This is a genomic window from Ruegeria sp. CDSA034 (genome assembly GCF_059612275.1).
In genome coordinates this window covers 57,095-143,155 of the sequence record NZ_JBXWQH010000012.1, presented here as the reverse complement: position 1 = coordinate 143,155, position 86,061 = coordinate 57,095, and the positions used below count along the sequence as shown (strand labels likewise).

Annotated in this window: 87 protein-coding genes, 1 pseudogene and 1 riboswitch (1 of these 89 running past the window's edge); of the genes and pseudogenes, 49 read left to right on the top strand and 39 right to left on the bottom strand. The window is 56.8% G+C overall.

Translation table 11 applies throughout. From position 1 onward, the window contains the following. A pseudogene (locus tag AC2FLJ_RS17870) lies at positions 1-210 on the bottom strand (hypothetical protein); the annotation flags it as partial. A gap of 54 nt (positions 211-264) precedes the next feature. Next, on the bottom strand, positions 265-978 hold the full coding sequence (locus tag AC2FLJ_RS17865) for a uroporphyrinogen-III synthase (RefSeq protein ID WP_109313847.1): 714 nt from the start codon (positions 976-978) through the stop codon (positions 265-267). A gap of 96 nt (positions 979-1,074) precedes the next feature. Between AC2FLJ_RS17865 and tsaD the strand changes: the two genes are divergently transcribed. The 4 genes from tsaD to AC2FLJ_RS17845 are packed head-to-tail and all read left to right on the top strand — an operon-like array spanning position 1,075 to position 3,824. Further along, positions 1,075-2,172 (top strand): tRNA (adenosine(37)-N6)-threonylcarbamoyltransferase complex transferase subunit TsaD, encoded by a 1,098-nt coding sequence (gene tsaD, locus AC2FLJ_RS17860; protein ID WP_496706993.1) that lies wholly within the window; start codon positions 1,075-1,077, stop codon positions 2,170-2,172. Further along, on the top strand, positions 2,169-3,131 hold the full coding sequence (locus AC2FLJ_RS17855) for an NAD(P)H-dependent glycerol-3-phosphate dehydrogenase (protein WP_496697637.1): 963 nt from the start codon (positions 2,169-2,171) through the stop codon (positions 3,129-3,131). The genes tsaD and AC2FLJ_RS17855 overlap by 4 nt, the downstream gene beginning before the upstream one ends. A 1-nt stretch (position 3,132) precedes the next feature. Further along, a complete protein-coding gene (locus AC2FLJ_RS17850) occupies positions 3,133-3,402 on the top strand; it encodes a YciI family protein (protein ID WP_058275177.1) in 270 nt (89 codons plus the stop codon). Then, positions 3,402-3,824: an EVE domain-containing protein gene (locus tag AC2FLJ_RS17845; protein ID WP_109313844.1), complete on the top strand. Its 423-nt coding sequence runs from the start codon at positions 3,402-3,404 to the stop codon at positions 3,822-3,824. Before AC2FLJ_RS17850 ends, AC2FLJ_RS17845 begins: the two co-directional genes overlap by 1 nt. A gap of 213 nt (positions 3,825-4,037) precedes the next feature. Here AC2FLJ_RS17845 and AC2FLJ_RS17840 read toward each other — a convergent pair whose 3' ends face one another. Beyond that, a complete protein-coding gene (locus AC2FLJ_RS17840) occupies positions 4,038-4,379 on the bottom strand; it encodes a DUF2853 family protein (RefSeq protein WP_282170561.1) in 342 nt (113 codons plus the stop codon). A 198-nt stretch (positions 4,380-4,577) separates the two neighbouring features. Here AC2FLJ_RS17840 and AC2FLJ_RS17835 point away from each other — a divergent pair, with 198 nt between their 5' ends. Then, entirely contained in the window at positions 4,578-5,225 is a 648-nt protein-coding gene (locus tag AC2FLJ_RS17835) for a DUF899 family protein (protein ID WP_058275174.1), read from the top strand. A gap of 17 nt (positions 5,226-5,242) precedes the next feature. Here the strand turns inward: AC2FLJ_RS17835 and AC2FLJ_RS17830 are convergent, their stop codons facing one another. The 3 genes from AC2FLJ_RS17830 to AC2FLJ_RS17820 form a co-directional block, all read right to left on the bottom strand. Next, positions 5,243-5,992, bottom strand: a complete 750-nt coding sequence (locus tag AC2FLJ_RS17830; protein ID WP_496706990.1) for an extensin-like domain-containing protein — start codon at positions 5,990-5,992, stop codon at positions 5,243-5,245. 14 nt (positions 5,993-6,006) lie between these two features. Beyond that, the gene (gene ahcY, locus AC2FLJ_RS17825) at positions 6,007-7,395 is read right to left on the bottom strand and encodes an adenosylhomocysteinase (protein WP_282170564.1); all 1,389 of its coding nucleotides are present in this window, start codon (positions 7,393-7,395) and stop codon (positions 6,007-6,009) included. Positions 7,396-7,498: 103 nt separating this feature from the next. Then, positions 7,499-7,813 (bottom strand): hypothetical protein, encoded by a 315-nt coding sequence (locus AC2FLJ_RS17820; RefSeq protein WP_282170565.1) that lies wholly within the window; start codon positions 7,811-7,813, stop codon positions 7,499-7,501. 204 nt (positions 7,814-8,017) lie between these two features. On the opposite strand from AC2FLJ_RS17820, the gene AC2FLJ_RS17815 reads away from it, so the two are divergent. Next, positions 8,018-8,611, top strand: a complete 594-nt coding sequence (locus AC2FLJ_RS17815; protein WP_282170566.1) for an HD domain-containing protein — start codon at positions 8,018-8,020, stop codon at positions 8,609-8,611. Here the strand turns inward: AC2FLJ_RS17815 and AC2FLJ_RS17810 are convergent. From AC2FLJ_RS17810 to AC2FLJ_RS17790, 5 genes are all read right to left on the bottom strand, one after another. Next, positions 8,608-8,979: a VOC family protein gene (locus AC2FLJ_RS17810; RefSeq protein ID WP_058275170.1), complete on the bottom strand. Its 372-nt coding sequence runs from the start codon at positions 8,977-8,979 to the stop codon at positions 8,608-8,610. The genes AC2FLJ_RS17815 and AC2FLJ_RS17810 overlap by 4 nt on opposite strands. Before the next feature lie 275 nt (positions 8,980-9,254). Then, positions 9,255-9,650 (bottom strand): DUF805 domain-containing protein, encoded by a 396-nt coding sequence (locus AC2FLJ_RS17805; protein WP_282170567.1) that lies wholly within the window; start codon positions 9,648-9,650, stop codon positions 9,255-9,257. Positions 9,651-9,742: 92 nt separating this feature from the next. Beyond that, entirely contained in the window at positions 9,743-10,237 is a 495-nt protein-coding gene (locus AC2FLJ_RS17800) for a lactoylglutathione lyase family protein (protein ID WP_058275168.1), read from the bottom strand. A gap of 139 nt (positions 10,238-10,376) precedes the next feature. Continuing rightward, the gene (locus tag AC2FLJ_RS17795; protein ID WP_058275167.1) at positions 10,377-10,931 is read right to left on the bottom strand and encodes an ActR/PrrA/RegA family redox response regulator transcription factor; all 555 of its coding nucleotides are present in this window, start codon (positions 10,929-10,931) and stop codon (positions 10,377-10,379) included. 86 nt (positions 10,932-11,017) lie between these two features. Further along, positions 11,018-11,638, bottom strand: a complete 621-nt coding sequence (locus AC2FLJ_RS17790) for an SCO family protein (protein ID WP_496697653.1) — start codon at positions 11,636-11,638, stop codon at positions 11,018-11,020. 92 nt (positions 11,639-11,730) lie between these two features. On the opposite strand from AC2FLJ_RS17790, the gene regB reads away from it, so the two are divergent. From regB to AC2FLJ_RS17740, 10 genes are all read left to right on the top strand, one after another. Beyond that, positions 11,731-13,128: a sensor histidine kinase RegB gene (gene regB, locus AC2FLJ_RS17785; RefSeq protein ID WP_496697628.1), complete on the top strand. Its 1,398-nt coding sequence runs from the start codon at positions 11,731-11,733 to the stop codon at positions 13,126-13,128. Between the two features lie 85 nt (positions 13,129-13,213). Next, entirely contained in the window at positions 13,214-14,722 is a 1,509-nt protein-coding gene (locus tag AC2FLJ_RS17780) for a PAS-domain containing protein (protein ID WP_496706987.1), read from the top strand. A gap of 41 nt (positions 14,723-14,763) precedes the next feature. Then, a complete protein-coding gene (gene tsaE / locus AC2FLJ_RS17775; RefSeq protein ID WP_496697624.1) occupies positions 14,764-15,237 on the top strand; it encodes a tRNA (adenosine(37)-N6)-threonylcarbamoyltransferase complex ATPase subunit type 1 TsaE in 474 nt (157 codons plus the stop codon). Continuing rightward, on the top strand, positions 15,234-16,238 hold the full coding sequence (locus tag AC2FLJ_RS17770) for an aminoglycoside phosphotransferase family protein (protein WP_496697622.1): 1,005 nt from the start codon (positions 15,234-15,236) through the stop codon (positions 16,236-16,238). The genes tsaE and AC2FLJ_RS17770 overlap by 4 nt, the downstream gene beginning before the upstream one ends. Continuing rightward, entirely contained in the window at positions 16,235-16,921 is a 687-nt protein-coding gene (locus AC2FLJ_RS17765; RefSeq protein ID WP_496697621.1) for a nucleotidyltransferase family protein, read from the top strand. The genes AC2FLJ_RS17770 and AC2FLJ_RS17765 overlap by 4 nt, the downstream gene beginning before the upstream one ends. After that, the gene (gene addB, locus AC2FLJ_RS17760) at positions 16,914-19,841 is read left to right on the top strand and encodes a double-strand break repair protein AddB (protein ID WP_496697619.1); all 2,928 of its coding nucleotides are present in this window, start codon (positions 16,914-16,916) and stop codon (positions 19,839-19,841) included. The genes AC2FLJ_RS17765 and addB overlap by 8 nt, the downstream gene beginning before the upstream one ends. Next, positions 19,838-23,197, top strand: coding sequence for a double-strand break repair helicase AddA (addA, locus tag AC2FLJ_RS17755; RefSeq protein ID WP_496697617.1), 3,360 nt, complete (start codon positions 19,838-19,840; stop codon positions 23,195-23,197). Before addB ends, addA begins: the two co-directional genes overlap by 4 nt. Before the next feature lie 59 nt (positions 23,198-23,256). Continuing rightward, positions 23,257-23,577 (top strand): thioredoxin, encoded by a 321-nt coding sequence (gene trxA, locus AC2FLJ_RS17750; RefSeq protein ID WP_058275159.1) that lies wholly within the window; start codon positions 23,257-23,259, stop codon positions 23,575-23,577. Positions 23,578-23,669: 92 nt separating this feature from the next. Continuing rightward, positions 23,670-24,020: a Lin0512 family protein gene (locus tag AC2FLJ_RS17745; protein ID WP_496697614.1), complete on the top strand. Its 351-nt coding sequence runs from the start codon at positions 23,670-23,672 to the stop codon at positions 24,018-24,020. After that, positions 24,017-24,379 carry a Lin0512 family protein gene (locus tag AC2FLJ_RS17740; RefSeq protein WP_282170575.1) on the top strand — a complete coding sequence of 121 codons (363 nt, stop codon included), beginning with the start codon at positions 24,017-24,019 and terminating at the stop codon, positions 24,377-24,379. The genes AC2FLJ_RS17745 and AC2FLJ_RS17740 overlap by 4 nt, the downstream gene beginning before the upstream one ends. A 61-nt stretch (positions 24,380-24,440) precedes the next feature. Here AC2FLJ_RS17740 and AC2FLJ_RS17735 read toward each other — a convergent pair whose 3' ends face one another. Further along, positions 24,441-24,635 carry a DUF1127 domain-containing protein gene (locus tag AC2FLJ_RS17735; protein ID WP_108860504.1) on the bottom strand — a complete coding sequence of 65 codons (195 nt, stop codon included), beginning with the start codon at positions 24,633-24,635 and terminating at the stop codon, positions 24,441-24,443. Between the two features lie 197 nt (positions 24,636-24,832). On the opposite strand from AC2FLJ_RS17735, the gene hslV reads away from it, so the two are divergent. After that, on the top strand, positions 24,833-25,384 hold the full coding sequence (gene hslV / locus AC2FLJ_RS17730; RefSeq protein WP_109313826.1) for an ATP-dependent protease subunit HslV: 552 nt from the start codon (positions 24,833-24,835) through the stop codon (positions 25,382-25,384). Here hslV and AC2FLJ_RS17725 read toward each other — a convergent pair. Continuing rightward, entirely contained in the window at positions 25,381-26,622 is a 1,242-nt protein-coding gene (locus AC2FLJ_RS17725; RefSeq protein WP_496706983.1) for an MFS transporter, read from the bottom strand. The genes hslV and AC2FLJ_RS17725 overlap by 4 nt on opposite strands. A gap of 116 nt (positions 26,623-26,738) precedes the next feature. Continuing rightward, on the bottom strand, positions 26,739-27,140 hold the full coding sequence (locus tag AC2FLJ_RS17720) for a DM13 domain-containing protein (protein WP_496706981.1): 402 nt from the start codon (positions 27,138-27,140) through the stop codon (positions 26,739-26,741). A 197-nt stretch (positions 27,141-27,337) separates the two neighbouring features. Here AC2FLJ_RS17720 and hslU point away from each other — a divergent pair, with 197 nt between their 5' ends. The 3 genes from hslU (at position 27,338) to AC2FLJ_RS17705 (ending at position 31,061) form a co-directional block, all read left to right on the top strand. Further along, positions 27,338-28,645, top strand: a complete 1,308-nt coding sequence (gene hslU / locus AC2FLJ_RS17715) for an ATP-dependent protease ATPase subunit HslU (protein WP_108860507.1) — start codon at positions 27,338-27,340, stop codon at positions 28,643-28,645. 98 nt (positions 28,646-28,743) lie between these two features. Further along, positions 28,744-29,844, top strand: coding sequence for an alpha/beta hydrolase (locus AC2FLJ_RS17710; protein WP_496706979.1), 1,101 nt, complete (start codon positions 28,744-28,746; stop codon positions 29,842-29,844). After that, a complete protein-coding gene (locus AC2FLJ_RS17705; protein WP_496706978.1) occupies positions 29,841-31,061 on the top strand; it encodes an MFS transporter in 1,221 nt (406 codons plus the stop codon). Before AC2FLJ_RS17710 ends, AC2FLJ_RS17705 begins: the two co-directional genes overlap by 4 nt. Here the strand turns inward: AC2FLJ_RS17705 and AC2FLJ_RS17700 are convergent. The 3 genes from AC2FLJ_RS17700 to AC2FLJ_RS17690 are packed head-to-tail and all read right to left on the bottom strand — an operon-like array spanning position 31,058 to position 33,335. After that, positions 31,058-31,645 carry a Smr/MutS family protein gene (locus tag AC2FLJ_RS17700; protein ID WP_496706976.1) on the bottom strand — a complete coding sequence of 196 codons (588 nt, stop codon included), beginning with the start codon at positions 31,643-31,645 and terminating at the stop codon, positions 31,058-31,060. The two genes, AC2FLJ_RS17705 and AC2FLJ_RS17700, sit on opposite strands and share 4 nt — an antisense overlap. Then, positions 31,645-32,679: a murein transglycosylase A gene (gene mltA / locus AC2FLJ_RS17695; RefSeq protein ID WP_496706974.1), complete on the bottom strand. Its 1,035-nt coding sequence runs from the start codon at positions 32,677-32,679 to the stop codon at positions 31,645-31,647. Before mltA ends, AC2FLJ_RS17700 begins: the two co-directional genes overlap by 1 nt. Beyond that, positions 32,676-33,335, bottom strand: coding sequence for a Tim44/TimA family putative adaptor protein (locus AC2FLJ_RS17690; protein ID WP_282119801.1), 660 nt, complete (start codon positions 33,333-33,335; stop codon positions 32,676-32,678). Before AC2FLJ_RS17690 ends, mltA begins: the two co-directional genes overlap by 4 nt. A 107-nt stretch (positions 33,336-33,442) precedes the next feature. Here AC2FLJ_RS17690 and AC2FLJ_RS17685 point away from each other — a divergent pair, with 107 nt between their 5' ends. Then, the gene (locus AC2FLJ_RS17685) at positions 33,443-33,943 is read left to right on the top strand and encodes an FxsA family protein (protein WP_108860513.1); all 501 of its coding nucleotides are present in this window, start codon (positions 33,443-33,445) and stop codon (positions 33,941-33,943) included. 54 nt (positions 33,944-33,997) lie between these two features. Further along, positions 33,998-34,495 carry a protein-export chaperone SecB gene (gene secB / locus AC2FLJ_RS17680; protein ID WP_058275145.1) on the top strand — a complete coding sequence of 166 codons (498 nt, stop codon included), beginning with the start codon at positions 33,998-34,000 and terminating at the stop codon, positions 34,493-34,495. A gap of 27 nt (positions 34,496-34,522) precedes the next feature. Here the strand turns inward: secB and dnaQ are convergent, their stop codons facing one another. From dnaQ to AC2FLJ_RS17660, 4 genes are read right to left on the bottom strand one after another with little or no spacing between them, the layout of a single operon-like run. Beyond that, a complete protein-coding gene (gene dnaQ / locus AC2FLJ_RS17675) occupies positions 34,523-35,245 on the bottom strand; it encodes a DNA polymerase III subunit epsilon (protein ID WP_108860514.1) in 723 nt (240 codons plus the stop codon). Further along, positions 35,238-35,831 carry a dephospho-CoA kinase gene (coaE, locus tag AC2FLJ_RS17670; protein ID WP_496697597.1) on the bottom strand — a complete coding sequence of 198 codons (594 nt, stop codon included), beginning with the start codon at positions 35,829-35,831 and terminating at the stop codon, positions 35,238-35,240. Before coaE ends, dnaQ begins: the two co-directional genes overlap by 8 nt. After that, positions 35,828-36,661, bottom strand: a complete 834-nt coding sequence (locus AC2FLJ_RS17665; protein ID WP_496697595.1) for a shikimate dehydrogenase — start codon at positions 36,659-36,661, stop codon at positions 35,828-35,830. Before AC2FLJ_RS17665 ends, coaE begins: the two co-directional genes overlap by 4 nt. After that, positions 36,658-37,257 (bottom strand): Maf family protein, encoded by a 600-nt coding sequence (locus AC2FLJ_RS17660; protein ID WP_496697593.1) that lies wholly within the window; start codon positions 37,255-37,257, stop codon positions 36,658-36,660. The genes AC2FLJ_RS17665 and AC2FLJ_RS17660 overlap by 4 nt, the downstream gene beginning before the upstream one ends. Positions 37,258-37,660: 403 nt before the next feature. Here AC2FLJ_RS17660 and AC2FLJ_RS17655 point away from each other — a divergent pair, with 403 nt between their 5' ends. From AC2FLJ_RS17655 to AC2FLJ_RS17625, 7 genes are all read left to right on the top strand, one after another. Further along, positions 37,661-38,110 carry a CopD family protein gene (locus AC2FLJ_RS17655; protein ID WP_282170586.1) on the top strand — a complete coding sequence of 150 codons (450 nt, stop codon included), beginning with the start codon at positions 37,661-37,663 and terminating at the stop codon, positions 38,108-38,110. 122 nt (positions 38,111-38,232) lie between these two features. After that, on the top strand, positions 38,233-39,504 hold the full coding sequence (gene rho, locus AC2FLJ_RS17650) for a transcription termination factor Rho (RefSeq protein WP_058275260.1): 1,272 nt from the start codon (positions 38,233-38,235) through the stop codon (positions 39,502-39,504). A gap of 30 nt (positions 39,505-39,534) precedes the next feature. After that, positions 39,535-40,821, top strand: a complete 1,287-nt coding sequence (gene mnmE, locus AC2FLJ_RS17645) for a tRNA uridine-5-carboxymethylaminomethyl(34) synthesis GTPase MnmE (RefSeq protein ID WP_496697591.1) — start codon at positions 39,535-39,537, stop codon at positions 40,819-40,821. Positions 40,822-40,833: 12 nt separating this feature from the next. Then, a complete protein-coding gene (gene mnmG / locus AC2FLJ_RS17640; RefSeq protein ID WP_496706970.1) occupies positions 40,834-42,702 on the top strand; it encodes a tRNA uridine-5-carboxymethylaminomethyl(34) synthesis enzyme MnmG in 1,869 nt (622 codons plus the stop codon). Next, positions 42,699-43,313, top strand: coding sequence for a 16S rRNA (guanine(527)-N(7))-methyltransferase RsmG (gene rsmG, locus AC2FLJ_RS17635; RefSeq protein WP_496697587.1), 615 nt, complete (start codon positions 42,699-42,701; stop codon positions 43,311-43,313). The genes mnmG and rsmG overlap by 4 nt, the downstream gene beginning before the upstream one ends. Continuing rightward, positions 43,306-44,109 carry a ParA family protein gene (locus AC2FLJ_RS17630; RefSeq protein ID WP_058279264.1) on the top strand — a complete coding sequence of 268 codons (804 nt, stop codon included), beginning with the start codon at positions 43,306-43,308 and terminating at the stop codon, positions 44,107-44,109. Before rsmG ends, AC2FLJ_RS17630 begins: the two co-directional genes overlap by 8 nt. A 20-nt stretch (positions 44,110-44,129) precedes the next feature. Beyond that, a complete protein-coding gene (locus tag AC2FLJ_RS17625; protein WP_058275136.1) occupies positions 44,130-45,026 on the top strand; it encodes a ParB/RepB/Spo0J family partition protein in 897 nt (298 codons plus the stop codon). On the opposite strand, the gene AC2FLJ_RS17620 is transcribed toward AC2FLJ_RS17625, so the two are convergent. From AC2FLJ_RS17620 to rph, 4 genes are read right to left on the bottom strand one after another with little or no spacing between them, the layout of a single operon-like run. Then, the gene (locus AC2FLJ_RS17620; RefSeq protein ID WP_496697584.1) at positions 45,016-45,369 is read right to left on the bottom strand and encodes a YbaN family protein; all 354 of its coding nucleotides are present in this window, start codon (positions 45,367-45,369) and stop codon (positions 45,016-45,018) included. The two genes, AC2FLJ_RS17625 and AC2FLJ_RS17620, sit on opposite strands and share 11 nt — an antisense overlap. 3 nt (positions 45,370-45,372) lie before the next feature. Then, positions 45,373-46,524 carry a radical SAM family heme chaperone HemW gene (gene hemW / locus AC2FLJ_RS17615; RefSeq protein WP_496706969.1) on the bottom strand — a complete coding sequence of 384 codons (1,152 nt, stop codon included), beginning with the start codon at positions 46,522-46,524 and terminating at the stop codon, positions 45,373-45,375. Beyond that, positions 46,517-47,131 carry an RdgB/HAM1 family non-canonical purine NTP pyrophosphatase gene (gene rdgB / locus AC2FLJ_RS17610; RefSeq protein WP_496697580.1) on the bottom strand — a complete coding sequence of 205 codons (615 nt, stop codon included), beginning with the start codon at positions 47,129-47,131 and terminating at the stop codon, positions 46,517-46,519. The genes hemW and rdgB overlap by 8 nt, the downstream gene beginning before the upstream one ends. After that, positions 47,128-47,841 (bottom strand): ribonuclease PH, encoded by a 714-nt coding sequence (gene rph, locus AC2FLJ_RS17605; RefSeq protein WP_058279370.1) that lies wholly within the window; start codon positions 47,839-47,841, stop codon positions 47,128-47,130. Before rph ends, rdgB begins: the two co-directional genes overlap by 4 nt. A gap of 112 nt (positions 47,842-47,953) precedes the next feature. Between rph and hrcA the strand changes: the two genes are divergently transcribed. Next, a complete protein-coding gene (hrcA, locus tag AC2FLJ_RS17600; RefSeq protein ID WP_496697577.1) occupies positions 47,954-49,018 on the top strand; it encodes a heat-inducible transcriptional repressor HrcA in 1,065 nt (354 codons plus the stop codon). A 10-nt stretch (positions 49,019-49,028) separates the two neighbouring features. After that, positions 49,029-49,592 carry a nucleotide exchange factor GrpE gene (locus tag AC2FLJ_RS17595; RefSeq protein WP_058275130.1) on the top strand — a complete coding sequence of 188 codons (564 nt, stop codon included), beginning with the start codon at positions 49,029-49,031 and terminating at the stop codon, positions 49,590-49,592. 58 nt (positions 49,593-49,650) lie between these two features. On the opposite strand, the gene mutS is transcribed toward AC2FLJ_RS17595, so the two are convergent. Beyond that, positions 49,651-52,266: a DNA mismatch repair protein MutS gene (gene mutS / locus AC2FLJ_RS17590; protein ID WP_496706997.1), complete on the bottom strand. Its 2,616-nt coding sequence runs from the start codon at positions 52,264-52,266 to the stop codon at positions 49,651-49,653. A 161-nt stretch (positions 52,267-52,427) separates the two neighbouring features. Between mutS and AC2FLJ_RS17585 the strand changes: the two genes are divergently transcribed. Next, the gene (locus tag AC2FLJ_RS17585) at positions 52,428-54,683 is read left to right on the top strand and encodes an NADP-dependent malic enzyme (RefSeq protein ID WP_282153636.1); all 2,256 of its coding nucleotides are present in this window, start codon (positions 52,428-52,430) and stop codon (positions 54,681-54,683) included. A gap of 3 nt (positions 54,684-54,686) precedes the next feature. Continuing rightward, on the top strand, positions 54,687-55,559 hold the full coding sequence (locus AC2FLJ_RS17580; RefSeq protein WP_496697574.1) for a ribokinase: 873 nt from the start codon (positions 54,687-54,689) through the stop codon (positions 55,557-55,559). Here AC2FLJ_RS17580 and msrA read toward each other — a convergent pair. From msrA to AC2FLJ_RS17565, 3 genes are all read right to left on the bottom strand, one after another. After that, positions 55,556-56,227 (bottom strand): peptide-methionine (S)-S-oxide reductase MsrA, encoded by a 672-nt coding sequence (msrA, locus tag AC2FLJ_RS17575; RefSeq protein WP_058279255.1) that lies wholly within the window; start codon positions 56,225-56,227, stop codon positions 55,556-55,558. The two genes, AC2FLJ_RS17580 and msrA, sit on opposite strands and share 4 nt — an antisense overlap. A 98-nt stretch (positions 56,228-56,325) precedes the next feature. Beyond that, a complete protein-coding gene (locus AC2FLJ_RS17570) occupies positions 56,326-56,607 on the bottom strand; it encodes an SCP2 sterol-binding domain-containing protein (RefSeq protein ID WP_282170595.1) in 282 nt (93 codons plus the stop codon). A gap of 148 nt (positions 56,608-56,755) precedes the next feature. After that, the gene (locus AC2FLJ_RS17565; RefSeq protein ID WP_472722508.1) at positions 56,756-57,982 is read right to left on the bottom strand and encodes an argininosuccinate synthase; all 1,227 of its coding nucleotides are present in this window, start codon (positions 57,980-57,982) and stop codon (positions 56,756-56,758) included. A gap of 177 nt (positions 57,983-58,159) precedes the next feature. Between AC2FLJ_RS17565 and AC2FLJ_RS17560 the strand changes: the two genes are divergently transcribed. Together AC2FLJ_RS17560 and ilvA are read left to right on the top strand one after the other, a co-directional pair. Further along, a complete protein-coding gene (locus AC2FLJ_RS17560) occupies positions 58,160-58,864 on the top strand; it encodes a hypothetical protein (protein ID WP_282170597.1) in 705 nt (234 codons plus the stop codon). 58 nt (positions 58,865-58,922) lie between these two features. Next, positions 58,923-60,149: a threonine ammonia-lyase IlvA gene (gene ilvA / locus AC2FLJ_RS17555; protein WP_496697568.1), complete on the top strand. Its 1,227-nt coding sequence runs from the start codon at positions 58,923-58,925 to the stop codon at positions 60,147-60,149. Between the two features lie 109 nt (positions 60,150-60,258). On the opposite strand, the gene AC2FLJ_RS17550 is transcribed toward ilvA, so the two are convergent. Then, on the bottom strand, positions 60,259-60,582 hold the full coding sequence (locus AC2FLJ_RS17550) for an Hpt domain-containing protein (RefSeq protein WP_496697566.1): 324 nt from the start codon (positions 60,580-60,582) through the stop codon (positions 60,259-60,261). Positions 60,583-60,733: 151 nt separating this feature from the next. On the opposite strand from AC2FLJ_RS17550, the gene AC2FLJ_RS17545 reads away from it, so the two are divergent. After that, entirely contained in the window at positions 60,734-62,005 is a 1,272-nt protein-coding gene (locus AC2FLJ_RS17545; RefSeq protein WP_496697564.1) for a PP2C family protein-serine/threonine phosphatase, read from the top strand. On the opposite strand, the gene AC2FLJ_RS17540 is transcribed toward AC2FLJ_RS17545, so the two are convergent. Further along, the gene (locus AC2FLJ_RS17540; protein ID WP_058275119.1) at positions 62,002-62,445 is read right to left on the bottom strand and encodes an NUDIX hydrolase; all 444 of its coding nucleotides are present in this window, start codon (positions 62,443-62,445) and stop codon (positions 62,002-62,004) included. The genes AC2FLJ_RS17545 and AC2FLJ_RS17540 overlap by 4 nt on opposite strands. A 76-nt stretch (positions 62,446-62,521) precedes the next feature. Here AC2FLJ_RS17540 and hslO point away from each other — a divergent pair, with 76 nt between their 5' ends. From hslO to AC2FLJ_RS17500, 8 genes are all read left to right on the top strand, one after another. Continuing rightward, entirely contained in the window at positions 62,522-63,499 is a 978-nt protein-coding gene (hslO, locus tag AC2FLJ_RS17535; protein WP_472722514.1) for an Hsp33 family molecular chaperone HslO, read from the top strand. Further along, a complete protein-coding gene (locus AC2FLJ_RS17530) occupies positions 63,483-64,088 on the top strand; it encodes a CoA pyrophosphatase (RefSeq protein WP_496697560.1) in 606 nt (201 codons plus the stop codon). The genes hslO and AC2FLJ_RS17530 overlap by 17 nt, the downstream gene beginning before the upstream one ends. After that, positions 64,085-65,239 (top strand): CCA tRNA nucleotidyltransferase, encoded by a 1,155-nt coding sequence (locus AC2FLJ_RS17525; protein ID WP_496697558.1) that lies wholly within the window; start codon positions 64,085-64,087, stop codon positions 65,237-65,239. Before AC2FLJ_RS17530 ends, AC2FLJ_RS17525 begins: the two co-directional genes overlap by 4 nt. A 190-nt stretch (positions 65,240-65,429) precedes the next feature. Further along, positions 65,430-67,268 (top strand): ABC transporter ATP-binding protein, encoded by a 1,839-nt coding sequence (locus AC2FLJ_RS17520; protein WP_496706966.1) that lies wholly within the window; start codon positions 65,430-65,432, stop codon positions 67,266-67,268. Continuing rightward, a complete protein-coding gene (locus tag AC2FLJ_RS17515; protein ID WP_496706964.1) occupies positions 67,265-69,097 on the top strand; it encodes an ABC transporter ATP-binding protein in 1,833 nt (610 codons plus the stop codon). Before AC2FLJ_RS17520 ends, AC2FLJ_RS17515 begins: the two co-directional genes overlap by 4 nt. Before the next feature lie 39 nt (positions 69,098-69,136). Beyond that, positions 69,137-70,360: a class I SAM-dependent RNA methyltransferase gene (locus tag AC2FLJ_RS17510; RefSeq protein WP_496706962.1), complete on the top strand. Its 1,224-nt coding sequence runs from the start codon at positions 69,137-69,139 to the stop codon at positions 70,358-70,360. A 21-nt stretch (positions 70,361-70,381) separates the two neighbouring features. After that, entirely contained in the window at positions 70,382-71,167 is a 786-nt protein-coding gene (locus AC2FLJ_RS17505) for an ion transporter (protein WP_472722519.1), read from the top strand. Between the two features lie 57 nt (positions 71,168-71,224). Beyond that, entirely contained in the window at positions 71,225-71,743 is a 519-nt protein-coding gene (locus tag AC2FLJ_RS17500) for a L,D-transpeptidase family protein (RefSeq protein WP_496697551.1), read from the top strand. Here AC2FLJ_RS17500 and AC2FLJ_RS17495 read toward each other — a convergent pair. From AC2FLJ_RS17495 to cysQ, 7 genes are all read right to left on the bottom strand, one after another. Further along, the gene (locus tag AC2FLJ_RS17495) at positions 71,727-73,172 is read right to left on the bottom strand and encodes a nodulation protein NodH (protein ID WP_496706960.1); all 1,446 of its coding nucleotides are present in this window, start codon (positions 73,170-73,172) and stop codon (positions 71,727-71,729) included. The genes AC2FLJ_RS17500 and AC2FLJ_RS17495 overlap by 17 nt on opposite strands. A 6-nt stretch (positions 73,173-73,178) precedes the next feature. Then, a complete protein-coding gene (locus AC2FLJ_RS17490) occupies positions 73,179-74,879 on the bottom strand; it encodes a DUF5927 domain-containing protein (RefSeq protein ID WP_496706959.1) in 1,701 nt (566 codons plus the stop codon). Continuing rightward, a complete protein-coding gene (locus tag AC2FLJ_RS17485) occupies positions 74,876-75,862 on the bottom strand; it encodes a glycosyltransferase family 2 protein (RefSeq protein ID WP_496706957.1) in 987 nt (328 codons plus the stop codon). The genes AC2FLJ_RS17490 and AC2FLJ_RS17485 overlap by 4 nt, the downstream gene beginning before the upstream one ends. Positions 75,863-76,009: 147 nt before the next feature. Beyond that, entirely contained in the window at positions 76,010-77,068 is a 1,059-nt protein-coding gene (locus tag AC2FLJ_RS17480) for a glycosyltransferase family 2 protein (protein ID WP_496706955.1), read from the bottom strand. A gap of 7 nt (positions 77,069-77,075) precedes the next feature. Continuing rightward, complete coding sequence (gene galE / locus AC2FLJ_RS17475) at positions 77,076-78,059, bottom strand: UDP-glucose 4-epimerase GalE (RefSeq protein ID WP_496706954.1); 984 nt, start codon at positions 78,057-78,059, stop codon at positions 77,076-77,078. A 68-nt stretch (positions 78,060-78,127) separates the two neighbouring features. Continuing rightward, positions 78,128-78,928, bottom strand: coding sequence for a 3-deoxy-manno-octulosonate cytidylyltransferase (locus AC2FLJ_RS17470; protein WP_496706953.1), 801 nt, complete (start codon positions 78,926-78,928; stop codon positions 78,128-78,130). Further along, positions 78,928-79,725 carry a 3'(2'),5'-bisphosphate nucleotidase CysQ gene (gene cysQ, locus AC2FLJ_RS17465; protein ID WP_496697539.1) on the bottom strand — a complete coding sequence of 266 codons (798 nt, stop codon included), beginning with the start codon at positions 79,723-79,725 and terminating at the stop codon, positions 78,928-78,930. The genes AC2FLJ_RS17470 and cysQ overlap by 1 nt, the downstream gene beginning before the upstream one ends. A gap of 123 nt (positions 79,726-79,848) precedes the next feature. Here cysQ and AC2FLJ_RS17460 point away from each other — a divergent pair, with 123 nt between their 5' ends. Continuing rightward, entirely contained in the window at positions 79,849-80,670 is an 822-nt protein-coding gene (locus AC2FLJ_RS17460) for an ABC transporter permease (protein ID WP_282170611.1), read from the top strand. Here AC2FLJ_RS17460 and AC2FLJ_RS17455 read toward each other — a convergent pair. Beyond that, positions 80,667-81,269, bottom strand: a complete 603-nt coding sequence (locus tag AC2FLJ_RS17455; RefSeq protein WP_496706951.1) for an alpha-ketoglutarate-dependent dioxygenase AlkB family protein — start codon at positions 81,267-81,269, stop codon at positions 80,667-80,669. The two genes, AC2FLJ_RS17460 and AC2FLJ_RS17455, sit on opposite strands and share 4 nt — an antisense overlap. Before the next feature lie 212 nt (positions 81,270-81,481). Between AC2FLJ_RS17455 and dnaK the strand changes: the two genes are divergently transcribed. The 4 genes from dnaK to AC2FLJ_RS17435 form a co-directional block, all read left to right on the top strand. Then, positions 81,482-83,392, top strand: a complete 1,911-nt coding sequence (gene dnaK / locus AC2FLJ_RS17450; RefSeq protein WP_496706950.1) for a molecular chaperone DnaK — start codon at positions 81,482-81,484, stop codon at positions 83,390-83,392. Between the two features lie 74 nt (positions 83,393-83,466). Next, positions 83,467-84,621 (top strand): molecular chaperone DnaJ, encoded by a 1,155-nt coding sequence (gene dnaJ / locus AC2FLJ_RS17445; protein ID WP_282119766.1) that lies wholly within the window; start codon positions 83,467-83,469, stop codon positions 84,619-84,621. 129 nt (positions 84,622-84,750) lie between these two features. Then, positions 84,751-84,856, top strand: a riboswitch (TPP riboswitch). Positions 84,857-84,901: 45 nt separating this feature from the next. Next, a complete protein-coding gene (gene thiD, locus AC2FLJ_RS17440; protein WP_496706949.1) occupies positions 84,902-85,705 on the top strand; it encodes a bifunctional hydroxymethylpyrimidine kinase/phosphomethylpyrimidine kinase in 804 nt (267 codons plus the stop codon). After that, positions 85,702-86,061: the 5' end (the start) of an FAD-dependent oxidoreductase gene (locus tag AC2FLJ_RS17435; protein ID WP_496706947.1), read on the top strand. The gene runs 618 nt beyond the window's last position; the window shows 360 of its 978 coding nt (coding positions 1-360); its start codon is at positions 85,702-85,704; its stop codon lies off the right edge, out of view. Before thiD ends, AC2FLJ_RS17435 begins: the two co-directional genes overlap by 4 nt.

The window sequence follows — 86,061 nt, the reverse complement described above, 5'->3', positions numbered from 1 at the left end:
TTCGGCTTCGGCTTCGGCTTCGGCTTCGGCTTCGGCTTCGGCTTCGGCTTCGGCTTCGGCTTCGGCTTCGGCTTCGGCTTCGGAAAGGGCCTCTTCTAGCGGCTCATCCGCGTCAACGACTGTCTCATCACGCTGCGAGGTGAATTCAACCGTTTCGTCCGACTTGGGGTCTTCCACCGGCTTTTGATCGGTTTTTTTCTTACGAGCCACCGCGACGTTCCCCTTATCGAATCCAATTTCATATGAATAACAGACCACTCTAAGTTAATCAGTGGTCTCTCCACGCTCAACCCGCATCGCGTGTTTGACAAGCTTTTTCACGGCTTTCCGCATTTTCTTGGGTGTCGGCTCTTTGGCGATCTTCAGGCGCTCATAGTCCAAGGAATAAAGGGGCTCGGCCGTGGCTTCGCTAATGGCAACCAGCCACAAGGGCGCGGTTCCGGTCCAGATTTCGGCAAATTGTCGCGCCGTTCGGGGCGAAAACAGCGGTGCGAGAACAGGTCTGTCACCGGATGTGGCCGCAGCCGCTTCGGATGTCAGCGGTAACAAACGCTGTTGATAAACAATCTGTTCGTGAACCGTCAGCCCCGATTCGGTCAGACGCCCGGCAACATTTCCCCGCGTATGTTCACCCCTGAGATGCAGCAACGGGCTTTCAGGCCGGTGTTTCAACAGGTAGGCCACCAGTTCTTCGGCGGTATTACCCACCATCAATGCATCCCATCCAGCCCCTTTGGCGGTTCCAGTGGTCGCCGGACCAACACAATAGGCGGGCAGATCGGGTTTAACGCCCAGCGACGCGGCGGCATTGACCGAGTTGGCCGAAGTAAAGATCAATCCGCGAATTCCGTCCGTTTCGACCGCAACTCTCAGGGGTCGGATTTCCAGAATCGGAGAATAGATGACATCCACCCGCGACCTGACGCGGTCCGACAGCTGTGCGACAAACCTTTCAGAGGCGGCGCGAGGGCGGGTCATCAACAAATACAATGGCGGGGCCTTCGGCCTTGGGATTGTTTGCGTCCGCGCAGGGTGATACCCCGCTTGGCAGTCATGATGCAACGGATCAGACCTATGGTGCAAACACTTACCGTTCTTGGATTGGAAAGCAGCTGTGATGACACGGCCGCCGCCGTTGTGCGCCAATCCGATGGTGCGGGTGCCGAGGTTCTGTCGTCTATTGTTCACGGTCAAACCGAGCTGCACAGCGCATTTGGCGGGGTCGTGCCCGAAATCGCAGCGCGGGCCCATGCCGAAAAACTGGATATTTGCGTGGTGCAGGCGTTAGAGGCTGCAGGACTGACACTGGCCGATATGGATGCGATCGCCGTCACTGCGGGTCCCGGCCTGATCGGCGGGGTCATGTCCGGCGTCATGTGCGCCAAAGGGCTGAGTGCCGCGACCGGGCTTCCCCTGATCGGCGTAAACCATCTGGCGGGTCATGCGCTGACGCCCCGATTAACGGATGGCATCGCCTTTCCCTACCTGATGCTGCTGGTTTCAGGCGGGCATTGCCAGTACCTTATCGCGCACGGGCCCGAGCAATTTACCCGCCTTGGCGGCACAATCGACGATGCCCCCGGCGAGGCGTTCGACAAAACCGCCCGCCTGCTGGGCCTGTCGCAACCCGGCGGTCCCTCTGTGGAGGCCGAAGCAGGTTCTGGCGATCCCAAGCGTTTCCGGTTTCCCCGACCTCTGCTGGATCGGCCGGGATGTGATCTCTCCTTTTCGGGGCTGAAAACCGCGTTGATGCGGATGCGGGATCAGATTGTTGCCGAAAAGGGCGGCCTGACCCGTCAGGACCGCGCTGATCTGTGTGCCGGATTTCAGCAAGCCATCGTCGATACTCTGGCCGAGAAAACCCGCCGTGCGATTGACAGGTATCTTGAGGAAAACCCTACAGAGCCGGTTATTGCCGTCGCAGGTGGTGTGGCCGCCAATACCGCCATTCGGTCCGCATTAGAGACTGTTTGCGCAGAAAAAGGCGCGCGCTTTACCGCACCACCACTCAACCTTTGCACCGACAATGCCGCCATGATCGCCTATGCCGGGATGGAACGGTTTCGCATGGGCGCACGCGACGGGCTGGACCTGACGGCCCGTCCACGCTGGCCGCTGGATAAAACCAGCCCCGCGATGCTGGGCGGCGGCAAGAAAGGCGCCAAGGCATGAGCGTTTCGGTTCTGGGATCTGGCGCATTCGGCACGAGCCTGGCCATTTCACTGGCCGGGAACGGGCCGGTTACGCTGTGGTCACGGGATCCGGATCAGGCCCGGCACATACAGACAGAACGTGAAAACACTCAGCGTTTGCCTGGCGTGGCTTTACCTGCTGATATCACGGTGACATCGAACATCGATCAGGCGACCAAGGCTGATGTTCTGCTGATAGCTGTCCCCATGCAAAAATTGCGCGATGCCTTGCAAGCGCAGGCCTCTGATCTGGCCGGAAAAACCTTGGTGGCGTGCTGCAAGGGTATCGAGCTATCGTCCGGGCTTGGGCCGATTTCAGTGATCCAGCAAACGATCCCGGATGCGCAACCCGCCCTGCTGACCGGGCCCAGCTTTGCCGACGACATTGCACGCGGACTGCCAACGGCGCTAACCTTGGCCTGCGCAGATGACTCGCTGAGTCTGACGCTGCAACACGACCTGACCACTGCCAACCTGCGCCTTTATCGAACCACCGACATGATTGGGGCGGAACTTGGCGGCGCCTTGAAGAACGTAATGGCCATCGGATGCGGCGCTGCAATCGGGGCCGGGTTGGGCGACAGCGCACGCGCCGCTTTAATGACACGCGGGTTTGCAGAAATGCAGCGCTTTGCGCTGATGCGCGGGGCGCGACCTGACACTCTGATGGGATTGTCTGGATTGGGGGATCTGGTCCTGACTTGTTCGTCTGAACTGTCCCGAAACTATCGCTTTGGCCTGTCGTTGGGTCGGAATATCCAATTCGATACCCACACCACCGTTGAAGGGGTCGCCACCGCGCGGGCCATGACGGAAATTGCCACTGCTGAGGGGCTGGACATGCCAATCAGTACAACGGTGGCGGACCTTAGCAGTGGCGCCTACAGTGTGACCGAAGCTATCCGAGCCCTGCTCAACCGACCCCTGAAGGAGGAATAATATGCTGATCGCTCTCATCGCCCGTGACAAAGACGGCGCGCTGCAAACCCGGCTGGACAATCGCGCTGCCCACCTGGCCTATATTGAGGAAACGGGTGTCGTTGCGCAGGCGGGTCCGCTGCTGGACGGCGACGCAATGATCGGCTCGTTGATCATTCTGGAGGTCGAAGACATGGCCGCCGCGCAAAATTGGGCGGACAACGATCCTTATGCAAAAGCCGGGTTGTTCCAATCGGTTGACCTGATTGCGTGGAAAAAGGTCATAGGCTGATGGCGTACTGGCTGTTCAAATCCGAACCATCGACCTGGGGCTGGGACCAGCAGGTTGCAAAAGGGGATGCGGGCGAAGAATGGGACGGCGTGCGCAACTATCAGGCGCGCAATTTCATGCGCCAGATGGCTGTCGGAGATCGCGGGTTCTTCTACCACTCGCAAAAGGACAAGGCGATTGTTGGTATTGTCGAGGTCTGCGCTGAGGCGCACCCCGACAGCACCACGGATGACGAGCGTTGGGAATGTGTGGACATCAAGGCCGTTCGCCCGTTTGCAACCCCCGTCACGCTGGACCAGATCAAGGCTGACGAACGTTTGGGGGAAATGGTGTTGGTCAAAAACTCTCGCCTGTCCGTTCAGCCAGTCAGCGAGGCGGAATGGCAGGTGATCTGCGATCTGGGCGGCACGCAGGCTACTTAATAACAGATTAAAGGGAAGGCCCTGACAGATGCAGAACCTTCCCTACCCCGCGTGCTCCCGACTCACCACACGCGTATGGAAATTTTGGCTCTGACCGTCCTGGTCACGTCCTGACACTAACCGATCCTTGCGGCGCAGTTCAAACGGCAAGTACTTAAAATTGGAAACGCCCGCCAGGGATCTGACGGGCGCTGCAAAAAAGGTGTGGCGGGATCAGCCGTAAACAGCCTCTTTGCCGAAGTGCTTGGTCAGCATGTAATACACGACGGCGCGGTATTTGTTACGCTCGGACATGCCATAGGTTTCCAGTGCTTTGTTGATCGCTTCCATCAATTCCGGTCCATCTGACAGGCCCAACTTTTTGATGAGGAAGTTGTTCTTGACCGTTTCCAACTCACCTTCCTGAGTTGCCGCGACAGTCGATGCATCGGCGTCATAAATTGCAGGGCCACAGCCGATTGTGACTTTGGTCAGCAGATCCATATCTGCGTTCATACCGCATTTGGACTTCAGGTCCTCGGCATATTTAGCGATCAGGTCGTCGCGTTTTCCCATGGTTATCTCCCGGTTGAAACTCGTTTTTGGCCATACCAGCGCCGCAGACACGGTAACGGGAGCGGGAATTTGCACAAAGGGAAAAATTAGCGGCATTCCCCCTAAACCCTGCCGGTCTGATCTGAGGCTTGATTTTGATGGCCCTTTATTTAACAATAAGGTTAAATATGTTACTTGTTCCAGAACCAGGAGGCTACAATGCCTGTGTCGCTACCCAACGAAACTTCGCAATACAGAACCGCACGAAACACCTTGCTGTCGGCTGAAGCCGAACTGCGGGCTCAGATTGAAAATGTTGCAAAACTGCGCCGCGGTTTGCCCAAAGGTGGGGCAGTTCCGCGGGACTATGCATTCCGGTCAGACAAGGGTGCGCCGACACCGCTGTCGTCTTTGTTCGGATCACATGACACCTTGGCTATATACTCGCTTATGTACGGTCCGGATGCAGAGGCACCTTGCCCGATGTGTTCTGCCTTTCTGGACGGGTTGAATGGGCAGATCGCCCATATATCGCAGAAAATCGCCTTTGCGGTCGTGGCGCAAAACACCTGTGAAAGGCTGGCAGCGCTGAAAGCGGAAATGTCTTGGGATGATCTGCCGCTTTATTCTGCATTGGGCACAGACTATCAGCGCGACTATCTGGCCGAGGCCGAGGATGGAAGCCAACTGCCTATCCTGAACATCTTTCAGCGCGATGCGGACGGCATAAGCCATTTCTGGAGTTCCGAGCTGTTCTTCGAACCCAGTGACTGGCATCCGCGGCACGTGGATGCGGCGTGGCCCCTGTGGAATATTCTGGATTTCACACCACAAGGACGCGGAGATTTCTTTCCGTCCCTGCGTTAAATACCCGTCAAGGTGACCTATCGGCAATAACCCCAACCGGGACCCTGCAGATGAAAGTGGTCCGCGTGCAAGTGATTGAAATCAGGACCCAATACCACACGAAACCAATCACATGCGCCGCGCCAGATCTGGTGCAGAAATTGACCCTCAGGTCCTTCGGCGCCCCAATCGGATAGCAATGTCAGACTGCGCCCATCAGCGAATTGCAAACCAACAATATCAATGGAATCCGCCTTGGCATGGCTGCTCCAACCACTGCTCTGACCCTGAGCGGTCCGCATCTGGCGGCAATTGTAACTGCCCACATGCCGCAATCGGCTGACCTGCGTGCCCAAAAGGTCTCTCGCAGTGGGTTGAACGACATGATGTTCCCACATGGCCAGCCGCAGAGTGGTCGCGCAACTGGTTTCAACCGCATTTACACCCGATGTCACCAGCGCAGACAACAGACCGCGCCCGGTGATGCCGCAATTCTCATCCACGATCAGATCATCCATCGCTTCAAAGTTTGCGCCGGCGTCGGCCAAAGCGGCGCGGCAATGTACTTCATTCGCCAGCGCGCGATTAAGCTGAAACCGGGTAATTGGCGTGACCGGCGCGGTGATTTTCAGCTCTCGCAAAGGGTTCCAATGCGATGGCACGGGTGTTTCCGGGTGCGCCAACAACCACCATCCACCCCCTCCGAACAGGATGGCTACAACGGCGATACTAAAAACAAAAGACGCCGCCGATAACAGGAATCGGCGGCGTCCGGTGTGTTTGCTCATGCGTTCTTTCGCACTCAATAACGGTAGTGTTCCGGCTTGTAGGGGCCTTCGGGCTTCACGCCAATGTAAGATGCCTGCTCGTTATCCATCTTGGTCAGCTTCACGCCGATGCGATCCAGATGCAAACGCGCGACCTTCTCATCCAGATGCTTGGGCAGGATGTAGACGTCGTTGTTGTACTGATCGCCCTTGGTGAACAGTTCGATCTGCGCCAGAACCTGGTTGGTGAACGAGGCTGACATCACGAAAGACGGGTGACCGGTCGCATTGCCGAGGTTCAGCAGGCGGCCTTCGGACAGCAGGATGATGCGATTGCCCGAGGGCAGTTCGATCATGTCCACCTGTTCCTTGATATTGGTCCACTTGTGGTTCTTCAGGCTGGCCACCTGAATTTCGTTGTCGAAGTGACCAATATTGCCGACGATGGCCATGTCCTTCATCTCGCGCATATGCTCGATGCGGATCACGTCCTTGTTGCCGGTGGTGGTTATAAAGATGTCGGCCGATGCGACTTCGTCTTCCAGCAACGTGACTTCGAAACCGTCCATCGCGGCCTGCAGGGCGCAAATCGGGTCAACTTCGGTCACTTTCACACGGGCACCAGCACCGCGCAGCGACGCGGCCGAGCCTTTGCCAACGTCACCGTAACCGCAAACCACGGCAACCTTGCCAGCCATCATGGTGTCAGTGGCGCGGCGGATGCCGTCAACCAGCGATTCCTTGCAGCCGTATTTGTTGTCAAACTTCGACTTGGTGACCGAGTCGTTCACATTGATCGCCGGGAACGGCAGTTGGCCGTCTTTCACCAGTTGATACAGGCGGTTCACGCCGGTGGTGGTTTCCTCGGACACGCCCTGAATCTGGTCGCGCATCTTGGTGAACCAGCCGGGGGATGCCGCCAAACGTTTGGCGATCTGCGCTTTGATGACTTCTTCTTCTTCGGATGTCGGAACAGCGATGATGTCCTCACCCGCCTCGGCACGTGCACCCAGAAGAATGTACAATGTCGCGTCGCCGCCATCGTCCAGGATCATGTTTGGGCCATCGTCGAACAGGAAGGATTTGTCCAGGTAATCCCAGTGCTCTTCCAGCGTCTGACCTTTGATTGCGAAGACCGGGATACCAGCCTCAGCAATTGCTGCCGCCGCATGGTCCTGCGTCGAGAAGATGTTGCACGATGCCCAGCGCACGTCCGCGCCCAGCGCGACCAGTGTTTCGATCAGAACAGCCGTTTGGATGGTCATGTGCAGCGAACCGACGATACGCGCGCCGCTCAACGGTTTGGTTTCACCGTATTCCGCGCGCAAAGCCATTAGGCCCGGCATCTCGGTTTCGGCGATGTCCAGTTCCTTACGGCCAAACCCGGCCAATGTAATGTCTTTGACGATATAGTCCCCGGCCATCAGGTGCTCCATTCCGGTAAATCACAGTCCGGGCAGCCCCTAGCACTCCTAGGGGCAGGTGGCAACGTGGATGGCCGGAAAGGGGATAAACCGTCCGTCTAAATCAACTTGGTTCACCCTTTAGCTCTATCTTTGGTATCGCTTCAAAAAAATCTGTGCCAACGGCGACAATACAACTAATGCCGTTCGCCTGGGTCACCAGAACAGTATAGCTTCCGGTTGTCTTCGAGGTCCAAACCTCCATAACAGCCCGTGCGCCCCGCGTTTTCTGCAATCCGCCAAAGACCAGTTCTTCTGAATAACTGTCCTGCAGTTTGGCGATCACATGTTCGCGCTGTGCACAGCTTTTGGCGAAGGCAGGCGGCGCTGTGGCGGCCATGCCGAAGGTCAGGGTTATAGCAAATAGACGTTTGAACATAACATGCTCCTTTCGATACGCGTTTCAGTACGAGAGGGGCACAACTGAAAGGAGTACGCCCCCCTCAGTCCATATGTCGGGATCAAAACGTGCAGGTTCAAAGCACGAAAGCTCAATAAATTGTTGGCAGCCTGTGATCCAGACAGGTACATCATAGCACAAAAGCGCGAAGTTAACGTGTCCTACTTCACAAGGCATGGCAGAATGGCAACACAACCCAGAGCATGGCAGCGAATGCTTTCCGGTCGCAGACTGGATTTGCTGGACCCGACGCCTGTGGATATCGAGATCGAAGATATCGCGCACGGTCTGGCCTTTGTCGCCCGCTGGAACGGGCAAACGGTTGGTGATTTTGCCTATTCCGTGGCCGAGCACTCCCTTCTGGTCGAAGAGCTTTTCGGCCGAATTGCACCCAAAGCCCCGGTGAAATGGCAACTGGCGGCGTTGTTACACGACGCGCCGGAATACGTGATCGGAGATATGATCTCGCCCGTAAAATCCGCCGTTGGCCCGGATTACGGCGCGCTGGATGACCGTTTGGCAGCAGCCATCCACATTCGGTTCGGCCTACCTGCAGCGGTGCCGAAAACGGTGAAACGACAGATCAAAAAGGCCGACAAGATCAGCGCCTGGATGGAGGCGACCCAGATTGCAGGCTTTTCCGAGGCTGAGGCGACGAAGTTCTTTGGCCGTCCTGATAAGTCAGTGATGGAGGGGTTGGAGATCACACTACGCCCGCCGGTTGAGGTGCGGCGGGCGTATATGGAACGTCATATGGCTCTGCTGACGCAGCTTTAGCCGAAGACGTAAAAACACAGCTTATTGCCGTCCAGATCGCGAGCATAAGCGCCGTAGAACCGATCAGGGACGCGCTGGCCAGGTTCTCCTTCATCTGTAGCACCAAGGCTGATTGCCTTCTCGTAAAGCGCCTTAGCCTCATCCTTAGAGTCAGCTGCAAAAGCAACCATTCCACCATTACCGGTCTCGCAGGCTTCGCCATCGTAGGGTGTGCAAACGGCGAGCATTGGCGCTGAAGGGTCATTGCCGATGAAAGCGATGCGCCCCGCGTCGATCACAACCTTTGCGCCCTTGTCGGCAAACAGTGTCGTATAAAAACTTTTTGCGCGCTCCAAATCCGAAACGCCGATGGTCACATAGCCGATCATTGATTTACTCCATTGTGACGAAAGATGAATTCCCTGCCCGAACCTCGGGCAAAGTGGTACTGGTATCAAGTCACTAAACTGTCAGGACCGGCGCACTATTGCAGACTTTTCCTGGGCCAGGGCATTCAAGGATTTTGGGCGGCCGGACAAAGCGATGATGGAGGGGTTGGGGATCACGTTGCGCCCGCCGACAGAGGTGCGGCAGGCATACACTTAACGGCACGAAGAACTGCTGTTGAAACTGTAGCCTGAAACGACGACTTTCACCCCTCAAATCAGGGGAAGACGTCGGGTTCTCCAAACTGGTTTGAACCACTCTCACTTGGCTGAATGTAGAAGTACAACAGGACCAGAGTTCCGATTATCGGAATCAAGCCAATCAACAGCCACCAACCAGTTCGTCCGATGTCGTGCAAACGTCTGACTCCAATCGCCAGATTGGGAAGCAAAAGCCCAAGCGAAACCAAAACGGAAAGCGGTTGTCCGGCGTTCGGCTCAAACACCCCAAATCCGAGCATCGGAGCGATCAAAGCGCCATCAATTATTCGCGTCACCAGAAGAACGAGAAGAACGGCCAGAACCCACCACCAAAACGTCGGGCGCGAAGAACGCCCATTGAAATTGGCGTAGTTTGACAGAGCCCTTCGAAATGCCGTCGTGAGATTGTTCATGCCATCCTCCGCAATTGGACGACATTCACATATCACTATTTCAAATTATTTAACACGGAAACTACCAGATTGGTGGTCTGCCAACAAACAAGTCACGCGTATGCCCCGGCCGAATAGGTTAGTTCATAAGAATGACTGTATAGCTCAAATACGTTTCCAAACGGATCTTCCATGTAGACCATGCGATAGGGTTTGTCGCCTGGGTAGTATTTGCGAACCTGCTTCATTCGCTGTTTTCCACCAAGCTCTTCGATGATCTTGACCCGTTCTTCAAGGTTGTCATCCTGAACACAGAAATGGAACAACCCGCGACGCCAATATTCGAACGGCCTCTCTTCTTCGATCGTGTTTGGAAACTCGAAGAGTTCAATACCTATACCATCCCCCATCGAAAGATGAGCAATCCGAAATGAACCCCAGCCTTCTCCAAAAACATCGTCACACATCTGACCTATGGCACTATCGTCATGCAGCACTTCGGTGGGCTCCATAAGCACATAAAGTCCAAATGCCTTAGAATAGAATTCTACCGCTTTTTCCAGGTCTGGAACGGTTACTCCGATGTGTGAAAAGGTTAGTGCAGACATTTTTAGATACTCCTCGTTCCGCAGCAAACAAGAGAAAGGGCATCAGCAACCCTTGCCGATACCCCCGAAATAGTGCGCTTGTTTCTGTCTCCACGTCCAGAACGAAGCAAAGGTCCGCTTTGGTCCGACCAGAAGAGATTTAACGTGGACTGCGCTTCGCCAATATCCGCTGCAATGTCCGACGGTGCATGTTCAGGCGCCGTGCGGTCTCGGAAACGTTCCGGTCGCACAGCTCATAGACCCGCTGGATATGCTCCCAACGGACGCGGTCCGCACTCATGGGGTTTTCTGGTGGTGGGGGCAGTTCGTCGCCCTTGGCCAGTAGCGCATTGGTGATGTCCGTGGCGTCGGCGGGTTTCGACAGGTAATCCGTGGCGCCGATCTTGACCGCAGCAACGGCGGTGGCAATCGCACCGTATCCGGTCAGGACCACAACCCGGCTGTCGGGGCGCTTTTCGCGCAAAACTTCGACCACATCCAGACCGTTGCCATCTTCGAGACGCAGGTCAACGACCGCGTAGGCGGGCGGGCGGGCGGTGGAAATGGCGCGGCCTGCGGCGACGGAACCTGCGGTTTCAACCTCGAACCCGCGTTTTTCCATCGCTTTTGCCAGACGTCTCAGAAACGGTTCGTCATCGTCCACCAAAAGCAGCGTTTTATCGGGGCCGATGTCGAGGTCAGAGCTGTCCGCCATATTCTGTTCTTTCCGCTATTTCACGCCTTTGGCTTAACCATGAGTAATAGCAGCGCCATCCCAAAGGTCAAACAACCCGTCGTTTTCTAGATTTTGTCGAGGAAACAGCCAACCTTGTCGGCCATCTGTTCGGCGGTGTCGTCCCGGTTGAAGAATTCGATGAACCCATCTTCGGGGGTGACAAGATAAGTAAAGGTCGAATGGTCGACCAGGTAATACTCATCGCTTTTGTCATGCGCCTTGTAGTAGGTTTTGTAGGCCTTGCTGGCGGCCTTGACCTGCTCTGGCGTGCCGGTCAGCGCGATGGTCTTGCCTCCTAGGTTAAAGGCATAGTCGGCCATCACTTCGGTTGTGTCACGATCCGGGTCAATTGAGATAAACAAAGGCGTCACGGACTGGCCGCGCTCAGCCAGAATATCCACGGCCTCGGCATTGCGGGACATGTCGAACGGGCAAACGTCGGGGCAGAAGGTATAGCCGAAATAGACCAGCGTCGGTTCGGTGATCACGTCGGTGTCGGTGACCGTTTCGCCCTTGCCGTTGATCAGTTCAAAAGGCCCGCCGATGGCCGCCGTTCCGCCAGCGATCTGACTGGTCCGGCATTGCGCGAACTTGTCGTCCGAGCCCGCGCCGCGCGTCAGCAGCCACATGGCCACCAGGCCCACGGCCAGAACAACGGTTGCGAGGATGGCATAAAGACGGACCATGACATCAATCCTGACATAAGAGGGGTTGTTGATCGTTTCGGCCGGGACACCTATCAAGAAGTTCAGCCGATGCAACAGGACATAATCGACCGATGGCAAATTCCAACATCACATTATGGCGCGGTCAGGAACGCAGCAGCTGGATTCGGCTGCGCACCCTGATCCTGTTGCGCTGGGTGGCTATCTTCGGCCAGATCACGGCGATCACCGTCGCGCAGCAAACTTATGACATCCAGCTGGACGCAACGCTTTGCTATCTGGCGATTGGCGTCTCGGTCATGGGGAATCTGACTGCAATTCTGCTGTTTCCCCGCAACAAGCGCCTGTCCGAGTTCGAGAACTTCCTGATGGTGCTGTTCGACCTGCTGCAGTTGACCATTTTGCTGTACCTTACAGGCGGGCTGAACAACCCGTTTGCGCTGTTGCTGGTAGGGCCTGTCACGATTTCCGCGAGCGTCATGAGCACCCGGTCAACTCTGATAATCGGTGGCGTTGCCATTGCCTTGACAACACTTCTGGCCGAATTCCACCTGCCTTTGCGCACCGCGCTGGGGGCAGAACTGGACATCCCAGATATTCTACTGTTCGGAAACTGGGCCGCAATCGTCATCGCAATTGTCTTTCTGGGCGCGTATTCGCATCGCGTCAGCTCAGAGGTGCAGTCTATGTCCGAAGCGCTGGCCGCCACCCATATGGCGCTTGCGCGCGAACAAAAGCTGACCGATCTGGGGGGCGTGGTCGCCGCCGCCGCGCATGAGCTGGGGACGCCTCTGGCAACGATCAAACTGGCGAGCTCCGAGTTGATTGAGGAATTGGATGACCGGCCCGACCTTATCGAGGACGCCGCCCTGATCCGCGAACAGGCGAACCGTTGCCGCGATATCCTGCGAGACATGGGCCGGGCGGGCAAAGACGACCTGCATCTGCGTCAAGCCCCGCTTTCTACCGTGGTGCATGAAGCTGCCGAGCCGCATATCAACCGAGGCAAGACCGTTCATTTCTTCGAAGGCCCGGCCGAGGATGGCGATGTGCAGCAGCCCTCGATCCTGCGCAAGCCCGAGATCATTCACGGCCTGCGCAACCTGATCCAGAACGCGGTGGATTTTTCGCGCGGAAATGTCTGGGTCGAGGCGGAATGGTCCACCAAACAGATCACCGTCAGCATCATGGATGACGGTCGTGGATATCCGTCGCAGATGATCGGCCGGATCGGCGATCCCTTCATGCGCCGCCGCCGCAGTGAGACCGAAAAAAGGACCCGTCCGGAATATGAAGGCATGGGTCTGGGTCTTTTCATTGCCAAAACGCTGCTTGAACGCAGCGGAGCAGAGCTGGATTTCGCCAACGGATCGGACCCTTACCAAACCCTGTCGGATAACCCCGAACGTCGGGGCGCGATCGTCAAAGTGAGCTGGCCGCGTAACCTTGTGGATGCGCAAACCGGTGATACGCCTGTGCCTTCAGGTGTAAACCAACGGTTCCAAACCTGACCTGATACTGGCGAACATTGGTTAAGACCCCGTTAACCATTAAGGCGCATAGTACCGCTTCTTGGTTTCGCGCACCGGAGGGCGCATGGTCGACTGGATCATTCTGGCCATCATCGGCATTGTTTCCGCAAGTCTTGCCGTGCAGTGGCTGTTGCCCCGCAGGCGGGAACGGGGGGACAATTTTGGGCTGTCCTCACCTGCCTCCTTGTTTGATGCGGCATTCCTGTTTGATGGTGACCGGCTTATCAGTCACTCGGACATCGCGTTGGAAGGGTTCGAGCAGGTCCGTGATTGGGCCGATCTGTGCCGGCTGCTGCACAGGGATTTTCCAACATTCCCCGAAACACCTGATCAGGTCCGGCGTGAAGGCAACCTGGTCATCCCGGCCATCGATTGCACGGTTGAACGCGATGTTCTGTGCGAATGGATAGACGGAATTGTACGCGTTCAGCTGCGCGACCGTACCGATTGCCCCACGATAACTCAAATCGCATCAAATGATCCAAACCGCCTTGCCATGGAAAAAGCGCCCTACCCTGTCTGGCTGTTGGATCATCAGGGCGATGTGCGCTGGTGCAATGCTGCTTATGTTTCGCTGGTGCGCAAAGTACGGGATCAGGACACGGACCTGACCGCACCATTGTTTCCGGTCCCCGATGCCGACCAACGGCTATGTGCAAAGGCGCGGGTCTCAATTTCCTCCGAGTTCAGTGAAAACAAGCTGTGGTTCGATCTGACGTTAGTAGATCACCCCGAAGGGCACTTGTCTTATGCCGTGGACATCAACGCAATCGTCGAGGCGGAGGTGGCGCAGCGCAAATTCGTTCAGACCATGACCAAGACCTTCGCGCAATTGCCCATCGGGCTGGCTATTTTTGACCGCAACCGCCAGCTGGCATTGTTCAACCCGGCCCTGATCGACCTGACCACCCTGCCCCCGGATTTCCTAAGCTGCCGCCCCAGCCTGTCCAGCTTTTTCGATCGCTTGCGGGATCAGCACATGGTGCCCGAGCCCAAGAATTACCGCAGCTGGCGTAGTCAGATGAACGACCTTCTAGAAGCGGCAGAAGACGGGAACTATCAAGAAACTTGGTCCCTGCCCTCCGGCTCGGTTTACTCGGTCAGTGGGCGCCCGCACCCGGACGGAGCGGTTGCTTTTCTGTTCGAGGACATCACTGCCGAGATCACTCTGACCCGCCGGTTCCGGTCAGAAATGGATCTGATGCAATCCATTCTGGACAAACTGGCCGATGCCATCGCCGTCTTCAGTGACGATGGTACGCTGGCTTTTACCAATTTCGCCTACCAACAGCTTTGGGGTGATACTGGCGACGCAGGCTTTGACGCGGACTCCGTTCTTGAGGTGACCAAAAGCTGGCAGGAACATTGCACCGCGACACCGATCCTTGGCGAAATTCGCGATTTTGTAGAGGCGCGGGAAAATCGCGCGGAATGGTCAGGCGTGATCTATCTGCGAAACGGTATCCAGGTGTTGTGCACGGTCAGCCCAATGCAGAACGGGGCCACCATAGTTCGTTTCTCGGTGGATCGGGATGCATTGATGCGGCAAGAGGCGCAGCAAATCAGCGCCTGAACCGGGTTGCAGCCAACCGGGCGCAAGGCCATTGTGGCGCCATGACCAATTCGCCCTGCACGATCACTTTGAATTCGCCCGAGGAAACAGCAGAATTCGCTGCCCGCCTCGGTGCAGAATTGAGATCTGGAGACATCTTGTTGCTTGAGGGCGAGATCGGCAGCGGAAAGACCCATTTTGCCCGCAGCCTGATCCAATCGCTAATGATCGAGCCCGAAGATGTGCCTTCGCCGACTTTCACCTTGGTTCAGGCTTATGACACGCCGGCCGGGGAAATCTGGCACTGTGACCTGTACCGCCTGAGCGCGGTTGAGGAGGTCGAAGAACTGGGCCTGACCGAGGCTTTCGAAACCGCAATCTGTCTGATTGAATGGCCGGATAAACTGGGCCCGCTGATGCCGGAGTCTGCGGCGAAGATATCCTTCGAAACAGACCCCAACATGACAGAAGCACGCCATCTGACCCTTCGCTGGTCAGACCCGAAATGGCCCGTGAAACTAAGGATTCCCGCATGACAAACCGCGCGGTATTGGCCGAAGCGTTGATCGCGCAGACCAAATGGTCAAATGCAAAGCACGCGCCGCTGGCTGGGGATGCTTCGAACCGGCGGTACGAGCGGCTGACCGATCCGGAAACCGGCAAGACGGCGGTGTTAATGGATTCACCTCCGGGCAAGGCAGAAAATGTCGAAGATTTTGCCCGCATGTCCGAATACCTGCGGTCCCTTGGTCTGAGCGCGCCCGAGATTTATGCCGAGGATACGCATTACGGCTTTCTGCTGCTCGAAGATCTCGGCGACGACCTCTTCGCGCGCGTGCTTGCGCAGACCCCCAGCATGGAGCGTGCGCTTTATGAGGTCGCGACGGATGTTCTAATCGACCTGTACAACGCGCCAAGCCTTTCTTTGCGATCCTATGATCCGAGTTTGATGACCGAGCTTGCCGCGTTGTCCTTTACCAAATACGCGCAGGCCGTGCAGGGCACGCACGACGCCGATGCGCGTAACCGATTTGAAAACCGGTTCTCGGACATTCTGCACCGGGAAACTTCGGGGTCCAAAGTTGTTGTGCTGCGCGATTACCACGCTGAAAACTTGATCTGGTTGCCGGATCGCGACGGGGTTCAGCGCGCTGGTCTGTTGGACTTTCAAACCGCCATGCTGGGCCATCCGGCCTATGATCTGGTATCTTTGTTGCAGGATGTGCGTCGCGATGTGTCACTCGGAACCGAGATGCAAATGGTGAATCGCTATATCGTGGCGACTGGGGTGAATGATCATGACTTCCGCACCGCCTATGCGGTGTTGGGTGCTCAGCGAAATCTGCGCATTCTGGGCGTCTTTGCCCGGCTGGCAACCGAATACTGCAAGCCCAGCTATGTCGATCTGATTCCGGCGACTTGGGCCCACCTGATGCGGGATCTGGAACATCCCGCACTGGTAACCATCGCCAATCTGTTGCGCGAGGCCTTGCCCGCACCCACCCCTGAAAATCTGGACAGGCTCCGACAGAAATGACCCAAGACCCCGAAGCCGTCATGCTGTTTGCAGCCGGGTTTGGCACCCGTATGGGCGCATTGACCGAAAATCGGCCCAAACCACTGATCAAGGTCGCCGGCCGGCCTCTGATTGATCACGCGTTGGATTTGGTGAATGCCCTGCAACCAAAGCGTATCGTGGCCAACCTACATTATCTGCCAGATCAGCTTGAAGCTCATCTAGTCCCAAAAGGTGTTCTGCTTTCCCATGAAACGCCGGAGATTCTTGAGACTGGCGGCGGAATACGCGCCGCTTTGCCCCTGCTTGGATCGCACCCGGTTTACACCCTGAACCCAGACGCGATCTGGTCAGGACCGAACCCTTTGACGATGCTCCGCGAGGCGTGGAATCCCGATCACATGGACGCGCTGTTGATGTGTGTACCGGTGGACCAGACTGTCGGGCACACGGGCAAAGGCGATTTCACAGCAGATGAGAAAGGACGGATCGTGCGCGGCGGCAGTTTGATCTATGGCGGTGCGCAGATCATGAAAACCGAAGGGTTGATGGATATCCCAGAGAAAGCGTTCTCACTTAACGTGCTATGGGACCGGTTGCAGCGGCAGGATCGTCTGTTTGCCCTCACCTATCCCGGTCGCTGGTGCGATGTCGGCCACCCCGAGGGGATTGCTCTCGCCGAAGGGCTGATTGCCGATGTTTGAACCCAGCCCAGTTCCACGTGTTTTCGCCGTTCCACCCGGTTCGGATTTCCCGCAAACGCTGGTTCAAGGGCTACGAGATCGAAGTGCCACGCATCCGCCCGAGGCGTTGGCGCGCGTTCAACTGGTCGTCAATACGAGGCGAATGGCCCGGCGTGTCCGCGACCTGTTTGATCATGGCCCGGCTTGCCTGTTGCCGCGCCTGACACTGGTCACTGATTTGGGCGAAAGCGTCGATCTTGCGCAGATACCTCCAGCAATTCCACCGCTGCGGCGCAGGTTGGAGTTGACGCAGTTGATCGCTAAGCTGTTGGAGCAACAGCCTGATCTGGCTGCACGGTCTTCACTTTTTGACTTGTCCGACAGCCTAGCCGCGCTGATTGATGAGATGCAGGGCGAAGGTGTTTCGCCCGACGCGATCCGGCAATTGGACGTCAGTGACATGTCCGGACATTGGGAAAGGGCGCAAAAGTTCATCGGAATTGCCGATCAAATCATAGATTCAGGCCCAGATGCGCTGGATGTTCAGGCCCGGCAGCGGCTTGTGGTGGAAAACCTGATAGACCGTTGGCAAGTCGCTCCGCCGCAGCATCCGGTTATCCTTGCCGGGTCAACCGGGTCACGCGGAACCACCCTGATGCTGATGGAGGCGGTTGCGCGCCTGCCGCAGGGCGCGTTGATCCTGCCGGGTTATGATTTCGATCAGCCCGACCGCGTTTGGCGCGGGTTGGACGATGCGCTGACATCGGAAGATCACCCGCAGTACCGGTTCCGCAAGCTGATGTCACGGCTTGGTTTGGAGCCAGATCAAATCATGCCTTGGACGGGTGATCAACCACCCTCGCCTGCTCGCAACCGCTTGGTTTCGCTGGCTTTACGCCCGGCGCCAATCACTGATGCATGGATGTCCGAAGGCCCGCAACTGACCGATCTGGATGGCGCCACAAAGGACGTGACACTGGTCGAGGCGCAATCGCCCAGATCCGAGGCCCTGGCCATCGCACTGCGCCTTCGCCAGGCAGCCGAAACCGGCCAAACTGCCGCGCTAATCACACCTGACAGGATGCTGACCCGCCAAGTCAGCGCTGCTTTAGATCGCTGGAACATCCTTCCCGATGACAGCGCTGGTCTACCGCTGCAACTATCGCCGCCCGGCCGGTTTCTGCGTCACGTGGCGGGGCTTTTCGCACGGCGTCTGGATGGCGAGGCATTGTTGACCCTTCTGAAACACCCGCTGTGTCATGATGGTGACGAGCGCGGCGCGCATTTGCTGCACACGCGGGACCTTGAACTAGATTTGCGCCGACATGGCCCGCCTTTCCCGGACAGCGCTAGCCTGACCGCTTTTGCAATCCGCAAAGAAGTTCCCGAGGACTGGGTACGTTGGCTAAACTCCCATTTCTGCGATCAACAGATCGCGGGCCAACTCCCATTGACGGATTGGGTTGCCAGGCTGCGCATCTTGGCCGAGGCGATTTCGGCGGGCGCGTCAGGGGAAACAGGCACGCTCTGGGACAAGAACGCAGGCCAAAAGGCGCAAGGCGTCCTAAGCGCACTGGAAAAAGAGGCACAACACGGCGGCCCGATGACCGCCCATGATTTCGCCGACCTGTTGGGTGCTTTGCTCGCGGGCGAAGAGGTCCGGGATCGCGACGCCCCGCATCCGCACATCATGATCTGGGGCACGCTTGAGGCGCGCGTGCAAGGGGCAGATTTGCTTATCTTGGGCGGCCTAAATGAAGGCAGCTGGCCCGAGGCTGCCGCGCCAGACCCCTGGCTGAACCGCCAGATGCGCGACAAGGCCGGACTTTTGCTGCCCGAACGGCGGATCGGCTTGTCGGCACATGACTTTCAACAAGCCATCGGCGCGCCCGAGGTCTGGCTGACCCGTGCCAAGCGGTCCGATGACGCAGAAACCGTTCCATCACGCTGGCTGAACCGCCTTACGAACCTGCTGCATGGCTTGCCAGGGCAGGGCGGGCGTGAGGCTCTGTCAGAAATGCGCAACAAAGGCCGGCAATGGCTGCAATGGGCGGAACAGCTTGAAATCGCGCCGCATATCGAACCGGCAACGCGTCCATCTCCGCGGCCGGCAGTGGCATCGCGCCCAAACCGGTTGAGCGTGACGGAAATCAAACGGCTGATCCGCGATCCTTATGCGATTTACGCCAAACATGTGCTGCGCCTGAAACCGCTGGACCCTTTGGTGCAAGCGCCGGATGCCTTGTTGCGCGGGATCGTCATCCACGAAATTCTGGAACATTTCGTCAAAGACAGTGTTCTGGACACCGCCTTGTTGACCCGCGAGAATTTTTTGAAACGCGCAGAAACCTTGCTGGATCAACATGTTGCGTGGCCCACGGCGCGTAAGCTGTGGCTGGCGCGGTTGGAACGCATCGCGGATGATTTTCTGGCCGCCGAAATCGCGCGACGAGGGGACGGGGGGCCGGTCGCCTTCGAGGCGGCGGTGAAACTTGTGCTAACGCCCCTGGATTTCACTATCGCGGGCCGTGCTGACAGGATAGATCGCAACAAACGCGGCGCGTTGCGGATTGTCGATTACAAGACAGGAACGCCCCCGACGGAAAGCCAGCAATCCAAGTTCGACAAACAGTTGCTGATCGAAGCCGCGATGGCCGAAGAGGGCGGTATCGACGGGTTCGACCCTTCACCCGTAGCCGAGGCGATTTTCATCGGCATGGGCGGCACCTACAAAGAAGTACCCGCACCGCTGGCGAAAGAGCCGCCAGACAAGGTTCTGGCCGAGCTAAAAGAGTTGGTTTCTGCTTATTTAGAGCCTGATCAAGGGTTTTCATCCCGTCGGATGTTGCACAAGGATTCGGATGTGGGCGATTACGATCAACTGGCGCGGTTTGGAGAATGGGACCGCACTGATGACACAACGCCTGAGGACCTGACATGAGCGCCCGAAACGACGCAACCGAGCGGCAGGTACAGGCCGCGCGGCCCGACGCCTCGACCTGGCTGGCAGCCAATGCAGGCTCAGGCAAGACGCGGGTTCTGACTGATCGGGTGGCCCGATTGCTGTTGGGCGGTGTACAGCCACAGCATATCCTTTGTCTGACATACACCAAGGCCGCCGCCAGCGAGATGCAAAACCGGTTGTTTGATCGCCTCGGACAATGGGCAATGAAGGATGATGCCGGTCTGATGTCCCAACTGACCGATCTGGGCGTACCCGGCGAGATCGACTCAGACAGGCTCGCACAGGCCAGAACCCTATTTGCGCGCGCCATTGAAACGCCCGGTGGCCTGAAGATCCAGACGATCCACTCGTTCTGCGCTTCACTGCTACGACGTTTCCCGCTTGAGGCCGGGGTAAGCCCGCAATTTTCCGAGATGGAGGACCGCGCGGCGGCCTTATTGCGCGAAGAGATTGTCGAAGATTTCGCCGCAGGTCCGCAGGCGTATCTGATCGAAGATGTCGCCCGGTTTGTCACCGATACCGGGTTCGACAAACTTACCGCGGCCATCACCCAGAAACGCAACCTGTTTGCGCAGCCGCTGGAATGGGCCGATGTGCTGCAACGGTTTGAACTGGCCGACGGGTTCGATGAAGACGCTTTAATAGGACGTGTGTTTCTGGGCGGCGAGGTGGAATTGATCAGGTCGATTCTGCCGGTGCTTTCCGAAAGTGGCGGCAACAACGCCAAGGCGGCCGACAAGCTTGCGGCATTTACCGAGGCCCGGGTTAGCAGCTTACCTATTTTGGAAAGCGTGCTTTTGACCGGAAAATCCGCCAAAGAACCCTTCACGGCTAAAATCAACAGTTTCCCGACCAAAGCCCTGCGCGAAGGGGCGCTGGTGGGCAAGATGCCCCAGCTCGAAGCGTTGATGTTGCGGGTGGAGGCCGCGCGCGAACATCGGCTGGCCCTGGTGGCCGCGCGCAAGACAATGGTGCTGCATCGCTTCGCGACGGCGTTTTTGCCGGAATATGAGCGGCGCAAGCAACTGCGCGGATGGCTAGACTTTGACGACCTGATCTTACGTGCGCGGCAGGTGTTGAATGATCCGGCGGTTGCCGAATGGGTGTTGTACCGACTGGATGGCGGCATCGACCACATTCTGGTGGACGAAGCGCAGGATACCAGTCCCGATCAGTGGGACGTGGTAGAAAAACTGGCGCAGGAATTTACCAGCGGAGAAGGGGCCAGGTCCGGGGTTGAACGCACGATTTTCGTGGTCGGTGACAAAAAGCAATCGATCTATTCCTTCCAAGGCGCCGATCCGCAGGCATTCGATCTGATGCAGGCTGAGTTTGGGCGGAAGCTCTCTGAATCAGGCTCTAAATTGTGGGATTCCACGTTAGAATACTCATTCCGATCCTCCAGCGCGATCTTGTCTTTGGTCGACATCCTGTTCGAAAACCGAGCGGAAGCCGGATTTCATAAGGAAAGCCAGCACCGCGCGTTCAAGGCGGATCTGCCGGGCCGGGTGGACCTGTGGCCCGTGGTCGAAAAGGTCGAAGACGATGAAGATACCGACTGGACCGATCCGGTAGATCGGCCCGGCGCGCGGCATCACACCGTCATTCTGGCCGAGAAGGTGGCGCAGTCGATCAAGGCAATGATCGAACAGGGTGAGACGATCCCTGAGGATGGCGAAACGCCCGGCACATTTGTACGGCGGAAGGTTCAACCGGGGGATTTTCTGATCCTCGTTCAACGCCGCTCGGACCTGTTTGCCGAGATCATCCGCGCCTGCAAAGCCGCTGACCTGCCGATCGCCGGGGCAGACCGGCTGAAGGTCGGCGCGGAATTGGCGGTCAAAGACCTGGCCGCGCTGCTGAGCTTTCTGGCCACGCCCGAGGATAGCCTGTCGCTTGCCACAGTTCTGAAATCGCCGCTGTTCGGGTGGGGCGAACAACAATTGTTCGATTTGGCACATCGGCGCAATGAACAGTTCCTTTGGGCGGCCCTGCGTCAACGCGCCGAAGAGTACCCTGAAACACTGGCCGTTCTGCACGACTTGCGCGGGCAGATCGACTTTCTGCGCCCCTACGACCTGATAGAACGCATCCTGACCCGCCATGATGGCCGTCGGAAACTGCTGGGCAGGTTGGGAGCCGAGGCGGAAGACGGGATCAACGCGCTGTTGTCGCAGGCATTGGCGTACGAGCGCACAGATATCCCAAGCCTGACTGGATTTCTGGTGTGGATGCAGACCGATGATCTGGAAATCAAACGGCAGATGAGCGGCGTCGGAAACATGATCAGGGTGATGACGGTGCATGGTTCCAAGGGGTTGGAGGCTCCGATTGTGATCCTGCCGGATACGGGCAAACGGCAAGCTCCGCGCGATGCCGAGATCATGGTGGCCGAAGGCACACCGCTTTGGAAAGTTCCGGCTGACGCGTCCCCGGCGTTGATTGCGCGTGCGCGCGACGAAGCCCGAGCGCGGGAAGAAAATGAGCGGCTTCGCTTGTTGTATGTGGCGCTAACACGAGCTGAAAAGTGGTTGATCGTGGCGGCTGCTGGCGATGTCGGTAAGGATGGGACCAGCTGGTATCAGATGGTTCAGGCCGCGATGGAACGGGCAGGGACGGTGGCACTGCCCGGCTCAGAAACCCTGCGATTGTCACATGGTGATTGGAACGCATCGCCGATTATTGAATCCGCAAAGACCTCAACTGCCGTGACGGACCTGCCAGCCCCGTTCCTGTCTCCCGCCACACCACCAGAGCCCGAAGCGGAAACGCTCAGCCCTTCAGATCTTGGCGGCGCCAAGGCTTTGCCCGGCGATGCAGGTCACGACGAAGAAGTGGCAAAGTTGCGCGGCACACGATTGCACCTGCTGCTGGAACACTTGCCTTCGGTCACGCGGGAAGACTGGCCGCAGCTTTGCGCGCGGGTTCTGCCCGATATGCAGAACGCGGAACGGCAAGAGCTGATGGATGAGGCATGCGACGTTTTGACTGCGGCGCATCTTCGGCCTGTCTTTGCCGCCGGCGCCTTGGCTGAGGTGCCCGTGACAGCCGACCTGAACGGACGCCGCATGCACGGGGTGATCGACCGATTGATCGTCACCGATACCGAGGTTCAGGTCATTGATTTCAAAACAAATGCAACGGTTCCCAACAGTGCAGAGACATGCCCTGAGGGGCTTTTGCGACAGATGGGGGCGTATGCCAACGCCTTGTCGCAGGTCTATCCGAACCACGAAATCCGCACCGCGATCCTATGGACCAGAAAAGCAGATCTGATGTGGCTGCCACACGATCTTGTGACGCACGCCCTGTCGCGCACCCAGATATCTTGACCTTGGATTGCCCGGCCCCTACGTTCTGTTCCCGAGATACCCCATTCAGGAGACAGAATATGTCGACCGTTGCCGTTACCGACGATACCTTTGACGCCGAAGTCAAAAACTCTGATGTCCCCGTTGTGGTGGATTTCTGGGCCGAATGGTGTGGCCCCTGTAAACAAATCGGCCCCGCTCTGGAAGAACTGGCCAACGAATACGGCGGCAAAATCAAAATTGCCAAGGTAGACGTGGACAGCAACCCGAACGCCGCTGCCGCCATGGGTGTGCGTGGCATTCCTGCTCTGTTCATCTTCAAGGACGGTCAGGTTGTGTCGAACCGCGCCGGTGCTGCCCCCAAAGCCGCACTGCAAAGCTGGATCGACGAATCCATCTGATCCGATGTGATCGGTTTTGATCAAGGGCGTCCGAATTCGGGCGCCCTTTTTTTGTGACTGGCTCAATTGGGCCATCAATACAGGGAAAGCAAATGGCGAAAACACGGGTTCTGGTGGAATTCGGGATGGGCACATCCCTGCGGCGCGAGGATTACACTGAGGCCGCCCTGCGGGCGATCAAGGATGCGCTGTGGCATAACTCGGTGAACATGGCCGAGCTGTTCGGGTTTCCGAAAGAGGCGATGATCATCGACGCCGAAGTGGGTGTGCAGCAGCCCGACAAGGTCGATACCGATATGCTGAAGGCGATCTTTCCGTACGGCCAGCCCAACATCACAGTAACACAGGGTGGTCTGGATATCGATAAGCCCCACATCGATGGCTGCACTGTGATCGCCAACGCGGCGGTCATCGTCTCATTCGATATGGAGCCCGCCCAATGACCGAAAAACGCATCATTCTGGAAATGGGCACCGGCAACGATCTTTATGGTCAGGACTACACCAAAGCCGCCTGCCGCGCCGTGCAGGACGCGCTGCATCATTCGTCGATCACGCTGTTTTCCAAGCTTGGAATCGATCACACGGAGATGCGGGTTCAGGTGACCATCGCCGTTCAACAACCTGATGAGGTTGACTGTGACAAGGTCGCCGCCGATCTGCCAAGGGGCCGCGCCGAAGTGCGGGCCGTCAAGGGTGGGTTGGATGTTGTGGATGACGCCGCTGGCACGCGCCATGTCATCGCCACTGCCGCGATCGAGGCGTTTTTGCCGGATCAGGCTGGTAAATACGTGCAATGCTGACAAAGAAAAAGCCGCTCGGATACCCGGGCGGCTGCTTCAAATTCTGGTTCTGATTGCGGGATCAGATTTTTGCGATGTCCGCGCGCGCCAGACCGATGTCTTCCAGCTGTGCGTTGGTCAGACCCGACAGGATCTTGCGTGTCTTGCGGCTTTCGTTCCACTCAACAGCGGATTCGAAGACATTGATGAATGCATCCACTACGTGCAGGATGGTAGCTGCTCCGAGTGGGGCATGGATGTTTGCAGTTGTTGCCATGTTCCCAGTCCTTGTATCTGAAACAGCCGACCCGTTGTCGGTTGTGAGCCTCATGTAGTCCCAAGCGCGGGGACTCACAATTGCTGGTCTGGTAACCCCGGTTTGCGTTTTGTGCATATCTTTTGGGCAGTTGTGCAACGGGTTGCGCCGATCACGCGCCCGGCCCATATATAGCGACTGAGAACACGGAGGCTTTCATGGCGGACAGCGATTTTCCCGGATGGCACGGGACCACGATCATTGGTGTCAAAAAAGGCGGGCAAGTCGTTATTGCCGGGGACGGACAGGTCAGCCTGGGCCAGACCGTGATCAAAGGCACTGCGCGCAAAGTGCGCCGCTTGTCGCCGGGCGGGTTTGAAGTTGTCGCCGGATTTGCCGGTTCGACCGCTGATGCATTTACGCTGCTTGAACGGCTTGAGGCGAAACTGGAAGCGACACCCGGTCAACTGGCCCGTGCCTCGGTCGAGCTGGCCAAGGACTGGCGCACCGACAAGTACCTGCAAAAGCTTGAGGCAATGCTGATCGTCACCGACGGCAAAGACCTGTTGGTTATCACCGGGGCGGGGGATGTGCTGGAACCCGAACACAACGTGGCCGCCATCGGATCAGGTGGAAACTTTGCCCTGGCCGCTGCGCGAGCAATGATGGGCAGCGATAAACCCGCCGAAGAGGTCGCGCGTGAAGCTATGGCGATTGCCGCTGACATCTGCGTCTATACCAATGGCAATCTGACGGTTGAAACGATCTAGGCCAACAGCGCCGAGATCTCTTTACCTTTCCAGCGCCGGTACATACCGACCAGCCCAAGCAGGGCGGTTGCGATGACGATGTAATAGGGTAGGCGGATGTCGATACTCATCAATCCGCCGCCGACCAGAGACATGACACCGCCGGCAAGGCAGAAGACCGCCGTCGTAACGCCCATGACCCAACCTTGATCCGCTTCGCCAACGCTGGACGAAAACAGACCCAGCAGGGTCGGGTAGGCGACGCCAAAGAAGAAATAGAAGAAGAAGACCGGAACATAGCTCAATACGCCGCTGGGGCTGAAGGCGAAGCCAAAGCCGCAGATCACCATCACCACCAATGAGGTATGGATGATGGAATGCTTGCTGAACCTCTCTTGCGCTGGTTTCACGAGGAATGTGCTGGAAAACGCCAAGGCAAAACCGATGACCACCATAGCCATGCTGCCACCGATGACACCGTAGCCCCATGCACTGGTCAGGAAATTATCGACGAATACGTAGAACGTGACATTGGCAATCATGAACAGCGCATAGACAGGCAGGATTTTCAGAACCAACGGGTGTTCACGTACCGCGATCAGACTGTCGGTGATATCGCGCGGGCGAAAGACAAATGCCGCGCGCTCGGTGCGGGTGTCCTTGAAGAAAAAGCTCACCAGGAAGATGGCGATCATCACCAGAACAAACGCGCCGTAGAACGGCATCTTGAGCGTGGCATAGCTGCCCAGTATCGCTGCATCGGACAGAACAGCTCCGATAATCGGGCCGCCGACCAGACCAAAGCTGACGCCGGTGATGATATACCCCATGTTTCGGTCGCGGTCGGCGGCATCGGCGCTGCCGTCAATCATCGCCGCTTGTGCAATGGGCTGATTACCCGCCGTAAAGCCGGTGATCGACCGACCAACGATCAGCAGAAGCAAACTGTTAAGGTAAAGTGCCGTGATGGTGATGGCATAACCGGCCAGCGCCCCACCTAAACACACCAACAAAGCATTCTTACGCCCGATGGAGTCCGACACTTTCGAGACATAGACCACACCCAAAAACCACGACAGAAAGAAACACCCGATCACCAGCCCATAGTAGAAATGGCGCTGGCCCATAGTTGTGCTTTCCGGCAGGATCCCGGATTTTGTTTCCATGATCAAAGAGTTGATGATGGGAAAGACCAGCCCTTGTCCGATCAGATCCACAAATACCACGAACAACAACGTAATCTTGGCAATCTTCGTCATGATACACACCTTGGAACTGGTTCCTTGAGGTGAGTGTAACAGACAGGTGCTATGGCACCTAACGCCTTGTCAGAGGCCGGTAATTTACCGGCCTCCGGGCGCAATTCGTCGTTGGGTTACGAAAGCGCTGCAACGCCCAGCGGAACGCCGGCAACGTCACACCAGATATAAACTTCGTTATAGTCCGAGATATCCATGGTCGGCGGTACCGCATAAGACTGCTTGCCTTTCAGGTTCAGCAGCGCGCCCAGTTTCGAGTTCGGGTCATAGGTGCCATCCTTGCCGAAGGCCACGCGCGGGTCCGGACCGTTATCCAGCGAAAAGTCATCACCCAGCTCAACAATATAGCGCTCACCGTCTTTGACCACTTTGACCGAACCGGTGGTGATATGTTTCGAGCGGCCCTCGAATGTGCCCTTTTTCTTGGCACCGCCGGCGGCAGCGACATTGGCGCTGGCCAGTGTCAGAGCGGCGCCCGTTGCAGCGGCATTCAAAAAGAGCGAACGACGAGTCATCATGATGTGGGTCTCCATTTCAAAGTGCAGGCGAACTTGCCCGTCGACGCAGACTATGCGCAGCTATTTTCTGTCAGGCGATTCACATCACCACGATTTTCCGTGTGCAGACCGTGTGTTGGCGTGAGTTTTTCGTGATCAGCTTGTGTTTTTGTGGCTTATGATTAGGTTCCGGTGCGAAACAATTGGATAGAACTCACATGACCGACCTGACCCCGCGCGAGATCGTCTCGGAACTGGACCGTTTCATCATCGGGCAGAAGGATGCCAAACGCGCAGTGGCCGTTGCGTTGCGCAACCGCTGGCGGCGCAAGCAGTTGGCCGACGACATCCGGGACGAGGTCTATCCGAAAAACATCCTGATGATCGGCCCCACCGGTGTCGGCAAGACCGAGATCAGCCGCCGCCTGGCGAAACTGGCCCGCGCGCCCTTTATCAAGGTCGAAGCCACCAAGTTTACCGAAGTGGGTTATGTCGGTCGTGACGTGGAACAGATCGTGCGCGATCTGGCGGACGCCGCCATCCTGCAAACCCGCGAATATATGCGCGAGGATGTCAAAGCCAAGGCGCATCAAGCCGCCGAAGACCGCGTGATCGAGGCCATCGCCGGTACTGACGCCCGCGAAGGCACGCGCGAGATGTTCCGCAAAAAGCTGAAAGCGGGCGAACTGGATGATACTGAGATCGAGCTGGAGCTGTCCGACTCGTCGAACCCGATGCCAATGTTCGATATTCCCGGCCAGCCCGGTAGCCAGATGGGGATGATGAATCTGGGCGATATCTTCGGCAAGGCCTTTGGCGGGCGTACCGTGAAACGCAAGATGACCGTCTCGGAAAGCTATGAAGCGCTGATCGGGGAAGAGGCCGACAAGCTGCTGGATGATGAAATCGTTAACCGCATCGCGCTGGAATCCGTTGAACAGAACGGCATCGTGTTCCTGGATGAGATCGACAAGGTCTGCGCCCGCACTGACGCGCGGGGCGGCGATGTCAGCCGCGAAGGCGTACAGCGCGACCTGTTGCCTTTGATCGAAGGCACGACAGTATCCACCAAGCACGGCCCGGTCAAAACCGACCATATCCTGTTCATCGCGTCGGGTGCGTTCCATATCGCTAAACCGTCGGACCTGCTGCCGGAACTGCAGGGCCGCCTACCGATCCGCGTGGAATTGCGCGCACTGACCGAAGAAGATTTCGTGCGCATCCTGACCGAAACCGACAACGCGCTGACCCGTCAATACACCGCTTTGATGGGCACCGAAGAGGTCACGGTCAGCTTTACCGATGACGGAATCGCGGCCCTTGCGCGTATCGCAGCTGATGTGAACCAAAGCGTCGAAAACATCGGTGCGCGTCGTTTGTACACGGTGATGGAGCGCGTGTTCGAAGAGCTGTCCTTTACCGCGCCCGATCAGGCCGGAATTTCGATCACGGTTGATGCCCAATTCGTGGACGACAATCTGGGCGAATTGACCAAATCCACCGACCTCAGCCGTTACGTTTTGTAACATCGCCAGCCGGTTTTTGCCGCTTTGGCAGCGTTGTGCCGCTGGACGCCGGGCCAGAATGAGATAGCGTAGTCGCAATTCACCCAGAGGGCTGACCAGTGCTGCGCTATTTAATAATTCTGATTACATCCCTGTCGCTAAGCGCCTGTGTCGACCGGACGGTAACCGAGATTGTTCCCTCGGCCGTAACTGTCGGAACGCCTGAAAAGATATTCGCAGCCACAACGCGAGCGCGTGAAGCAGACGGAACTTATGGATTCAAGCGTGGGGAAGCGCTGAAGTTTTTGGAAACAACAGTGTCGATCCCGCCATCACACACACCGGGAACATTGAAATTCTCTTATGCGAATCCGAACCCGAAAAAAGAATTTGTTCTTACAAATGTGACCGAACTGGGCGGGCCAAAGGGTTTACGCGAACATTTGCGCGGCGAAGACGATGTTACGATTTTTGTACACGGCTACAACTCGACCCAGACAGAAACGATTTTCCGCGCGGCCCAGCTGACCCATGACATTGGTCTTCCGGGCTCCACGCTGGTTTACTCCTGGCCTAGCCGCGCGACCGGGTATGGATATGCCTATGATCTGGACAGCATGTTGTTTGCCCGCGACGGGTTGGAGCAAACCATCCGCGAACTGAAATCCATGGGAGTCAAACGCGTCATTCTGGTAGCACATTCCATGGGTGGCGCTTTGACGATGGAGATGATGCGCCAAACGGAACTGCAGGAACCGGGTTGGGCGAAAAGGAACCTCGAAGGGGTTGTGCTGATCTCGCCCGATCTGGATCTGGATCTGTTTCGCTCGCAGATGAGGCGGATCGACAATCCGCCCGACCCATTTATCGTAATGGTCTCGCAAAAGGACAAAATCCTGAACATTTCCGCCCGCCTGCGCGGCACGGATGAGGGTGTGCGGCTGGGAAACATCACCTCACTCGAGTCGCTCGAGGAATTCCCGATCAACGTGATCGACACAACTGCGTTCAGCAGCGATGCCGAATCCTCGCATTTTGTGGCGGCGACTTCTCCGGCTCTGTTGTCGATCCTTAGTTCGTTGCGGCGCGTCAATAACACGTTCGGACGCGAAGACAGGCCCGGCATCGATATACTGGTGCCGCCCAGCGAGCGTAATCCAGACGGCGCCACGGAAATCGTTCTGACAGAAACAGGGCAGGCTCAGGTCACTACCCCGTGACGCGGTTCAGCCTGCGTCAATATTTTCGGGACAACACGACCTGGTTGGGCGCGGGGGTTTTGCTGACCTTTCTGTCCAGCTTTGGGCAGACCTTCTTTATCTCGATCTTCGCTGGAAACATCCGCGCGGAATTCGGTCTTGGGCACGGCGCCTGGGGCGGGCTTTACTCTCTGGGCACCACCGTTTCGGCCATCGTTATGATCTGGGCCGGCGGGCTGACGGATGTTTTCCGCGTCCGCGTTTTGGGGCCCGCCGTTCTGGCTGGTCTGGCCGTGGCGGCGGTGGCCATGGCTGTGAACAGCTGGCTTGTCCTGTTGCCGCTGGTAGTTTTTTTATTGCGCCTGTTCGGACAGGGGATGAGCGTCCATCTGGCACAGGTCGCCATGGCGCGATGGTTCATCGTTACACGTGGCAAAGCCCTGTCGATTGCATCGGTTGGCTACGCGATTGGTGAGGCACTGCTGCCGCTGGCTTTCGTGGCCGCGATGGCGTTTCTGGACTGGCGATGGCTGTGGGTGTTGTCCGCAGTGGTCGTCCTGATGGGGATACCCGTTCTGACACGGCTTTTGCGTCAAGAGCGCACGCCGCAGAGTCTGGCGGATGCCTATTCAGCGACAGGGATGCAGGGCCGCCATTGGACCCGGAAGGACGCGTTGTTTCATCCGCTGTTCTGGTTCATGGCCCCGACTATACTGGCCCCATCGGCCTTTATCACCGCGTTTTTCTTCCATCAGGTGCATCTGGCCCAAATCAAAGGCTGGCAGCATATCGAACTGGTCGCCCTGTTTCCGGTTTTCACCGGCGTATCCTTGATTGGGATGTTTGCGGCCGGCTGGGCGCTGGACAAATGGGGCACAGCGAGATTGATGCCTTTTTACCAAATCCCGATCGCAATTGGTTTTGTGATCGCAGGAATGACAAACTCAATCGGCGGGGCCCTGATTGCAATGATCTTTCTGGGCCTGACGGTTGGAGCAAACAACACGCTACCAAGCGCCTTTTGGGCTGAATTCTACGGCACCAGGCACATTGGGGCGATCAAGGCGATGGCCACAGCAGTCATGGTTTTAGGATCAGCAATCGGCCCCGGCCTTACCGGGATATTGATCGACGCCGGTATACCGCTGAGCACACAGTTCCTGTGGATCGGCGGTGTTTTCATTCTTGTATGCCTGTCGGCTAAAATCGGAATTACGCGCGCTATGCGCTCGTTTTAACGCGTCCGGCGCAAATAGACGTAATAAGCCCCTTCGCCACCGTGGCTGATATGGGCCGGGGTCACTTGCAATACGGCCTGCGCAAGTGGCGGCAACGCCAACCACTGCGGCACCTGGTTGCGTAATACGCCGCGTGGGGTCGGGATTGGGCCGGGTTCATCCCTGTCCTTGCCCTTTCCGGTGACAACCAGAACAAGGCGCTTACCTGACGCCTGGGCAGTTAGAATAAACCGGGTCAGCGCCGGAAAAGCCGTGTCCATGCGCATGCCATGCAGGTCCAGTTTCCCTTCAGGCTTAATCTTGCCGCGTTTCATACGGCCAAATGCCTTGGTGTCCATTTGCACCGGGCTGGTACGCAAATTTTCACTGATCGAGGGCTTAAACGCATTTCGCACGGGTTTACCGGGCGCGTTTTGTCCGACCTCGAATGCCTCAAACCGGGGTTTTGGGGGTTTGTTCGGCTTGGGTTTGGGCAGTGTGACCGGGTGGACCGATTGTGGAATTTCGGGATGCAGCCGCTCAGCCTGTTTGGCGACCTTGCGCCACAGCTCGATCTCGTCTGCCGTCAATTTGCGTCGGGACATCAGAATTCATCCGGTAACAGGGCAAAGGCCCGCTGGATCGGCAGCAGCAACACCATCCGCCCCGGATCCCTGAGGCGCCCGGCGGCCTTTCCCGCCTCGTCCCCTGTGCCAAAGAATATATCCGCGCGCTGCGCCCCTTTGATGGCGGCACCGGTGTCCTGCGCAATCATCAACCTTCGCAACGGGGTCTTGCCGTCCTTTTCCACCCAAACAGGGGCACCCAGCGGCGTATGAGCCGGATCAGCTGCAATACTGCGCATCGTGGTGACCGACCGGTTCATGGCACCCAGCGGCCCAAGCTCGGGCGCAACGCGCGAGACCTCGCGGAAGAACACGTAAGAGGGGTTGTGAAACAACAGCTCTGCCCCGGCTTCGGGATTTTTGCGCACCCAAGCGCGGATCATCTGGGCGCTAACCTCATGCGCACCCAGCGCCCCCTGACGAATCAGCTCAGTCCCGATGGAACGATATGGGTGACCGTTCGCGCCGCCATAGCCGACGCGCAAGGCACTGCCATCAGGAAGGCGCACACGCCCTGAGCCCTGAATCTGCAGAAAGAACAACTCGACCGGGTCATCCACCCAGGCGATCTCAAGGCCGCGGCCCTGCATCGCGTCGCCCGTCAGGATTTCACGGCGGCTGAGCCAAAGCCCTTCGGCCCGCGCCTCTGGCGGCATTTTGTAAATCGGATATTTGAACCGGTCGGTCCGGGTTTTAGACCCGTCCAGTTCAGGTTCGAAATAGCCGGTGAACAGGGCCTCTTCTCCGTCCTCGACCAGAACCGGACGAAAGAACAGCTCAAAAAACGACCGCGCCGCGTCTGCGTCGTAGGTTCGGGCGACGCGACACAATGCCTGCCAATCCGGATCGTCCAGATCGCCGCAGGTGTTCAGAAATACCGAAAGGGCCGCCCCGTGATCGTCGGCAGCCCATCCATCCAGATCGTCAAAGGAAAGAATTGATCGCGTCGGTTCCGCGCTGGCGGCAGTGGTCATAACTGCCACCAGAAATAGCGACCGGAGCGCGCCAATCATGCGTCCGTGGCAACAAGCAGCCAGTTTGGATCATCAGCGCCCATGACACGGGCAAAGGTCCAGCTGTCCTTTTGGCGTTTAATAGTGTTTGGGTTGCCTTCGATGATATCACCGCCACGATCACGCACGACCGAGGTCAGCTCGCCCACAAACCGCATGGTGATTTCCGCCTGGTTTGTGTCTTTGTCGAAGGTCGCATCCGCCAGCGCGGTTTCGCGCACGCCGACAAACTCGGCCTCGATGGTCAGACCCTGGTCTTCACGGGCCGCCACAACTGAAACAAATGTGTCAAACACCTCTTCGGACAGGAAGGGCTGGATTTCATCCAGATTGCCCTTTTCGAACCCCATGACGATCATCTCATAGGCTCCGCGGGCACCCTGCACGAATTCACCAACAGAGAATTCGGGCTCGACCCGCTTCATCGCGGCCAGCGTTTTCGCCTGTTCGCTGTCTTCGGCGACATGGTCTGTGATGTCATGATCCGGCCCGCCTTCGATCACCTCGAAGCCGCGACGCGACTTGTCCGCCTCGGGTTGCTGTTGAACAGGGGGTTTCTCAAAACCCTCACGTGTACCCAGCACGCTTTTCAGGCGCAGGATCAGGAAAACGGCAATTCCGGCCAGGACCAGCAACTGGATCATCGGTTCGTTCATTTCATCCTCTTTTCAGACCGCGACTTTGTATACGCGGCCTCATGCCACTATGTAGGTGACAGATCGTGGCAAGTCCACAGCCCGGCCTAAGGGAAAGGATAACGCAGATGTACCTGTTCTTGGCATTTTTGTTGGTGCCGATCATCGAGATCGCCCTGTTCATACAGGTCGGCGGCCTGATTGGCCTGTGGCCTACGCTGGCGATCGTCGTTCTGACGGCCGTTATCGGCACCTTTATGGTAAGGACACAAGGTCGCATGGCACTGGTCAATTTGCAGCGATCCTTTTCTGAACTGGATGACCCGACCGAGCCTTTGGCCCATGGCGCGATGATCTTGCTGTCTGGTGTTTTGCTGCTGACGCCGGGATTTTTCACCGATGCCGTTGGCTTTGCACTGCTTGTTCCGGGTATTCGAGTGGCCGTATTCAAATACCTGAAATCCAAGGCGACCATCACGCATTTCCAGATGGGCACCGGCGCGCAGTTCCGCACTGGTCCCACCCAGTTTGATCAGGATGACGTGATCGACGGAGATTTTACCGAAGTTCGCCCGCGTCAGAACCCCTCAAAGCCATCCAAATGGGTCGAAGGTCCACCCCAGCATTGAGGTGCCGCGCCCAACTTGCTAAGCAGTGGCAAATTTCATTTTCGGAGTAGATCCATGGCTGACGAAAGCCCTGCAGAAAACACCGCGGCACAGACCGCTCCTCAGATCCAGATGCGCGTTCTGGGACAGTTCATTCGCGATATGTCTTTTGAAAACGTGATGGCGCAAAAAGGCGTGTCTGGTGACGTTCAGCCCGAGATTGCCGTTCAGGTGAACCTGGACGCCAAAAAGCGCCCGACCGAGCATCAGTACGAAGTCGCCGTCAAACTGAACCTGACCTCGAAAGCTAAGGGCATGGAAGACGTTCTGTTCCTGTGCGAGCTGGATTATTGCGGCCTGTTCCACATCGAAGGCGTGGCAGAAGACCAGTTGCACCCGTTCCTGATGATCGAGTGCCCGCGCATGCTGTTCCCGTTCCTGCGCCGCATTGTCAGCGACATCACCCGTGACGGTGGTTTCCCGCCGGTCAACCTGGACAATATCGACTTTGTTGCGCTGTACCGTAACGAGCTGATGCGCCGTCAGGCCGAAACCGAAAAAACCGAAGCCTAATCGGTACGACCCGCGCCGGGCAGGGGCTCAGGCGCGGGTCCACAGGGCGTTTTCGCCCAGCTTCTCCACAAATGTTTCATGTGCCGCGCGTTCTTCCGCGGTGATTTTCGACGCCAGCGGCGTCGGGCGCGCTGTTGGCCGCCAATCGTCCCCTCCGCCACCGGCAGATGCCGCGCTGGTAGACAGGCCAAAGTCCGGCTGTCGCCCGCCAATCAGTTCCAGGTAAACCTCGGCCAGAATTTCCGAGTCGAGCAGCGCGCCGTGCAGCACCCGGTTCGTATTGTCGATGTTGAACCGCCGACACAACGCATCCAATGACGCGGGCGAGCCCGGAAACCGTTTACGCGCAATTGCCAACGTGTCCAATGCCTGATCCATCGGCAGTTGGGGCAACCCCATCCATCTGAGTTCCGCATTCAGGAATTTCATGTCGAAGGATGCGTTGTGGATTACCAGTTTGGAATCCTGAATGAAATCAAGGAAGCCCTGACCCACCTTGGCAAAAACCGGCTTGTCTTTCAGCGTGACCTCACCCTTTTCCGGGGGGCGCGGAGTGTCCAGCAGGTCGGGACCGATACCGTGCACACCAAATGCCTCTTCGGGCATCGAACGCTCGGGGTTGATGTAGACGTGATAGGTCTCACCCGTGGCCATATGGTTCCACAGTTCGACTGCGCCGATTTCTACGATCCGGTCACCGCTTTCGGGATCAAACCCCGTGGTTTCGGTATCGAGTACAATCTCACGCATTAGCCATCCCCGCCCGTATCTGCCTGACCACATCCTGCACCTGTGCGCGGGCGTGGTCCAGTGTGTCCGTCATGATCACAAAGTCCGACCGCGCGCATTTTTCGTCATTGGGCATCTGCTTGGCGCGGATCTGTTCGAACTGCGCCTCAGTCATCGTTCCGCGCTCCATCACACGTCGCTTTTGCTCGTCCGCCGGGATCTGAACACAAGCAACCGCATCCATCGTCGCATTGCCGCCTGTTTCAAACAACAAGGGTATGTCGAAAACCAGAATGTCCGCCGTGGCGCTATCCCGAAAACCCGCCCGGTCGGCGGCCACCAAAGGGTGCACGATGCTTTCGATCACTTTCAATGCCGTCGGGTCCGCGGAAATAGCTTGTTTCAAGGCATCCCGACTGACCGCGCCATCAACAATTGCCTCAGGAAACGCATCACGCATCGGCTCTACCGCTGCGCCGCCCCCTGAATACAGTCGATGCACAGCTGCATCCGCATCCCACAGCGCACAGCCTTCGTCCACGAACATTTGCGCCGTGGTGCTTTTGCCCATTCCGATCGAGCCTGTCAGGCCAAGAGCAAAGCTCATCCCAGCACCGTGGCGCGCAACTCATCCGTTGCCTCGGGCCGTTTGCCAAACCAACGCTCAAAACCTGGAACCGCCTGGTGCAACAACATGCCCAGACCGTCGACGGTTGTGCACCCGGCCTCTTCGGCCGCTTGCAGAAGCCTGGTTTTCAGAGGGACGTAGACAAGATCAGTAACCACAGAGCCCGGCTGCAACCCATCCAGCGGCACACGCAATTCGGGCTGTCCCTGCATACCCAGCGATGTGGTGTTCACCACCAGCTCCGCATTCTCGATCACATTGCCGGCCTTGACCCAATCGACCACGGTTATGGGCGGTCCAAATTCTTCTTTCAATTGGTCGGCCCGGGCACGCGTGCGGTTGGTCAGTATAATTTCGGGCACACCGGCATCTACCAGGGCCTGCAAAACGGCGCGCGCAGCCCCGCCCGCGCCGAAAACCACGGCTGGTCCGTCCTGTGGGTTCCAGTCGGGCGCCCCTGCAAGCAGGTTTTCCATAAATCCATAGCCATCGGTGTTATCTGCATGGATCGAGCCATCAGGCTGAAAGACAAGTGTATTCGCCGCACCAATCTTTGCCGCCCGATCTGACACGTGATCCGCAATCTGCAAGGCGGCTTCTTTATGGGGGACGGTTACATTCACGCCGACAAACCCGGCTTTGGGCAGGGTCCGCAGAACACTCTCCAAATCCTCGGGTGCGACGTCCATAGGGACATAGTGCCCGGGCAGCCCATAAGTCTTTAGCCAATGTCCATGCAGTTTAGGGGATTTTGAATGTCCAATCGGATGCCCAATTACGCCGGCCAAAGGAATTTGGTTATCCGTCATTGATCAATCACCCCTTTAACAGCCAGAAAATTCAGCAACTCCAACAGGGGCATACCCAAAACATTAAAATAGTCGCCGTCAATGGTCGCGAAAAGGCGCACACCTTCTTCCTCAAGCTTATAAGCCCCGACCGCATGGCGAATGCTGTCCCAGTTGCGATCTATGTAGTCACGTAGATAGGCATCGGAACTCATCCGCATGCGCAGACGTACCTGACCAACATGGCGCCAGATCGGTTCACCGTTCTGATAAATCACGGCCGCAGACAACAGCATATGTCGCTTGCCCCGCATTCCCTTCAACTGCGCCAGCGCGTCTTGGGGCGTTTCTGGTTTCGACAAAAGCTGGCCATCGAAGTCCAGCACCTGATCACAGCCCAGAACCATCGCGTCCGGGTTCTTGTCGCTAACCTTGCGGGCCTTCATTTCGGCCAAAGTGTCTGCGATATCCCGAGGGGGAGCGTCTTCGGCCAACAGGGCGCGTTTGGCAGTATCCTCATCCACGCGCGCGGTTTCCACCGTGAACGGCACGCCCGCATTGCGCAAAAGCTGCGCACGGATAGATGACCCCGAGGCAAGGATGATGGGGACAGACATGTGGAAAACCCCTGAGCAAATCGTTGAGCGTTCTAGGATGGTTTGTATGGTTTTCCGGTTGACACGCAACCCCGGGAATTTCGCCTGAAACTTCCCTGAGTCGTTCGAAGACCATCCTTTTGGGACAAGGATAACTTTGCTGCGCGGGAAAACTGGGATTTCCTGTCTTACCCAACGAGTTATCCCCAGATAAATTTGAATGGTTTTTGCCTAAGACACTGAATTTAAATCATAAAAATTGAAATCAACAGAATCACCCATTCGCGGCACAATTCTATCCACCTGGGGAAAACACTTGCGTAAAAAAGTAATCCACGGAATTTACTCACCCTACAAAACCATCATCCTTTTTCTTTTCCTATTTTTTTATTAGGGAGGGTTCCAACCAACGCTCGGAGCCAGAATGACCGATCTTCTTTTCACGATTTACCCGTGGGTGAAGTCATTGCACATCATGGCTGTGATCTCATGGATGGCAGGTTTGTTCTATTTGCCCAGACTGTACGTCTATCACGTTGAGAAAGCCCAAAAGGTCGAAGGCGCAGAAACCATCTTCTTTGAGATGGAAGAGAAGCTGCTGCGTGTGATCATGCGACCCGCGATGTATGTAGCCTGGCTTTGCGGGTTGATCATGGTGTTCACGCCCGGCATTGTCGGGTGGGATTGGTCCTGGCCCTGGATCAAGGGTGCTGCCGTAATTGGCATGACCTGGTTCCATCATTGGTTGATGGCGAGACGTAGGGATTTCCTGGAAGGCCGAAACAAGCTCACTGGACGGCAGTTTCGCATGATGAACGAGGTTCCCACCGTTCTGATGGTTATCATCGTTCTGGCGGTCGTTGTGAAGTTCTGAAGGCCTGTTTGACTCCGACGGCCCGCGCGCTTATGTAGGGATCAACACGCCCGTCCGGGCGGCGTATCTTCCGTACTGAAATTCCACTTCGTGCCGCAATGTCAGCGGCGAAGGTATATATCATGTCCACTGAATCCCTGAATCTGGCCGACCTGAAGGCCAAAAGCCCCAAAGACCTTCTGGCGATGGCCGAAGAGCTGGAGATCGAAAACGCCTCGACCATGCGGAAAGGCGAAATGATGTTCCAGATTCTGCGCGAACGCGCGGATGAAGGCTGGACCGTTGGCGGCGACGGCGTGCTGGAAGTGCTGCAAGACGGCTTTGGCTTTCTGCGCTCGCCCGAGGCGAACTATTTGCCAGGTCCGGATGATATCTATGTCTCACCCGACATGATCCGCCAGCATTCCTTGCGCACCGGTGATACGGTCGAAGGGGATATCAAAGCGCCTGATGACAATGAGCGTTACTTTGCGCTTATCAAGGTCACCAAGATCAACTTTGAAGAACCGGAAAAAGCCAGACACAAGATCGCGTTTGACAACCTGACGCCGCTCTATCCCGATGAACGCCTGAAGATGGAGATCGAGGATCCCACCATCAAGGACAAGTCGGCGCGTGTGATCGATCTGGTGGCCCCGATCGGTAAAGGCCAGCGATCGCTGATTGTGGCGCCGCCGCGGACCGGTAAAACAGTGATTCTGCAGAACATCGCGCATTCGATCGAACAGAACCACCCAGAGTGCTATCTGATCGTTCTGCTGATCGACGAACGCCCCGAAGAGGTGACCGACATGCAGCGTTCGGTGAAGGGTGAAGTTGTGTCTTCAACCTTCGACGAACCCGCAACGCGCCACGTGGCTGTGTCTGAGATGGTGATCGAAAAAGCCAAGCGTTTGGTCGAGCATAAACGAGATGTTGTTATTCTTCTCGACTCGATCACAAGACTTGGTAGGGCCTTCAACACTGTGGTGCCATCGTCGGGTAAAGTTCTGACCGGTGGTGTGGACGCGAATGCTCTGCAACGGCCCAAGCGGTTCTTTGGTGCCGCGCGGAATATCGAAGAGGGTGGTTCGCTGACCATCATCGCCACCGCGCTGATCGACACCGGCAGTCGGATGGACGAAGTTATCTTCGAAGAATTCAAAGGCACCGGTAACTCGGAAATCGTTCTGGATCGCAAGATCGCAGATAAGCGCGTGTTCCCCGCCATCGACATCCTCAAGTCAGGCACCCGGAAAGAGGATCTGCTGGTCGACAAGGGTGATCTGGCCAAGACATTCGTCTTGCGTCGTATCCTCAACCCTATGGGCACAACCGACGCAGTCGAGTTCCTGTTGTCCAAGTTGAAACAGACCAAGACGAACGGTGAGTTCTTCGATTCGATGAACACCTGACATAGGTCTTAAACGACGCGAGGCCTTCGAATGGAAACGATATTCGCCTTGGCCAGCGCGCAAGGCAAAGCCGGGGTGGCGGTCATCCGCCTCTCGGGACCACACGCGCATTTCGCAGCTGCCAGCTTAACCGGACGCCCGCTGCCGTCTCGTGGTATGCGGGTCCGGTCGTTATATGCTGCGGATGGCGCACGGTTGGATGACGGGCTGGTTCTGACCTTTCAAGCCCCGGCCAGTTTTACCGGCGAAGACGTGGCTGAACTGCAGATCCATGGTAGCACCGCTTCGGTTAACGCAGTGATGCGGTGCCTTTCCGATATGGACGGGCTGCGGTTGGCGGAGCCTGGTGAGTTCACCCGACGCGCGCTGGAAAACGGCAAGATGGACCTGACACAGGTCGAAGGTCTTGCTGATCTGATTGATGCGGAAACCGAGGCGCAACGCAAACAAGCGCAAACTATTCTGGCTGGTGATTTGGGTGTATTGGCGGAACGGTGGCGACGCGATCTGATCCGTGCTGCATCCTTGCTGGAAGCCGTCATTGATTTCGCGGATGAGGATGTTCCAACAGACGTTACACCCGAGGTAAAATCCCTTGTGACGGATGTCATGGCTGATCTGCAACGTGAAGCAGATGGCGTACAGATTGCAGAGCGCATTCGAACAGGGTTTGAAGTCGCGATTGTTGGTCTTCCGAATGCCGGAAAATCAACCTTGCTAAATGCTCTGGCAGGGCGAGAGGCGGCGATTACTTCGGAATATGCCGGAACTACTCGCGATGTAATCGAGGTTCGAATGGATCTTGCAGGACTTCCGGTCACATTGCTGGACACCGCAGGATTGCGGGAAACTGAGGATCACGTCGAAAGCTTGGGAATCGAACTGGCAAGAAAGCGCGCCGATTCAGCTGATTTGCGTGTGTTCCTGACAGATGACCCGAAGGACCTGGGTGTTCAGATGATGAATGGCGATATACAGGTTTTGCCGAAATCTGATCTTCGAGATCCATCCGAAGGTGGAATATCCGGAAAAACCGGGCAGGGTATTGATCAGCTTATTTCCCAGATTTCGGATGTACTTAGTACCCGAACCACAAGCAGTGGTATTGCGACGCGGGAAAGGCACCGGGTTGCCTTGATCAAATCGCGGGAATCCCTGAGTTCTGCTATGGCGGTTCTGGAATCGGGTCCTGACTTGTATGATATCGCAGCAGAAGAATTGCGCACGGCGATCCGTGCCCTAGAAACCTTGGTTGGCAGAATCGGTGTAGAAGACCTTTTGGATGAGATCTTCTCGAGTTTCTGCTTGGGTAAGTAAGGAGTGTTTCACGTGAAACATTCAGATTTCGACGTGATTGTAATTGGCGCAGGCCATGCGGGTACAGAAGCAGCTCATGCGGCAGCGCGTATGGGTGTCAAGACAGCACTAGTCACATTGTCCGCATCAGATATAGGCGTCATGTCTTGTAACCCGGCAATTGGTGGGCTGGGTAAAGGCCATTTGGTCCGTGAAATTGATGCCCTGGATGGTGTCATGGGACGTGTTGCCGATCAGGCCGGCATTCAATTCCGCTTGCTTAATCGACGCAAAGGACCAGCCGTTCAAGGTCCCAGAACACAGGCAGATCGTGCGCTGTACCGCGCGGCCATGCAGAAAGAGACGGAAAAACAGACAGATCTTTTCGTCGTTACCGGGGAAGTTGTCGATTTCCTGATGGACGGGAACCAAGTTTCAGGTGTGAAACTGGCCGACGGTTCTGAAATCAAGAGTAAAACGGTTATCCTGACGTCCGGAACCTTCTTGCGCGGTGTCATTCATATTGGTGATGTATCCCGGCCCGGCGGTCGTATGGGTGATCGCCCGTCAGTCAAATTGGCAGAACGGCTCGACAGTTTCGAGCTACCCCTGGGGCGTTTGAAAACAGGAACTCCGCCGAGGCTGGATGGTCGGACGATTGATTGGAGTGATCTGGAACAGCAAGACGGGGATGATGACCCAACCTTGTTTTCATTCTTGTCAACAAAGGTGATTGCCCCACAGATTTCCTGCGGAATCACGCATACAAACGCGCGGACGCACGAAATCATTGAAAAAAACTTGTCTCGATCGGCGATGTATGGCGGACATATTGATGGGGTGGGCCCCAGGTATTGCCCATCCATCGAGGATAAGATCGTACGTTTTGCTGATAAGGAATCACATCAGATTTTCTTGGAGCCCGAAGGTGTCGATGATCACACGATCTATCCGAACGGGATTTCGACCTCTTTACCTCAGGACGTGCAGCTTGAGTATGTGCGTTCAATCAAAGGTCTTGAGGCGGCAGAGATCCTGCAGCCTGGTTATGCGATTGAGTATGACTATGTGGATCCGCGTGTTTTGACATCGACTCTCGCGCTACCAGATGTCGAAGGACTATATCTAGCAGGGCAAATAAACGGAACCACAGGATATGAGGAGGCAGCTGCGCAAGGCTTAGTTGCGGGGTTGAATGCTGCGCTAAAGGTGCTTGGCCGGGAGCCACTGCATTTTACGCGTGCTGACAGCTATATTGGCGTGATGATCGACGACCTGACAACACGCGGTGTTGTGGAACCTTATCGCATGTTCACGTCACGCGCAGAATTCCGTTTATCACTACGTGCGGATAACGCAGACCAGCGCCTTACGCCAATTGGGTTGGATATCGGCTGTGTTGGCGGTGATCGGAAGAGAGTGTTTACCAATAAAATCGAGAGGCTGTCCGCCGCAAAGTCCCAACTGACAGAAAAAACCTTTACTCCAAAAGAAGTTCGAGCAGCTGGTATCAATGTCAATCAAGATGGAAATCGCAGGGACGGGATGGCTATTCTGGCGTTCCCGGATGTTCACTTTGGTGATCTTGTTCCTCTGATGCCCGAGATTGAGAGTGTTGAGGAGGAGATCCGTCTGCAAGTAGAGCGGGACGCTTTGTACGCAAACTACATTGCCCGGCAACAAAAAGATGTTGAGGCAATGAAACGCGATGAATCATATGAGATTCCACGGGGTTTCGACTATTTTTCGATGGAAGGGCTATCTTCTGAAATGAAGCAAAAGCTTTCAAATGCAAAGCCGGAGAACATTGCACAGGCGGGGCGTGTCGAAGGAGTTACCCCTGCGGCACTGACGTTGTTATTGGCTAAGCTGCGACGCGATCAGAAGGTCCGCAAGGTATGAATGGGACCACTATTGATGATTTGGATGTTTCACGTGAAACATTCGAGCGCCTCACAACGTATGTGGAGCTTGTGAAGCAGTGGAACCCAAAAATCAATCTTGTTTCACGGAAAAGCTTGGATGACATCTGGGTTCGACACATTAAGGATTCCGTACAAGTTTATAGATGCGCAGGTCTATTCAAAAACTGGGTAGATTTGGGTAGTGGAGGCGGATTCCCCGGGATGGTTTGTGCCATAATGGCCATTGAAGACGCACCAGATGCCAATTTCACCTTTATTGAAAGTGACCAACGAAAGTCTGCCTTTCTGCGCAACGTTGCACGTGAGTGCGGCGCAAAATGCGCCATTATCTCCAAGCGAATCGAAGTGGTTGAACCGTTGAACGCAGATGTCCTTTCTGCGCGGGCTCTTGCTGATCTTCCTACGCTATTGTCCTTTTGCGACAGACATTTGAGCAAAAAGGGTCTGGCGCTGTTGCCGAAAGGCGAAAGGTGGAAAAAAGAGCTGGAAGAGGCGCAGGAAGAATGGAATTTCGACGTTGACCCGATTACAAGTTTAACTGAGCCTCAGGCCGTTATCCTTAAAATCAAAGGAGTATCACGTGGTTGATTTGTCTCGTCCCTCAGGGCCCCGGATTATTGCGGTAGCCAATCAGAAGGGCGGGGTTGGGAAAACCACAACAGCGATCAACCTTGCGGCCGGCCTGGCTGAGGCTGGATGCAAAGTGCTGGTTGTCGATCTTGATCCTCAGGGCAACGCGTCTACCGGGTTGGGGGTCGAAGATCGGGATTGGACGACGTATGACCTGATACTTGATGACGCGCCTTTGGAGGCGGTCGTTCAGGAAACCGAAATCGAGGGGTTGTTTGTTGTCCCGGCGACGGTTGATCTAAGCTCGGCGGATATTGAGCTGATATCCAATGAAAAACGCAGCTATCTGTTGCATGACGCACTGCGTCAAACCGCAATCGACAAGTTTGACCTGGATTTTGTGCTAATCGACTGCCCGCCTTCACTAAACCTTCTGACCGTCAACGCTATGGTTGCTGCACATTCTGTCCTGGTTCCGTTGCAGAGTGAGTTCTTTGCATTGGAAGGATTGTCGCAATTGATGCTGACCATCCGAGAGGTGCGCCAAACCGCGAATCCGGACCTTAGAATCGAAGGTGTTGTGTTGACCATGTATGACAACCGCAACAACTTGTCCCGCCAGGTCGAAAAAGACGCGCGTGACAATCTGGGTGAGATGGTATTTAAAACCAAGATACCCAGAAATGTGCGGGTCAGCGAGGCGCCGTCTTACGCGTTGCCCGTTTTGCAATACGACTCGGGATCACTGGGGGCGATGGCTTACCGGCACCTGGCCCGGGAAGTCATGCACAAGAACAAGAAAGTCGCCGCCTAAGCGACAGTGAGGAGGGCACCGTGGCCGCCAAAAAAACAAAACCCAGAGGTTTGGGCCGGGGACTTTCCGCTTTGATGGCGGATGTGACGCAGGATACCGGGGGGCTTATGCCCACCGACCCGCGCCGTCCGGATATGAAAGTTCCGATTGAAAAACTGCGAGCGAACCCGAACCAGCCACGCAGAACCTTTCAGCAAGAGCGATTGGATGAACTTGCGGCCTCGGTCAAGGAAAAGGGCATCATTCAGCCGCTGATCGTGCGTGAGGTTCGCGGCGGCGACTATGAAATCGTGGCGGGCGAACGCCGCTGGCGTGCGGCTCAGATGGCGCAGCTGCATGATATCCCGGTTATCGTGCGGGATTTTGACGACACCGAAGTTCTGGAAGTCGCCATTATCGAGAATATTCAACGCGCAGACCTGAACGCTGTTGAAGAGGCCGCGGGTTACAAGCAGTTGATGGACCGTTTTGGCCATACACAGGAAAAACTGGCCGAAGCGTTGGGTAAAAGCCGCAGTCATATTGCGAACCTTTTACGTTTGCTGTCGTTGCCTATGGATGTTCAGAAGCTTGTTGTTGAAGGAAAACTGTCTGCCGGTCATGCCCGGGCGCTGATCACAGCTGAAGACCCCTCTGAGCTGGCGAAGATCGTCGTCAAGGACGGGCTGAGCGTGCGTGCGACTGAAGCGCTGGTGAAAAAACAACAGCAGGGGGATGCTCCTCAGGCGGCGCCGCGGTCCAGAAATCTGAATGCTGGCAAGGATGCGGATACGCGCGCGTTGGAGAAGGATCTTTCGGCCATTCTGGCGATGAAAGTGGCCATCAACCACAAAGCGGGATCAGAAACGGGTCAGGTCGTGCTGACCTACGAAAACCTCGATCAATTGGACGATCTGTGCGCCAAGCTCAGCCGTTAGGGCGGGTCCAGATAAAAATCATAACGCAGCTGAGGACGACTGCTTGAATGATCAGGACGTGGCTTGGAAGCGCAAGAACGACAGACAATCCAAAAACGGCGGCAACCGACAGGGTGGCCGCCTTTTTTGCGGCCGGACGAATGGCGCCCGAGCGTTGCCAATCCAAGATCATCGGCCCGAAGGTTCCATGACTGACCAGCCAAGTGTGCAGTCGGGAGGAAGATCGGGCAAAAAAGAACGCGGCCAGCAAAAGAAACGGGACCGTCGGCAGCAACGGCAACACAATGCCGACAACAGCCAACCCGACGCAGATCAATCCCATTGCGGCCCAGAGGTACTGCATCGTTTATCCCAATAACTCTCGAATGACCGCATTCAGGACTGCGCGACCATCTTTGGTGGCGATCAATCGGCCGTTTGATCGGTGTATCATACCCAGTTCTTCCAGGTCTCTTAGTTTGTTTTCTGGCAGTGAGAGATCGGAAAGTGCATTGAAACGATCAACATCTAGTCCTTCAGCAATTCTCATACCCATCATAAGGTATTCACTTGCCTGATTCTGCGTAGATAGCAATGATCTTTCTTTCTCGCCGTTTCCTTTTTCAACAGCACTGAGCCAGGCGTTGGGTGACAGATAGGTCTCTGTCGCTATCTTCTGGCCGTCCAGCGTAATACGCCCGTGCGCGCCGGGGCCGATACCGACGTAGTCTCCGTAACGCCAATAGATCAAGTTGTGCCGGGATTCTGCCCCCGGACGGGCATGGTTGGAAACCTCATAGGCGGGCAGGCCGTGGGCTTCGCAGATCTCTTGTGTGGCCAGATACATGTCGGCTGCGTGGTCATCCTCGGGCAGTCCACGCAGCTTGCCAACTGCATACCGGTCCCCAAAGGCGGTGCCTTCCTCGATCGTCAATTGATAGAGCGAGAGGTGATCGATGGCCATCGACAGCGCTTCGGTCAGTTCCGCTTTCCAAGCCTCAGGGGTTTGATGCTGACGCGCGTAAATCATGTCAAAGCTGACACGGTCAAAGCAGTTGCGGGCGATGTCAAAGGCGGCGCGGGCCTCGGCGACCGTGTGGATACGACCCAACCGGCGCAGATCTTCGTCATTCAGGGCCTGAACACCCATGGAAACGCGGTTCACGCCCGCATCGCGATAGGCGGCAAACCGGCCTGCCTCGACCGATCCGGGGTTGGCCTCAAGCGTGACTTCCATGTCGTTCGCAGGGCGCCAAAGCTTGCGCGCCTCGTCGATAATGGCTGCCACCGTTTCTGGTGCCATAAGAGACGGCGTGCCGCCACCAAAGAAGATTGTGTTCAAAACCCGGTCAGGGGTTTCAGATGCCGAGCGACGCAGTTCAGTCAAATACGACTTAAGCCATTGTTTTTGATCAATATTTTTCGAAACATGGCTGTTGAAATCGCAATAGGGGCACTTAGCCTCGCAAAAAGGCCAGTGTACATAGAGGCCGAAGCCTCCATGCCGCCAGTCATCCACCGAAACAGCCTTGAACAAAGGCGTTTACGGCGCGTCCGCGATGGCTGATTTTGTGTTTTTCCGCCGGAATCATTTCCGCACAGGTCACATCGTGCCCGTCCGGTTGGAACATCGGGTCATAACCGAAGCCGTTTTCCCCACGGATGGGCCAGACAAGCTGACCGGGCATGACGCCCTCAAACACTTCGTCATGACCATCGGGCCAGGCCAGAACCAGCGTGCAGCGAAACTGTGCTGTGCGTGGATGAGGCGCCTGTGCGGCCTCGAGCTCATCATGTGCGCGGGTCATCGCCATCAGGAAATCGCGGCCATTGCCGGTTTCTGCCCAATCGGCGGTATAGACACCGGGCGCACCGTCCAGCGCGTCAATGGTGATCCCGGAATCGTCCGACAGGGCAGGCAGGCCGGTAGCTTGTGCCGCCGCATGGGCCTTGATCCGGGCGTTACCGACGAACGTATCTTCGGTTTCTTCCGGTTCCGGCAGGTTCATCTCTGCCGCGCCAACAACCTTCACGCCGAAGGCCTCAAGGAGATGGGTCATCTCCTCAAGCTTGCCTTTGTTGTGCGTGGCCACCAGCAGCCTGTCGCCGTCGAACTTGCGGGTCATGCGGTGGCTGCCTTTTGGGCCGCAACCAGCTCACCCACGCCTTTTTCTGCCAGATCCATCAGCTGGTTCATTTGATCACGGCTGAAAACAGAGCCCTCGGCGCTCATCTGCACTTCGATCAGTTTGCCTGATCCGGTCATGATGAAGTTACCGTCAACGCCGGCTTCGCTGTCTTCGGGATAGTCCAGATCCAGGACAGGCTGGCCCGCGTAGATGCCGCAGGATACAGCGGCGACGGGATCGACCAGCGGGTCGGAAATGACGTCACCGGTTTTCATCAGTTTGTTCACGGCCAGACGCAGCGCCACCCAACCACCTGTGATCGAGGCGCAGCGGGTCCCGCCATCAGCCTGGATAACATCGCAGTCCACGGTGATCTGACGCTCACCTAACGCAACCCGATCCACGCCTGCGCGTAGCGAACGACCGATCAGGCGTTGAATTTCTACGGTACGGCCGCCTTGCTTGCCACTGGCCGCCTCGCGCCGCATGCGGGTGTTTGTTGCGCGGGGCAACATACCGTATTCGGCAGTAACCCATCCCAGGCCCGAGCCTTTGATGAACGGTGGCACGCGATCCTCAATCGTGGCGGTGCACAGGACATGGGTATCGCCTATTTTGATCAGGCAGGAACCTTCGGCATGTTTGGTAAACCCCGTTTCGATTGAAACGGCGCGCATTTCGCTTAAATCTCGTCCTGAGGGTCGCATGGAAAATCCTTTGTTTGCTGGGTTGGGGATAACGTCCCCGTGCCTTAGGATGCAACCCCGATTGACCTTTCAGATGTCTGCGATTTAATGCCGATCCAGCAGAGGATTGCCGATGAGCAAAGCAAGTAGAGTTCTGGACGAAATGAATGACCGGTCACGCGAGGTGTTCCGGTTGATCGTCGAGAGCTATCTGGACAGCGGCGAACCGGTCGGAAGCCGCTCGCTGACCCGCACATTGTCGGAAAAGGTCAGCGCCGCCACCGTACGCAATGTGATGCAGGATCTCGAATTTTTGGGTCTTCTCGACAGCCCGCATGTCAGTGCAGGCCGGGTGCCCACGCAGATGGGTCTGCGGATGTTCGTCGATGGGTTGCTGGAAGTGGGTGATCTTGGTGTAGACGATCGGCAGAAGTTAGATGAAACACTAGGCTCTAACGCGGGTGATGTGGGCGGGATGCTGGACCGAGTTGGTTCGGCCTTGTCACACGTGACACATGGCGCATCGCTGGTTCTTACCCCCAAGCAAGAGTCCGAGATCAAGCATATTGAGTTCGTCTCGCTGGCCCATGACCGCGCTTTGGTGGTTCTGGTTTTTGCGGACGGGCATGTGGAAAACCGGCTATTTACGCCTCCGCCGGGTCAGACGCCCAGTTCGATGCGCGAGGCGGCGAACTTTCTGAATTCTCTGATCGAAGGACGAACGCTCAGCGAAGTGCTGCGTCAGATGCAGACCCAGATTACCGCGCGCAGGCAAGAAATTGATGTTTTAGCGCGCGAGATGGTCGAAAGCGGCATGGCGGCCTGGGATGGGGACGGGACAGACTCGGCCCGTTTGATCGTGCGTGGACGGGCGAATCTGCTGGGGGAGCCAGGCGAAGCCGAGGAATTGGACCGAATCCGAACGTTGTTTGATGACCTGGAGCGTAAGCAGGACATCGCTGAATTCCTCGAATTGGCCGAAGAAGGTGAGGGTGTGCGCATTTTTATCGGCTCTGAGAACAAACTTTTCTCACTTTCGGGTTCCTCTTTGGTGGTGTCTCCATATATGAACGCTGATCGAAAGATAATTGGTGCGGTTGGGGTCATCGGACCCACTCGTCTGAATTATGGGCGGATCGTGCCGATCGTGGATTATACGGCGCAACTGGTCGGCAAACTGATTTCCGACCGGAGCTAGAGGGTAAGAGATGGCAGAGCCCAAGAACGAAGAATTTCTGGACGATATTGCAGCCGCCGAGGCGGAAGAGCTGGCCGAGGAATTTGCTGAGATCAGTGAAGAAGCGCTGGAACTTGATGCGCTGCGTGCTGAGCGTGACGATTTCAAGGACAAGTTCATGCGCGCGCTGGCAGATGCGGAGAACGCGCGCAAGCGTGGCGACAGAGCGCGCCGCGATGCGGAGCAATATGGCGGATCGAAACTGGCCCGCGACATGCTGCCAGTTTACGACAACATGAAACGAGCGCTTGAAGCCGCGACCGATGAGCAGAAAGAAGTGGCAGGACCCCTTCTGGAAGGCGTGGAACTGACAATGCGCGCGCTGAAGGACGTGTTCCAGAAGCATGGAATGGAAGTGATCACGCCCGAAGTTGGCGACCGGTTTGATCCCAATGTGCACGAAGCGATGTTCGAGGCCCCGGTGCCGGGTACCCGTGCGGGTGACATTATTCAGGTGTCTGCAGAAGGCTTTATGCTGCACGACCGTCTGCTGCGACCGGCGCAGGTTGGGGTGTCATCAACACCGGCAAGTTGATTGGTCTCGTTGAAGCCAAGCCTTCGGCGAGAGTATTTTATAAAAGATGAAGGGGCGGTCAGGTTTTGGCCGCCTCTTTCAGTTTGTAGATCAGGTCTAGCGCTTCGCGCGGGGTAAGCTCATCCGGCAGAATATCGTCCAGCATGCCGGTTACCGGAGAAGCTTTGGGCGCTGGTAGCGGCGGTGGCGGGGCGGCTGAAAACAAAGGCAGATCGTCGATCAGGGTCTTTTGCTTCCCCCCTTCACGTTCGGTTTTTTCAAGTTGGTCCAGCACGATACGAGCACGTTCAACGACTGAAGCTGGCAGTCCTGCCAATTGGGCGACCTGGACACCATAGGACCTGTCAGCCGCGCCTTTGTGGACTTCGTGCAGGAAGATCACCTCGCCTTCCCATTCTTTGACAGCAACGGTGGCGTTTTCCACGCCTTCCAGTTTGCCGGCAAGTGCGGTGAGTTCATGGTAGTGGGTTGCGAACAGGGCGCGGCATTTGTTGGAGGCGTGCAGATGTTCCAGCGTGGCCCAGGCGATGGACAGGCCATCATAGGTGGCCGTGCCGCGACCTATTTCATCAAGAATAACGAGAGCGCGGTCATCAGCCTGATTGAGGATGGCGGCGGTTTCGACCATTTCGACCATAAAGGTCGAGCGTCCGCGGGCCAAATCATCCGACGCTCCGACGCGGCTGAACAGTTGGCTGACTAGCCCGACATGCGCCTGTTCCGCAGGCACGTAACTGCCCATCTGGGCAAGCAAGGCAATCAGGGCATTCTGGCGTAGGAAGGTCGACTTACCGGCCATATTGGGGCCGGTCAGCATCCAGATCGCCGCGCCTTTATCAGCACTGAGATCGCAGTCATTAGCAATGAAGGCGTCACCGTTTTGCCGGCGCAATGCCTGTTCGACCACCGGGTGTCTTCCGCCCTGAACATCGAACGCGCGTGAGGCATCAACCTGCGGGCGACACCAGTTTTCACCACGCGCCAGATCGGCCAGAGCAGTGGTCAGATCCAGTTCAGCCAAACCGCGCGCTGCTTGGTTGAGACGTGCGGCCTTATCCAGGATTTCGCCAGAAAGCGTTGCATAGAGCCGCTTTTCGATCTCAAGCGCCAAGTTTCCGGCGTTTAGAATGCGGGTCTCGATCTCGGACAGCTCCACGGTCGTGAACCGGACCTGGTTGGCGGTTGTTTGACGGTGGATATAGGTCTCAGAAAATGGTGGGTTCAGCATTTTCTCGGCATGGGTAGCCGTTGTTTCGATGAAATAGCCCAGCACATTGTTATGCTTGATCTTCAGTGACGTGATGCCGGTGTGTTCCGCATATTTCTGCTGAAACCCGGCAATGACGGAACGACCTTCGTCGCGTAGGGTGCGGGCTTCGTCCAGTTCGGCATCATAACCCGGGGAGATGAACCCGCCGTCCCGGGCCAGCAATGGGGGTTCGGCCACTAGCGCTTCGTCAAGCCGGTTCAGCAGGTCGTCAAATCCGACCAGATTTTGCAGGGCGGTGGCTAGGACAACCGGCAGGTCTTGACCCGCGCAGAGTTCAGCGATTGCGGCGGCCTGTGTCAGGCCGTTGCGAATGGCGGTCAGATCCCGCGGGCCACCCCGATCCAGTGACAGGCGGGACAGCGCCCGGTCCAGATCCGGGGTTTTGCGCAAAGCCTCGCGCAGATCTGATGTGATCAGGCTGTCTTCGGCCGCAAAAGTTACCGCATCCAGCCGCCCATGGATGACGTCCAGATTGCGGGATGGGCTCGAAAGCCGTTGGTCCAACAGTCGTGCGCCACCCGGTGTGACGGTGCGATCCATCACAGATAGCAGCGAACCAGCGCGGCCACCGGACAGGGATCGGGTCAGTTCCAGATTGCGCCGTGTGGCGGCGTCGATCTGAACGACGCGGTCCTCGGATTCTTTCAATGGGGTTTGCAGAAGCGGCAGTTTGCCTTTTTGCGTGATTTCCAGATAGTCGATCAGCGCACCCATGGCCGAGATTTCGGCGCGGCCAAAACTGCCGAACGCGTCCAGTGCGCCCACGTGAAACAGCCCGCATATGCGCTTTTCCGCCGCAGTGCTGTCGAAGCTGGCACGCCCGATTGGGGTCAACGAGATACCCAGATCCATAACGGGTTCGTTCAGTTTGTCCTGCACACCATCGGCCACGATCAACTCGGATGGTGCCAGCCGGGCCAGTTCGGGACTGAGGCGCACTGAGGTCAAAGGCATAACGTGAAACGCGCCAGTTGAGATATCGGCCCAAGCCAGCGCGGCCTCATCGCGAACCTCGGCATAGGCGGCCAAGAAGTTGTGGCGGCGAGCCTCAAGCAGGGCATCTTCGGTCAACGTGCCAGGCGTAACCAGACGCACAACATCGCGCTTTACGACCGATTTAGAGCCTCTTTTCTTCGCTTCAGCCGGGCTTTCCATCTGTTCGCAGACGGCCACGCGAAACCCTTTCCGGATCAGGGTCAGCAGATACCCCTCGGCCGCATGGACCGGTACGCCGCACATCGGAATGTCGGTGTCGTTATGCTTTCCGCGTTTGGTCAAGGCGATGTCCAGCGCTTCGGCGGCGTTGACGGCGTCCTGAAAGAACATCTCGTAAAAGTCGCCCATGCGGTAAAACAGCAAGGCATCGGCATGCGCTTCTTTGATTTCGAGATATTGCGCCATCATCGGCGTGACTGTGGACAAGGCTGACCCCTTTTGGCGTATTCCGGTCGCGACCTTACAAATCCACCCATCTCGACGAAAGGTGAAAAGTATTCTCGTTGAGGCGCGCGCCTGCCTGCGCTATGAGGCAAAAGTCCCGCAGATGTAAAGAAACGACCCATCACATGCCCAAAGCGAAGATCACCAAAGAAGAGGCGCTGGCCTTTCACCTCGACCCGACACCCGGCAAGTGGGAGGTTCAGGCCACCGTTCCCATGACGACGCAGCGCGATCTGTCGCTGGCTTATAGCCCCGGTGTCGCTGTTCCATGTGAAGCTATCGCCGAAAACCCAGAGACTGCTTACGACTACACCAACAAGGGCAATCTGGTTGCGGTGATCTCGAACGGCACGGCGGTTCTGGGCCTTGGAAATCTGGGTGCGCTGGGTTCGAAACCGGTGATGGAGGGCAAATCAGTCCTGTTCAAACGGTTCGCTGATGTGAACTCGATCGATATCGAGCTGGATACCGAAGACCCGGATGAATTCTGCCGCGCTGTGCGTCTGATGGGACCGACCTTTGGCGGTATCAACCTGGAAGACATCAAGGCGCCCGAGTGTTTCATCATCGAACAGCGCCTGAAGGAAGAGATGGACATCCCCGTCTTCCACGACGACCAACACGGCACGGCGGTGATCTGTGCGGCGGGTCTGCTGAACGCGCTGCGTATCTCGGGCAAAAAGATCGAAGACGTGAAAATCGTGCTGAACGGCGCGGGTGCGGCGGGTATCGCCTGTATCGAGCTGCTCAAGTCGATGGGCGCAAAACACGAAAACTGCATCGTCTGCGACACCAAGGGCGTGATCTACCAAGGCCGAACCGAGGGCATGAACCAGTGGAAATCCGCCCACGCGATCACCACCGAGTTGCGCACATTGGAAGAGGCGATGAGGGGCGCGGACGTATTCCTTGGTGTGTCGGTCAAAGGCGCGGTGACGCAGGATATGGTTGCCAGCATGGCGGACAATCCGGTGATTTTCGCCATGGCAAACCCGGACCCGGAGATTACGCCAGAAGAGGCGCATGAGGTTCGTGTTGATGCCATCGTCGCCACCGGGCGCAGCGATTATCCGAACCAGGTGAACAACGTTCTGGGCTTTCCTTACTTGTTCCGGGGCGCGCTGGACATTCATGCCCGCGCTATCAATGACGAGATGAAGATCGCTTGCGCCCATGCACTGGCTAATCTGGCGCGCGAGGATGTGCCGGATGAGGTCGCCATGGCCTATGGCAAATCTCTGACCTTTGGCCGGGATTACATTATCCCGACGCCGTTCGACCCACGCCTGATCCACCGTATTCCGCCCGCCGTGGCAAGGGCCGGGATGGACACCGGAGCAGCCCGACGCCCGATCATTGATATGGACGCCTATGAGCTGAGCCTGAAATCCCGCATGGACCCGACCGCCAGCATCCTGCGCGGCCTGAACGCCCGTGCACGTCAAGCGCAAAGCCGGATGATCTTTGCCGAAGGCGACGATCCACGCGTCTTGCGCGCGGCGGTGATGTATCAGCGATCGGGCTTTGGCAAGGCGCTGGTTGTTGGTCGTCCAGACGATGTGAAGGAAAAGCTGGAAGCCGCCGGCCTGGAGGACGCGGTGCGCGAGCTGGAGGTGATTAACGCCTCCACAACCACGCATCTCGAAGCCTATAAGGATTTTCTTTACAAGCGTCTGCAGCGCAGTGGCTTTGATCGCAAGGATATCCATCGTCTGGCCGCGCGGGATCGCCATGTGTTCTCTTGCCTGATGTTGGCGCATGGTCACGCCGACGGCATGGTTACCGGTGCAACGCGGAAATCGGCACATGTGCTGGAACGCATCAATCATGTGTTTGACGCTGATGCCGAACATGGGGCCGTTGGTGTGACGGCGCTGTTGCACAAGGGTAAGATCGTTTTGATTGGTGACACGCTGGTCCATGAATGGCCGGATGAGCATGATCTGGCCAATATCGCCGAACGCTCGGCCTCGGTCGCGCGGCATTTGGGGCTGGACCCACGCGTTGCCTTTGTCAGCTTTTCCACCTTCGGCTATCCGGTATCTGAGCGGGCTGAGAAAATGCACGTAGCGCCCGAGATTCTGGATAAGCGCGGCGTCGATTTTGAATATGATGGCGAGATGACCGTGGATGTGGCGCTGAACGTGGAACAGCAAGAGGCTTATCCCTTCTCGCGTCTGACGGGCCCAGCCAATATCTTGATTGTACCCGCACGGCATTCGGCCTCGATCTCGACCAAGCTGATGCAAGAGATGGGTGGCGCGAACGTCATTGGCCCGATCCTGACCGGTGTCGATAAGCCGATTCAGATCTGTTCGACTGGCTCGACAGCAAATGACATTTTGAACATGGCCATTCTGGCCTCTTGCGATATTGGATAAACCGTGACGATCTGGAACCTAGGCTCGATCAATGCGGACATGGTCTATGCCCTGCCGCATCTACCCACTGCCGGTGAAACCCTGGCCGCTTCGAACCTGGAGCGGTTTCTGGGTGGCAAAGGGGCCAACATGTCCGTTGCAGCGGCGCGTGCCGGATCGCGTGTGGCGCATATCGGTGGCATTGGGCCGGACGGGCGCTGGGCCCTGGATCGCATGACCGAATATGGCGTCGACACCCGGTTCATTACCGAGGTCGACGTGCCTACAGGACACGCGATCATTGCGGTGGACGAGCAGGGTGAGAACCAGATCATTCTGTATCCCGGCGCGAACCACGCCATCGAACAGGATCAGCTGGGACAGGCCTTATCGCAGGCTGTTCCCGGTGATCTGCTGGTCATGCAGAACGAGACCAACGCCCAGGTCGAGGCCGCCCGCATGGGCCGTGATCTGGGACTGACCGTCTGCTATGCCGCAGCGCCGTTTCAGGCTGATGCCGTACAGGCGGTGCTGCCTTATCTGGACTTCCTGATCCTGAATGAGGTCGAGGCAGAACAGCTGCGCGAAAGTACGGGCCAATCCGTCGCTGAATTGCCCGTTAAGCATGTACTGGTCACGTTGGGGTCTAAGGGTGCGCGCTACCTGCCCAAGGATGGTGAGGCACTTGAGATTTCGGCACACAAAGTAAAAGCCGTGGACACGACCGGCGCAGGGGATACCTTTACCGGATACGTTCTGGCCGGAATGGACCGCGGGTTGCCGATGCCGCAGGCGATTGCACAAGCAAATCGTGCCGCGGCCCTGATGGTCACGCGGCACGGCACGGCGGATGTTATTCCCGACCTCAAAGAGGTGCTGGAAGCCCGGTTCGGTTAGGACCCGGCGAAAGGTGCGTTGCTACCCCAGAGCTGTTTGACGCGCGCATCCCGACCGCAGGCTTTGCGGTAGGCTTTGTATGCGTTTTTCTGGCGTTTCGGTCCAAAGCGGGTGAGCACCAGCTTGTCGCCCTTGTAGTAATCCTGATGGTAAGCTTCGGCCGGGTAAAAGGTGCCCGCGTTTAAGATGGGCGTGACTACGGTTTGACCCAGCGCTTGCTGCGCATTGGCTTTGGCTTTCTGCGCCAACGCTTTTTCGCCTGTGTTAGAGACAAAAACAGCAGTGCGATAGCTGTTGCCGCGATCACAGAACTGGCCGCCTGCATCGGTTGGATCAACGGAACGGAAGAACATGCTCAGCAGGGTTTCACGGGAAACCCGCGAAGAGTCGAAGGTGATCTGAACAGCCTCGTAATGTCCGGTGCCACCTTTCGTCACTTGGTCATAAGTCGGATTGGCTGTCTTACCGCCGGTAAAGCCGGATACGGCGCCAATCACGCCGGGAACCGATTCAAAATCGGATTCAACACACCAAAAACACCCTCCGGCGACGGTCAGGGTTTCAGTGCCGGCAGCTGGCGCGGGCAGGGCACGCAGCATCGCGGCCAGTGTGATCAGGACAAACAGAAGCGACGGTTTAACGAAACAGAGGTATGTGGTCCGGGTCATGGCAGATCTCCTTCTGAGATCAGGCTGCCCCTACTTTTCTGCCGTTGCAATCCGCTGACATGGTTTGTCACGCGCTGGTGAGACGAGTTTATCGGCGCTTACCCCAGCAACTGTCCCAGTTTCATCGCCACACCCATATTGCCCGAGATCTTGAGCTTGCCCAATGCCACGCCGGTCATTGGGTTCAGCTTGCCGGTCAGCAGTTTGGTCAGGTTTTCCTGTGAAATTCGTATTGTGCAGTCTGCATCCTGATCTTGCGTCGTCGCTTGATTGTCGATCAGCACGATCACCCCGTCATCACCGCAATCGAACTTGAGAGAGCCGTCAAACGTCTTGTCTTTCAGACCTTTTTGAATCCCGTCAGCGATGTCCTGAAGCATGGTCTACCCTTTCCCTGTTGACCCTTGCGTAAAGAAAAAGGGACGAAACAGGCAAGGGTGACGCTACTGGAACTGACTGGTCAGCGAAGACAAAGAAAAACCCGGCGCCCTCTTGGACACCGGGTTCGTCATCCAACAATGGCGTGACTTACTTGGACAGACGCTTTTCGCGCGCGGCCAGCAATTTCAGCCGCAGGGCGTTCAACTGGATAAATCCGGCTGCGTCTTTCTGATCATATGCCCCGGCATCGTCTTCAAAGGTCACGTGTTCCTCTGAATACAGCGAGTGATCCGACCAGCGGCCAACGGTCGATGCCAGACCTTTGTACAGTTTCACGCGGACGGTGCCGGTGACGTGTTCCTGCGACTTGTCGATCGCAGCTTGCAGCATTTCGCGTTCGGGTGAGTACCAGAAGCCGTTATAGATTGCTTCCGCATATTGCGGCATCAACTGGTCTTTCAGGTGCATCGCGCCACGGTCCATGGTGATCGACTCGATACCACGGTGCGCTTCCAGCAGGACGGTGCCGCCAGGTGTTTCATAGATGCCGCGCGATTTCATGCCAACAAAGCGACCCTCGACCAGATCCAGACGGCCAATGCCGTGTTTGCCGCCATATTCGTTCAGCTTGGTCAGAATGGTTGCGGGGCTCATCGCTTCGCCATTGATGCTGACCGCGTCGCCTTTTTCGAAACCAATCTCGATGAATTCAGGCTCGTTCGGCGCATCCTCGGGGTGAACCGTGCGCTGATAGACATAGTCGGGCGCCATATCGGCAGGGTCTTCCAGAACCTTACCCTCGGACGAGGTGTGCAGCAGGTTGGCATCAACCGAGAAGGGTGCCTCGCCGCGTTTGTCCTTGGCGATCGGGATCTGGTTCGCTTCGGCAAATTCCAACAGCTTGGTCCGGCTGGTCAGGTCCCATTCGCGCCAGGGCGCGATCACCTTGATGTCGGGGTTCAGCGCGTAAGCCGCGAGTTCGAACCGCACCTGATCATTGCCCTTGCCGGTTGCGCCGTGGGCAACCGCGTCGGCACCGGTTGCTTCGGCAATCTCAACCAGACGTTTCGAAATCAGCGGGCGCGCGATCGAGGTGCCCAGCAGATACAGGCCCTCATACTGCGCATTGGCGCGGAACATGGGGAAGACAAAATCGCGGACGAATTCCTCGCGGACATCCTCAATAAAGATATTCTCGGGCTTGATTCCCAGCATCTCGGCCTTTTGGCGCGCTGGCTCAAGTTCCTCACCCTGACCCAGATCGGCAGTGAAGGTTACGACCTCACAACCATACTCGGTCTGCAGCCATTTCAGGATGATCGAAGTATCAAGGCCACCGGAATAGGCCAGAACAACTTTCTTGGGCGCGGACATCTGACTTCCCCTTATTCATAAGACGATTGGCCCCTAACGGGTTTTGTGAGCGGGGGCAAGTTATCTGCGTTGACCCGGCGCCGGAATTGAGGTGAAACGTTCGTCTATAAAACAAGGATTGGTTGAGAGGGCAGTTTTCGGATGTTGGGTTGGAGAATTTTTAAGCACGCGCTTAACATGATTTTTAATGATTTTGGTACTGCGTTGCGAGTGTCGTCCCCGTTAATAGCGGTTTCCCTGTTCGGGGTTGTGCTTTTCATCGTAAAAGGGTCGGAATACGTCACCGGAGGACAGGGTCAGTTCGAGGGTGTCTTGCTGCTTGGGCTTCTGAGTTACATTGCCACCTTATGGGTTGCTGTTTCTTGGCATCGCTACTGTCTGCTGGAAGAGTATCCAGAAAAGACAATCCCGGATTTTAATGTTTCACGCATTTTAGGGTATTTCGGGTGGGGTCTTTTGTTAGGGTTGATCCTCTTAGGTATGGTAGCCCTATTGTTCGCCGTTGTTTACGCCGCCGGCGGTTTTATAGCAGGATCGCTGTCATTGTTTGGCGGCGTTCTATTGGGTGTCGGGCTGATTTTTACTATTTGGGTCACTCAGCGTCTGAGCCTGGTTCTTCCCGCAAGCGCTGTGGGAAAGCCGATCAGATTTGATGACTCGTGGCGTGCTACGCGGCCTATTGCGACAGCAATTCTTATCGTTTTCCCGATTTTGGGCGCGTTTGGTTTTGCTATTGGTCTTGTTGTAGGGTTCTTAGGGGTCTTCTCGGCACTATTAGGGTATGCGCTTCAGGCCATCGTAAATTGGATGATCGCAATGGTAAGCCTGAGCGTTCTGACAACCATGTACGGTCTTTGTGTCGAAAAGCGCGAACTCGCCTGACTCGCGTACACATTTGTACTCCTTGCCCTTTCGGCGGTGATGCGGCACTGAAACGTTCATGACCGATTTCATGACCCGCGCCCGCGCCGCCGAACAGGTGATGCGTTCTGTTTTTCCGGCAACGCCGTTGCAACGGAATGCCCATCTGTCCGACCGCTATGGCGCCGATATCTGGCTTAAGCGTGAGGATCTCAGCCCGGTGCGGTCTTATAAGATCCGCGGCGCGTTCAATGCCATGCGCAAGCAGCAAGGGCAGGATCTGTTCGTCTGCGCAAGTGCGGGCAATCATGCGCAGGGTGTTGCCTATATGTGCAAACATCTGAACGTACGCGGTGTCATTTTCATGCCTGTGACCACGCCGCAGCAGAAAATCCAGAAGACCCGGATTTTCGGCGGCGACAATATCGAGATCCACCTGACCGGAGACTATTTCGACGACACGCTGGCCGCCGCGCAAGACTGGTGCGCCCAGCAAGGTGGGTACTTTCTGTCGCCCTTTGATGATGAGGACGTGATCGAAGGTCAGGCGTCCTTAGCGGTTGAGATTGAGGAACAGCTTGGACAGGTTCCCGATCATGTCATCTTGCCAGTGGGTGGTGGTGGCATGTCGTCTGGCGTGGCCACATGGTTCGGGGATCGGACGCATTGTCTGTTCGTGGAGCCGGCGGGTGGCGCTTGTCTGCGCGCGGCTTTGGCGGCGGGCCATCCGGTGGCTCTGGATCACGTAGATACATTTGTCGACGGTGCGGCAGTAGGTCGGATCGGTGAAAAGCCGTTTGAGCTGTTGAAATCTCGCCATTTGTCCGACGTTTTGGTTCTGTCCGAAGATCGCATCTGTACCACCATGATCGAAATGCTGAACGTCGAGGGCATCGTGCTGGAACCAGCGGGGGCCCTGGCGGTTGAGGCTGTGGGCGACGTGCAAAGCTTTATCCGGGGTAAGACCGTGGTGTGCGTCACCTCGGGCGGCAATTTCGATTTCGAACGCTTGCCCGAGGTTAAGGAACGGGCGCAGAGGTATTCGGGCGTCAAAAAATACTTCATCCTCCGCCTGCCACAACGTCCAGGCGCATTGAAGGAATTTCTGGGCATTCTAGGTCCTGAGGACGATATTGCCCGCTTTGAGTACATGAAAAAATCGGCCCGCAATTTCGGATCCGTCCTGATCGGTATCGAAACGCGAAAGCCTGAGAATTTTGTGCGCCTGTTTGCGCATCTTGATGATGCGGGCTTTACCTATACCGACATTACCGAAGACGAAACGCTGGCGCAGTTCGTGATCTGAAGCCACGATCAATTTGTGTGTCTCTCCGGCCTGTTCAATCTTCATTTCGATTTCTGGAATTGCCGGGAAATGTAGCGTCGCGAACAGGAAGAAGCCACGCTGACATTCGCTAAAGACTGCCGAGCCCCGCCTTAAATTCGGCGGTTGAGCGTTCAAAAATGCTGAGGATATTGGCAAAGTCGACCGCCTTGCTGTCCCCTAGTGCCGATTGTCGTTCCCCGTCCTGACACAGCTTGGCCACAGCCTCGAATCCAAGGCTCAGCGCGCTACCTTTTACGAAATGCAGGTTTTGTTCAAACTCGGTGCGGGCGGTGTCGTTTCGAAGCCGGGTAAGGGCTTCGTTCACCTCATCAATGAAGATCTGCACCACCTCATCAAACTCACTTGCGCCAACCTCGTCCCTTAGTTGCCGGACCCTGGACCAGTTGATCATGCCATCCTCGCTTTATCTGCCCGGGGATTTGGTATCGCGGAACCGGTAAAGAGCAGGTTAAGCGGAATGAATTTCGGCTTTCACCCATTGTTAAACTGCGGCGCGATAGGGTCTTCCCATTCCGATAAGCGCCGTTGGGTAGAGGGTTAAGGTGACGAGGGTCAGTCAGGCAGACAGTGGATCAGATCTGGATTTTGGTGTGATCCAAAAGGTGCTTGTCGTCGATGACAGCCGCCTGCAGCGCCGTATTCTGGTCGCCTCGCTCAAGAAATGGGGCTTCGACGTGCTTGAGGCCGATAGCGGCGACGTTGCGATTGAAATGTGTGCGTCGGACCCGCCGGATCTTGTCCTCAGCGATTGGGTGATGCCTGGGATGAGCGGGCTGGATTTCTGCAAGGCGTTCCGCGCCTTGGACAACAAGCAATACAGCTATTTCATCCTGCTGACCTCCAAAAGCGAAAAGCAAGAAGTGGCGCGCGGCCTGGATGCCGGTGCGGATGATTTTCTGATCAAACCGCTTGAGGCGGATGAACTGCGGGCGCGTATATCAGCCGGTGCGCGTATTCTGGATATGCAGCGCGAATTGTCCAAGAAAAACCAATTGATCGAAACCGCGCTTGAAGAACTGCGCGTCGCCCATGACGCGATCGACAAGGACCTGATCCAAGCACGCAAGATACAGGAATCGCTGGTACCCGAGCTGACGCGCGATTTCGGCAAGTCCCGGGTCAGCATGTTGCTGAAACCCTGCGGTCATATCGGCGGCGATCTGGTGGGGATGTTCTCTCCGGGTGTGAACAGGCTTGGGTTCTACAGTATCGATGTGTCCGGGCATGGCATCACGTCTGCGATGATGACTGCACGCTTGGGGGGCTATCTGTCCAGCAATCATTTTGATCAGAACGTGGCGATGGCGCGGCGGTTCGACAAATTTTATGCTCTGCTACCGCCGGAAGAAGTAGCCGAAACCCTGAACTCGCGACTGATGGCGGATACGGGGATCGAAGAGTACTTCACGATGGTCTATGCCATCGTAGACTTGCGCAACGGGCATGTGAAAATGGTACAGGCCGGGCACCCGCACCCGCTGCTGCTATGTCAGGACGGCAGAACGGAATTTCTGGGCGAAGGCGGGTTGCCTATCGGATTGCTACCGGACGTCACGTTTCAGCGGACCGAATTCTACATGCAACCCGGCGACAGGCTATTGCTGTATTCCGATGGGTTCACAGAATGCAGTCTCGCCGACGGTGGCCTGCTGGACGAGGATGGCTTGCGGCAGATGGCGCTGGATTGCGGGCCGGATCGAAACGGAACGGAGTTCCTGGACGATATGTTCTGGCGGCTGACGCAAGCGATGGCACCTGGCCGAGGTATGGATGATGATGTTTCGGCTGTTTTCTTTGAATACAACGGACACTAAAGCCGCTGTTCATGCAGCCCGGCAAAGTGGCGATCTCCGTCATTGCCCAGCAATTGGACCGCATCGGCGGTGTCCATCCATATGGCTTCATGGAACGGCTCAGACGGTGGACCCATGCGCTGGATGGGACGCGCGCGATAGATATGGCACAGCTTTTCGGCCCACAAATCGTATTCGGGCATATAAGTGAACCGACGAAAAGCGCCGATGCGGCGGGGCGACGCGATCAACCAGCCGGTTTCCTCGAACACTTCTCGGTGCAGGGCAGTGATGGGTGATTCGCCCGGATCAATTCCGCCGCCGGGCAATTGCAGATCGGGTCCGGGTTCTGTCTGACAGGTCAGCAAAAGGCTGCGGCCTCGGGGCAGCAACGCATAAACACCCACCCGGCGTGTATATGTTCGCCCGGCCTGAGGGGTTTCACCAAACCGTCTGATCATGTATGGCCCCTTAAAACCCGAATAGTTCGACCTATATGCTGGCGGTATGCCAACCTGTGGCGTGTAAGGAAACCCCATGTCTCTTGGAACAAAAATCGCGTGGGACGACACCGTCCTGCCCTTTCAACTTGATGTATCGGATATGCGCGGCCGCGTGGCCCGTCTGGATGGTGTGCTTGATGGCATCCTGAGCCAGCATGACTATCCAGAAAAGGTCGAGGCTCTGGTGGCCGAGATGGCCCTGCTGACCGCATTGATCGGCCAGACAGTAGCGCTGCGCTGGAAGCTGTCCCTGCAGGTTCAGTCTAAAGGTCCGGTGCGCATGATTGCGACCGACTATTATGCGCCTCAGCAAGAGGGGGAGTCGGCCCGCATTCGCGCCTATGCCAGCTTTGACCGCGACCGTCTGACCGATAGTGCGCCGTTCGATCAAGTGGGTGAGGGGTATTTTGCCATCATGATCGATCAGGGTGAGGGGACCCAGCCGTATCAGGGGATCACCCCCCTGGCCGGTGGGTCGCTGAGTGCCTGTGCCGAGGCGTATTTCGCCCAGTCGGAACAGTTACCGACCCGGTTTTCGCTGAGCTTCGGCAAATCGACCGAACCCGGCGTTGGCGAACATTGGCGCGCCGGTGGTGTCATGCTGCAGCACATGCCTAAGGCTTCGCCCTTCGTGGCATCCAGCGAGGGCGACGGAAACATCCTGACAGCGGATGACCTTGTCGATGGTGAAGAAGGTGAAAACTGGGGCCGCGTCAACATCCTGCTGGATACGGTCGACGATTTGGAACTGATCGGTCCGTCGATTGCACCCACGGATCTGTTGGTCCGGCTGTTTCATGAGGAACAGCCGCGGGTATACGATGCGCAGTCAGTGCAATTCGGCTGTACCTGTTCAGAAGACCGTGTTCGTCAGAGCCTGTCGATCTATTCGGCCAAGGACATCGAAAAGATGACCACGCCCGAAGGCGACGTGACGGCTGATTGTCAGTTCTGCGGTGCACATTACGTGCTGGATCCTACTACGGTCGGATTTGATGCTGACAACGCCTGATCCAACTGATCAGCTGCGGGCGGCCTTGCGTCGCCCCGGCAACGGGTCCAGTGATTTTGACCTGAATCCCGATTTTGCCCTACCTGAGGGTCGCAAACTGCGCCCTGCCGGTGTTTTGGTTCCGATTTCAGTAGCAGATGGTGCCCCGCGCTTGATTTTGACCAAGCGATCCTCGGCGCTTAAGCATCACCCGGGGCAGATAGCGTTCCCAGGTGGTAAGCAGGATAACGGCGATGCGGACGTGACTGCCACTGCATTGCGTGAGGCGCGCGAAGAGATCGGACTGCCGCAGGAAATGCCGGAAATTCTTGGCCACCTACCGACGCATGAAACAGTGACCTCATTCACCGTCACACCTGTGGTGGCGATCCTGCGGAAACCTTTCCAACCCGTGCCTGAGCCGGGCGAAGTGGCCGAGGTGTTTTCAGTTCCACTTGCACATGTGCTCAACCCTGCGAATTATATCGTTGAATCGCGCCGCTGGCGCGGACAAAGGCGGTATTACTTCACGGTACCATTCGGCCCTTATTACATCTGGGGCGCAACAGCCCGAATTTTGCGGGGATTGGCAGCACGGATCAACGAATGACGCAAATCACAGAAGACTGGGTGACGGAACCGGCAACACAACGGGTCTGTGCTGCCCTAACCGATTCCGGGTACCAAGCCTTGTTTGTGGGTGGATGTGTACGTAACGCGCTGTTGGGCGCCACGGTATCGGATATCGACATCGCCACAAATGCGCGGCCCGACACAGTGGTAGAGCTGGCGCAGAAAGCAGGGCTTAAGGCCATACCCACAGGGATTGATCACGGCACAATCACCGTGGTTAGTCAGGGTATCCCGCATGAGATCACTACCTTTCGCCGTGATGTTGAAACGGATGGCCGTCGCGCCGTCGTCGCCTTTTCCGACAAGGTCGAAGAGGATGCCGCACGTCGCGATTTCACGATGAACGCGATATATGCACGGCCCGACGGGACAATCTTGGACCCTCTGAACGGTTTGCCAGACCTGCAAGCGCGCCGCGTCCGGTTCATCGGCACTGCGGCGAACCGCATTCGCGAGGATTATCTGCGTTCGCTGCGCTATTTCCGGTTTCACGCCTGGTATGGCGATGTCGAGGCAGGGTTCGATCCCGACGCTCTCGCCGCCATTGCGTCCAACCTGGACGGGCTGGCCGGCTTGTCGCGCGAACGCGTGGGCGCTGAGCTTTTGAAGCTTCTGGGCGCACCAGACCCCGCGCCGTCCGTCGCCGCAATGCGCAGCGCCGGAGTACTGGTGCAACTATTGCCGGGTGCTGATGATCGTGCATTGGCCCCGTTGATTGCATTGGAACAGCAGGCAGGCGCTGATCCGGAACCGGTGCGGCGACTGGCGGCAATTGCACCGCCGGAAGTCGCAAAAACCCTGCGCCTGAGCCGCGCGCAATTGCAGCGCCTGACCCGAATGCGGGATGAGGCGTCCAGCCCGGCCAGCTTTGCCGAATTGGGATTTCGGTACGGTGAAGCAGACGGGCTGCACGAAGCGCTGTTGCGATGTTCTTTTTTGGAAATGCCTTGGTTAGACTCGATAAAACACGATCTCCACGTTGGTGCGGGCGCGACCTTCCCGATTAAGGCAACCGATCTGATCCCCGAGTTCACCGGTCCTGCGCTGGGCAAGAAACTGGCCGATCTTGAGGCGAAGTGGATCGCCTCGGGGTTCACACTGGGCCGCGAAGATCTGCTTGGCGGATAAAGGAAGTCTCAAAAGGGGATGACAAGTAAAAGAGTTTATGATTATTTGCCCCTGTCACATGAATGGAGGGATGCGAATGTATTACGGGATCTGGGACAGCTAAGGCTGGAACACTTTGACCCGTAAGGGTGGTGTTCTGACGCCATCTTTCTTCGCATGACTTACTTTTTGCTCAACCGGAGCACTCTCCATGTTTCGCTATTTCGAAAACCTCGTTGACCCTTTTGTTGCCTACAAGGAAGCCGACACGCCGCCGACGCGGTTGTGGCCATTCATGCTGGATTACTCGCAACCTTTCATGCGGGTGTTCTTCTGGGCTGGTTTAATCTCTGTCGTTGTTGCGGCAGTTGAAGTTGGCCTGATTTACTACATGGGCCGAGTGGTTGACCTGCTGTCGGGCCCTCCGGCCGAGGTCTGGCAGAACCACGGCACCGAATTTATCCTGGTCGCGGCGTTTGTGCTGCTGCTGCGCCCGATGCTGCATGTCGTGGATGTGCTGTTGTTAAACAACACGATCCTGCCGAACTTTGGCACCCTGATCCGCTGGCGTGCCCACAAACACGTTCTGCGCCAATCCGTTGGGTGGTTCGAAAATGACTTTGCCGGTCGGATTGCCAACCGGATCATGCAAACGCCGCCTGCCGCAGGCGAGGCTGTGTTTCAGGTGTTTGACGCCATCTCATTTTCGATCGCCTATCTGATTGGCGCGGCGATCCTGTTGATGGCGGCGGATCCACGGTTGCTGTTGCCACTGCTGATCTGGTTTGCGCTTTACGCCATACTGGTGCGCTGGACGGTGAAAAGGGTCGGTCCGGCTTCGCAGGCTGCGTCCGATGCGCGCTCGGCTGTGACGGGTCGGGTGGTGGACAGCTATACCAACATCCATTCGGTCAAGATGTTCGCCCATAAGGAACAAGAGCTGGACTATGCCCGCGAAGCCATTGAAGAAACGCGTCGTACCTTTCAGGTCGAAATGCGGATTTTCACCATAATGGATGCGGTACTGGTCGCTCTGAACGGTTTGCTGATCGTCGGCGTGGTTGGTTGGGCCATTTCCCTGTGGATGCAAGGGAGTGCATCTGTGGGTGTCGTTGCGGCGGCGACTGCTTTGACCCTACGACTGAACGCGATGACTGGATGGATCATGTGGGCGCTGACCAGCTTCTTCCGTCAACTTGGTGTCGTGGCCGAAGGCATGCAGACCATTGCCCAGCCCGTTGACCTGTTGGATGTGCCGAATGCCAAGCCATTGCAGCTGAGCAAGGGTCAGATCGACATCCGTGATCTGTCACACCATTACGGTCGCAAGACCGGCGGGCTGGATCACATCAATCTGACCCTCAATCCGGGCGAAAAGATCGGTCTGATCGGGCGGTCCGGTGCGGGAAAATCGACCCTAGTTAAGTTGCTTTTGCGGTTTTACGACGTTGAACAGGGCGCGATCCTGATTGACGGTCAGGACATTTCCAGGGTCACGCAGGACAGTTTGCGCAGCCATATCGGTATGGTTCAGCAGGACAGCGCCCTGTTGCATCGGTCGGTGCGTGACAACATCCTCTATGGTCGCCCCGATGCCACTGAAGAACAGATGATCGCCGCCGCCAAACAGGCTGAGGCGCATGAGTTCATCCTTGATCTGCAAGACCCAGAAGGGCGCACGGGGTATGATGCGCATGTGGGCGAGCGGGGTGTGAAACTGTCCGGCGGTCAGCGGCAGCGCGTGACGCTGGCGCGGGTGATCCTGAAGGACGCACCCATTTTGCTGTTGGACGAGGCGACATCCGCTCTAGATTCCGAGGTCGAAGCGTCAATTCAGGAAACTCTCTACGGTATGATGCAAGGAAAAACCGTGATCGCCATCGCCCACCGGCTGAGCACCATCGCGCAGATGGACCGTTTTTTGGTCATGGATGGTGGTCGGATCGTTGAAGAAGGCGGCCATTCCGAACTGTTGGCGCAAGGTGGGCTTTACGCCCAGTTCTGGGCGCGGCAATCTGGGGGCTTCCTGAATCCGGAGGCCGCTGAATGAGGATTGCCGACCTCATAAATCCGTTCAAGAACATCGAAACGCCCCCGCCGCAAACGCTGGGGGCGTTCATTCGCTGGTGCCTGTCTGGCGCATGGCCAATGATCTTCGTCGCAGCGTTTTTCTCGGCTACTGCGGGTGCGATGGAGGCGGGCACTGCGTGGATGCTGGGCCTGGTCATTGATGCAGCAACCACAAGCGGACCCGAGAACTTTCTGACCGCCAACAACGTCTGGATGATCCTTGGGGTCGTTGCGTTTTTCATGCTACTGCGGCCAGCCCTGTTCGGGCTTTCGTCGTTGACCAACAACTATATCGTCATGCCCAATATCACGCCGTTGGTTCTGGCCAAGCTGAACCGGTGGACGTTGGGCCAGTCGGTCACATATTTCGACGACGATTTTGCCGGGCGGATCGCGCAGAAGCAGATGCAAACATCCAACGCGATGGCGTCGGTGGTATCCGAGACGATCAGTGCGATCGTGTTTGCCTTGGCCTCGCTGGCGGGCTCATTACTTTTGTTAGGGTCTATTCATCCGCTGGTTATGCTGCCATTTGCGGCTTGGCTGGTCGTGTATTTCTTGCTTGTCCGTTGGTATCTGCCGCGCATCCGTAAACGCTCAGCGGCGCGGGCAGGCGCTCGCGCGATGGTGTCCGGGCAAGTTGTCGACACGATCACAAATATCAAGACCGTTAAACTGTTCGCCCATTCGGAATTCGAAGATCACGCCGCGCGAAATTCCATGGTTGATCTGCGTGAAAAGATGTTGGCGTTCGGAAGCCTGTCGGCCAGTTTCCGCTTTATCTTGATGCTGTTGGCCGGGGTTCTGCCGGTTTTGCTGATAGGTGCAACGCTGTGGCTGTGGCAAGCGGGGTCTGCGACAGCCGGTGACATTGTGGCCGCAGGTGCCATTTCCATCCGCATTGCCCAGATGACTGGCTGGGTCAGCTTCACCCTCATGGGTCTTTACGCCAATGTGGGTGAGATCGAGAACGGCATGAATACGCTGGCCAAGCGCGAACGGGTCGAGGATCAAACGGGCGCGGCGGAGTTGTCCGTGCCCGAAGGCCAGATCACCTTTGACCATGTCAGCTTTGCTTACGGTCGGGATGTTGGCGGTGTATCAGGCCTGAACATGACCGTGCACCCCGGTGAGAAACTGGGCATTGTCGGCGCTTCGGGGGCAGGGAAATCAACCTTGGTTTCGCTGCTGTTGCGCCTGTACGATGGTGAAAAGGGCACGATCTTGATAGATGGTCAGGACGTATCCGGAGTAACGCAGGACAGCTTGCGCCGTCAGATCGGCATGGTCACGCAGGAAACCGCGATGTTCAATCGGTCTGCGCGGGAGAATATTCTTTACGGTCGTCCAGACGCCTCGGAAGAGGAAATGTTCGAGGCGGCAAAAAAGGCCGAGGCGCATGAATTCATCCTCGGCCTTCAGGATGCCCACGGCCGCACCGGCTATGACGCACATCTGGGCGAGCGCGGAGTGAAGCTTAGCGGTGGCCAGCGACAGCGGATTGCGCTGGCGCGCGCCATTTTGAAGGATGCGCCTATATTGGTGCTGGATGAGGCAACCTCGGCACTGGATTCCGAGGTTGAGGCCTCGATCCAGACGGCTTTGCATCGGGTGATGCAAGGCAAGACGGTTCTGGCTATCGCGCACCGTCTGTCCACACTCAGCGAGATGGACCGGATTATTGTCCTGGACCAAGGGCGTATCGTGGAAACCGGCACACATGACGCGTTGTTGGACCAGGGCGGGCTATATGCCCGGTTCTGGCATCGTCAGTCAGGCGGGTTCATTCAGGCTGAAGCTGCGGAATAAGGGTTTTGTTGCCGGCCAAGCCCCGGTATCAGGCACCCCATGACGCAAACCTACACTATTACCCGCCTTGGTCATCAAGGCGACGGCATCGCTGATGGCCCCGTTTACGCTCCGCGCACCTTGCCGGGTGAGGTCGTCAGCGGCACGCTGCTGGATCAATTTCTGACAGATATCCGCGTCGAGACGCCCTCGGACCAGCGGATCAAGGCACCGTGTCGTCACTACAAGTCCTGTGGTGGATGCCAGTTGCAGCACGCGGCAGATGGATTCGTCGCAGATTGGAAAGTCGAAGTGGTGCGTACCGCGCTGGCCGCGCAGGGGTTGGAGGCGTCGATGCGCCCGATCCATACGTCGCCAGAACGGTCCCGCCGTCGCGCGACGATCGCGGTACGACGGACCAAAAAGGGCACTCTGGCCGGTTTCCATGGCCGAGCGTCAGACACGATCACTGAGATCCTAGATTGCCATTTGCTCGACCCGGCCTTGATCGCGGCCATTCCGGTGGCCGAAGCACTGGCGATTCTGGGTGGCAGCCGTAAAGGCGTGTTGGCGGTGACGCTAACCTTGTCCGAAGCCGGGCTTGATGTGGCGGTCAAAGGCGGCAAACCGCTGGACGGCCCGCTAGAGCTGGCTTTGGCACAAGCGACCGAGAAACACGGTCTTGCCCGGCTCAGCTGGGATGGTGAAGTAATTGCCATGCGCCAGCCACCCGGTCAGCGTTTTGGTCAGGCAAATGTTGTTCCGCCGCCCGGCGCGTTTCTGCAGGCGACAAAGGACGGAGAACATGCTCTGTTTAAGGCCGTTTCCGAAGCTGTGGGCGGTTCCAAACGCATTGTGGATCTGTTTGCCGGCAGCGGCACATTCTCTTTGCCCCTGGCAGAGGAGGCCGAGGTTCACGCCGTCGAGGGCGAAGCGGCGATGACGCAAGCGCTGGATCAGGGGTGGCGCAGGGCGCAGGGCCTCAAACGGGTAACGACCGAAGCACGAGACCTGTTTCGGCGACCGCTGATGCCGGATGAGCTAAAGTCTTTTGATGCTGTGGTGATCGACCCGCCACGCGCCGGGGCCGAGGCGCAAGTGACCGAACTGGCGCAGGCCCTGCGCCCGGTGGTTGCTTATGTGTCCTGCAACCCGGTGACCTTCGCCCGCGATGCGAAAATTCTCGTTAATGTGGGCTACACCCTTGAATGGGTACAGGTTGTTGACCAATTTCGATGGTCGTCACACACCGAACTTGCGGCACGGTTCACCCTGAACCCTTAAGACTTACAGGAGACTACCCGAATGGGGATCACCCAACGCCTGCTGACCCTTATCGAAGCACCAGCTTTCGGGAAGTTCATTACCGGTGTCATCATCTTCAACGCCGTGCTGCTGGGGATGGAGACATCACCCACCCTTATGGAAATTGCAGGTCCATTGATCGTAACATTGGACAGCCTTTGCCTGACCATTTTCGTTGTTGAAATTGCGATTAAACTGCTGGCTACAGGGCGCAGGTTTTTTACCAACGGCTGGAATGTCTTTGATTTTGTGATTGTCGGCATTGCTCTTGTACCGGGTGGGTCCGGTCTGTCGGTGCTGCGGGCATTGCGGATTTTGCGGGTTCTGCGTGTCATCTCGGTCGCGCCACGCCTGCGCCGCGTGGTTGAAGGTTTCATTTCGGCCTTGCCCGGCATGGCCAGCGTGTTCCTTCTTATGGCGATCCTGTTTTACATCGGTGCGGTGATTTCAACCAAACTGTTCTCGCAGACTTTCCCGGACTGGTTCGGCGATCTGGGCCTTTCAGCCTATACGCTGTTCCAGATCATGACGCTGGAAAGCTGGTCCATGGGGATCGTGCGCCCGGTAATGGAGATCTATCCTTACGCCTGGCTGTTCTTTGTGCCATTCATCATGGTGACCACTTTTGCGGTGGTAAACCTGCTGGTTGGTCTGATCGTGAATTCGATGCAAGACGCGCACCATGCCGAGGACGAAGTCAAAACCGATGCCTATCGTGACGAAGTGCTGGAGCGGCTTGAAAGCATCGAACGTCGCCTGACAGAGCAGCAAAACATCAAAAAGTGATTTCAGTTTTCACATTTTCTGGCATAATACAGAAAAAAAGAGCAGCAGGCAGTGAACATGGATCGTCGAGCATTTGGATTGGGTGCAATGGCAACGCTGAGCCTCTCAGCTTGTGCCTCGGCCAACCCCAGAATTCTAACTTACAACGGACCCGAAGTGACCTCTCTGGTCATCAACAAGGGCTCGCGGAAACTATATCTTCTGCACAATGATAAGATCCTGAAAGAATACAGGGTTGATCTTGGATTTGCGCCCAACGGCACCAAAGCAAAGCGAGGCGATGGGCGTACGCCGGAAGGCAGCTACCTGATCGATCGGCGCAATCCCAATAGCCGCTATCATCTGTCGCTGGGGATCTCGTACCCGAATTCTGAGGATGTCGCGAAGGCGAAGGCCATGGGTGTTGATCCCGGCGGCGATATCTTTATCCACGGACAACCGAACCGTCGCAAAGAGCGTAAGCGCGCCAAAAAGACGTCGGATTGGACTGCGGGCTGCATCGCCGTCAAGAATGACGAGATCGAAGAGATCTATTCAATGGTAAACCGGGGAACGCTGATTACTCTGCGCCCCTAATCGGTTTCCAGGGCCCAAATCCGAACTGCATATAGTCACGCTGGTACGCCTGGGCGACCAGCGTTTCCAGTTTGTCGTCATAAATCTCAGCAAGAGTGAACGGGGTATCCGGTTCACTGAGTTCGGGTAGGGGCGGTGTGCTGTGCCCCATCCGGCGCGCCAGGTCGGGCAGGGCTGTCGTGACCTCATCCTCTCTCAGGATCAGGTCGGGCAATGCGAAGGGCGCCATCCCCTCAAGGGCCTGCGACTGACTGCACCATGCCGCATCCACGCGTATGGCTGTCTGTTGGGCAAGGTTCTGGCGCAGGAATGTCAGGAAAGCGGAAAACGCCTCGTAATGCTGCTCAACCGGGTAATTGCCATCACGCAATTGTCCGGGGATCGGAATCTTTAACCGGTTGCGCAGGACGTGTCGGATTTTCGGATAGGCGCCGGAACCTGTGTTGAGGATATGTCTGCAAAAGGCCCGATGCGCGCGCGCCAATGGGTGTTGCAGCACGGCGAACTTTCGATGCCCGGGATTGGAAAGAAACCACTGACGCGTCTGTTTCCTGTTCTGATTGGTCAGCAATTGTTCAACATCAACATGGTCCAGCGCGGCCATCCACCTTGTTACCGGACTTTCCATTCCCCCGCGGATGGGCATGTACATCAGCGGCGTCTTTGGTGCGGCAACGTAATTCGCAACCAATGGACGTCGGCGTGGTTCGAAATTCGGAGTGCTGTGCAGGTTGAAGCTGTCGATCTGTGACAACGCCTGCTCCATCTCATCGGGGTTCGTCACTTTCGCCAGCGCCGGCCCGGGGTTTTGCGGTTTGAGTGTTTCGTCGATTGCCGACAGCCTGCCGGACACACCCAGCCAAGCGGCAAGACCATTCAACAAGTGCACCTGGTTCAGGTCTTCATAAGCAATGTAAAATGGGGTCTGGCCGCTTTGCTGCAAACGCTGCGACAGCATCAGGTGATATTCATGCTGCCGGTTCAGGTATTTCATGAACGCTTCGGCATCGAATTCGACCTGTGCTTCACGACGACGCTTAATGTTTTTCAGCTGCCACTGCTTGGTTTCGCGCGCAATCTTCAACGAGATGAAACTGTCCAGAGGGTTTCGGGTCAGAATGATCTTGGCGCAACGCGGATCGCCCAAAGCAGGTTCTAACACACGTGGATCATGTTCCTGAAAAAGGCGAAACCCGTTCAGTTCTCCTGGTGCCTGCCGGATTGCCTCAAGCAATGTAGAAGGGTCACGATCCCGCTCTTCCACCGAGATGCCCAGCAGGGTGTCGGATTTTAAGCGCCCGATGAAATGGGGATTGAACGCCTCGCCATAGCTGGTGACCCCTTCGATGGCGTTCAGGTTCGCCTCTAGCAAGTTGGAACCGGTCCGCATGGCTGCAAGAATGATAAAGTAGTCAAATTGGGGCGTCATTTATCTTTACTGCACCAGATAGGGTTTTCGATATGGCCGGACCCGGTCCGCAAAGCTGTCGTCCGGTGGGAAATCGCCCATGAGATAAGGGTGCATGCCCTGGTTCTTCAGGTTTTGCAGGAACTGGCCAAACCCGGACAGATCCACCATTTTTGGCGCTTCGGTCAGGTGGCTGGTTTGGGTGGTTCCGGTATCCTCGACCGCGGTCTGTAAAGGCTCGACCGGAGATTCAACGAATTCTGCCAACGTCCACCTGCGAACCCGCGCCTTGGTCCAGACAGAAGAAAGGATTTCCAGTTGTTTGGTTTCGATCTGCTGCAGCCGGGCGGCCTCGGCGCGGATATCGGCAAAGTTCAGGTTTGATCTAAACAGCGGGATTGCCCAGGCCCCGGTTATGACGGAAATCAGCGCATTCTTGTCCCGAGCCAAGAGCCAGTTGATCTCTTGTGTGTCAGCGGGGCCGAACTGAAAACACTGTTTTTCGCCACGCGTGTTCCATATCAGGTTCGAAAGGAAAGCCGTTGGGTTGTAGTCCCGCAGCTTTGCGCAATCGCTGAGGCCGCCGTTGACGATGGTTTCTCCGCCGGCGAATTCAGCGCGCTTCGGGTCAAACAGATGCCCGTGGACACGCGCGCCAGTGATGTTGCTCAACCAGGGTTCAAAATCTTCGAACACTTCGGAAAAGCCCTGAAAAACCGAATACGGAGAGGACGTCAGCCCGTTTTCGTTGCCGTGCCGTGGAAACCGGCTTTGCATGTACAACCCGTCACGCCCACGTGTGCGCCGTTCGACCGCTTTGGAAAACACCCGGTCAATTTTGCTTGGGTTGGGCTCTGTGGGTTTCATGGCGCCTGCCTGATCGGTCAGAAAAGCCTGATACAGTCGATCCGCGTTGGGCCAGGCTTTGCGGGCAACAAAACAATCGGACCTGCGCAGTAGCTGCAGGTGATCGTCATAGAAAATATGCGGACGACCCTGATAGTCGAACTTGGACAGTGTCAGAGACCGGCTTTCGATATGGGTGGAATACAGGCGCGCCAGCGTCTGGAAGTAACTTTCGTCAGGTATCCAGACGCGCCGAAAATACCGATCATAGGTCTCGCGCTTTGGATCCTGCAATATAGCCGACAGGGTTTGGCGGGTCAGACACCACCACTGGCTACCCATATGCGGTACAAGCCCTTCGGGTATGTGGCGTCGGATGCGCAACGCGCGTTGCAGTTTCACATAGGCGTCAAACAGTTTGCGGTTCTTTCGCCACGAGAACGGAAATCTCAGGGTAAAGCGTTCCTGATCCAAGCCTCCGATGGTCCAGCTTACATCAGAGGTAGTGGCGCTTTCGATGAAATCCACGCGCGGCCTGTCCGAGAGGTAATTGACCAGTTCATCCACTGGCCGCAAAGGAAGACAGGATCCTGAAGTCAGGAAAACATGGCGGACATCGGGAAATGTTTCAAGCATCAGTGCGGCGGCAGACTGCGAGGCGGCAACGATGCCCCACCCCCCCCAGTTGCAGACATGACGGTCAGAAAACCGGATCAGCGGGTCATTCGCACAGGCGGCAACGAATTCCGCATAGACATTGTTTGGCACTTTGCGGTCCATATGGATCACCACCGGGCACCCCGAAGACGTCCAGTGGCGGGCCACTTGCCCGGCACGGTTCAGCGCGGTGTGAACCAGCATAATGATGCCCAGATTGCTCATGCCCAGTTTCCTTTTGACATGAGGCCTAAAATCTCAAGTTGTCGCCAATTGATATAAGCTTCGGACTTGTCGCACCAGAACTCGGGCATGTCCGCCAAATGTTCGGCATAGGCGCGATATTCCCCAGAGCTGCGGTAATGCTGGCCGCGCTCCATCTCTTCCTGGGCCTTCTCGCCCAATGTGCTGATGAGTTTGGCGTGCAACAACGCACCGCTTGTTTTTTCGCCACCCCATTCATCAAACACCTGGTTCAATCCGCGTGGCAGCAGCGCATGGGTCGAGCTGACATAGACATAGCGCTTGTCCCATTTCACCAACGGAATCTTGTTCAGCGCAGGCGCTTTTTTCGGCGTGTCCTTAAAGAACACACGCGCGCGGGGTCCGCCTTGAATCCAGAGATTTCCGTAGGTCGGGTTCTTTGTGATCGTATAATTTCCTGCATCAAACCATTTGGCGATTTCGAACGGGTTTTGCCCCTCGGAATAGATGGCGTCTTCGACCGGCCCTTCGGGATACATGTCGATCAGCATTGCGCTGAAGCTGCGCACAGAGCAGCCGTCCAGCCAATCGGTAAGGGCAGGGATAGGCCGTGTGTCGCAGAACGGGTAAATAAAGAACTCGTCCGGGTCGACGGTCAGAACCCAGTGGCGGTGCGCATATTTGCGCAATAGATAGTTTGTCCAGTCCACCCCAAACGACGCACGCCTATAGCTTGCATCAGCGCGCCAGACCGACACATCGGGTTGACCCGCCAGATATTCCAGTGATCCGTCATTGCTGGCGTTATCAACGAACAGAAAATGGTTGATGCCCAGCTGCCGGTAGTAGGTCAGAAAATACGGCAGGCGAATTTTCTCATTCCGTATGACGCTGACTAGCAGGACGTCTTTCCGTGTTATCGAATTTGTATTTACGGAAACGGGAACAAGGTCGCGCCGCTTTCGAAGGCAACGCAATATACGGCGCTTGCGCCGCAATCTCATTCGGTATGAATCCAATAGGCCCACGCGACTGCCCAACCTTTGTTATTTACGCGAGCGTGCCCGGAGGCTGTACAAGCCAGAGTGGTACCGGACAATTGCCGTTTTATGCCATTTTTCCATCTTTCGAAGCAACGACTTTAAAAACCGTTAGTTTGAGTTGTGGCTTTCCCAATCAATTGTTCCCATCAGACCCAGTTGCTGCAATGAGTTCCAACCGGTGTATCGCTTGGACTCTGGCACCCACATGACCGGGTGATCCGTGATGCCGTCATAGTAGTCTGCAAACTGTTCGGGATCGTGAAAGTGTTGCCGGCGCTCTTTCTCGATCTTTGATTTTTCCACAACTTCGGGCAGGAATTTGGTGTGTAACAAGACACCAGATGGTGCTGTGCCGCCGGGCCCTCCGTAACTGGCGTTCAGATGTCGTGGCAATGCGGAATGGCACGAATTCACATAGGCGTAGCGCCGCGACCACCGGACCAACGGGATTTTGTTAAGCGTCGGGGATCGGCGTGGGGCGTCGGCAAAGAACATACGCTCGCGCGCGCCGCCCTGCACCCAAAGGTTGCCCAGCGGGCTTTGCCGCTGTGCCCGGTAGGGGGCGGCATCAAACCAACTCACCACCTCGGTCGGGTCGGTTTCAGGAGCATAGCCTTGTTCCCCCAGCGGGCCATTGGGATAAAGATCCAGCATCAGCGCGCCAAACGCTACACGTCCCTGATCATCTAACCATTTCGTCAGGTCCGGTAGGGGCCGGGTGTCATGATCGGGGTAAATCAACAACTCATCCGCATCGACCATCAGAGTCCAGTGGTGGTGCCCATAGTGCATTTGCAACCAAGTCAGCCAATCCAGCCCATAGCGCGACGTGCGATAGCTGTCCCGGGTCTGCCACAGTGACACGTCCGGCTGTTCCTTGAGAAAGGGCACCGAGCCATCGTCGCTGTCGTTGTCGACGATCAGAAAGTGATCAACCCCCAATGCACGATAATGGCGCAGGAACCAGGGCAGGCGGGTGATTTCATTGCGCAGCGTAGTGAAAGCCAGAATGCCACCGGGAATGATGTTCGCCGTGCGGTCGCTCAGACTGGACAATTGATGGCGGCTGCGAAAGGACCGCCACAACAACCGCTGTCGTTTTAGCCGCAACTTGTACATTTGCACCCATGAGATGGGCGGAAGCGTATCTTCCCCTGTACCAGTCACAACAGGCTCATTTTTCGTAGTGACCGTTCTGATGCCAGCGCCACGCATCGGCAATCATCGTCTCTAATGTGGACCTTTTGGGCGACCAGCCAAGTTCCTCGCCAGCGCGCACAGAACCAGAGACCAACTTTGTGCAATCTCCAGCCCGGCGCGGTCCGATTGCATAAGGTACGTCGCGGTTGGTGACGGCGTTGGAGTGGCTGATCACCTCCATCACCGAAAACCCCGATCCGGTGCCCAGGTTGAACACGCGGCTGTCTTTGCCTTTTTCCAACCAGTTCAATCCCAAAACGTGAGCATCGACCAGATCGCAAACATGTACATAATCGCGGATGCAGGTGCCGTCTGGTGTTTCGTAGTCCGTCCCAAAAACGGTCAGCCCGTCGCGCTTGCCGTCGATGGCGTCCAGCATCAGCGGCACAAGGTGGGTTTCCGGGCGGTGGAACTCGCCCACCTCGCCATCAGGGTCGGCACCGGCCACGTTGAAATACCGGAAGATCACGTGGTTCAGCCCGTGCGCGGCCTCGAAATCGCGCAGGATATCTTCGATGGCACGTTTTGAGGCGCCGTATGCGTTCAGCGGCAGTTGCGGCGTGTCTTCGTCCAGCACCACATTGTCATGCTCGCCATAGGTGGCGCAGGTGGACGAGAATACAAAGTTCTCACATCCGGCGGCCACCGTGGCTTCGATCAAATTCAGCGAACCGGTCACGTTGTTGGACCAGTATTTGCCGGGCTCGGACATGGCCTCACCCACTTGGCTGAGGGCAGCAAAGTGCATTACGGCCACGGGTTCGTATTTGGCGAACACCTCATCCAGTCGAGCACGATCCAGCAGATCGCCCTGTTCGAACGGACCAAACTTCACCGCGTCTTGCCAGCCGGTAACGAGATTGTCGAAGGTCACAGGCGTGTAACCGGCTTGAGAAAGCGCCTTACAGGCATGAGATCCAATGTACCCGGCACCGCCAGTGACAAGAATATTTTTCATGATCGTTCCAAATTGCGGTGCCACGCCCGGTTAGACGCCGTCTTGCAAGGGGTTAAGGTGAAAATGGGTCAATCTAACCCCATAGCGGCCATCATCTCTTCGAGTTTCGGCACATCTTGTGGGTTGTTCAATTCCCAGAATTGGCGGCCCTTCGCCTCCACCTCAACGCACAGAACCTTGCGACCATTTTCCATGAAGCGCAGCTGTTCCAGCCCTTCCAATTGCTCCAAAGGTCCCACTGGCCAGGTTGGATAGGCTGACAGCGCATCGGGGCGATAGGCGTAGACGCCGACATGGTGAAACACCGGTGTCGGTTCGGGGCCAGCAAAAGTTTCGGCAGTAAAAGGCACGACTTCTTTCGAGAAATACATTGCGCTGTGATCGGTGGCAAATACGGCTGTTGTGCCGCCGACCCGTCCGTTTTTACGATCATTCAGCAGGCTGTTCAAAGCATCTCCGTCACAACGCAGAACTGGCGTTGTGACCCCGGCATCGGGCGCGGCGCGCAGACCGGCGATCAGGTCTTCGACAAACCAATGTGGTGTCAGTGGTGCATCCCCTTGCAGGTTCACCACGATCTCGTAGCCCGCACCCAGCGCAGTATGGGCCTCGGCGCAGCGCTCGGTGCCGTTACCGCAGGTCTCGGATGTCATTACCACCTCGGCCCCGAACCGCTCGGCCACGTCGCGGATTCGGTCGTCATCGGTGGCGACAACCACCTTGTCCACACCTGACACAGAACAGGCGGCGCGCCACGATCGTTCGATCAGGGTCATCGCGTTGCCGCTTGCCCCGGTCAGCGGAACCAGCGGCTTGCCAGGGTAGCGGGTCGAGGCATAGCGGGCGGGGATGGCAATCAATACGGACATCAGGCCTCCATCAGGTCAACGCCCGGAGCGTAGGCGATAAAGAACGGGTTTGCATAGCCGTCCTTGCCGTAGGTCAATGTCGAGTGGTCATCGAAACGAACAACCTTACCGCCCGCACCCGCCAAAACGGCGTGACCGGCGGCTGTGTCCCACTCCATCGTGCGCCCGACGCGGGGATAGAGGTCCGCTTCCCCTGTTGCGACCAGACAGAATTTCAGGGACGAGCCCGCGCTTTTGCTGTCCTTGACCTGATATTTATTGATGTAATCTTCGGTCGCCTGATCGCGGTGTGATTTTGACGCGACGATCAAAAGTGCCGAATTGTTTGGTTCAGACACCGAAATCGGGGTTACGTCACCGGCCTGTGCCTTGTTAAGCGCGCCGGTTTCTTCAACCGATTGACCGTCTGCTTGCGTGTAGAACATGCGCCCCTTGGCCGGTGCATACACAACGCCCCGAGTTGGCACTCCGTTTTCGACCAATGCGATGTTCACCGTGAAATCACCGCGCCGGTTGATGAATTCCTTGGTGCCGTCCAGCGGATCGACGATCAGGAATGTGTCGCCTTTTACGGAATGTGATGCGGCCTGTTCTTCGGTCACCAGCAGAATATCCGGGAACGCGGCGCGCAAGCCTGCCGATATCAGGGCATCGGCTGCCTCGTCCGCTTCGGTCACGGGGCTGGCGTCGGATTTGACTTTGACGTCGAAATCATCCGCCTCGTAGATCCGCATGATCGTGTCCCCGGCTTCCAGCGCCAGACGTCTGATTACGGGAATAAGGGCGTCGTAGGTCACAAAAATGCTCCGTTGCTGTAGTTTGTTGATCGAAATCCTTGTGGGCCTTATGATGCGGCGGTTACGGAACGGCAAGAATTTCGTGGCAGTTTGCAGGCAGTTCAGCGGGAAAGAGTGTACTGAGTGTTTTATTTTAAGCGAAAACAGACGCTTTTGGGCAGCGCTTTCACGACCGCTGAGCTTATCTATCATGCGGTTGTGCACGGGATACGATCAAAACACGCGAATGCCGTGATCGCGATCATCATCAATATCGTGCAAATTCTCGCACTTGTGACCGTTTTTTATCTGATCTTGTCGATGTTGGGCACACGAGTGGCCAAGATCCGGGGTAACTTTATCCTGTTTCTCTTATCAGGTGTGTTTCTGTTCCTGACTCACATCAAAGCCGTCTCGACCGTCGCTGGCGTGGCTACAGGAAACAACCCGATGATGCTGCACTCTCCGATGAATATGATGGTCGCGTTGTTGGCGACCGCTTTCGGATCGCTTTATACGCAATTGGTTTCGATCCTTGTGATCCTCTTCGCCTACAGCGTCATAATTGAGCCGCTGGAGATCCAAGAGCCCGGCGGCGCGTTCTATATGCTGATCCTGGCCTGGTTTACGGGATGTGCGGTGGGTGTTGTTTTCATGGCGCTCAAACCGTGGTTCCCCGGGACTGCTGATATTCTCAGAAACTTGTACCGACGCATGAACATGATTTTTTCGGGCAAAATGGTTGTAGGGAATGCGCTGGGTGGCTTCTTGCTGAGTTTCTTTGCCTGGAACCCGTTGTTTCACATAATTGACCAATGCCGTGGCTTTGTCTTTCGTAACTACTATCCACGTAACTCCAGTTGGGAATACGCGCTTTGGGTTGGGTTGGCCTTGCTGACAATTGGATTGCTGGGGATTTTTTACACCCGCCAGCATGTGTCGGCCAGTTGGGGGGCGCGCCGCTAACTCGCCACCCGTAGGGTCAGGTTGATCCGCCCGCCTTTGGGCAACAGCTTGGATGAACCGAAACGGATGCGGTCTACCCCGTGATAGGTCAGGCGGGCGGGGCCGCCCATAACCACGACGTCGCCGGAGTTCAGCCAGATCGACTCGGTCTTGCCGCCCCGGGTTTCGTTTCCGATGCGGAAAAGGGCATCGTCGCCCAGGGATATCGACAGGACAGGCCAGGAGAAATCGGCCTCGTCCTTGTCTTGATGCAGCCCCATGCGCGCACCTTCGCCGTAATAGTTGATCAGACAGCAATCCGGATCGCGTTGGGTACTGGCAAGCTTGCGCCAGATGCCCAGTATCGTATCAGGAATGTCGGGCCACACCATTCCTTTAGGGTGCTGCGCCTGATATCGGTAGCCCCCTTTGTCAGTGACCCAACCAAACGCTCCGGCTGAGGTCATGCGCACCGACATTTCCTTGCCCGAGGGCGTAACCGGCCGGAACAGCGGCGCCGATTTCAGAATCGGGCGCAACGCCTCAATCAGTTGCGTTTGTGCCGCAACGTCCAGATAGGCTTTTCTGATGTCAAATCCGCGCAAGTGCAGCCGCGCCATTGAAGATTCCCCAATCCTTGCCAAAACCTTGTCAAAAAGGCCGCAGATTCCCGAAAACCTGCCTTTTACACCGCTTGCAGGCCTCTGATCTCGCCCTTATATACGCCGGGACGCGCGATGGTGTAGTGCTGTTGCGCAAACCAGATCGGGACCGGATGCCATAACGGGTCCGGACCTCGCGACATCGCCTTGAAGAGAAAGGGATTGAACATATGGGAAAAGTAATCGGTATTGACCTCGGCACCACCAACTCGTGTGTGGCCATCATGGACGGCTCTCAGCCAAAGGTCATTGAAAACGCAGAAGGGGCGCGGACCACGCCCTCGATCGTCGCCTTCACCGAAGATGAGCGTCTGGTCGGTCAGCCTGCAAAACGTCAGGCGGTCACCAACCCCGACAACACGATCTTTGGCGTCAAGCGTCTGATCGGTCGTCGTGTGGATGATGCAGAAGTCCAGAAGGACAAGAAAATGGTGCCGTACGCCATCGTGGATGGCGGCAACGGTGACGCGTGGGTGGAAGCTCGCGGTGAAAAATACTCCCCAAGCCAGATTTCGGCCTTCACTCTGGGCAAGATGAAGGAAACCGCAGAAAGCTATCTGGGTGAAGAAGTTACGCAGGCGGTCATCACCGTTCCCGCGTATTTCAATGACGCTCAGCGTCAGGCGACCAAAGATGCAGGCAAAATCGCCGGTCTAGAAGTGCTGCGGATCATCAACGAACCGACAGCGGCTGCGCTGGCCTATGGTCTGGACAAAGAAGAAACCCAAACCATCGCGGTCTATGACCTTGGTGGTGGTACGTTCGACGTGACCATTCTGGAAATCGACGACGGGCTGTTCGAAGTCAAATCGACCAATGGCGACACCTTCCTGGGTGGTGAAGACTTTGACATGCGCATCGTCAACTACTTGGCGGATGAGTTCAAAAAGGAACACGGTGTCGATCTGTCCAGCGACAAGATGGCCCTGCAGCGTCTGAAAGAAGCCGCGGAAAAAGCCAAGATCGAACTGTCCTCGACCTCGCAGACCGAGATCAACCAGCCGTTCATCTCGATGGGCGCCAACGGTCAGCCGCTGCACATGGTCATGAAACTGACCCGTGCCAAGCTGGAATCGCTGGTCGGCGATCTGATCAAGAAGTCGATGAAACCCTGTCAGGCCGCATTGAAAGACGCGGGTCTGTCGGCAGGCGACATTGATGAGGTTGTTCTGGTCGGTGGTATGACCCGCATGCCGAAGGTGATCGAAGAGGTCACCAAATTCTTTGGCAAAGAACCGCACAAGGGTGTGAACCCGGACGAAGTTGTTGCCATGGGCGCCGCCATTCAGGCCGGTGTTCTGCAGGGTGACGTCAAAGACGTGGTTCTGCTGGACGTAACCCCGCTTTCGCTGGGTATCGAGACGCTTGGTGGCGTGTTCACTCGTCTTATCGACCGTAACACCACGATCCCGACGAAAAAATCTCAGGTCTTCTCGACCGCCGAAGACAACCAGAACGCTGTGACCATCCGCTGTTTCCAGGGTGAGCGCGAAATGGCTGCGGATAACAAGATCCTCGGTCAGTTCAACCTTGAAGATATCCCGCCCGCACCGCGCGGCATGCCTCAGATCGAGGTGACTTTTGACATCGACGCCAACGGCATTGTCTCGGTTTCGGCCAAGGACAAAGGCACCGGCAAAGAGCAGAAGATCACCATCCAGGCATCGGGTGGTCTGTCGGACGAAGATATCGACAAGATGGTCAAGGACGCCGAAGAGAACGCCGAGGCGGACAAGGAACGCCGCGAGTTGATCGAGGCGAAGAACCAGGCAGAAAGCCTCATCCACTCGACCGAGAAGTCGATGGAAGAGCATGCCGACAAGGTCGACCCGACCACTATCGAAGCCATCGAGCTGGCGATTGTCGCGCTGAAGGACGAGCTGGAAACCGAGAATGCCGACAAGATCAAGTCAGGCATTCAGAACGTGACCGAAGCCGCCATGAAGCTGGGCGAAGCCATCTACAAGGCGCAGTCTGAAGAGACCGAGGATGAGCCTGCGGCGGCGGATGCTGATCCGGCTGGTGAAGACGATATCGTCGATGCCGAATTCGAAGATCTTGACGACGAAAAGCGTAAGTAACGGGAAACCGGGCCAATTCGGGCCGGTCCGGTCACCGGGCCGGCCCGATTACGTTGCGGCAGAAGGAAATACTGATGTCAAAACGCGACTACTATGATGTGCTCGGCGTGTCCAAGGGCGCATCAGCGGACGAGATCAAGAAAGGTTTTCGCACGAAAGCCAAGGAATTGCATCCCGACCGTAACAAGGACAACCCGGATTCCGAGGCTCAGTTCAAAGAAGCGAACGAAGCTTACGACGTCTTGCGCGATGCCGAAAAAAAGGCCGCGTATGACCGTTTTGGTCATGCCGCGTTTGAAAACGGTATGGGCGGCGGTGGCCGTCCCGGCGGCGGATTTGGCGGACAGGGCGATTTCTCCAGTGCCTTCTCGGACGTGTTCGATGACCTGTTCGGCGATTTTATGGGTGGTCAGCGCGGTGCTACCGGGGGTGGTCGACGGGCCGCGCGCGGGTCAGACCTGCGTTACAACCTGCGTGTAAGCTTGGAAGAAGCATTCTCTGGCCTGCAAAAGACGATCAACGTGCCTGCTGCCGTGGCCTGCTCGGCCTGTGACGGCTCGGGTGCGGAAGGCGGGGTTGAGCCCACAACCTGCCCGACCTGTTCGGGCATGGGAAAAGTGCGGGCGCAACAGGGCTTTTTCACAGTTGAACGGTCGTGTCCGACTTGTTCGGGTCTGGGTCAAATTATCAAGAACCCCTGTAAATCATGCGGCGGCGCCGGGCGCGTCGAAAAAGAACGCGCGCTGTCGGTCAACATTCCGGCTGGTGTCGAAACCGGCACACGCATCCGTCTTGCGGGCGAAGGTGAGGCCGGGATGCGCGGTGGTCCTCCGGGCGACCTGTATATTTTTGTCGAAGTTTCGGACCACAAGCTGTTCGAGCGCGACAGCGTAAACCTGTATTGCCGCGTTCCGGTCAGCATGGCTAAGGCAGCGCTGGGCGGTTCGATCGAAGTGCCCACCATCGACGGTGGCCGTGGTCGCGTGCAAATTCCGGCTGGCAGTCAGTCAGGACGTCAGATGCGCTTGCGCAGCAAAGGCATGCCCGCCCTTCGCGGCGGTGGCGTTGGCGATATGTTCATCGAACTGGCCGTCGAAACCCCGGTCAATCTGACCAGCCGTCAAAAAGAGCTGCTGCGTGAGTTCGACGATCTGGGCGAAGATAACCATCCGGAATCAAAAAGCTTTTTCTCGTCCGTCAAGTCATTTTGGGACGGTATGAAGGGCTGAACCTGCACACCTGAACATCAAACAGAAGCCGGTCCGTTGAGGCCGGCTTTTGCATTTCATAAGTCCAGTTTGACCGTAATCTGCATCAAAATTGGCCCTTGATTCCCCCGCCATCCCCTGAGAGTGTCGCCCCAACCGTTGGGGTGCCCTGTTTGGGGGCTGAGAGGCGTGAACGCGCTAACCCATCGAACCTGATCCGGGCAATACCGGCGTAGGGAACGGTCTTATAGTGCTTAGACGTTTTCCATGCCCGTTGCCCATTTTGAACCGGAGCAACGACATGGCACCCATTGCCTTAACAATCGCAGGATCTGACAGCGGCGGAGGGGCCGGAATTCAGGCAGACCTCAAGGCCATGTCGGCGCTTGGCGTCTATGGTGCCAGTGTGATTACCGCAGTGACGGCGCAGAATACTCGCGCAGTTACGGCGGTGCATGGCATCCCTGTGGACGTCATTGCAGCCCAGATCGAGGCTATTCTGACCGACCTGGATGTTGGCGCGATCAAGATTGGAATGCTGGCGACCCCTCAGATAATCCAATGTGTCGCAGACAGTATCGCCGAATTTGACGGGCCGGTAGTTTTGGATCCGGTCATGATTGCGAAATCCGGCGATGCGTTGCTGGCAGAAGAGGCGGTGCAAACCCTGCGCGACGTATTGTTGCCACGCGCGACCGTGTTAACGCCAAACCTGCCCGAAGCAGCTTGTCTGCTGGGCTCTGAGTCTGCGGACAGCCTCGAACAGATGATCGCACAAGGGCAAGATCTGTGTGCACTTGGCGCTGGTGCGGTTCTGATGAAGGGCGGTCACGGCAAGGGTGACATCTGCCATGACATATTGATCTCACATTCGGGCGTGATTGCTCAGTTTCAAGCGCCGCGCCGACAGACCCGCAACACCCACGGAACCGGCTGCACCCTGTCCTCATCCATAGCGGCCGGGTTGGCTAAGGGCCTTTCGCTGCCCCAGGCCGTAGCGCAAGCACATGACTATCTGCAGGGCGCCATCGCTCAGGCCGATGCTTTAAACATCGGGCAAGGTCACGGACCTGTTCATCACTTCCATCAGGTTTGGCCCGCGTGACCGTCTGGTCGATCATAGGGGCAGGTGTGGCCGGGTTGGCCGTCGCGTCCGAACTTGTCGCGCGCGGGGCCAAGGTTCAGGTGTTCGATCCCGGCGGTGCACCGGGGCCGCATGGCTGCTCATGGTGCGCGGGCGGAATGTTGGCACCGTGGTGCGAGTATGAAAACGCGGAGGAACCTGTCCTGCGTCTGGGGCAATTGGCAATCGACTGGTGGGCCAAGCGAACTCAGGTCCACAGGCGCGGCACACTGGTTGTTGCCAACCCACGGGACCTGCCGGATCTACGTCGTTTCGCCCGCAGAACTGAGGGGTTTTCCGAAGTTGATACCGGCGAAATTGCCCAATTAGAGCCTTAT

Bases quoted from the DNA above. Each gene is read 5' to 3' on its own strand.
- AC2FLJ_RS17720 (WP_496706981.1), bottom strand. From the start codon at position 27,140: ATGATGACTCGTCGTTCGCTCTTTTTGAATGCCGCTGCAACGGGCGCC.
- AC2FLJ_RS17770 (WP_496697622.1), top strand. From the start codon at position 15,234: ATGACAAACCGCGCGGTATTGGCCGAAGCGTTGATCGCGCAGACCAAA.
- AC2FLJ_RS17795 (WP_058275167.1), bottom strand. From the start codon at position 10,931: ATGGCGGACAGCTCTGACCTCGACATCGGCCCCGATAAAACGCTGCTT.
- AC2FLJ_RS17620 (WP_496697584.1), bottom strand. From the start codon at position 45,369: ATGCAGTACCTCTGGGCCGCAATGGGATTGATCTGCGTCGGGTTGGCT.
- AC2FLJ_RS17725 (WP_496706983.1), bottom strand. From the start codon at position 26,622: ATGACGAAGATTGCCAAGATTACGTTGTTGTTCGTGGTATTTGTGGAT.
- rph (WP_058279370.1), bottom strand. From the start codon at position 47,841: ATGCGACCCTCAGGACGAGATTTAAGCGAAATGCGCGCCGTTTCAATC.
- AC2FLJ_RS17500 (WP_496697551.1), top strand. From the start codon at position 71,225: ATGGATCGTCGAGCATTTGGATTGGGTGCAATGGCAACGCTGAGCCTC.
- hrcA (WP_496697577.1), top strand. From the start codon at position 47,954: ATGAGCAAAGCAAGTAGAGTTCTGGACGAAATGAATGACCGGTCACGC.
- AC2FLJ_RS17865 (WP_109313847.1), bottom strand. From the start codon at position 978: ATGACCCGCCCTCGCGCCGCCTCTGAAAGGTTTGTCGCACAGCTGTCG.
- AC2FLJ_RS17840 (WP_282170561.1), bottom strand. From the start codon at position 4,379: ATGGGAAAACGCGACGACCTGATCGCTAAATATGCCGAGGACCTGAAG.
- AC2FLJ_RS17855 (WP_496697637.1), top strand. From the start codon at position 2,169: ATGAGCGTTTCGGTTCTGGGATCTGGCGCATTCGGCACGAGCCTGGCC.
- AC2FLJ_RS17660 (WP_496697593.1), bottom strand. From the start codon at position 37,257: ATGTCTGTCCCCATCATCCTTGCCTCGGGGTCATCTATCCGTGCGCAG.
- AC2FLJ_RS17470 (WP_496706953.1), bottom strand. From the start codon at position 78,928: ATGTCCGTATTGATTGCCATCCCCGCCCGCTATGCCTCGACCCGCTAC.
- AC2FLJ_RS17525 (WP_496697558.1), top strand. From the start codon at position 64,085: ATGACGCAAATCACAGAAGACTGGGTGACGGAACCGGCAACACAACGG.
- dnaJ (WP_282119766.1), top strand. From the start codon at position 83,467: ATGTCAAAACGCGACTACTATGATGTGCTCGGCGTGTCCAAGGGCGCA.
- mnmE (WP_496697591.1), top strand. From the start codon at position 39,535: ATGGAAACGATATTCGCCTTGGCCAGCGCGCAAGGCAAAGCCGGGGTG.
- AC2FLJ_RS17845 (WP_109313844.1), top strand. From the start codon at position 3,402: ATGGCGTACTGGCTGTTCAAATCCGAACCATCGACCTGGGGCTGGGAC.
- AC2FLJ_RS17585 (WP_282153636.1), top strand. From the start codon at position 52,428: ATGCCCAAAGCGAAGATCACCAAAGAAGAGGCGCTGGCCTTTCACCTC.
- AC2FLJ_RS17560 (WP_282170597.1), top strand. From the start codon at position 58,160: ATGATTTTTAATGATTTTGGTACTGCGTTGCGAGTGTCGTCCCCGTTA.
- AC2FLJ_RS17540 (WP_058275119.1), bottom strand. From the start codon at position 62,445: ATGATCAGACGGTTTGGTGAAACCCCTCAGGCCGGGCGAACATATACA.
- AC2FLJ_RS17510 (WP_496706962.1), top strand. From the start codon at position 69,137: ATGACGCAAACCTACACTATTACCCGCCTTGGTCATCAAGGCGACGGC.
- AC2FLJ_RS17740 (WP_282170575.1), top strand. From the start codon at position 24,017: ATGACCGAAAAACGCATCATTCTGGAAATGGGCACCGGCAACGATCTT.
- AC2FLJ_RS17655 (WP_282170586.1), top strand. From the start codon at position 37,661: ATGACCGATCTTCTTTTCACGATTTACCCGTGGGTGAAGTCATTGCAC.
- AC2FLJ_RS17505 (WP_472722519.1), top strand. From the start codon at position 70,382: ATGGGGATCACCCAACGCCTGCTGACCCTTATCGAAGCACCAGCTTTC.
- AC2FLJ_RS17805 (WP_282170567.1), bottom strand. From the start codon at position 9,650: ATGAACAATCTCACGACGGCATTTCGAAGGGCTCTGTCAAACTACGCC.
- tsaE (WP_496697624.1), top strand. From the start codon at position 14,764: ATGACCAATTCGCCCTGCACGATCACTTTGAATTCGCCCGAGGAAACA.
- coaE (WP_496697597.1), bottom strand. From the start codon at position 35,831: ATGAGCTTTGCTCTTGGCCTGACAGGCTCGATCGGAATGGGCAAAAGC.
- AC2FLJ_RS17745 (WP_496697614.1), top strand. From the start codon at position 23,670: ATGGCGAAAACACGGGTTCTGGTGGAATTCGGGATGGGCACATCCCTG.
- AC2FLJ_RS17550 (WP_496697566.1), bottom strand. From the start codon at position 60,582: ATGATCAACTGGTCCAGGGTCCGGCAACTAAGGGACGAGGTTGGCGCA.
- AC2FLJ_RS17735 (WP_108860504.1), bottom strand. From the start codon at position 24,635: ATGGCAACAACTGCAAACATCCATGCCCCACTCGGAGCAGCTACCATC.
- hslV (WP_109313826.1), top strand. From the start codon at position 24,833: ATGGCGGACAGCGATTTTCCCGGATGGCACGGGACCACGATCATTGGT.
- AC2FLJ_RS17690 (WP_282119801.1), bottom strand. From the start codon at position 33,335: ATGAACGAACCGATGATCCAGTTGCTGGTCCTGGCCGGAATTGCCGTT.
- galE (WP_496706954.1), bottom strand. From the start codon at position 78,059: ATGAAAAATATTCTTGTCACTGGCGGTGCCGGGTACATTGGATCTCAT.
- addA (WP_496697617.1), top strand. From the start codon at position 19,838: ATGAGCGCCCGAAACGACGCAACCGAGCGGCAGGTACAGGCCGCGCGG.
- AC2FLJ_RS17790 (WP_496697653.1), bottom strand. From the start codon at position 11,638: ATGGTCCGTCTTTATGCCATCCTCGCAACCGTTGTTCTGGCCGTGGGC.
- AC2FLJ_RS17815 (WP_282170566.1), top strand. From the start codon at position 8,018: ATGGCAACACAACCCAGAGCATGGCAGCGAATGCTTTCCGGTCGCAGA.
- rdgB (WP_496697580.1), bottom strand. From the start codon at position 47,131: ATGACCCGCAAGTTCGACGGCGACAGGCTGCTGGTGGCCACGCACAAC.
- AC2FLJ_RS17820 (WP_282170565.1), bottom strand. From the start codon at position 7,813: ATGTTCAAACGTCTATTTGCTATAACCCTGACCTTCGGCATGGCCGCC.
- secB (WP_058275145.1), top strand. From the start codon at position 33,998: ATGGCTGACGAAAGCCCTGCAGAAAACACCGCGGCACAGACCGCTCCT.
- tsaD (WP_496706993.1), top strand. From the start codon at position 1,075: ATGGTGCAAACACTTACCGTTCTTGGATTGGAAAGCAGCTGTGATGAC.
- AC2FLJ_RS17835 (WP_058275174.1), top strand. From the start codon at position 4,578: ATGCCTGTGTCGCTACCCAACGAAACTTCGCAATACAGAACCGCACGA.
- AC2FLJ_RS17665 (WP_496697595.1), bottom strand. From the start codon at position 36,661: ATGACGGATAACCAAATTCCTTTGGCCGGCGTAATTGGGCATCCGATT.
- AC2FLJ_RS17520 (WP_496706966.1), top strand. From the start codon at position 65,430: ATGTTTCGCTATTTCGAAAACCTCGTTGACCCTTTTGTTGCCTACAAG.
- AC2FLJ_RS17485 (WP_496706957.1), bottom strand. From the start codon at position 75,862: ATGAGATTGCGGCGCAAGCGCCGTATATTGCGTTGCCTTCGAAAGCGG.
- AC2FLJ_RS17490 (WP_496706959.1), bottom strand. From the start codon at position 74,879: ATGAGCAATCTGGGCATCATTATGCTGGTTCACACCGCGCTGAACCGT.
- hslU (WP_108860507.1), top strand. From the start codon at position 27,338: ATGACCGACCTGACCCCGCGCGAGATCGTCTCGGAACTGGACCGTTTC.
- ahcY (WP_282170564.1), bottom strand. From the start codon at position 7,395: ATGGCCGGGGACTATATCGTCAAAGACATTACATTGGCCGGGTTTGGC.
- AC2FLJ_RS17455 (WP_496706951.1), bottom strand. From the start codon at position 81,269: ATGGCGCGGCTGCACTTGCGCGGATTTGACATCAGAAAAGCCTATCTG.
- rsmG (WP_496697587.1), top strand. From the start codon at position 42,699: ATGAATGGGACCACTATTGATGATTTGGATGTTTCACGTGAAACATTC.
- AC2FLJ_RS17780 (WP_496706987.1), top strand. From the start codon at position 13,214: ATGGTCGACTGGATCATTCTGGCCATCATCGGCATTGTTTCCGCAAGT.
- AC2FLJ_RS17765 (WP_496697621.1), top strand. From the start codon at position 16,235: ATGACCCAAGACCCCGAAGCCGTCATGCTGTTTGCAGCCGGGTTTGGC.
- AC2FLJ_RS17810 (WP_058275170.1), bottom strand. From the start codon at position 8,979: ATGATCGGCTATGTGACCATCGGCGTTTCGGATTTGGAGCGCGCAAAA.
- AC2FLJ_RS17685 (WP_108860513.1), top strand. From the start codon at position 33,443: ATGTACCTGTTCTTGGCATTTTTGTTGGTGCCGATCATCGAGATCGCC.
- hslO (WP_472722514.1), top strand. From the start codon at position 62,522: ATGTCTCTTGGAACAAAAATCGCGTGGGACGACACCGTCCTGCCCTTT.
- AC2FLJ_RS17565 (WP_472722508.1), bottom strand. From the start codon at position 57,982: ATGTCCGCGCCCAAGAAAGTTGTTCTGGCCTATTCCGGTGGCCTTGAT.
- AC2FLJ_RS17570 (WP_282170595.1), bottom strand. From the start codon at position 56,607: ATGCTTCAGGACATCGCTGACGGGATTCAAAAAGGTCTGAAAGACAAG.
- AC2FLJ_RS17700 (WP_496706976.1), bottom strand. From the start codon at position 31,645: ATGTCCCGACGCAAATTGACGGCAGACGAGATCGAGCTGTGGCGCAAG.
- thiD (WP_496706949.1), top strand. From the start codon at position 84,902: ATGGCACCCATTGCCTTAACAATCGCAGGATCTGACAGCGGCGGAGGG.
- AC2FLJ_RS17850 (WP_058275177.1), top strand. From the start codon at position 3,133: ATGCTGATCGCTCTCATCGCCCGTGACAAAGACGGCGCGCTGCAAACC.
- AC2FLJ_RS17595 (WP_058275130.1), top strand. From the start codon at position 49,029: ATGGCAGAGCCCAAGAACGAAGAATTTCTGGACGATATTGCAGCCGCC.
- AC2FLJ_RS17495 (WP_496706960.1), bottom strand. From the start codon at position 73,172: ATGACGCCCCAATTTGACTACTTTATCATTCTTGCAGCCATGCGGACC.
- AC2FLJ_RS17515 (WP_496706964.1), top strand. From the start codon at position 67,265: ATGAGGATTGCCGACCTCATAAATCCGTTCAAGAACATCGAAACGCCC.
- regB (WP_496697628.1), top strand. From the start codon at position 11,731: ATGGCAAATTCCAACATCACATTATGGCGCGGTCAGGAACGCAGCAGC.
- dnaK (WP_496706950.1), top strand. From the start codon at position 81,482: ATGGGAAAAGTAATCGGTATTGACCTCGGCACCACCAACTCGTGTGTG.
- AC2FLJ_RS17800 (WP_058275168.1), bottom strand. From the start codon at position 10,237: ATGTCTGCACTAACCTTTTCACACATCGGAGTAACCGTTCCAGACCTG.
- mutS (WP_496706997.1), bottom strand. From the start codon at position 52,266: ATGATGGCGCAATATCTCGAAATCAAAGAAGCGCATGCCGATGCCTTG.
- AC2FLJ_RS17830 (WP_496706990.1), bottom strand. From the start codon at position 5,992: ATGAGCAAACACACCGGACGCCGCCGATTCCTGTTATCGGCGGCGTCT.
- rho (WP_058275260.1), top strand. From the start codon at position 38,233: ATGTCCACTGAATCCCTGAATCTGGCCGACCTGAAGGCCAAAAGCCCC.
- ilvA (WP_496697568.1), top strand. From the start codon at position 58,923: ATGACCGATTTCATGACCCGCGCCCGCGCCGCCGAACAGGTGATGCGT.
- trxA (WP_058275159.1), top strand. From the start codon at position 23,257: ATGTCGACCGTTGCCGTTACCGACGATACCTTTGACGCCGAAGTCAAA.
- mltA (WP_496706974.1), bottom strand. From the start codon at position 32,679: ATGATTGGCGCGCTCCGGTCGCTATTTCTGGTGGCAGTTATGACCACT.
- addB (WP_496697619.1), top strand. From the start codon at position 16,914: ATGTTTGAACCCAGCCCAGTTCCACGTGTTTTCGCCGTTCCACCCGGT.
- dnaQ (WP_108860514.1), bottom strand. From the start codon at position 35,245: ATGCGTGAGATTGTACTCGATACCGAAACCACGGGGTTTGATCCCGAA.
- msrA (WP_058279255.1), bottom strand. From the start codon at position 56,227: ATGACCCGGACCACATACCTCTGTTTCGTTAAACCGTCGCTTCTGTTT.
- AC2FLJ_RS17530 (WP_496697560.1), top strand. From the start codon at position 63,483: ATGCTGACAACGCCTGATCCAACTGATCAGCTGCGGGCGGCCTTGCGT.